105 protein-coding genes, 1 tRNA gene, 3 rRNA genes, 1 other RNA gene and 1 pseudogene (2 of these 111 only partly in view) are annotated in these 114,349 nt (G+C 66.6%); 57 read left to right on the top strand and 54 right to left on the bottom strand.

What is annotated here, in order from left to right; all coding sequences use genetic code 11:
• From brxC to gntA (ACQHI0_RS04025), 6 genes and pseudogenes are all read right to left on the bottom strand, one after another.
• Window positions 1-2,702, bottom strand: the 5' portion of a protein-coding gene (brxC, locus tag ACQHI0_RS04050) for a BREX system P-loop protein BrxC (protein WP_427906580.1). Its footprint begins 811 nt before the window's first position; only the first 2,702 of its 3,513 coding nucleotides appear in the window; it begins with the start codon at window positions 2,700-2,702; its stop codon lies off the left edge, out of view.
• Window positions 2,703-2,704: 2 nt separating this feature from the next.
• Window positions 2,705-3,343 (bottom strand): DUF1788 domain-containing protein, encoded by a 639-nt coding sequence (locus tag ACQHI0_RS04045; RefSeq protein WP_427906579.1) that lies wholly within the window; start codon window positions 3,341-3,343, stop codon window positions 2,705-2,707.
• On the bottom strand, window positions 3,340-3,972 hold the full coding sequence (locus ACQHI0_RS04040) for a DUF1819 family protein (protein WP_427906578.1): 633 nt from the start codon (window positions 3,970-3,972) through the stop codon (window positions 3,340-3,342). The genes ACQHI0_RS04045 and ACQHI0_RS04040 overlap by 4 nt, the downstream gene beginning before the upstream one ends.
• A 468-nt stretch (window positions 3,973-4,440) precedes the next feature.
• Window positions 4,441-4,782 carry a hypothetical protein gene (locus ACQHI0_RS04035; protein WP_427906577.1) on the bottom strand — a complete coding sequence of 114 codons (342 nt, stop codon included), beginning with the start codon at window positions 4,780-4,782 and terminating at the stop codon, window positions 4,441-4,443.
• Between the two features lie 125 nt (window positions 4,783-4,907).
• Entirely contained in the window at window positions 4,908-5,309 is a 402-nt protein-coding gene (locus ACQHI0_RS04030) for a hypothetical protein (RefSeq protein ID WP_427906576.1), read from the bottom strand.
• A gap of 143 nt (window positions 5,310-5,452) precedes the next feature.
• A pseudogene (gene gntA / locus ACQHI0_RS04025) lies at window positions 5,453-6,144 on the bottom strand (guanitoxin biosynthesis heme-dependent pre-guanitoxin N-hydroxylase GntA).
• A gap of 1,047 nt (window positions 6,145-7,191) precedes the next feature.
• On the opposite strand from gntA (ACQHI0_RS04025), the gene ACQHI0_RS04020 reads away from it, so the two are divergent.
• Together ACQHI0_RS04020 and ACQHI0_RS04015 are read left to right on the top strand one after the other, a co-directional pair.
• Entirely contained in the window at window positions 7,192-8,289 is a 1,098-nt protein-coding gene (locus tag ACQHI0_RS04020) for a WD40/YVTN/BNR-like repeat-containing protein (protein WP_427906575.1), read from the top strand.
• A 28-nt stretch (window positions 8,290-8,317) separates the two neighbouring features.
• The gene (locus ACQHI0_RS04015) at window positions 8,318-8,566 is read left to right on the top strand and encodes a MoaD/ThiS family protein (protein WP_266299262.1); all 249 of its coding nucleotides are present in this window, start codon (window positions 8,318-8,320) and stop codon (window positions 8,564-8,566) included.
• 26 nt (window positions 8,567-8,592) lie between these two features.
• Here ACQHI0_RS04015 and ACQHI0_RS04010 read toward each other — a convergent pair whose 3' ends face one another.
• Window positions 8,593-9,969, bottom strand: coding sequence for a hypothetical protein (locus tag ACQHI0_RS04010; protein ID WP_427906574.1), 1,377 nt, complete (start codon window positions 9,967-9,969; stop codon window positions 8,593-8,595).
• A 216-nt stretch (window positions 9,970-10,185) separates the two neighbouring features.
• Between ACQHI0_RS04010 and ACQHI0_RS04005 the strand changes: the two genes are divergently transcribed.
• Entirely contained in the window at window positions 10,186-12,135 is a 1,950-nt protein-coding gene (locus ACQHI0_RS04005) for a UvrD-helicase domain-containing protein (RefSeq protein ID WP_427906573.1), read from the top strand.
• Between the two features lie 75 nt (window positions 12,136-12,210).
• Here ACQHI0_RS04005 and ACQHI0_RS04000 read toward each other — a convergent pair whose 3' ends face one another.
• Together ACQHI0_RS04000 and gntA (ACQHI0_RS03995) are read right to left on the bottom strand one after the other, a co-directional pair.
• Window positions 12,211-13,116 (bottom strand): ATP-grasp domain-containing protein, encoded by a 906-nt coding sequence (locus ACQHI0_RS04000; protein WP_427906572.1) that lies wholly within the window; start codon window positions 13,114-13,116, stop codon window positions 12,211-12,213.
• A gap of 69 nt (window positions 13,117-13,185) precedes the next feature.
• Window positions 13,186-13,851, bottom strand: coding sequence for a guanitoxin biosynthesis heme-dependent pre-guanitoxin N-hydroxylase GntA (gntA, locus tag ACQHI0_RS03995; protein WP_427909071.1), 666 nt, complete (start codon window positions 13,849-13,851; stop codon window positions 13,186-13,188).
• A 567-nt stretch (window positions 13,852-14,418) separates the two neighbouring features.
• Between gntA (ACQHI0_RS03995) and ACQHI0_RS03990 the strand changes: the two genes are divergently transcribed.
• A complete protein-coding gene (locus ACQHI0_RS03990; protein ID WP_427906571.1) occupies window positions 14,419-15,867 on the top strand; it encodes a hypothetical protein in 1,449 nt (482 codons plus the stop codon).
• 67 nt (window positions 15,868-15,934) lie between these two features.
• On the opposite strand, the gene rrf is transcribed toward ACQHI0_RS03990, so the two are convergent.
• From rrf to ACQHI0_RS03975, 3 genes are all read right to left on the bottom strand, one after another.
• A 5S ribosomal RNA gene (gene rrf / locus ACQHI0_RS03985) occupies window positions 15,935-16,051 on the bottom strand.
• A gap of 123 nt (window positions 16,052-16,174) precedes the next feature.
• Window positions 16,175-19,306, bottom strand: a 23S ribosomal RNA gene (locus tag ACQHI0_RS03980).
• 337 nt (window positions 19,307-19,643) lie between these two features.
• Window positions 19,644-21,160, bottom strand: a 16S ribosomal RNA gene (locus ACQHI0_RS03975).
• The 16S, 23S and 5S rRNA genes sit together here, the layout of an rRNA operon.
• Window positions 21,161-21,669: 509 nt before the next feature.
• Between ACQHI0_RS03975 and ACQHI0_RS03970 the strand changes: the two genes are divergently transcribed.
• On the top strand, window positions 21,670-22,260 hold the full coding sequence (locus tag ACQHI0_RS03970; RefSeq protein WP_427906570.1) for a SanA/YdcF family protein: 591 nt from the start codon (window positions 21,670-21,672) through the stop codon (window positions 22,258-22,260).
• Here the strand turns inward: ACQHI0_RS03970 and ACQHI0_RS03965 are convergent.
• The gene (locus tag ACQHI0_RS03965) at window positions 22,187-22,840 is read right to left on the bottom strand and encodes a hypothetical protein (RefSeq protein WP_427906569.1); all 654 of its coding nucleotides are present in this window, start codon (window positions 22,838-22,840) and stop codon (window positions 22,187-22,189) included. The genes ACQHI0_RS03970 and ACQHI0_RS03965 overlap by 74 nt on opposite strands.
• Before the next feature lie 208 nt (window positions 22,841-23,048).
• Between ACQHI0_RS03965 and ACQHI0_RS03960 the strand changes: the two genes are divergently transcribed.
• Window positions 23,049-26,339 (top strand): DEAD/DEAH box helicase, encoded by a 3,291-nt coding sequence (locus tag ACQHI0_RS03960; protein WP_427906568.1) that lies wholly within the window; start codon window positions 23,049-23,051, stop codon window positions 26,337-26,339.
• A gap of 482 nt (window positions 26,340-26,821) precedes the next feature.
• On the opposite strand, the gene ACQHI0_RS03955 is transcribed toward ACQHI0_RS03960, so the two are convergent.
• Together ACQHI0_RS03955 and ACQHI0_RS03950 are read right to left on the bottom strand one after the other, a co-directional pair.
• On the bottom strand, window positions 26,822-27,277 hold the full coding sequence (locus tag ACQHI0_RS03955) for a PTS sugar transporter subunit IIA (RefSeq protein ID WP_427906567.1): 456 nt from the start codon (window positions 27,275-27,277) through the stop codon (window positions 26,822-26,824).
• Entirely contained in the window at window positions 27,274-27,504 is a 231-nt protein-coding gene (locus tag ACQHI0_RS03950; protein WP_379239166.1) for a glucose PTS transporter subunit EIIB, read from the bottom strand. Before ACQHI0_RS03950 ends, ACQHI0_RS03955 begins: the two co-directional genes overlap by 4 nt.
• Before the next feature lie 228 nt (window positions 27,505-27,732).
• Between ACQHI0_RS03950 and ACQHI0_RS03945 the strand changes: the two genes are divergently transcribed.
• The 6 genes from ACQHI0_RS03945 to ACQHI0_RS03920 all read left to right on the top strand — a co-directional run bounded on the left by ACQHI0_RS03945 (window position 27,733) and on the right by ACQHI0_RS03920 (window position 33,850).
• Window positions 27,733-29,079: a PTS transporter subunit EIIC gene (locus tag ACQHI0_RS03945; RefSeq protein WP_427906566.1), complete on the top strand. Its 1,347-nt coding sequence runs from the start codon at window positions 27,733-27,735 to the stop codon at window positions 29,077-29,079.
• A gap of 4 nt (window positions 29,080-29,083) precedes the next feature.
• Entirely contained in the window at window positions 29,084-29,347 is a 264-nt protein-coding gene (locus ACQHI0_RS03940) for an HPr family phosphocarrier protein (protein WP_427906565.1), read from the top strand.
• A complete protein-coding gene (ptsP, locus tag ACQHI0_RS03935; protein ID WP_427906564.1) occupies window positions 29,347-31,011 on the top strand; it encodes a phosphoenolpyruvate--protein phosphotransferase in 1,665 nt (554 codons plus the stop codon). Before ACQHI0_RS03940 ends, ptsP begins: the two co-directional genes overlap by 1 nt.
• Window positions 31,012-31,147: 136 nt before the next feature.
• On the top strand, window positions 31,148-32,317 hold the full coding sequence (locus ACQHI0_RS03930; RefSeq protein ID WP_427906563.1) for an N-acetylglucosamine-6-phosphate deacetylase: 1,170 nt from the start codon (window positions 31,148-31,150) through the stop codon (window positions 32,315-32,317).
• On the top strand, window positions 32,317-33,096 hold the full coding sequence (nagB, locus tag ACQHI0_RS03925; protein ID WP_427906562.1) for a glucosamine-6-phosphate deaminase: 780 nt from the start codon (window positions 32,317-32,319) through the stop codon (window positions 33,094-33,096). The genes ACQHI0_RS03930 and nagB overlap by 1 nt, the downstream gene beginning before the upstream one ends.
• A 1-nt stretch (window position 33,097) precedes the next feature.
• On the top strand, window positions 33,098-33,850 hold the full coding sequence (locus ACQHI0_RS03920; protein ID WP_427906561.1) for a copper homeostasis protein CutC: 753 nt from the start codon (window positions 33,098-33,100) through the stop codon (window positions 33,848-33,850).
• Between the two features lie 102 nt (window positions 33,851-33,952).
• Here the strand turns inward: ACQHI0_RS03920 and ACQHI0_RS03915 are convergent, their stop codons facing one another.
• Both ACQHI0_RS03915 and ACQHI0_RS03910 read right to left on the bottom strand, forming a co-directional pair.
• Entirely contained in the window at window positions 33,953-34,609 is a 657-nt protein-coding gene (locus ACQHI0_RS03915; protein WP_427906560.1) for an HD domain-containing protein, read from the bottom strand.
• 72 nt (window positions 34,610-34,681) lie between these two features.
• The gene (locus tag ACQHI0_RS03910) at window positions 34,682-35,350 is read right to left on the bottom strand and encodes a class I SAM-dependent methyltransferase (RefSeq protein WP_427906559.1); all 669 of its coding nucleotides are present in this window, start codon (window positions 35,348-35,350) and stop codon (window positions 34,682-34,684) included.
• A gap of 99 nt (window positions 35,351-35,449) precedes the next feature.
• Here ACQHI0_RS03910 and ACQHI0_RS03905 point away from each other — a divergent pair, with 99 nt between their 5' ends.
• A complete protein-coding gene (locus tag ACQHI0_RS03905) occupies window positions 35,450-36,025 on the top strand; it encodes a TetR/AcrR family transcriptional regulator (RefSeq protein WP_427906558.1) in 576 nt (191 codons plus the stop codon).
• Here ACQHI0_RS03905 and ACQHI0_RS03900 read toward each other — a convergent pair.
• Complete coding sequence (locus ACQHI0_RS03900) at window positions 35,964-36,263, bottom strand: hypothetical protein (RefSeq protein ID WP_427906557.1); 300 nt, start codon at window positions 36,261-36,263, stop codon at window positions 35,964-35,966. The two genes, ACQHI0_RS03905 and ACQHI0_RS03900, sit on opposite strands and share 62 nt — an antisense overlap.
• Window positions 36,264-36,370: 107 nt before the next feature.
• On the opposite strand from ACQHI0_RS03900, the gene ACQHI0_RS03895 reads away from it, so the two are divergent.
• The 3 genes from ACQHI0_RS03895 (at window position 36,371) to ACQHI0_RS03885 (ending at window position 39,806) form a co-directional block, all read left to right on the top strand.
• Window positions 36,371-37,321, top strand: coding sequence for an NAD(P)H-dependent flavin oxidoreductase (locus tag ACQHI0_RS03895; protein WP_427906556.1), 951 nt, complete (start codon window positions 36,371-36,373; stop codon window positions 37,319-37,321).
• Between the two features lie 149 nt (window positions 37,322-37,470).
• The gene (locus tag ACQHI0_RS03890) at window positions 37,471-38,025 is read left to right on the top strand and encodes a TetR/AcrR family transcriptional regulator (protein WP_427906555.1); all 555 of its coding nucleotides are present in this window, start codon (window positions 37,471-37,473) and stop codon (window positions 38,023-38,025) included.
• Between the two features lie 68 nt (window positions 38,026-38,093).
• The gene (locus tag ACQHI0_RS03885) at window positions 38,094-39,806 is read left to right on the top strand and encodes an alpha/beta fold hydrolase (RefSeq protein WP_427906554.1); all 1,713 of its coding nucleotides are present in this window, start codon (window positions 38,094-38,096) and stop codon (window positions 39,804-39,806) included.
• A 45-nt stretch (window positions 39,807-39,851) separates the two neighbouring features.
• Here ACQHI0_RS03885 and ACQHI0_RS03880 read toward each other — a convergent pair whose 3' ends face one another.
• The gene (locus ACQHI0_RS03880; RefSeq protein WP_427906553.1) at window positions 39,852-41,495 is read right to left on the bottom strand and encodes a CocE/NonD family hydrolase; all 1,644 of its coding nucleotides are present in this window, start codon (window positions 41,493-41,495) and stop codon (window positions 39,852-39,854) included.
• 152 nt (window positions 41,496-41,647) lie between these two features.
• Between ACQHI0_RS03880 and ACQHI0_RS03875 the strand changes: the two genes are divergently transcribed.
• From ACQHI0_RS03875 to ACQHI0_RS03865, 3 genes are all read left to right on the top strand, one after another.
• Window positions 41,648-41,959 (top strand): DUF6191 domain-containing protein, encoded by a 312-nt coding sequence (locus ACQHI0_RS03875; RefSeq protein WP_427906552.1) that lies wholly within the window; start codon window positions 41,648-41,650, stop codon window positions 41,957-41,959.
• Between the two features lie 147 nt (window positions 41,960-42,106).
• Complete coding sequence (locus tag ACQHI0_RS03870) at window positions 42,107-42,583, top strand: DUF1772 domain-containing protein (RefSeq protein WP_427906551.1); 477 nt, start codon at window positions 42,107-42,109, stop codon at window positions 42,581-42,583.
• A gap of 25 nt (window positions 42,584-42,608) precedes the next feature.
• Window positions 42,609-43,007 carry a PPOX class F420-dependent oxidoreductase gene (locus ACQHI0_RS03865; protein ID WP_427906550.1) on the top strand — a complete coding sequence of 133 codons (399 nt, stop codon included), beginning with the start codon at window positions 42,609-42,611 and terminating at the stop codon, window positions 43,005-43,007.
• 100 nt (window positions 43,008-43,107) lie between these two features.
• Here the strand turns inward: ACQHI0_RS03865 and glnA (ACQHI0_RS03860) are convergent, their stop codons facing one another.
• Window positions 43,108-44,544 (bottom strand): type I glutamate--ammonia ligase, encoded by a 1,437-nt coding sequence (gene glnA / locus ACQHI0_RS03860; protein ID WP_378907388.1) that lies wholly within the window; start codon window positions 44,542-44,544, stop codon window positions 43,108-43,110.
• Between the two features lie 287 nt (window positions 44,545-44,831).
• Here glnA (ACQHI0_RS03860) and ACQHI0_RS03855 point away from each other — a divergent pair, with 287 nt between their 5' ends.
• Together ACQHI0_RS03855 and ACQHI0_RS03850 are read left to right on the top strand one after the other, a co-directional pair.
• A complete protein-coding gene (locus ACQHI0_RS03855) occupies window positions 44,832-45,287 on the top strand; it encodes an RDD family protein (RefSeq protein WP_378712540.1) in 456 nt (151 codons plus the stop codon).
• A gap of 71 nt (window positions 45,288-45,358) precedes the next feature.
• Entirely contained in the window at window positions 45,359-45,742 is a 384-nt protein-coding gene (locus tag ACQHI0_RS03850) for a YrdB family protein (protein ID WP_427906549.1), read from the top strand.
• 56 nt (window positions 45,743-45,798) lie between these two features.
• Here ACQHI0_RS03850 and ACQHI0_RS03845 read toward each other — a convergent pair whose 3' ends face one another.
• Window positions 45,799-46,542 (bottom strand): DUF4191 domain-containing protein, encoded by a 744-nt coding sequence (locus ACQHI0_RS03845; RefSeq protein WP_056821069.1) that lies wholly within the window; start codon window positions 46,540-46,542, stop codon window positions 45,799-45,801.
• Between the two features lie 119 nt (window positions 46,543-46,661).
• Here ACQHI0_RS03845 and ACQHI0_RS03840 point away from each other — a divergent pair, with 119 nt between their 5' ends.
• The 3 genes from ACQHI0_RS03840 to ACQHI0_RS03830 are packed head-to-tail and all read left to right on the top strand — an operon-like array spanning window position 46,662 to window position 49,410.
• Window positions 46,662-48,080 (top strand): M20/M25/M40 family metallo-hydrolase, encoded by a 1,419-nt coding sequence (locus tag ACQHI0_RS03840; protein ID WP_427906548.1) that lies wholly within the window; start codon window positions 46,662-46,664, stop codon window positions 48,078-48,080.
• On the top strand, window positions 48,077-48,913 hold the full coding sequence (locus ACQHI0_RS03835) for a lysophospholipase (RefSeq protein WP_427906547.1): 837 nt from the start codon (window positions 48,077-48,079) through the stop codon (window positions 48,911-48,913). The genes ACQHI0_RS03840 and ACQHI0_RS03835 overlap by 4 nt, the downstream gene beginning before the upstream one ends.
• Window positions 48,914-48,948: 35 nt before the next feature.
• Window positions 48,949-49,410, top strand: a complete 462-nt coding sequence (locus ACQHI0_RS03830) for a 6,7-dimethyl-8-ribityllumazine synthase (protein ID WP_266299114.1) — start codon at window positions 48,949-48,951, stop codon at window positions 49,408-49,410.
• Here ACQHI0_RS03830 and ACQHI0_RS03825 read toward each other — a convergent pair whose 3' ends face one another.
• Window positions 49,411-50,856: a metallopeptidase gene (locus ACQHI0_RS03825; RefSeq protein WP_427906546.1), complete on the bottom strand. Its 1,446-nt coding sequence runs from the start codon at window positions 50,854-50,856 to the stop codon at window positions 49,411-49,413.
• Between the two features lie 76 nt (window positions 50,857-50,932).
• Window positions 50,933-51,883 (bottom strand): endonuclease/exonuclease/phosphatase family protein, encoded by a 951-nt coding sequence (locus tag ACQHI0_RS03820; RefSeq protein ID WP_427906545.1) that lies wholly within the window; start codon window positions 51,881-51,883, stop codon window positions 50,933-50,935.
• A 94-nt stretch (window positions 51,884-51,977) separates the two neighbouring features.
• Between ACQHI0_RS03820 and ACQHI0_RS03815 the strand changes: the two genes are divergently transcribed.
• The gene (locus tag ACQHI0_RS03815) at window positions 51,978-52,259 is read left to right on the top strand and encodes a hypothetical protein (RefSeq protein WP_427906544.1); all 282 of its coding nucleotides are present in this window, start codon (window positions 51,978-51,980) and stop codon (window positions 52,257-52,259) included.
• Here the strand turns inward: ACQHI0_RS03815 and ACQHI0_RS03810 are convergent.
• Window positions 52,256-54,769 (bottom strand): GmrSD restriction endonuclease domain-containing protein, encoded by a 2,514-nt coding sequence (locus ACQHI0_RS03810; RefSeq protein WP_427906543.1) that lies wholly within the window; start codon window positions 54,767-54,769, stop codon window positions 52,256-52,258. The genes ACQHI0_RS03815 and ACQHI0_RS03810 overlap by 4 nt on opposite strands.
• A gap of 103 nt (window positions 54,770-54,872) precedes the next feature.
• Entirely contained in the window at window positions 54,873-55,877 is a 1,005-nt protein-coding gene (locus ACQHI0_RS03805; RefSeq protein WP_427906542.1) for a hypothetical protein, read from the bottom strand.
• 230 nt (window positions 55,878-56,107) lie between these two features.
• Between ACQHI0_RS03805 and ACQHI0_RS03800 the strand changes: the two genes are divergently transcribed.
• The gene (locus ACQHI0_RS03800; RefSeq protein ID WP_056821080.1) at window positions 56,108-56,311 is read left to right on the top strand and encodes a cold-shock protein; all 204 of its coding nucleotides are present in this window, start codon (window positions 56,108-56,110) and stop codon (window positions 56,309-56,311) included.
• A 55-nt stretch (window positions 56,312-56,366) separates the two neighbouring features.
• Here ACQHI0_RS03800 and ACQHI0_RS03795 read toward each other — a convergent pair whose 3' ends face one another.
• The 3 genes from ACQHI0_RS03795 to ACQHI0_RS03785 all read right to left on the bottom strand — a co-directional run bounded on the left by ACQHI0_RS03795 (window position 56,367) and on the right by ACQHI0_RS03785 (window position 62,411).
• Window positions 56,367-59,381 (bottom strand): bifunctional [glutamine synthetase] adenylyltransferase/[glutamine synthetase]-adenylyl-L-tyrosine phosphorylase, encoded by a 3,015-nt coding sequence (locus tag ACQHI0_RS03795; RefSeq protein ID WP_427906541.1) that lies wholly within the window; start codon window positions 59,379-59,381, stop codon window positions 56,367-56,369.
• Window positions 59,382-59,416: 35 nt separating this feature from the next.
• Window positions 59,417-60,757 (bottom strand): type I glutamate--ammonia ligase, encoded by a 1,341-nt coding sequence (gene glnA / locus ACQHI0_RS03790; protein WP_427906540.1) that lies wholly within the window; start codon window positions 60,755-60,757, stop codon window positions 59,417-59,419.
• Between the two features lie 121 nt (window positions 60,758-60,878).
• Entirely contained in the window at window positions 60,879-62,411 is a 1,533-nt protein-coding gene (locus ACQHI0_RS03785) for an alpha/beta hydrolase (RefSeq protein WP_427906539.1), read from the bottom strand.
• A 199-nt stretch (window positions 62,412-62,610) separates the two neighbouring features.
• On the opposite strand from ACQHI0_RS03785, the gene panB reads away from it, so the two are divergent.
• The 4 genes from panB (at window position 62,611) to ACQHI0_RS03765 (ending at window position 66,030) form a co-directional block, all read left to right on the top strand.
• Window positions 62,611-63,465 (top strand): 3-methyl-2-oxobutanoate hydroxymethyltransferase, encoded by an 855-nt coding sequence (panB, locus tag ACQHI0_RS03780; RefSeq protein ID WP_427906538.1) that lies wholly within the window; start codon window positions 62,611-62,613, stop codon window positions 63,463-63,465.
• 354 nt (window positions 63,466-63,819) lie between these two features.
• Window positions 63,820-64,206, top strand: a complete 387-nt coding sequence (locus ACQHI0_RS03775; protein ID WP_427906537.1) for a hypothetical protein — start codon at window positions 63,820-63,822, stop codon at window positions 64,204-64,206.
• Entirely contained in the window at window positions 64,206-65,168 is a 963-nt protein-coding gene (gene pip / locus ACQHI0_RS03770; protein ID WP_427906536.1) for a prolyl aminopeptidase, read from the top strand. The genes ACQHI0_RS03775 and pip overlap by 1 nt, the downstream gene beginning before the upstream one ends.
• 4 nt (window positions 65,169-65,172) lie before the next feature.
• Window positions 65,173-66,030 carry a CHAD domain-containing protein gene (locus ACQHI0_RS03765; protein WP_427906535.1) on the top strand — a complete coding sequence of 286 codons (858 nt, stop codon included), beginning with the start codon at window positions 65,173-65,175 and terminating at the stop codon, window positions 66,028-66,030.
• Window positions 66,031-66,043: 13 nt separating this feature from the next.
• Here the strand turns inward: ACQHI0_RS03765 and ACQHI0_RS03760 are convergent, their stop codons facing one another.
• Together ACQHI0_RS03760 and ACQHI0_RS03755 are read right to left on the bottom strand one after the other, a co-directional pair.
• On the bottom strand, window positions 66,044-67,453 hold the full coding sequence (locus ACQHI0_RS03760) for an RNB domain-containing ribonuclease (RefSeq protein ID WP_427909070.1): 1,410 nt from the start codon (window positions 67,451-67,453) through the stop codon (window positions 66,044-66,046).
• 91 nt (window positions 67,454-67,544) lie between these two features.
• Window positions 67,545-67,877, bottom strand: coding sequence for a hypothetical protein (locus tag ACQHI0_RS03755; RefSeq protein WP_427906534.1), 333 nt, complete (start codon window positions 67,875-67,877; stop codon window positions 67,545-67,547).
• 411 nt (window positions 67,878-68,288) lie between these two features.
• Here ACQHI0_RS03755 and ACQHI0_RS03750 point away from each other — a divergent pair, with 411 nt between their 5' ends.
• The gene (locus tag ACQHI0_RS03750; RefSeq protein ID WP_427906533.1) at window positions 68,289-68,660 is read left to right on the top strand and encodes a hypothetical protein; all 372 of its coding nucleotides are present in this window, start codon (window positions 68,289-68,291) and stop codon (window positions 68,658-68,660) included.
• A 60-nt stretch (window positions 68,661-68,720) separates the two neighbouring features.
• On the opposite strand, the gene rnpB is transcribed toward ACQHI0_RS03750, so the two are convergent.
• Window positions 68,721-69,128, bottom strand: an RNA gene (gene rnpB, locus ACQHI0_RS03745) — RNase P RNA component class A.
• Between the two features lie 36 nt (window positions 69,129-69,164).
• Here rnpB and ACQHI0_RS03740 point away from each other — a divergent pair.
• Entirely contained in the window at window positions 69,165-70,052 is an 888-nt protein-coding gene (locus ACQHI0_RS03740; protein ID WP_427906532.1) for an alpha/beta hydrolase, read from the top strand.
• Between the two features lie 63 nt (window positions 70,053-70,115).
• On the opposite strand, the gene ACQHI0_RS03735 is transcribed toward ACQHI0_RS03740, so the two are convergent.
• On the bottom strand, window positions 70,116-70,304 hold the full coding sequence (locus tag ACQHI0_RS03735) for a hypothetical protein (RefSeq protein WP_427906531.1): 189 nt from the start codon (window positions 70,302-70,304) through the stop codon (window positions 70,116-70,118).
• Between the two features lie 141 nt (window positions 70,305-70,445).
• Here ACQHI0_RS03735 and ACQHI0_RS03730 point away from each other — a divergent pair, with 141 nt between their 5' ends.
• Entirely contained in the window at window positions 70,446-71,201 is a 756-nt protein-coding gene (locus tag ACQHI0_RS03730; protein ID WP_427909069.1) for a helix-turn-helix domain-containing protein, read from the top strand.
• A 62-nt stretch (window positions 71,202-71,263) separates the two neighbouring features.
• On the opposite strand, the gene ACQHI0_RS03725 is transcribed toward ACQHI0_RS03730, so the two are convergent.
• The 5 genes from ACQHI0_RS03725 to cobC all read right to left on the bottom strand — a co-directional run bounded on the left by ACQHI0_RS03725 (window position 71,264) and on the right by cobC (window position 76,407).
• Window positions 71,264-71,953: a S1 family peptidase gene (locus tag ACQHI0_RS03725; RefSeq protein WP_427906530.1), complete on the bottom strand. Its 690-nt coding sequence runs from the start codon at window positions 71,951-71,953 to the stop codon at window positions 71,264-71,266.
• Window positions 71,954-72,095: 142 nt separating this feature from the next.
• Window positions 72,096-73,226 (bottom strand): bifunctional RNase H/acid phosphatase, encoded by a 1,131-nt coding sequence (locus tag ACQHI0_RS03720; RefSeq protein ID WP_427906529.1) that lies wholly within the window; start codon window positions 73,224-73,226, stop codon window positions 72,096-72,098.
• A 16-nt stretch (window positions 73,227-73,242) separates the two neighbouring features.
• Window positions 73,243-73,980 (bottom strand): zinc ribbon domain-containing protein, encoded by a 738-nt coding sequence (locus ACQHI0_RS03715; RefSeq protein ID WP_427906528.1) that lies wholly within the window; start codon window positions 73,978-73,980, stop codon window positions 73,243-73,245.
• A gap of 99 nt (window positions 73,981-74,079) precedes the next feature.
• On the bottom strand, window positions 74,080-75,195 hold the full coding sequence (locus ACQHI0_RS03710) for a Nif3-like dinuclear metal center hexameric protein (protein WP_427906527.1): 1,116 nt from the start codon (window positions 75,193-75,195) through the stop codon (window positions 74,080-74,082).
• 69 nt (window positions 75,196-75,264) lie between these two features.
• Window positions 75,265-76,407 carry an Rv2231c family pyridoxal phosphate-dependent protein CobC gene (cobC, locus tag ACQHI0_RS03705; protein ID WP_427906526.1) on the bottom strand — a complete coding sequence of 381 codons (1,143 nt, stop codon included), beginning with the start codon at window positions 76,405-76,407 and terminating at the stop codon, window positions 75,265-75,267.
• Between the two features lie 44 nt (window positions 76,408-76,451).
• Here cobC and ACQHI0_RS03700 point away from each other — a divergent pair, with 44 nt between their 5' ends.
• Entirely contained in the window at window positions 76,452-76,955 is a 504-nt protein-coding gene (locus ACQHI0_RS03700) for a low molecular weight protein-tyrosine-phosphatase (protein WP_427906525.1), read from the top strand.
• Window positions 76,955-77,818: an SURF1 family protein gene (locus tag ACQHI0_RS03695; RefSeq protein ID WP_427906524.1), complete on the top strand. Its 864-nt coding sequence runs from the start codon at window positions 76,955-76,957 to the stop codon at window positions 77,816-77,818. Before ACQHI0_RS03700 ends, ACQHI0_RS03695 begins: the two co-directional genes overlap by 1 nt.
• Here ACQHI0_RS03695 and ACQHI0_RS03690 read toward each other — a convergent pair.
• Window positions 77,815-78,765, bottom strand: a complete 951-nt coding sequence (locus ACQHI0_RS03690) for a cobalamin biosynthesis protein (RefSeq protein WP_427906523.1) — start codon at window positions 78,763-78,765, stop codon at window positions 77,815-77,817. The two genes, ACQHI0_RS03695 and ACQHI0_RS03690, sit on opposite strands and share 4 nt — an antisense overlap.
• A gap of 117 nt (window positions 78,766-78,882) precedes the next feature.
• On the opposite strand from ACQHI0_RS03690, the gene sigJ reads away from it, so the two are divergent.
• Window positions 78,883-79,809, top strand: a complete 927-nt coding sequence (sigJ, locus tag ACQHI0_RS03685; protein WP_427906522.1) for an RNA polymerase sigma factor SigJ — start codon at window positions 78,883-78,885, stop codon at window positions 79,807-79,809.
• Here the strand turns inward: sigJ and ald are convergent, their stop codons facing one another.
• A complete protein-coding gene (gene ald, locus ACQHI0_RS03680; protein WP_427906521.1) occupies window positions 79,810-80,922 on the bottom strand; it encodes an alanine dehydrogenase in 1,113 nt (370 codons plus the stop codon). It lies immediately after the preceding gene.
• A gap of 226 nt (window positions 80,923-81,148) precedes the next feature.
• Here ald and ACQHI0_RS03675 point away from each other — a divergent pair, with 226 nt between their 5' ends.
• From ACQHI0_RS03675 to ACQHI0_RS03665, 3 genes are all read left to right on the top strand, one after another.
• A complete protein-coding gene (locus tag ACQHI0_RS03675) occupies window positions 81,149-81,664 on the top strand; it encodes a gamma carbonic anhydrase family protein (protein WP_427906520.1) in 516 nt (171 codons plus the stop codon).
• Window positions 81,665-81,780: 116 nt separating this feature from the next.
• Complete coding sequence (locus ACQHI0_RS03670; RefSeq protein WP_067456688.1) at window positions 81,781-81,969, top strand: hypothetical protein; 189 nt, start codon at window positions 81,781-81,783, stop codon at window positions 81,967-81,969.
• 7 nt (window positions 81,970-81,976) lie between these two features.
• Entirely contained in the window at window positions 81,977-82,600 is a 624-nt protein-coding gene (locus tag ACQHI0_RS03665; RefSeq protein ID WP_427906519.1) for a TetR/AcrR family transcriptional regulator, read from the top strand.
• On the opposite strand, the gene ACQHI0_RS03660 is transcribed toward ACQHI0_RS03665, so the two are convergent.
• A complete protein-coding gene (locus ACQHI0_RS03660) occupies window positions 82,568-84,376 on the bottom strand; it encodes an Eco57I restriction-modification methylase domain-containing protein (RefSeq protein ID WP_427906518.1) in 1,809 nt (602 codons plus the stop codon). The genes ACQHI0_RS03665 and ACQHI0_RS03660 overlap by 33 nt on opposite strands.
• A 194-nt stretch (window positions 84,377-84,570) precedes the next feature.
• Here ACQHI0_RS03660 and ACQHI0_RS03655 point away from each other — a divergent pair, with 194 nt between their 5' ends.
• Together ACQHI0_RS03655 and ACQHI0_RS03650 are read left to right on the top strand one after the other, a co-directional pair.
• Window positions 84,571-86,394, top strand: a complete 1,824-nt coding sequence (locus ACQHI0_RS03655; RefSeq protein ID WP_427906517.1) for a vWA domain-containing protein — start codon at window positions 84,571-84,573, stop codon at window positions 86,392-86,394.
• A 114-nt stretch (window positions 86,395-86,508) separates the two neighbouring features.
• A complete protein-coding gene (locus ACQHI0_RS03650) occupies window positions 86,509-87,204 on the top strand; it encodes a nitroreductase (RefSeq protein WP_427906516.1) in 696 nt (231 codons plus the stop codon).
• 63 nt (window positions 87,205-87,267) lie between these two features.
• Here the strand turns inward: ACQHI0_RS03650 and ACQHI0_RS03645 are convergent, their stop codons facing one another.
• From ACQHI0_RS03645 to aceE, 7 genes are all read right to left on the bottom strand, one after another.
• Window positions 87,268-87,732 (bottom strand): winged helix-turn-helix transcriptional regulator, encoded by a 465-nt coding sequence (locus tag ACQHI0_RS03645; RefSeq protein ID WP_427906515.1) that lies wholly within the window; start codon window positions 87,730-87,732, stop codon window positions 87,268-87,270.
• A 135-nt stretch (window positions 87,733-87,867) separates the two neighbouring features.
• A complete protein-coding gene (locus ACQHI0_RS03640) occupies window positions 87,868-89,298 on the bottom strand; it encodes an acyl-CoA carboxylase subunit beta (protein ID WP_427906514.1) in 1,431 nt (476 codons plus the stop codon).
• A 119-nt stretch (window positions 89,299-89,417) separates the two neighbouring features.
• Window positions 89,418-90,668, bottom strand: coding sequence for a KasA/KasB family beta-ketoacyl-ACP synthase (locus ACQHI0_RS03635; protein WP_427906513.1), 1,251 nt, complete (start codon window positions 90,666-90,668; stop codon window positions 89,418-89,420).
• A gap of 10 nt (window positions 90,669-90,678) precedes the next feature.
• On the bottom strand, window positions 90,679-90,984 hold the full coding sequence (gene acpM, locus ACQHI0_RS03630) for a meromycolate extension acyl carrier protein AcpM (protein WP_056821158.1): 306 nt from the start codon (window positions 90,982-90,984) through the stop codon (window positions 90,679-90,681).
• Between the two features lie 80 nt (window positions 90,985-91,064).
• On the bottom strand, window positions 91,065-91,979 hold the full coding sequence (locus ACQHI0_RS03625) for an ACP S-malonyltransferase (RefSeq protein ID WP_427906512.1): 915 nt from the start codon (window positions 91,977-91,979) through the stop codon (window positions 91,065-91,067).
• 127 nt (window positions 91,980-92,106) lie between these two features.
• Window positions 92,107-93,408, bottom strand: a complete 1,302-nt coding sequence (locus ACQHI0_RS03620; protein ID WP_427909068.1) for a PucR family transcriptional regulator — start codon at window positions 93,406-93,408, stop codon at window positions 92,107-92,109.
• A 44-nt stretch (window positions 93,409-93,452) separates the two neighbouring features.
• A complete protein-coding gene (gene aceE, locus ACQHI0_RS03615) occupies window positions 93,453-96,335 on the bottom strand; it encodes a pyruvate dehydrogenase (acetyl-transferring), homodimeric type (protein ID WP_427906511.1) in 2,883 nt (960 codons plus the stop codon).
• Window positions 96,336-96,551: 216 nt separating this feature from the next.
• Here aceE and ACQHI0_RS03610 point away from each other — a divergent pair, with 216 nt between their 5' ends.
• The 4 genes from ACQHI0_RS03610 to ACQHI0_RS03595 all read left to right on the top strand — a co-directional run bounded on the left by ACQHI0_RS03610 (window position 96,552) and on the right by ACQHI0_RS03595 (window position 98,292).
• A complete protein-coding gene (locus tag ACQHI0_RS03610) occupies window positions 96,552-97,100 on the top strand; it encodes a hypothetical protein (RefSeq protein WP_427906510.1) in 549 nt (182 codons plus the stop codon).
• A 127-nt stretch (window positions 97,101-97,227) separates the two neighbouring features.
• A complete protein-coding gene (locus tag ACQHI0_RS03605; RefSeq protein ID WP_379331167.1) occupies window positions 97,228-97,650 on the top strand; it encodes a DUF3052 domain-containing protein in 423 nt (140 codons plus the stop codon).
• A 73-nt stretch (window positions 97,651-97,723) separates the two neighbouring features.
• Window positions 97,724-98,188: a peroxiredoxin gene (locus ACQHI0_RS03600; protein WP_427906509.1), complete on the top strand. Its 465-nt coding sequence runs from the start codon at window positions 97,724-97,726 to the stop codon at window positions 98,186-98,188.
• Between the two features lie 32 nt (window positions 98,189-98,220).
• Window positions 98,221-98,292 (top strand) — tRNA-Val (locus tag ACQHI0_RS03595).
• 39 nt (window positions 98,293-98,331) lie between these two features.
• On the opposite strand, the gene ACQHI0_RS03590 is transcribed toward ACQHI0_RS03595, so the two are convergent.
• Window positions 98,332-99,288, bottom strand: coding sequence for a helix-turn-helix transcriptional regulator (locus ACQHI0_RS03590; protein WP_427906508.1), 957 nt, complete (start codon window positions 99,286-99,288; stop codon window positions 98,332-98,334).
• A 63-nt stretch (window positions 99,289-99,351) separates the two neighbouring features.
• Between ACQHI0_RS03590 and ACQHI0_RS03585 the strand changes: the two genes are divergently transcribed.
• Window positions 99,352-100,494, top strand: a complete 1,143-nt coding sequence (locus tag ACQHI0_RS03585) for an epoxide hydrolase family protein (RefSeq protein WP_427906507.1) — start codon at window positions 99,352-99,354, stop codon at window positions 100,492-100,494.
• An 18-nt stretch (window positions 100,495-100,512) separates the two neighbouring features.
• On the opposite strand, the gene ACQHI0_RS03580 is transcribed toward ACQHI0_RS03585, so the two are convergent.
• Window positions 100,513-101,010, bottom strand: coding sequence for a MarR family winged helix-turn-helix transcriptional regulator (locus ACQHI0_RS03580; protein WP_427906506.1), 498 nt, complete (start codon window positions 101,008-101,010; stop codon window positions 100,513-100,515).
• Between the two features lie 91 nt (window positions 101,011-101,101).
• Here ACQHI0_RS03580 and ACQHI0_RS03575 point away from each other — a divergent pair, with 91 nt between their 5' ends.
• Complete coding sequence (locus tag ACQHI0_RS03575; RefSeq protein ID WP_427906505.1) at window positions 101,102-101,560, top strand: SgcJ/EcaC family oxidoreductase; 459 nt, start codon at window positions 101,102-101,104, stop codon at window positions 101,558-101,560.
• 129 nt (window positions 101,561-101,689) lie between these two features.
• Here the strand turns inward: ACQHI0_RS03575 and ACQHI0_RS03570 are convergent, their stop codons facing one another.
• The gene (locus ACQHI0_RS03570) at window positions 101,690-102,451 is read right to left on the bottom strand and encodes a GTP-binding protein (protein ID WP_427906504.1); all 762 of its coding nucleotides are present in this window, start codon (window positions 102,449-102,451) and stop codon (window positions 101,690-101,692) included.
• Window positions 102,452-102,570: 119 nt separating this feature from the next.
• Between ACQHI0_RS03570 and ACQHI0_RS03565 the strand changes: the two genes are divergently transcribed.
• Both ACQHI0_RS03565 and ACQHI0_RS03560 read left to right on the top strand, forming a co-directional pair.
• Window positions 102,571-103,017, top strand: a complete 447-nt coding sequence (locus ACQHI0_RS03565; RefSeq protein ID WP_378996296.1) for a Zn-ribbon domain-containing OB-fold protein — start codon at window positions 102,571-102,573, stop codon at window positions 103,015-103,017.
• Window positions 103,010-104,212, top strand: coding sequence for a lipid-transfer protein (locus ACQHI0_RS03560; protein ID WP_427906503.1), 1,203 nt, complete (start codon window positions 103,010-103,012; stop codon window positions 104,210-104,212). The genes ACQHI0_RS03565 and ACQHI0_RS03560 overlap by 8 nt, the downstream gene beginning before the upstream one ends.
• Before the next feature lie 71 nt (window positions 104,213-104,283).
• On the opposite strand, the gene ACQHI0_RS03555 is transcribed toward ACQHI0_RS03560, so the two are convergent.
• Entirely contained in the window at window positions 104,284-104,937 is a 654-nt protein-coding gene (locus ACQHI0_RS03555) for an FMN-dependent NADH-azoreductase (RefSeq protein ID WP_427906502.1), read from the bottom strand.
• A 133-nt stretch (window positions 104,938-105,070) separates the two neighbouring features.
• Between ACQHI0_RS03555 and ACQHI0_RS03550 the strand changes: the two genes are divergently transcribed.
• The 5 genes from ACQHI0_RS03550 to ACQHI0_RS03530 all read left to right on the top strand — a co-directional run bounded on the left by ACQHI0_RS03550 (window position 105,071) and on the right by ACQHI0_RS03530 (window position 109,273).
• Window positions 105,071-105,412, top strand: a complete 342-nt coding sequence (locus ACQHI0_RS03550) for a winged helix-turn-helix transcriptional regulator (RefSeq protein WP_427906501.1) — start codon at window positions 105,071-105,073, stop codon at window positions 105,410-105,412.
• A 123-nt stretch (window positions 105,413-105,535) separates the two neighbouring features.
• Entirely contained in the window at window positions 105,536-107,398 is a 1,863-nt protein-coding gene (locus ACQHI0_RS03545) for a hypothetical protein (protein ID WP_427906500.1), read from the top strand.
• Entirely contained in the window at window positions 107,395-107,580 is a 186-nt protein-coding gene (locus ACQHI0_RS03540) for a hypothetical protein (RefSeq protein ID WP_427906499.1), read from the top strand. Before ACQHI0_RS03545 ends, ACQHI0_RS03540 begins: the two co-directional genes overlap by 4 nt.
• Window positions 107,577-107,948: a hypothetical protein gene (locus tag ACQHI0_RS03535; RefSeq protein ID WP_427906498.1), complete on the top strand. Its 372-nt coding sequence runs from the start codon at window positions 107,577-107,579 to the stop codon at window positions 107,946-107,948. Before ACQHI0_RS03540 ends, ACQHI0_RS03535 begins: the two co-directional genes overlap by 4 nt.
• A complete protein-coding gene (locus tag ACQHI0_RS03530; protein ID WP_427906497.1) occupies window positions 107,945-109,273 on the top strand; it encodes a hypothetical protein in 1,329 nt (442 codons plus the stop codon). Before ACQHI0_RS03535 ends, ACQHI0_RS03530 begins: the two co-directional genes overlap by 4 nt.
• 471 nt (window positions 109,274-109,744) lie before the next feature.
• On the opposite strand, the gene ACQHI0_RS03525 is transcribed toward ACQHI0_RS03530, so the two are convergent.
• Entirely contained in the window at window positions 109,745-110,023 is a 279-nt protein-coding gene (locus tag ACQHI0_RS03525) for a hypothetical protein (RefSeq protein WP_427906496.1), read from the bottom strand.
• Window positions 110,013-110,579: an RNA polymerase sigma factor gene (locus ACQHI0_RS03520; protein WP_427906495.1), complete on the bottom strand. Its 567-nt coding sequence runs from the start codon at window positions 110,577-110,579 to the stop codon at window positions 110,013-110,015. Before ACQHI0_RS03520 ends, ACQHI0_RS03525 begins: the two co-directional genes overlap by 11 nt.
• A gap of 415 nt (window positions 110,580-110,994) precedes the next feature.
• On the opposite strand from ACQHI0_RS03520, the gene ACQHI0_RS03515 reads away from it, so the two are divergent.
• Window positions 110,995-112,638 carry an ABC-F family ATP-binding cassette domain-containing protein gene (locus ACQHI0_RS03515; RefSeq protein WP_427906494.1) on the top strand — a complete coding sequence of 548 codons (1,644 nt, stop codon included), beginning with the start codon at window positions 110,995-110,997 and terminating at the stop codon, window positions 112,636-112,638.
• Between the two features lie 180 nt (window positions 112,639-112,818).
• Entirely contained in the window at window positions 112,819-113,046 is a 228-nt protein-coding gene (locus tag ACQHI0_RS03510; RefSeq protein ID WP_427906493.1) for a hypothetical protein, read from the top strand.
• A 28-nt stretch (window positions 113,047-113,074) separates the two neighbouring features.
• Here the strand turns inward: ACQHI0_RS03510 and ACQHI0_RS03505 are convergent, their stop codons facing one another.
• Complete coding sequence (locus ACQHI0_RS03505) at window positions 113,075-113,836, bottom strand: class I SAM-dependent methyltransferase (protein WP_427906492.1); 762 nt, start codon at window positions 113,834-113,836, stop codon at window positions 113,075-113,077.
• Between the two features lie 134 nt (window positions 113,837-113,970).
• On the opposite strand from ACQHI0_RS03505, the gene ACQHI0_RS03500 reads away from it, so the two are divergent.
• A protein-coding gene (locus ACQHI0_RS03500) for a ribonuclease Z (RefSeq protein ID WP_427909067.1) crosses the window boundary here: on the top strand, window positions 113,971-114,349 show its 5' portion. It continues 509 nt past the right edge of the window; the window shows 379 of its 888 coding nt (coding positions 1-379); its start codon is at window positions 113,971-113,973; its stop codon lies beyond the right edge, outside the window.

Here is a 114,349-nt window from a genome sequence, read left to right as displayed (position 1 = left end):
AGTGCTTTCAACTCTGCGAGTCGCGCTTCGAGATGGTCCTTGCCGACCCGGCCGAGTTCGGCGGCATCCTTGGTGATCGCGCCGTCGTCGGTGAACTCTATGACGAACTTGCGGAACAGGTTCACGACCTTCTGGTCGTAGACCCGCTGCGGCGCGACAATCAGATTCGGATAGCGCTGGGTATTACGCAGCACGCCGACGATCTCCGTCCGCGCCAGCGTCTTACCGTCGATCTGCATCTCGATCTTGGTCTGGCCAGCGAGATAGGCGACCACGGCGGCGACGGACCACTGGTCCCAGCCGTAGGGCTTGGCCGTGTACCGCGCGAGGAGTTGCTTCATCGTGACCATCTCGTGCCGCTTGCCGCGCATCACCAGATGTCCGAGCAGATCGCCGGCCGGGACATCGAGGACGCCACCGGTCTCGGCGACCAGGCCGTCGGCCGGGCTCACCAGTCCGCCCAGGCTCTGCTCGCTGAAGGTCTTACCGCCGAGCATGCCGAGGTTGGTATAGGTGGCGGCGATCACCTTGCCGAAGCCGTCGTTGATGCGATTCTGCGCATCCGTGGCGGTCACCTCGAGGATTCCGGCGTTGTGGATCAGTGTCGACGCCCCGGCCGCTGTCCGGAGACGTTCGACGATCTCCTTCTCCCGCTCGGCGTTCTGGGAACCCTTCTCACCGAGAATCCGGGTTTCGACCGGGGTGCGGCTCGACCCCTGCGCACGCTTGACGTACTTCTCCGTCTTCAGCAGCAGACGCAGGTCGGCGAGGATCCGGTTCGCCTCCACGGGGAGCGCGACGCGAAGTTCGTCGAGCCCCGAGCTTTGCGACTGGATCTGCTCCAGACTGAAATCGGTCTCCGGGCTGATGAAGTGCAGCGACAACTCGTACTGCTTGCCGTACGGCACACCGTCGAGCTTGTAACCGAACGCGAAGTTCTGGCCGTTCTTGGTACTGACTTTCGTGGCCTTCACCACCGACTCGGCGAGCAGCTTGTTGAGTTTCGCGGAGACCTCGGAACTGTCGATGTCGACGTCCTTGATCTCCTGCTCGATCTTCTGCTCCTCGTTGGTCAGGTAGTCGTAGAGGTCGCCGTTGCGCTGAATGTAGGTCTGCGCCTCCAGCGTGTTCAACGCCTCGACCACATCTTTGCCGAGCTGGGTCAGATCGACGCCGAAGCGGTCGTAGACCAACACCGTGAGATTGCGGGGTGTGGCCCTGAAGCTTTCGACGTACTTCACCAGGAACAGTGCTTTGAGCAGCCGCACGGCGAGTGAGCTGAGCTTGCCGCTGGCGCAGGCGTTCTCAGCGTTGATGACCGCACGCTGGTTGGCCGACTTCAGCGATCTCCGGATGCCCTCGAACATTTGGTCGAAGGACGCGAGAGTGCCGAGCGGGCGGTCAGCGAGGCGGGTAGCGACTTCTTGGACAACGCCGAGCATGGAACGCTCACCGACCGAGCTGTTGCGGCCCTCGAAGATGTTGTGGTCACTGATCGACTCTATCGCGGCCTGGAACAGCGGGAATTGGTAACCGACGAACGGGTACGTTCCGACGAAGTGCTGCTCGTCGCGGTAGTTCGAATAGTGGCGGCCCTCGACGAAGTCGAACAGGGTCTTGAAATTCGCATGCTCCGCGTCGTAGATCGCCTTGATGTCGGTGCTCGCATCGTCAGTTTTGGCCAGGAGGCGCTTGCGAATGACTTCTTCGACGTCCTGGCTGGTGAGTTTGAGACGATTCTTAAAGCGCGCCTGGATCTTTGAGAAGTCGCTCGCCTGCTGTTTGGTGCGGTCGCCGCCGACCTTCTCCATATCCTCCTGGGAAGTCACGAAGACCCACGCCCGCCCTTGGCATTTGGTGGCCAGCGATTCCGCGATGGTTTGTAGGTTCAGCATGAGCTGGGTATTGGTGCCGATGAACTGGCCGACCTCATCGACGAAGAAATTCAACCGGTAGCCAGCGGGCTGCCGGTTGAGCCACGTCGCGACCTCGTCGGCGAAGTCTTCGATCGAGACCGAATGGTTGTTGCTGTACTGGCGGATGATGCCGGGGCTCTCGGAGCCGTTGACCTCCGCGAAAGCCTTGTCGATGTTGCCCGCTTCGAGAGCGGACTGTTCTCGGCCCTGGGTCCACGGGATTCCCGCGATCCGCCCGAAGGATTCCTTGAAGGCGGCGTACTGGTCCCGGGAGTCGAGGTCGCGCTCGAACCGGGCGATATGGCCTTGGTTGCCGTAGTAGCCGCGGGACTCATCGAAGATCTTCACGAACACCTTGAGCAGGGCGTCCTTCTGGTCCTTCGAGATCAGGGTGGCCTTCTGGTCGATGTTGAACAGCAGGCTCTTGGCTTCGATCCGCTCGGCCTTGTCGATCAACGCCGGGAGGAACTCGCCGTCGGCTTTCGCCCGAAACTGTGCGCAGACGGTGGCACGGGGGAGGTCGTGGCCGTCGATGTCCCCGAGCAGATGGGCGAGCATCTTCAACAAGTGCGACTTACCGGAGCCGAAGAAGCCCGACAGCCACACACCGTTGGCGTTGGTGTAGTTCGTGTACGCCTCCAGTGCCTGCTCGACGCCTTTGGCGGCCTCGTTGGTGAGGACGTATTCCTCTACCTCGGTCACTAGGTGTGACGTTTCGTCGGCCTTGATGACACCCTCGATCGAACGGTCGATCGGCTTGGCGAAGATCTCATTGATCGTGGTCATGCTCATGGCTCTTGCTCCAGAATGTCCTTGGCCCGGTAGTAGCTGTCGCTCGCGCCGAGATTCAGCGCACGGAGCTGGTGTCCGGCCGATGGGGTGAACTCATAGGTCCCCGGAAACCAAGCCAGCAACGGGTGGGCCACCACCACGCTCTGTAGGTTCTCGAGCACCGTGTGCGTACGGATGAACGGAAACACCTCACCGATACCGGTGAGGAAGACCACGGTTCGGTTGGGCGCGGTGGTGTTGGTGTTACTTCCTGGTACAGCATCGAGCCGAGCGCGGATCGCCGGGGCGAGGTGATCGTACGGATCGAGCATGCCTTGGAGCATCTCGCGGAACTCGGTCTTGTCCATCGTCGGCTCCGCCTGGAGCACGCGGTCCCAGACACCACGTTCGGTGAGGAGTTCGACGGCGAGGTCGTAGAGGTTGATGTCGACCACGCCGATACCGTCGTCACTGTGCAGCTTCGTGGTCACCCGGTCACGCACATCATCGACATCTTCGGTCCAGGTCGGCGGAAAGGGGTAGATAAAAAAGGGGACGTCCTTGGAGAGGCCCTCCATCTTCAAGAACCGGTCGCTACGCAGCACGTCGTAGACGTGCTTCTCCTCCTGAGCGAGGTTTCGCTGGGCTGTTCTCATCGCTGCACCTGATTGCCTGAGGAGGTGAATGGTGTGGTTGTCGGGAAGAACCGAAGGTCGCTGGGCGTGCGACGGGCCAACATCTCGGCGACGCGATCGGAGATTACGGCGGGAACGATGTCGCCTGTATCAGTAAGCAGACCTGCCTCCCCGAGCATCCGGAACAAGGTCTGCCGAAGCTTCTGTCGCGTGGATGACTTCAAACCGTCGAGTTCGGGATGCCACAAGCTCTTGCCGGTGATGAACCGGTCGAAGTCGTCGGCGCCTAGGCTCGGCCTCATCAGCAGGAAGCGCTCACGCAGCACATCCTCAGCGAAATCACCGATCAATGCGTAGCGGCGACAGGCTGCGGCCCACATCAGGTGGCGCTGCTCCGTCGGGCTACCGTCGACGAGTAATTCGATCTCATCGTCATCGAGCGCCGAAAGTCGCTGAACGGTCTCGCGGGCGAGCCGGATGAGGGATGAGATTGTGCGAGCCTGCAGTAAGTTGCGGTCGACAACCCGGGCACGGGTGGCCTGCCAGTCGCGAGAGTCGAGGTACATCGCCGCGACAGCCTCCCCTTCACGCGCCAGGAGACCGCCACTGGTGAACGACAATGCGAAGCGCGATTGCGTTTCGTCAGTCACGTGGCGCAAGGCCTCCCTTTCCTGGTCTCCGGCTTTCTGGGGGCGCAATAAGACTATCGGGAGCGTACGACAGTTCTGGTCGCCGGTAGACGTCATGCCATGTCGTTGATCCTCCCTCTCTCTCATGATGGGGTGCGTCGCCCCGTTCCAGCATCCCAGATCGTCAATCCCCCTCCACTGCAGCCGCGGGATCGCGACCTGATGCTGCTGGCAGTCTCCGTTATCAGCGCAATCACTACCCACGCTTCGCCCGGACATCACGCATACTCGCGAGGTCGCAGGGGAAACACAACGCGGGATACCTTGCCTGCAACCAGACTGGCTACACGCCAACGTTGTTCACGCCGACGGCCAGCACGCCGGATGGGTTGGCTGGCTGACGTATCCCCAATCCCCAGGACACCGCCAAAGCCTGGACCCACGCCCGCTCATTCGCGGGCACCCACCTACGTCGACCGCGGACAGTGTCTATTGATGTGGCATCGCATCCTTGACGGGCTTGTCGCGCACGAAGCTCGACGAGCACATCAGGTCGACCATCGAAACACGGTCGTCATTTTTCGACGGTTCGTCGCTGTAGATGGCTTTGACGACGGCGAGCTGGGAAGCCTTGTCCAACTCCGTGTATTGACCGCACGTCACCTTCAGCGGATCGCCGATGGGTGCGGGGGCACGGGTCGTGGTGGGTTGGGCGGTGGTTGTCGGCGCGGGTGCGGCGGTGGAGTCGCCCTCGCCCGAAGAGCAGCCCCCGGCCACGATCCCGACCACGCACCATGCCGAGACGGTGACAGCCAAGCGTGCAGTTCTCATCGGGTCATCATGGTGCCCAAGCTCTTTCGCCGTCAACAGGGGCGACAGTCGAGCCCGGGCGACCGACATGCGGATGCCCACCGCGCATCGAAATACGGGTGGGCATCCGGACAGAATTCAGTCGATCACGCCGCGCCGAGCGCCGCGTTGATCTTGTGCATCATCGCCGCCATCGCCGGCGCCGGCTGAACCGGGACCCAGCCCGCCTCCAGCGCCACCTGGACCGTCTGACGGAAATTGTCGGCCTCGGCCGAGCTCTGCGCGTTCAGCATCGCCATGGCTTCGGTCAGAGCAGGCAGGACCTGATCGGCCAGCGCGGCGGTGGTCTTGCCGTTCAGCACAATGTCTTTCGACTTGGCCGACAGCACGTGCCCGACCAGACCGGTGGCCGAGTTGAGGGCGAGCGAACCGGCCGTGGCGACCCTGTGCGGCTTCGCCGACACGGTGGCGAGCAGCGAGACAGCGCCGTAAGCCGCGGTGCGGATGATTGCTTTGTCCTGGTCGGCGAGGGTGATGGTGTTCGACATCGGAAACTCCTTGAAGTGGTTGGTGTTTGTGATGTCACTACTTTCGCCAACCCCGCTGACAGCGACCTGACACCAACCTGACACCCTCGGCTCGACCGAATCAGTCCTGGGTCGAGGGCCTGTCGCTCACGCAGAACACCAGTTCACGGACGCTGCGCAGCGGCGAGCTCGTGTTCGGCCGCCGCGGCGCGGGCAGAGAACGGGCACTGCCAATCGGCAGGTTTGGGGCGCCCGGAGTAACGGCGTGCTTCGGACAACGTCTCGTACTCCATCAGGTTCGGGTTGATATCGCCCTGCAAGATGATGTCCTGCTTGCGGATCTTGTCCGCCAGGCGGTCCCACATGCCGTCCGCTTTGACCCGCGCGAATTGTTCGTGGGAGTTGAACGCCAACATCGGGAACGGAGGACGTCGGCCGAACCGGCGGTGAGTCTCGTGCAGGCCGATCACGAAGAAGGATGGCCCGCCACGCTGTACTTGAACTCACCGGATTGCGGATCGGATGAACAACCGGCCGCCCAGCCGAAGCGATCGGCGTCCGCTTCGTGCAATAGTTGCAGATGCTGCCACAGCAGTTCTTCGAACTGAAGCTCGTCGACACCGCGGGGCCGTTCGAAGGTGGCGATAAAGCTAGTGAACTTGCGCGAACTCCAGTCCGCGTTACCGACGAACTCGGCGAGATCCGCGGCCATCAGCCGAGCTGACTCCTCGCCGCCCATCACGTCGTAGTGGCAATGGGTGATACCGCCCTGACGCCAGGCGGAGCGACCCGCCAGACAGGCGAACCGGTCGCCGAGCAGGAAAGTCTCCAGTTCAGCTCGCGCCTCTGTCGTCAACGCCGGTGTTCCTTCCAAGCACGCGTCCCCGGCCGAACGGGTGAGCTTCGATCCGCTCGGCGAAAGCAGCCATCTCCACTGTGCTGCGCGGGTGATCCTCTCAGCCGACCAGGAGGATGCGCGAATCGAGCGAACCGTCGCTAACAAAGGTTTGCCCGCACGAAGGCCGAAAGCGACAAGCGTCCGTGTCGCAGATCACGCGTTCCGAAACGGCTCAGCGACCGGGTTCGTCCGGTCGCGACGAACCAGAGTCATCGCCCGGCGCACCCTCGGCAGACCCGATCCTGCGCGGCCTCGCCATCCGCCGAGACCGGCCATCCCCACCGACACGTTTGCGCCGCGAGGCGTCGAAGTCGAGAAGGCTCGCATCATGCTCGGCACCGCCGGCAGCATCGACCCCGGACCGCACCGCCGGGTTGACGGGAAACGATCCTGATTCGCGCTGCAATTCCGCGCGCGTCACCGGACGGGTAGCCGCCGGATCGTAGCCACCATCCGGAACCCAGGGCGCGCGCCGATCCGTACTGGTCTCCGCCTGACGTCGGCGCGGCCGCCTCGGCAGCCGCACCACATTCGAGGGCCCGTCCTCGGCTGGCGGACCGCCCGCTTCCGCAGCCCTGGACTCAGCCAACTTCCGACGCAGCCGCTCCACCACGTCGAATCGATGCTCACCGGGTCCCCCCATGGACCCTGGTCCTGTTTCCTGGTCCGACATCGAACTAACCGCAGGCAGGCACCGCAACACCCGTCAACAACACAGCACCCACCACCTCGAACTTCGTCCTACTTCTAACGCTCACCTTGACATTCTGCCTCACGACCCCATCCCCCGTCTCGACCCCGTGGCACTCCGAGGATGCACGATCCGGCGACAGCGCGGTCAACGATGCCCGGGCTGCAGCTCGGACGCTCGGCGCGCCCTCCACTGACGCGTGTTCGGGAGGAGGTCACATCTCGATAGCGAATGCCCCGTGAAGTCCGCAGGTGCTGTCGGTGGTGCGGCGTAGTGTCACGCGTGTCGGCGTTGTGACCAATCGGAGGTTCGCGATGGACGTGCTGCTCGGGATCGGAACACGTAAAGGGCTGTTTCTCGCTCGTAGCCAGGACGGGCGGGCAAGTTGGACTGTGTCGGCGCCGCAGTTTCCGGTGGCTGATGTGAAGGCGTTGGCGATTGATACCCGGGGAGCGACGCCGCGGGTGCTCGCGGGGGTGTTGAACAGCCATTTCGGGCCCACGTTGGTGGTCAGTGATGATCTCGGGGAGACGTGGAGTGAGCCCGATGACGCGCCGCTGGCCTTCCCGGAGGACACCGGGGCGGCGTTGCAGGGTGTTTGGCAGATCGCGCCGGCTACCGATGCTGAGCCGGATGTGGTGTACGCGGGGGTCGAGCCGTCGGCGTTGTTCCGGTCGGCTGATCGTGGTCGGACGTTCGAGCTGGTGAGGGGGCTTTGGGAGCATCCGCATCGGCCGCAGTGGGAGCCGGGCGGTGGCGGATTGGCTTTGCACACTGTGCTGCCGCATCCGGTCGATACGCAGCGGATGGCGGTGGCCATGTCCACCGGCGGGGTTTATCAGACTACCGATGGCGGGGAGTCGTGGGCGCCGACGAACAAGGGGGTCACCGCGGATTTCATGCCTGGTGAGTTGCCGGAATGGGGGCAGTGTGTGCACAAGGTTGCCCTTGATGCCGAGTCGCCCAGCACGATGTATCTGCAGAACCATGGTGGTGTGTTCCGCAGTACCGATGCGGGGGTGAGCTGGCAATCGATCGACGGTGGGTTGCCGCCGTCCAATTTCGGCTTCCCGATCGTGGCGCATCCGCGTAGGCCAGGGGTGATCTATACCTTCCCGCTGGTGGCGGATATGGATCGATTCCGCTTCCCGCCCGATGCCACCTGCGCGGTGTATCGCAGCGAGGATGGCGGCGAGACGTGGTCGCAGCTGGCCGACGGACTGCCGAAGGTGCCGTTCTGGGCGGCGGTCATGCGCGATGCCATGTGCGCCGACAATGCCGACCCGACCGGCATCTATTTCGGCACTCGCAACGGCGAAGTGTATTGCAGCGCGGACGAAGGCGATCATTGGCAGCTCGTGGCCGACAAGCTGCCGGACGTGCTGTGCGTGCGCGCCGCGGTTATCGGGTGACGCGATGGCTCGCGTGTGCTTGCCCTCCATGCTCCGCACTTACGTCGACGGCGCCAAGGAACTCGATGTCGACGGTGCGACCTTGCAGCAGGTCCTCGATGCGCTGCGCGAACGATCGCCAGGTTTGGAGCGTCGGCTCCGCGACGAACGCGGGGCATTGCGCCGGTACGTGAATTTCTATATCGACGGGGACGAATGCCGTCTGCTCGACGGTCAGGACACCGCTGTCGACGCGCGCACCGAGGTGATGATCATTCCATCGGTCGCCGGCGGATGACAACGTATTCCGTTGGGGTCCAGCACCTACCGGTAATAGGGAGTGGCCTGCACCCAGTGGAACCCGCGCGAGACAGCCGGGTACTGCGAGAGGTCGACCTGGTCCAGCTGCATTCGCACCGGCCGACCGCCGAGCGTGCCCTCCAGGATCAGCCGATCCGATTGCGGCTGAACGTAACTGAACGTCGCGAGCTTCCATTGGTGTGCTGTGTCTTTCGACAGCGTGATGGTGTGTTGGTCGGTGTCGATTCGAGCGGGGAAGGAGAGAAGTGAATCGTCCAGCCGCTGCACGGTCATCCCCTGGGGGATATCGAAGATGATGCGACGGAATCGTTCGGTGAGGTTTGGTATTGCGCTGGTCGTCGGCGATTCGCGAAAGTCGACCAGTGCGGGTTTCTGCTCGCCCGCGACCGAGTACTCGGTGACGTTCCAGATGCCGTAGAGCGGTGACTTGGGCCGTGCGTTGCCGTAGGTGTGCCAACCGTCGTATGCCTCGACGGTCATGGCGCAGAGCAGCCAGATACCCATCAACACCTGGGCCGCCAACAGGATTCGGTTGCCACGCGGTGTAGTCAGCAGTGGTGTCGACTTCCGCGACTCGACGGCGCGGCCGAGTAGCGCCCGAACGAGCCGGACGATGTCAGGTGCGGCCAAAACTGTTGCGTACAAGAACAATTGCAGAGCGAACAGCTTCACCGGCACATCGAAGCTGAGATTCATCAGGAGCACCTGCAGCGCGACAACAACGGCGAGCACAGACCCTATCCCCGCGGTCAGCGGCAGCACAAGCAGCAGCGCCGCAACAACTTCCGCTGCACCGAGAGCCATCTCGTACGGCTCAGACAGCGACGACTGCGCCCACAGCACTGCCATCGGACTCATGTTCCCGAACGGTTCGACCAACCGCTCGAGGTTGAACGACATCTGCGTCGGCAACACCTTGATCAGCCCGTACAGAAACAGCGCGCTGGCCAGGGACATACGCAGCAGCAATCGGAACCACTCATACAGGCGCGCGTAGTTCGGGCGACGGCGATCGAGCACCGACCACGCGACAGTGACCGGTATGCCGACCAGGACCAGGGTGAGAACAGCCGCCCATTTCGCCGCCGTATCTCCACTGCCGGTGACCGCGTAATCGATGGGCACGTCGAAGACCTGGGCGCCGACCCAGTCGGTGAGCGGATGCAGCGCCGTCCACTTGGCGACCTCGGTCACCGTCGCCTGCGGCAGTCCGAAGGTACGCAGCAACGCGTGCAGCAGCCACACCCCCGCCATCCCGACACCGACGACAACGAACCCGAACCGGAACAGCACCCGAACCGCGGGATGCCACCGCTCCACTGCCTCCCGCTCGATGTCCATGACCTCGGGCTCCCGCTGAGCCAACTCCCCTGTAACCATCCACACTCCTACGGTCGAAAGCCGTCCGGGTGAAACGCTATGGGAGCGCGGACAACCGGGAAATCCGGCAAAACCGTTGCCCCGAGCATTCGGGCCACACCTTCTCCGGGGTCGGCCGCCCGATCTGCCCGCGACCGGAGTCGGAGTCAACTATGTTGGGAGACAACGGGTTAGCTTCGGCAACGAATGCGCCAACCAGGGTTCGAGGGGGAAACCATGGCCAACATCCGACGTGAACGCCGCCTACGAGCGGCCGAACAGGCACTCGCCGAACAGGGCAACCTGAGCTCGCCGGAACGTCGCGTTCTCACCGGCATTCTCGCCACCGAGGGCTGGCATCTGCTGACCCGCCGGGGACCTCGACGGCCCGGCCACCCCACCGCCTTTGCGATCGGCCCCACCGGTGTATTCGCGATCGTGTTCGCCGCCACCACGCCCGACGCCTCCGAACTCGGCGATCTGCGCAAGCACGCCGAAGAACCCCTCGTGCGCCTGACCGCCGCCGACTTCCGATTCGTCCCGCATATGGTCGAGATCGTCGTCGTACTCCCCGGCCGAATTCGTACCGAATCCGATGGTCGCGTCCACGTCGTCGACGAACCAGGCCTGCTCGACACTCTGATCCGCCGCGAACGACGGTTCAAGCAGGCCCGCGCCGCCCAGCTCGCGGCCTCCAGCGTCGAAAGATTCACCCGCCTGCACCTCGACCTGCCCACCACCGACGAGCCCACCGAACTCGCGGGCCTTTTCACCGAAACCGACCTCAATGAGGCCGAACGCGCCGCCGCCCTCGCCCGCCCGTTCAGCGACTGGATGACCTTCCTCGACCCTGCCCAGCTCACCCTGGTGCAGACCAACTTCACCGGTCCCGCTCGCATCAGCGGGCCGGCAGGCACCGGCAAGTCCGTAGTTGCCTTGCACCGCATGGCCCACTGGGCCAAACGCCACCAGGGCCGCCTGCTGTTCACCACCTTCGTCAAGACTCTTCCCACGTTCCATGAACGCGGCTTCGCCCATTTGGCACCGAGGGCGGTGGATCGCGCGGTCTTCACGGGTTTGCATGCCTGGACCGTCAAATTTCTCGGCGAGCGGGGCGTGCCGTTCAACCTCGACGACAAAGCTGTCGACGCCGCGCTCGCCGATGCCTGGCGCGACGTTCGCGGAACCTTGGACAAGGTCAAGGACACCGATTTCGGCTATTGGCACGACGAGATCGACCGCGTCATCAAAGGCCGGGGCCTGCCGAGCGTCGAAGCGTACAAGCAGGTGCGGCGCCGAGGCAGGGAGGGAATCAGCCTGCACGGCAAACGCCGCGAATTCGTCTGGAAACACTGGTATCAGCCTTACCAGCGGGGCCTCGAAGCCCGCGGCGCCCACGACTTCAACGACCTGATCTCGCTCGCCATCGAAGAACTCCGTGCGCGCCCCCTCACCGAGCGCGAGAGTTTCGACCTGGTGGTCGTCGACGAAGTCCAGGACTTCACGCTCTGCCAACTACAACTCGTCTACGAAATTGCCGGCGCCCGACCGGATTCTCTGCTCCTACTGGTCGGTGACGGCCAGCAGCAGGTATACGCAGGCGGCTGCACACTCTCCGAGGCGGGCATTCCACTGGTCGGTGGCCGCGGCCGCGTGCTGCGCACCAACTATCGCAACAGAGCCGCGATCCTCGACTACGCCCGGCGCATCGAAGCCTCCGACACCGTCGACGACCTGGACGGCGGCACCGGCGTCGTGCTGCGCGACAGCGACGCCACGCTCCCCGACGGCAAAGTCGTCGAGGAGTTCAGCACCCGCCGCCAAGCGGAGTCAGCAGTGCCCGCGGCGATCCAGGCAGCGAACCTGACCGGCGCCGACATCGCAGTGATCGTCCCTTACCGCAGCTACATCAGCCGCTACCTGACCATCCTCCGCCGAGCAGGCTTCCCCGCCATTCCCCTGGAACACTACGACGGCACCCAAACCGCCGACATCAAAGTCGGCACCATCCACCGCGCCAAAGGCATGGACTTCACCGCTGTCTTCCTCCTCACCAAACAACCCCCGCCCAACCTCACCGACCTCACCCCCGGCGCCCGCGACCAGGCCGAACTACAAGCCCGCCAGCACCTGGTAGCCGCCAGCCGAGCCCGCGACTACCTCTGGGTCGGCCTGCTCACCGATTGACGCACCCGAACACGGACAGCGGCCCACTGAGAACCATTCGGCCTCAGCGTCCGGGAACCCTGCGATCGAGCCGTCTCATTGACCGCCGGGAACAGCGGGACTACTCGCCGCGACCAGCGGCCCGATCAGAGCCATGGCATCCACACCCGGCGGCAGGTCGCTGACCTGCCCATCGCCGACTTCGATCACCCGCCAGCTGCCATCCGCACGGCGCGCGATGTCGGTGGTCACGAACCGGCAGCCGAGGGCCGACACCGCAGGCGCCACTACCGACAGGTCGGGTTCGGGGCACACCGCCGGATCATCGGGATGTGGTCCGACCAGGACGGGTTCACCGTCGAGCCACCACACCCTGGCCTCCGCCGCCCGACCGCCCCCTTCGTCGGTGAAGTCCTCGAACTCGCGCAGCACGACCCCACCTGCCAGGTACTCCCCTTGCAACTCGAGGAACCGCTCGACGACGCGCCGCAGCGCGGCGACATCAGCCAGATCGGGCACGAAACAGGCTGTGTCCCACTCATCCTTACGAGATTTCACGTAGTCCTTGACGATTCCCGCGCCCGGACCGAGCGACCCGGCCAGTCCCGCCAGCACCGACTCACCAGGCACTTCCCCCGGTTTCGCCTCCGTCCACCGGGACCGCGGTGTCAACTCGGCGAAGAACTCATACCACCCCGGCAGTTCGTGGGCCTTGGCGTAGCACTCGGGCGAGACCGCCAGCGCACAGCCGCGCCCCGAAAGCGCCTGGGCCAGTTCACGATAGCGATCCACCGGAATCATCCACCCGCGATACCACATCGTCCCTGCGGACCGCGGCACCCGCCGCACGGCCGCTGCCGCATCCCCGGCGATGAGCGCATCGTGGTCCAGCAAGGCGACCGTCCCATCAGCGGTCCGCACGGCCTCGGCCTGCGCGGCGAAGTGGTCGTCGACCCCCCGCGGATTCAGGGGGTCAGAACAGAACAGCAATGTTGCGGGCACCGCCGAATTCTATTGCTTTGAGCAGGCGACAACGGCCTCACAGACGTTCACCCAGCGCTCATGCCCCGATCAAGCGTGCTGCGTCCCCGCCAATTCCCGTTCCGCCGCGGGGCGAGCACTGAACGGACACTGCCATTCCACCGGCTTGGGTCGCCCGGAGTACCGCCGCGCTTCCGACAACGTCTCGTACTCCAGCAGATTCGGATTGATATCCCCCTGCAGCGAGATGTCCTGCTTACGGATCTTGTCCGCCAATCGATCCCACATCCCGTCGGCCTTGATCCGCGCGAACTGCTCATGCGAGTTGAACGCCAGCATCGGAAACGGTGGCCGCCGCCCGAACCGCCGATGCGTCTCGTGCAGTCCGATCACGAAGAACGGATGCCCCGCCACGCTGTACTTGAACTCACTGGACCGCGGATCCGACGAACACCCGTCCGCCCACGCGAACCGATCCGCGTCCGCCTCGTGCAGCAACTGCAGGTGCTCCCACAACAACTCCTCGAACCGCAGCTCATCCACCCCACGCGGCTGCTCGAACGTCGCGATGAAACTGGTGAACCTCCGAGAGCCCCAGTCGGCCCCACCCACGAACTCCGCGAGATCCGCCGCCATCAACCGAGCCGACTCTTCGCCACCCATCACGTCATAGTGACGATGGCTGATCCCGCCCTGGCGCCAGGCGGAGCGACCCGCCAGACAGGCGAACCGATCTCCGAGAAGGAACCGCTCCACCTCAACCCGCGCATCCGTCGTCAACCCCGGCGATCCTTTCCAGCCACATCTCAACACCGAACGAGTGCGCACCGATCGAATCGGCGAATTCAGCCACCTCGCTCGCACTGCGCGCTGATCCTGTCAGCCGACCGGCCAGTATGCGAATCGATCGACATGGCGTCGATTTCCTTTTCCCCGCTCGAGGGCCTGGTAGGACATACTCACGTGCTGCGAATCACGTCCGCTGCGGCGCACTGCGGGGGCCACACGACCCTCGGCAACGAAACCGCTGCTGGTGGCCACAGTGGTCCGACATCCAGCAATCGGTCGCGGCGATCAGCGCGACGGTTGATCTGTTCAACCATCGCATGCTCCGAGTTCATTGCGGCCAGACGACGCTGAACTGTCACTACGCGCAGTCGATGCGGCAGCACGGGTGCTGAACTACTTTGGTAGGCAGCGGGTTCCACAATGTCGGCTGATGGGGAGGATCAGAACGTGGTCGATGGTGAGCGGACGCAACATGCTTGGCTTGTTCGGGCGGGGAGTCATGGGCAGCGGGAGGCGCAGGCTCTAGCGGAGGGGTTGGCGATTGTCGGGTGGGATGAGGTGGGGGATCTCGGGTTGTATCGGACCTGGGAGGAGCTGAAGGCGGGGGTCCGGGGGTCTTATCCCGACGCGTCGGCGACCGTGGTGGGGAATTGGGCGGGGCAGCTGTGGAAGTTCGGTACTGAGATCGTGGAGGGCGATCTGGTGGTGATGCCGTTGAAGGGGAAAGCAGGGGTGGTGGCGATCGGGCGAGTGGTCGGGGAGTACGAGTATCGGCCAGAGCCTGAGTCATTTCGGCAGGTGCGCAGGGTGGAGTGGGTGCGTGCCGATGTGCCGTGGGAGGCTGTTCGGTCTGATCTGCGGGCCAGTCTCGGATCGCTGCTCACGGTGTGTGGGCTGCGACGGCACAATGCAGCGGTGCGGATCGCGCATCTCGCTGAGCACGGGAGCGATCCCGGATATGTGGGCGATGTTGCGGCGACCGGGTCCGATGAGCTGCTCGCCGAGGCCGGTGCGCGGGATGCGGGGAATCCGCGGGAGTTGACTGTGCGGAGTCTGCTCGAGCACTGGGGGTTCGAGCGGCGGACTGCTGCCGCGGTCGCGATGATCAAGGCTGATCTCGCGGAGAACGGGCTCACCACGCGGCCGCCGTTCACCGAGGGGCCGCTCAGTGAGGTGATCGCGATCGTGCCGCTCGAGAGTGAGCCGGCGGTCGGCACGCGAAGTGCGGAACGGGCATCGGTCGAGAATGTCGTCGAGCCCGAGCCGATGACACGACGGTTGGGAAGCCTGCCTGCGGTGCTGGTGTGGGTGTCGTCGAGTGTGGAACTCACGACCGCCAAGACGACGATGGTGCGGCATCAGTATTCACAGCTGGCCGTGATCGATGAGCATGACGGGACGTATCACGGGGCGGTGACCTGGGAATCGATCGGGCGGGCGCATATCGCGACGGATCATCCGACGCTGGCCGATGCCACGGTGCCCGCGGTCGTGGTGGATCATGATGCGCCGCTACTGGATCAGATCGAGGCGATCTACGACAACGGGTTCATCTTCGTGCGGGATCCGGATCGGGTACGCGTGACCGGGATTCTCACCGCTGCCGACCTGACACGCCAATTCGGCACACTGGCACGGCCGTTCGTCCTCATCGAGGAGGCCGAGAACCGGCTGCGCAGGGCGGCGCGGGATCACCTCGACACCGAGGACTACAAAGCGGCGGCGCCGAAGAATCGGCGGGCGTATGTGACCGAGCCCGAGCATCTGACGTTCGGCGGGTACGTGCATCTCCTGCAGAGTCCGACCAGTTGGCGCAAGCTCGGGTGGCGGCTTGATCAGAATCAGGTGATCGAGCTGGTCGAGCAGGTGCGGCTGGTACGAAATGAATTGATGCACTTTGCCACAGACCCGCTGTCTGCCGGGCAAGAAGCAGCTGTGCACGGGCTGCTCCAGGTGCTGCGGACTGCGGAACCCAACCCGTGACGCAGCTCGGCCTCAAGGGCACGCAAAAAGGCCCCCAACCAATGGTTGAGGGCCTTTCGCAATGATGTTCCGGCAGTGTCCTACTCTCCCACACCCTGTCGAGTGCAGTACCATCGGCGCAGGTGGCCTTAGCTTCCGGGTTCGGAATGGGACCGGGCGTTTCCCCACCGCTATAACTACCGTAACTCTATGAAACTATCGACAGCGCTCCCCACCCAAAAAGCGATCCCGTGAAGAATCACCCCTTTGGCGGGTGTGCTGCAGTGTCTGTTGTTTCAGAAACCGCACAGTGGACGCGTAACACCTTCGTAGTAAGCCCTCGGCCTATTAGTACCAGTCACCTACACCAGTTACCTGGCTTCCAATTCTGGCCTATCAACCCCATGGTCTGTAGGGGGCCTTAACCCATCAAGTGGGAGAGAAACCTCATCTTGGAACAGGCTTCCCGCTTAGATGCTTTCAGCGGTTATCCCTTCCGAACGTAGCCAACCAGCAGTGCTCCTGGCGGAACAACTGGCACACCAGAGGTTCGTCCGTCCCGGTCCTCTCGTACTAGGGACAGCCTTCCTCAAGTTTCTTACGCGCGCGGCGGATAGAGACCGAACTGTCTCACGACGTTCTAAACCCAGCTCGCGTGCCGCTTTAATGGGCGAACAGCCCAACCCTTGGGACCTACTCCAGCCCCAGGATGCGACGAGCCGACATCGAGGTGCCAAACCATCCCGTCGATATGGACTCTTGGGGAAGATCAGCCTGTTATCCCCGGGGTACCTTTTATCCGTTGAGCGACACCGCTTCCACTTGCCGGTGCCGGATCACTAGTCCCGACTTTCGTCCCTGCTCGACCTGTCAGTCTCACAGTCAAGCTCCCTTGTGCACTTGCACTCAACACCTGATTGCCAACCAGGCTGAGGGAACCTTTGGGCGCCTCCGTTACATTTTGGGAGGCAACCGCCCCAGTTAAACTACCCACCAGGCACTGTCCCTGAACCAGATCATGGTCCGAGGTTAGAAGTCCAATACGATCAGAGTGGTATTTCAACGACGACTCCCACAACACTAGCGTGCCGCTTTCACAGTCTCCCACCTATCCTACACAAACCGTACCGAACACCAATACCAAGCTATAGTGAAGGTCCCGGGGTCTTTTCGTCCTGCCGCGCGTAACGAGCATCTTTACTCGTAATGCAATTTCGCCGAGTCTGTGGTTGAGACAGCAGAGAAGTCGTTACGCCATTCGTGCAGGTCGGAACTTACCCGACAAGGAATTTCGCTACCTTAGGATGGTTATAGTTACCACCGCCGTTTACCGGGGCTTAAATTCTCAGCTTCGCGGACAAAGTCCGCTAACCGGTCCTCTTAACCTTCCGGCACCGGGCAGGCGTCAGTCCGTATACATCGTCTTACGACTTCGCACGGACCTGTGTTTTTAGTAAACAGTCGCTTCTCTCTGGTCTCTGCGACCCCACCCAGCTCCAAGAGTAAATCTCTTCACCGGGCGTGGTCCCCCTTCTCCCGAAGTTACGGGGGCATTTTGCCGAGTTCCTTAACCACAGTTCTCTCGATCGCCTTAGTATTCTCTACCTGACCACCTGTGTCGGTTTGGGGTACGGGCCGTGTACCAGCTCGCTAGAGGCTTTTCTCGGCAGCATAGGATCACTGAATTCCCCTCAACGGGTACGCATCACGTCTCAGGCTACATGTTGTGCGGATTTGCCTACACAACGCCCTACACGCTTACACCAGGTATTCCATCACCTGGCCCAGCTACCTTCCTGCGTCACCCCATCGCTTACCTACTACAACCGGGGTCCTGTGCAGCAATCATCCCTCTCACCCGAAGGCTCGATAAGACAACATTTGGACAGTTAGCACAACTGATTCAGCATTGGGCGCGGATACACGGGTACGGGAATATCAACCCGTTGTCCATCGACTACGCCTGTCGGCCTCGCCTTAGGTCCCGACTCACCCTGGGCGGATTAACCTGGCCCAGGAACCCTTGGTCATTCGGCGGACGAGTTTCTCACTCGTCTTTCGCTACTCATGCCTGCATTCTCACTCCCGTGGCCTCCACAGCTAGTTCACACTGCTGCTTCCACGGCCACAGGACGCTCCCCTACCCATCCACACACCTGGCCCTGCACGAATGCAGGACGGGTTATTGTGTGAATGCCGCGGCTTCGGCGGTGTACTTGAGCCCCGCTACATTGTCGGCGCAGGATCACTTGACCAGTGAGCTATTACGCACTCTTTCAAGGGTGGCTGCTTCTAAGCCAACCTCCTGGTTGTCTAAGCGACCCCACATCCTTTTCCACTTAGTACACGCTTAGGGGCCTTAGCCGGCGATCTGGGCTGTTTCCCTCTCGACTACGAAGCTTATCCCCCGCAGTCTCACTGCCACGCTCTCACACACCGGCATTCGGAGTTTGGCTGACTTCGGTAAGCTTGTAGGCCCCCTAGGCCATCCAGTAGCTCTACCTCCGATGTGAAACACGTGACGCTGCACCTAAATGCATTTCGGGGAGAACCAGCTATCACGGAGTTTGATTGGCCTTTCACCCCTACCCACAGCTCATCCCCTCAGTTTTCAACCTAAGTGGGTTCGGGCCTCCACGACGTCTTACCGTCGCTTCACCCTGGCCATGGGTAGATCACTCCGCTTCGGGTCCATAATGTGCGACTGAATTTCGCCCTATTCAGACTCGCTTTCGCTACGGCTACCCCTCAACGGGTTAACCTCGCCACACACCGATGACTCGCAGGCTCATTCTTCAAAAGGCACGCCATCACCCCACGTACAAGTACGAGGGCTTTGACGGATTGTAAGCGCACGGTTTCAGGTACTATTTCACTCCCCTCCCGGGGTACTTTTCACCTTTCCCTCACGGTACTAGTCCGCTATCGGTCACCAGGGAGTATTCAGGCTTACCGGGTGGTCCCGGCAGATTCACAGCAGATTTCACGGGCCCGCTGCTACTCGGGAGACATCCACAACAGCCAAGAAGTTTTCGTTTACCGGACTATCACCGTCTATGGCAGGCCGTTCCAGACCACTTCAACTAACCACTTGGTTTCTTACTGTTGCTCGACTCGGCAGAGTCGAGAAGAATGTTCCCACTACCCCAACCAGACAACGACTGCCGTCTATCACATCTGATTGGTTTAGCCTCATCCGCTTTCGCTCGCCACTACTCACGGAATCACTGTTGTTTTCTCTTCCTGTGGGTACTGAGATGTTTCACTTCCCCACGTTCCCTCCACACACCCTATATATTCAGATGCGGGTAACACGACATCACTCGTGCTGGGTTTCCCCATTCGGAAATCCTCGGATCTCAGCTCGGTTGACAGCTCCCCGAGGCTTATCGCAGCCTCCTACGTCCTTCATCGGCTCCTGGTGCCAAGGCATCCACCGTACGCTCTTAAACACTTACTAACAAAGATGCTCGCGTCCACTGTGCAGTTCTCAAACAACACACCCGCACCGGATTGATTTCCTGACCTACTCACCAACCCGAAGGTTGCCGGCGGTTTCGAAGGAGATCCGAGCGGATCGTTTGTTTTGCCTTGAAAAAACACTGTCGCGTGTTCTTTCAGGACCCAATAGTGTGTCGGTATACCCATCGCGACCCCGGACTGAGCCGGTGTCGTATGCGATGAAATTTGTCAGTGTTCCACCCATGAGCGTCCGCAGTTCCACGAAAGGGAACTAAACGGTCTCTGACACAACCTCATCCACCTGTGTGGAGAGATCATGTAGATGTGCTCCTTAGAAAGGAGGTGATCCAGCCGCACCTTCCGGTACGGCTACCTTGTTACGACTTCGTCCCAATCGCCGATCCCACCTTCGACGGCTCCCTCCACAAGGGTTAGGCCACCGGCTTCGGGTGTTACCGACTTTCATGACGTGACGGGCGGTGTGTACAAGGCCCGGGAACGTATTCACCGCAGCGTTGCTGATCTGCGATTACTAGCGACTCCAACTTCACGGGGTCGAGTTGCAGACCCCGATCCGAACTGAGACCGGCTTTAAGGGATTCGCTCCACCTCGCGGTATCGCAGCCCTCTGTACCGGCCATTGTAGCATGTGTGAAGCCCTGGACATAAGGGGCATGATGACTTGACGTCGTCCCCACCTTCCTCCGAGTTGACCCCGGCAGTCTCTCACGAGTCCCCGCCATTACGCGCTGGCAACATAAGATAAGGGTTGCGCTCGTTGCGGGACTTAACCCAACATCTCACGACACGAGCTGACGACAGCCATGCACCACCTGTACACCGACCACAAGGGGGCCTACATCTCTGCAGGTTTCCGGTGTATGTCAAACCCAGGTAAGGTTCTTCGCGTTGCATCGAATTAATCCACATGCTCCGCCGCTTGTGCGGGCCCCCGTCAATTCCTTTGAGTTTTAGCCTTGCGGCCGTACTCCCCAGGCGGGGTACTTAATGCGTTAGCTACGGCACGGATCCCGTGGAAGGAAACCCACACCTAGTACCCACCGTTTACGGCATGGACTACCAGGGTATCTAATCCTGTTTGCTACCCATGCTTTCGCTTCTCAGCGTCAGTTACTTCCCAGAGACCCGCCTTCGCCACCGGTGTTCCTCCTGATATCTGCGCATTTCACCGCTACACCAGGAATTCCAGTCTCCCCTGAAGTACTCTAGTCTGCCCGTATCCCCTGCAAGCTTAAGGTTGAGCCCCAAGTTTTCACAGAAGACGCGACAGACCGCCTACAAGCTCTTTACGCCCAGTAATTCCGGACAACGCTCGCACCCTACGTATTACCGCGGCTGCTGGCACGTAGTTGGCCGGTGCTTCTTCTACAGGTACCGTCACTTGCGCTTCGTCCCTGTCGAAAGGGGTTTACAACCCGAAGGCCGTCATCCCCCACGCGGCGTCGCTGCATCAGGCTTTCGCCCATTGTGCAATATTCCCCACTGCTGCCTCCCGTAGGAGTCTGGGCCGTGTCTCAGTCCCAGTGTGGCCGGTCACCCTCTCAGGTCGGCTACCCGTCGTCGCCTTGGTAGGCCGTTACCCCACCAACAAGCTGATAGGCCGCGGGCCCATCCTGTACCGATAAATCTTTCCACCACCGACCATGCGATCGGTGGTCATATCCGGTATTAGACCCAGTTTCCCAGGCTTATCCCGAAGTACAGGGCAGATCACCCACGTGTTACTCACCCGTTCGCCGCTCGTGTACCCCGAAGGGCCTTACCGCTCGACTTGCATGTGTTAAGCACGCCGCCAGCGTTCGTCCTGAGCCAGGATCAAACTCTCCGTTGAAGACTCTCGAAAACACCCCGAAGGGCGCAATCAAAATTATCTAACTAGAGTCCGAAAACCTAGCAAAGCCAAACACCAGCAAAAAATTTCGCTGTTGTTTATGTCCAACCTCCCACGACCGGGGGGTACGCGAAGGTTGGAACCAATAATAAATATTGGCACTGACATTCATCGACACACTATTGAGTTCTCAAAGAACACACGCACACACTTCTACCCACAACTTCTCGGAGGGGTTTCGGCGAGGCAAGGGTTCGTACTTTAGCTCAGGCAACCGGTCGGAAGCAAATCCGTACCGAGTCGTTCTGAACACATGATCAGCCAGGCGCTCATCGTCCTACCTCGTGTCTCGGCCGCTGGGCGGCTGAGTCGGTGTCCGTGTCGCTCTGACTCGAATAAAGTTACGTGTCGACATTTGCAATGTCAAATCGCCTAGTCAGGGGATATTTTCGCAGCGTTCATGTATGAAAGTGCGCATGGCGGACGAACATAGCGGGAAGCGTCGGCGGTTGCGCCGCATCGCGCGGGCTGGAGTTGTGTTGGCGGGCGGCCTCGCGTTGGTGACGGCCGGGGCGAACATTGCCATGTGGACTTTGTCGTCCGGCCATAGAAGTGATGTGGCTTCCGCGCCCAGCGCAGCTGTCGTCATCATCCCGGGCGCCAGAGTCGCGCCGGACGGAACTCCAATGGCCTATCTACGGGGACGCCTCGATGTGGCGATCGAGTTGGTCGAGGCAGGCAAGGCCAGGGAGATTCTGCTGTCGGGCGATGCCGGCGGGTCGTCGGGCGATGAGATCGCCTCGATGACGCGCTATCTACTCGACCATGGCATCGACCCGGCCATTGTTCGATCCGACGGTGCGGGGCTGTCCACACGGGAGACCTGCGAGCGGGCGAGGTCGCTGTTCGGGGTCAACCGCGCGATCATCGTCAGCCAGTATCAGCATCTGCCTCGGGCGGTGGCATTGTGCCGGGCCGCGGATATCGAGGCCGACGGCGTGGTCGCCTATTGCGAGTGCAGGCGCGTCACCGAGGTACGCAACAACGTTCGTGAATGGCTGGCAGCACCGAAGGCCGTCGCGGAGATGATTCTGCGCTGAGGGCGCGCCTGGACCGCAGTGCGGCGACGAACCGACGCCACCGCGCGGGGCGCGCCGGCGGTCGCGCGGGTGGCGTTGTGACCATCTGCGGTATCACCGGCGCGTAAGGCGGGCCCGCCAGCAGGATTCGGCATCCTTGCCGAATCTCTTCGCGGATCTTCGGCGGGTCGGCGAACTCCAAATACGCCGACAGCGACTCGAACTCGCGGGCCAGGTCTTCCAGATCCGGTGCGGGCGAATCCGGGTATCCGGCCAGTTCCAGGAGTTGCGCCGTGATCGCGCCCAGGTGATGGGTCGAGGCGCCCTCATCTGACAGCAGAGCTGTCGCGTGGTGTCGCGCCCGGCCGACTCGGACAGCGACCTCCCAGGCCGTCCAGTCGTTCACCACATCCAGTTCGGCCAGCGCGGTGCGGAACAGCTCGGGGGCGCCGCCGCAGTCCGTTCGGTGCAGACAGGCGAGTTCGAGCAGCGCGGGACTGTCGAGTCCGCGGGCCAGCGCCTCGGCAGCGGCCATCGACAGGTCCTCGTCGTCGAGCTCACGGAGCACGAACAGTTCTGCCGCGTGGGCCAAGTCGTCCATGATCCCAGCGTGCGCGGCGGGAGGTGAACGGGTCAAAGGGTTTTCCGGTGCGGCTAAGGGCGGTGGGGACTTGCCGCGGCGGTAGGACCAGCGCCGATGGTTCTCGCCACGGCGGGCGGAAGCATCGGGGTAACGTGCCGGCGTAATCCGGATCGCGTACCGTGATCGGGGTTGTCTGCAATGATCGCCGACCGGATTGGGGTGCATCGTGAGCGGTTCCGAGCACGCCGCGCGGCTCGTGCGTTTCTGGCAGACCGTGGAGTTGTTCGGTCCGCAGTTCGTGCCCGACGTCGAGAACAACGGGCTGGTGGTCGACCTCGCGGCGGATGAGCTCGCGCCGTGGGAAAATCTTGCCGCGCTACCGGTGTTGAAGACCGGGCGGGTGTGGCAGTTCGTCGTGTACGGCGGCTTGTTCGAAGTGGGGCGTGCGCGGGAAGCGCTGGTGCGGACATTCGGTGAGGACCAGCTCGAGGCCGACGCTCGACGGGCCGGGACCACAGCGGCTTTCGCGGTGACGCTGACCGACGGCGGAGTGGTCGTCGGGGGCTCGGCGACGTTGTCGGGGTTGGCGTGGGCCGTGAATCGGTTGCGCGCGCCGGGTCCGAACGATGCGGGCTGGGCCGACGGGTTCGAGCATGATTCGGCGGCATTCACCGCCGCGCTCGACACACTCACCCGCGATACGCAGCCGGACATCGAACAGATGGGTCCGGCACCGCGGTGGCGTGCACTGGATGTGGCGGGACGCGGGGTGGCGGCCTCGGTACTCGCCGCGGGTGCGGACGGGGTCATCTCGCCTGGGCTCGCCGGGATGTCGGCCTCGGCTTTCGCCGAACGGTTTGCCGTCGAGTTCGATGAGGACGTTGTCGATGCGCCCCGGTTGACCGGTCGAGACATGCAGACTCTCACCGGCGAACTGTGTGCCGCGCTCGGCATTCGATCGGAGTTGCGGGCGGGCGGTGTGCGGGTGGCGTGCGTCCAGGTCGCGGCGCGTGACGCGGACAGCGACGCGGCCGAGGATCGGCTGAACAGCGGGCTCGGCGCGGACCTGGCCGAGCTGGCGAAGGCGGTGGAGCGCGGCGATATCGGTCCGGCGCTGCGTGATTACCTCGCGGCGCCGGAAGCGCTGCCTGTCGATGACCGGATCGATGTGCGCCGACGACAGGATGCGGTGGTCGAAGGGCTGCTCCCCCACCTTATTCCGGACGGCCGGTGGCCCGGCGACGCGCTGGTGTCAGGACAGCAGTTCGCGGTCGACCGCGCGCTGTCCGAATTACGCGATGGTGCGGGGATTTTCGCGGTACACGGTGCGCCGGGGACCGGAACGACGACGATGCTCAGGGACCTGTTGGCGGGAATCCTGGTCGACCGTGCCGCGCAGCTGGCGGCCTTCGATGATCCGATGGCGGTGTTCGCGGGGGTCACCGAGCAGGTCCAGGTAGCGAAGAACTACACGGTGGGCGCGCACCGGTTGGCGAACAGCGTGACCGGGTTCGAAGTGGCGCTGGCGACGGGCAGCGACGCCGCCGCCGCCGAGGTGGTAGCCGAGATCCAGCATCGTGGCGCGATCAACGGCGAACTCAATCATTTCACCGACCTGGCCGAACTCGTCGGCGGTGAACCGGCGTGGGGGTTGGTCGCCGCGGCACTGGGCGGGACGCGGCGCGCGTTCGCCGAGCAGTTCTGGTTCGGGGATCGGTTCGCCGCCGAGCGGAAGACCGGGACACCGAACGGTGGAATGCTCGACATCCTCAAACAGGCTGAGGCCGACCAGGATTCGATTCCGGATTGGCCGACCGCGGTTCGCGACTTCAGCACTCGTCGCGCCGAGGTGCGCAGGCTCGCCCAAGAGCGGCAGAACGTCGCCGACGCGGTCGCTGAGCTGCCCGCCATGAACGCGGGGTTGCAGTCGATGTCGGCGGAGATCGCCAATGCTGATGACGCACACGCACATTGGCGCGAACGTCATCAGCTGGCAACCGAGCACCTGCGAGCGGCGCAGTCCGCGCACCACCGGGCAGGCAAGTTCCTGACCGAGCACGGTGGGCTCAAGCCGGGATTCATGGCATCGCTGTCGACGGGCTTTCGGGCCGGTCGACGGTGGAGTGCGCGCAGCAATGAGTTGCTGCGCGAACGGCACATCGCCGAGGCGGAGATGCGGCGACGCCAGACCGAGGTCGAGTACACGCGCGACCAGTGGGCGGCGGCGGCCGAGCACGGGCGCACGCTGATTCGCGAGCACGTCGAGCTGACGGAGCGACGGCTGGCGGCGCTGGACGTTATCGAGCGTGGACGCGAGAATTGGTCGCGGACAATACCTTTCGGTGATGTCGCGGGTGACGACGAGCAGTTCCAGCTGTGCAATCCATGGGCTGACGAGCAGTACGCCAGCGCGCGGCGTGAGCTGTTCCTGTCGGCGTTGAAATTGCATCGCGCGTTCTTGCTGAATGCGGCGCCGCGGGTACGCGACAACCTGATCGTCGCCATCGCGTTGATCCGTGGCGAGCTCGCTGTCGCACCGAAGCCGGAAACCGTCGCGGCGGCGTGGCAGACGCTGTTCCTCGCGGTCCCGATGATCGCGACTACCTTCACCGCGCTGCCCCGGTTGTTCGCCGGGCTGGGGTCCGAGGCGCTCGGGTGGTTGTTCGTCGACGATGCCGGGCAGGCGGCGCCGCAGTCGGTGGCAGGCGGATTGTGGCGAACTCGGCGAGCGGTGATCGTGGGCGATCACCGTCAGCTGGGACCGGTTGGGGCGCTGCCGACTTCGGCGCAGGAAGCGCTGGTACAGCAGTACGGGCTCGATGCGGAATGGATGCCGGATCAGGCGTCGGCGCGCCAGGCGGCTGATCGCGGGGTGCGCTACGGAACGTGGCTGATGCCGTCGGATTCGGTCGCGCCGGTGTGGGTCGGCACGCCGTTGCGGGTCCATCGGCGCAGCGACAGGCCGATTTTCGAACTCACACATCACATCGCCTACGACGATGATCTGCTGGTGTTCGGCACGCCGGACCGGCCGGAGTTCCCCGGACATGATCGGTGGATCGATGTCAGATCGGCACGGGCCGAAGGCAATTGGATTCCCGGCGAAGGTGAAGCGCTCGCCGCCCTGCTCGCGCAATTGACCGAGGACGGGGTGGCCGCGGCCGACATCCGGGTGGTCAGCCCGTTCCGCGATGTCGCCGACGGTGCTCAGGAAATCGCGCGCGAAGTGCTGGGCGCGGACTTCGCGGAGCGGCAGGTGGGAACTGTCCATGCGATGCACGGCAACTCGGCCGAGGTAGTCGTATTGATCTTGGGCACCTCGCCCGCCGCGGGCGGATCGCGCCGGTGGGCAGCGACAAACCCGAACGTGCTCAACACCGCGGTGTCACGCGCCCGGCGACGGGTCTACGTGATCGGCAACTACCGGCTGTGGAGCAGCCAACGGTATTTCGCCGACCTCGCCCAGCGCTGGACAGTCGAGACCGAGCAACTGGTCGATCAAACCGTGAGCCAATAGAAGCCGAATGCCTCGATCCACAGGACGTTAACGGCCGTTCGCGGCGGATAACGGTGACCGTCCACCGCCCAACGATTCGGTCTCCGACCTGGTGGTTGCGGCGAGGTAGCGAGACAATGAGCGATGCGTCTCAATGATCGGAACAGCCATGAGGCCAGTCTCATTGCTCGGATCAGCTGCGTGCGCCGTCATAGCCATTGTGCTACCAACGGAAGCCACCGCTGATCCGATCACCGACCTACTGTGCAACAGCGGATCGAGCCAGTTCTGTCCCCCGCCGCCACCGCCACCGGGTGGTGACTGCCACTCGTCTTACGACCCGTGCGTCCCGATCACCAGCGATGTGGACTGCAGGGGTGGCGACGGGAACGGGCCGACGTACACCGGGCCCGTTCGCGTGATCGGACCCGATGAGTACGGGCTCGACAGCAACAATGACGGATTCGGGTGCGAAACCAGCTGATTCGCCCGATGTTTCGCGCCTACGGCGAGTCGAACAGCAGGGCGCCGGGTTCCACGGTGGTGCCGATGGTGGCGGGGTGGACGGAGTCCTTTGGTGAGTCCATGACGACTATGGGGCAGATGACCGAGTAGCCGGTGGCGGCTGTTTCGGTGGGGTCGAAGGCGACGATGGGGGCGCCGGCTTCGACTGTGTCGCCTTCGGTGGCCAGGAGTTCGAAGCCTTCCCCTTTGAGTTTCACCGTGTCGATGCCCAGATGGACCAGGACGCCGACGCCGTTGCCGAGGATGACGAAGGCATGGGGGTGGAGTTTGAGGATCTTGCCGGCGATGGGGGCCGTCACCGTCAGGGTGCCGCGGGTGCGGTCGGGGTCGAGGGCTACGCCGGAGCCGACGATCTGTTCGGCGAAAACTTGATCGGGGACCTCGGACAGGGCCACGACCTTGCCGGGGAAGGGGGCGATGACCGGGATGCTCACAGAATGTCCTCGATGTCGTCGGCCAGGGTGTCGGCTTCGGGCCCGACGACGACCTGTACGACCGAGCCCGACTTGAGGACACCGTGGGCGCCCGCGGCCTTGAGTGCGGCCTCGTCGACCTTGCCACTGTCCTTCACCTCGGTGCGCAACCGGGTGATGCAGGCCTCGATCTCGACGATATTGTCCGCGCCGCCCAAGCCCTGGACGATCGCTTCCGCTTTGGACATATCTTCTCCCTTTCGGCGGTGGTTGCCAGTACCAGTATGGGAGTCTCGAATGTGCGCCACATCATATTCAGCGGTTGACATCCGACCTTCACCTGGTCAAACTGGCAACTGGTTATGACCGGACAGTACCCGTTGGGAACACCGGTTCACAACAGTTAACCCGGATCGGCGGGCAAGCCGGTCCTCCCTCGCCGAGACCGCCGGGAACCCGGCACGAAGAAGGTCGACATGACTGCCGTAACCGACACCCCCAAACAAGAATCGAAGGTGTTCGCGGGTTTGCAGCGCCTCGGTCGCAGCTTGATGCTGCCGATCGCGGTGCTCCCCGCGGCGGGCATTCTGCTGCGGATCGGCCAGGACGATCTCCTCGGCCGCTTCTCCGCGCTGGAAAGCACCGCCTCGGTGATCTCGGCGGCCGGGCAGGCCGTCTTCACCTGGCTGCCGCTGATCTTCGCGGTCGGCATCGCGATCGGCTGGGCCAAGAAGGCCGACGGGTCGACGGCGCTGGCCGCAGTAGTCGGGTACATGGTGATCAACGGCGTGTTCGAGGCGATGTCGCCGATCGTGCTGGAAGGCAAAACCGATCCAAAGGGCGCACAGGCGCTGATCAACTACGGCGTGCTCGCCGGCATCGTGATGGGTCTGCTGTCGGCGATTCTGTGGCAGCGGTTCTATCGCACGAAGCTGCCCGATTACCTCGGCTTCTTCAACGGCAGGCGGCTGGTGCCGATCCTGACCGCGTTCACCGGCCTGGTCATCGGCGTCGGCATGTCGTTCCTGTACCCGGCCTTCAACTCCGCGCTCACCTGGGTGGGTGAGACCGTCGCGGACAACTCGGTTCTCGGTGGCGGCATCTACGGCGCGGCCAACCGGCTGCTGATCCCGACCGGTCTGCACCACATCCTGAACTCGACGGTCTGGTTCCTGGTCGGCGATTACACCGATGCTTCCGGCCAGCTCGTTCGCGGTGACCTCAACCGCTTCTTCGCCGGTGACTCGAGCGCGGGCACGTTCATGACGGGCTTCTTCCCGATCATGATGTTCGCCCTGCCCGCCGCCGCGCTCGCGATCTGGCGCAACGCCCGGCCGTCGCAGAAGAAGCTGGTCGGCGGCATCATGCTGTCCACCGGTCTCACCGCGTTCGTCACCGGCATCACCGAGCCGCTGGAGTTCTCGTTCATGTTCGTGGCGTGGCCGCTGTATGTGGTGCACGCGCTCTTGACGGGCACGTCGTTGGCGCTGGTGAACGCGCTCGGCATCCATGACGGCTTCACGTTCTCCGCGGGCGCCATCGACTATCTGCTGAACTTCGGCAAGGCGACCGACGCGTGGCTGCTGATTCCGATCGGGCTCGGCTACGCGGTGATCTACTACGTGCTCTTCAGCTTCGTGATCAAGAAGTGGAACCTGCGGACGCCGGGTCGCGAGGTGGAGACCGATGTGGAGGCCGGGGTGCCCGACGCGGCCGCGGTCGAAGCGGAAGCTGCCGTGACCGCCACGGGCGATACTCGAACCGACGCGCCTTCGGTCGCGGAAGTCGAAACGAAGCTGGACAAGAAGCTGGAAGGTGAGTGAGGCAATGAGCACCCGCACCGTCATCGTCGGATCCGAGGTGGGGCTGCACGCGCGGCCCGCCGCGAAACTCACCAAGGCCGTGCAGGCGGCGGGGGTGCCGGTGCGGATTTCGCTGGGAGGTGGCGAACCGGTCGACGCGGCCAGCGTGCTGGCAGTGATGACGCTGGGCGCGGGGCACGGCGCCGAGGTGACCCTGCACGCCGAGGGCGCCGATGCGGTACTCGACCAGCTGGCGACGCTGATCGCCACGGATCTGGATGCCGCCTGATGCCGGAACAGGTGATCAAGGGTCTCGGGGTGAGTCCGGGAGTGGTGTGCGCGCCGTGGTTGCGGTTCGGATCGCAGCTCGAGACCTCGGCGCAGGACCCCGTCGGCGGGTCGGTGGCCGAGGAGCTGGCGCGGGTCAAGGATGCGCTCGGTGGCGTGTCCGACGAGATGCAAGCCAGGGCACAGCGCGTGACCGGTGTTGCGGCGGAGATTCTTTCGATGTCGGCGACGATGGCCCGCGATCCGGGCATCGTCGCCGCCACCGAGAAGGAACTCGCTGCCGGGATGCCGACGGCGCACGCGGTGCACCTGGCGTTCGAGGGATTCTGCGCGAAGCTGGAAGCGCTCGGCGGGTACATGGCCGAGCGGGCGACCGATCTGCGCGATATCGGCGGGCGGACCGTCGCGGTGCTGCTCGGCTTGCCGATGCCGGGCATCCCGGAGCCGGGGTATCCGTTCGTCCTGGTCGCGCAGGATCTCGCGCCCGCCGATACGGCGATGCTGGGTGACAGCGAGGTGGTCGGGCTGCTCACCACCGAGGGCGGGCCGACCAGCCACACCGCGATTCTCGCGAAGTCCCTTGCCTTGCCCGCGGTGGTGAACTGTCCCGATACCGATCAGCTCGTCGATGGCGCGCCGGTGCTGCTCGACGGCGCGACCGGCGAGGTCGTGATCGATCCGAGTCCGCAGCATCAGCAGGCCGCGCTCGAGCAGGCAGCGGCGGACAAGGCGCGTATCGCGGCGGCCAGCGGGCCGGGGCATACCGCCGATGGGACGCCGGTGCAGCTGCTGGTGAATATCGGCACCGTCGATGACGCGGTGAAGGCGGGTCCGGTCGACAGCGAGGGTGTGGGGCTGTTCCGCACCGAGTTCATGTATCTCGGGAAGGCTTCGGAACCGTCGCTGGATGAGCAAACTGCCTCGTACACAGCGGTTCTCGAACAATTCGCCGGGCGACGTGTCGTGGTGCGAACCCTCGATGCCGGGTCGGACAAGCCGCTGCCGTTTCTCGATCTCGGCACCGAGGAGAATCCGGCACTGGGAGTGCGTGGGTTACGGATCGGCACGGTGTTTCCGGACACTCTCGCCACGCAGCTCACCGCGCTCGGCCGTGCGGGCGAGGCGACCGGAGCCGAGCTGTGGGTGATGGCGCCGATGGTGGCCACCGCGGACGAGGCCGCCGGATTCGCCGCGCTGGCACGGGAATCCGGGTTGACGAAGGTCGGGGCGATGATCGAGATCCCGGCGGCCGCGCTGCGCGCCGCCGATCTGCTCGCACATCTCGACTTCGTCAGCATCGGGACCAACGATCTGAGCCAGTACACGTGTGCGGTGGATCGGATGGCGGGTGGGCTCGCGCAGTTGCTCGATCCGTGGCAGCCGGCGGTGCTGGATCTGATCGCGATGGTCGGTGCTGCTGGCGCGGCGGCGGGTAAGTCGGTCGGCGTATGCGGTGAGGCGGCGTCGGATCCGGCATTGGCGCCGGTGCTGGTGGGGCTCGGTGTGACGAGTTTGTCGATGTCGGTGCCCGCGTTGCCCGCGGTGCGGGCGGCGTTGGCCGCGGTGGATATGCAGCGGTGCCAGGACGCGGCCGACGCGGCGTGCGCGGCCCGGAATCCGCAGGCGGGGCGTGCGGCGGTCGCGGCGATCATCGGGCGGGCGTGAAAAAAGTTGTTGTGCCCGCGATCCGGCCGACGGCCGGATCGCGGTGCGGTGTCCGGCGGCGGTCGTCGATCGTCGCGTTGGGCGCCACATCGGGTGTCGCGGCCGGCAACGGCCCAGGTGATGCGGAAGGTTTGTCGTGACGGGAGTCGTGCGCGGTCGTCTCGTCGGCACTGCCGAAGGTGAAATCGCCGATGGCGTCGTCGAATTCGATGCCGGACTGATCACCTGGGTCGGTGACATCGCGGATCATCCTGCTCCCGAACGTCTTCCGGCAGCCAACGACGACCTGGTGCTGCCAGGATTGATCGATCTGCACTGTCACGGAGGGGCAGGGTTCGGTTTCCCCAATGCTGATGCGCAGGGTGCTCGGGCGGCGGCGGCGCATCATCGGAGCCACGGCACCACCGGGTTGATGGGCAGTTTGGTGTCGGATCAGCCGGAGGTGCTGGTCGCCCAGGCGGCGATGCTGGCAGATCTGGTCGAGGACGGTGCCTTGCTCGGGGTGCATCTCGAGGGTCCGTTCATCAATGCGAGCCGGTGTGGCGCGCAGGATCCCGCGGCGATCATTCCCGGTGACCCCGCGTTGTTCGAGCGGATCTGCGCGGCCGCTCGCGGCACGGTGCGGTCGATGACATTGGCGCCCGAGACCGCGCGTTTCGATGAACTGCTGGCCGCGATGCGTCGTCACGCTGTGCTGCCGAGCCTCGGGCACACCGATGCCGACGCCGCCACCACCGCGGCGCGCATCGCCGCCGCCGGTCCTGGCCCGATCACCGCTACGCACCTGTTCAACGGGATGCCCGCACTGCATCACCGCTCCCCCGGGCCGGTCGGCGCCTGTCTGGCCGCTGCCGGGCGGGGCGAGATGGTGGTCGAATTGATCGCCGACGGTGTGCATTTGGCGCCGGCGACGGTGGCGATGGTGTTCGACACCGTTGGGCCGGATCAGATCGCGTTGGTGTCCGATGCGATGGCGGCGGCGGGCATGAGCGACGGTGACTACCGGCTGGGTGCGCTCGACGTTCAGGTCCACGACGGCGTCGCCCGGCTCGCGACCCACGACGGGTCGCCCGGCGCGATCGCGGGCGGCACAGCTCGACTCGTCGATGTGCTGCGCTGGACCGTGCTGGAAGCGGGTGTACCCCTGTCCGACGCGGTTGCCGCCGCAACACGTACTCCTGCTCGCGTACTCGGCCTCCAGGGCGAACGAGGCAGTCTCACCGTCGGTGCGCGTGCCGACATTCTTGTCACTGACCAGTCATTGCGGCCGCGGCGGGTGCTCGTCGCCGGAACGGAAGGAATCTGATGGAAATCGTGATCCGGGCTGACGAAAACGAGGTGGCGAGCACGGTCGCCGATATCGTCGGCGGCTATGTGAAGGGTGGCAAAGCGATTCTCGGCTTGGCCACGGGATCCTCGCCGCTGGGCAGTTATCAGGAGCTGGCGCGCCGGTACCGCGAGGGTGAGCTGGACTTCTCCACCGCGAGCGCCTTTCTGCTCGACGAGTACGTCGGTTTGCCGAAAGACCATCCACAGTCGTACTTTTCGGTGATCCGGTCCGAGTTCGTCGACCATGTGAACCTGGATCCGGCACGGGTGCTGAGCCCCAACGGCGAAGCCGGTGACGTCGCCGGTGAGGGTCGGCGATATGACGCGGCCATCGCCGCGGCGGGTGGGGTGGACGTGCAATTGCTGGGGATCGGCACCGACGGGCATATCGGGTTCAACGAGCCGGGGTCGGCGCTGACCTCGCGCACGCGGGTGAAGACGCTCACCGAGCAGACGCGCAAGGACAACGCGCGCTTTTTCGACGGGCCGGAGGATGTGCCGCATCACGTGCTCACCCAGGGTCTCGGCACGATCAACGAGGCCGGGCACCTGGTGATGATCGCGCTCGGCGCGGGTAAGGCCGATGCGATCGCCGCCGCCGCCGAAGGGCCGTTGTCGGCGTTCTGCCCGGCTTCGGTCATGCAGTGGCATCGCCATGTCACGGTGGTGATCGATGAGGCCGCGGCGGGCAAGTTGAAGTTGGCGGACTACTACAAGTACGCGCTGGCGAACAAGCCCGCCTGGCAGTCGTTCTGACGTGACCGCGCTCGAGTTCGCGGTACAGGACGTGGCGGGTGCGCTCGGAGCTCGCCGTATCGGGGCGGATCGGGTGGAATTGTGTGCGGCACTGGGCAGCACGGGTGGGCTGACGCCGAGTATCGGGACGATCGAGGCTGTGGTCGGGGCGGGGATTCCCGTCCACGTGCTGATCCGGTGCCGGGCCGGCGGTTTCGTGTATGCCGATGCGGACGAGCTCGCGGTGATGAATGCTGATGCGCGCGCGGCGGTTTCGGCGGGCGCGTCCGGTCTGGTGGTAGGTGCGCTCACCCCGGACCACCGGGTCGACGTCGAGGGACTACGCCGTGTTCTCGACGGTGTTGATGGTGCCGACATAGAGCTGACCTTTCATCGTGGGATAGATCAGGTCCGCGACCGCGAGTCCGCTCTGGACACGCTGATCGCCGGTGGAGTGACGCGAGTGCTCACCTCTGGTGGGGCAGCCACCTGCGCCGAGGGACTCGATGAGCTCGCCGCGATGGTCGAGCACGCGGCAGGGCGGATCCAGATCATGGCGGGCGGCGGGATCGCCGTCGACGACATTCCCGCCCTATGTCGGACGGGCGTGAACGCAATCCACCTGTCAGCCCGACGCGTCATCGCTGACGACGGCGGGCCCGGCGGTGGTGGCAAGTCCGGCCATGAGCAGCTGGACGACGAACTCGCGGCCGCGGCCGCAGCTCAGCTGCTCGCCGCAGACCGGCAGACGACCCCCGAACGCCCCTCGGCCTGAATCGAACTGGCCGAACACCCAGTGCGGGGAGATTCACGGGCACGCTCGGCACGGATCAGCACGGCTACGGTGACACCGGACGGCTGCCCGGCAATGGTGTGTTCAGGCGCGCTCGGCCAGGATCGACTCTGCTTCGCCGGGGTTGCACGCGAAGGCCGCTTGTACTGCGGCAATGGCCTTTTCGTGTTCGCCTGCCGCGACCAGCCGGTCGATATCGGCCCACTGATCGGTGGGCGGCGCTACCGAGAGGTCGAGGCGGCGATCGAGGCGTTCCCACATTCTGGCCACGGTGGGGTCGTCGGCGAGTAGTCCGCCGAGGTGGGCTTTGAAGGTGGGGTGCTCGGTGCGGTACATGCCCATCCAGCTGCTGTCGAGCGGGCTGGCCTCGGCATTGGCGGTGCGATCGGCGAGCTTGAGGATCACGGCTCTGGGGTGAGCGGTGATCTTGGTGTAGGCGTTGTGGTTTCGCGCCTTGCGATCGGGGCCGATGCCGGTGACCGCCCACACCAGATCGAGAACCGCACGGCCGAAACGGGATTCGACCTCCGCCGCGGTGACCGGGGTGTCTTCGACGACATCGTGCAACCACGCGGCGAGGGCGAGCTCACCGCTGTAGCCGAAATCGTCGAGCACACAACGAACCGCCGCGAGATGGGTGGCATAAGGATGGTCGCCATAGCGTTGGTCGCCGTGCGCCGCGAGGGCGAACTCGCGCGCCTCGATCTCACGCCGCTCGAACGCCTGCTGATCGAACTCCATGCCGCACCCCCGTGCTCGATTGGTGATCGTGTGAGATCGACCCTAGCCGAGGGCACCGACAGGTTCCGGGGATCAGTGGCGGGCGACCGGTTTCACCGCGGTCAGGATGCCGGTCTGGTCGCGACTCTGGGTGTAGGTGACCCCGGTGAAGCCGACCGCCTCGACCCGATCGGTGTAGTGCCGGATATCGGCGTCGGCGAACGGGTCACCACCGCGACCGAGGAACACCGAGAGCACCGCCCGCATCCGGCGCGACGGTGACGCGTCGGCGAGCAGCAGGCGTCCACCCGGCCGCAGCACGCGCCACATTTCGGCGATCGCGGCGTCGCGCTGTGATTCAGGGATGTGGTGCATGACGAAAGTGCAGGTGACAATGTCGAATTCGGCATCGGGCAATGGCAACGACTGCGCCGGGCCGACCACGTAGCGATGATGGGCGCTGCGATCCCGCCCGCTGTTGTCCGCGACCGCTGTGGCCGATGGATCGACACCGACCGCGGTACCGGTCGGTCCGGTCGCCGCACCGAGCGCGCGAACGAGTTTGCCTGGACCACAACCGATATCGAGTGCGTGATCGCCCGATCGCGCACCGGACCGAGTGACGAATTCGGCGAGCAGACGACCATGCCTGCCAAGGAAGAACGCCGTGGTGAACAGGTTGTAGCGACGCAGGCCTGCGATGACAAGGCCGGTGTCGGCGTCGGCGACGAACATGGGGGTGAGAAGCTGGTTTCGGGACATGAGTTCATGGTCGGGCGTGGCCACGTACGTCGCCAGGAGCAGAATCGCCGATGGTGTCCGTTATCGAACAGATCCGGGGAAACCGTGCAGGAGGAAGCGATGGCCGAGCACCCTGATCGCCGGGTTCGACGCACCAGGGACGCGTTGCACAAGGCGCTGATCGAGCTGATGATCGAGCGCGGCTACGACAAGGTGACCGTCAGCGACATCATCGGCCGCGCCGACGTGGGGCGGTCCACCTTCTACGCGCACTACCGCGACAAGGACGACCTGCTGCTGGTGAGCTGCACCGAATTCCTGCGCCGCGAGGTCATCCGCACCACCACGCCCGGCTCCCCACTCGCGCCGCTGCGCGTGATGTTCCATCTGGCCGCGCAGTATCCCGAGGTGTATCGCCCCTTGATCGGGCCGAAGGCGACCGCAACCGTGGTGCGCGCCTACCGCCAGTGTGTCGCCGAATTGGTCGGCGAACTCCTGGGCGACCAGCCCGCTGGCACGATCGAATTCCTGTCGTGGGGCCTGCTCGGTGTGCTGGGTCCGGTGATCGAACCGACCGCGCCGACACCGCCCGCGCGGGCGTGGCAGCGGTTCGAGACGCTCGCGCTGTACGGGATCAGCGGGAGCGGCGCAGGTCCGGCCATGGTGGGCGACGCAGAATCGCCAGTGCCGCAATGACTCCGGTGAGCAGGCCGATCCACTCGCCCAGCTGAGCGATGCGATTGGCATCGACCGTGGGTGTCCAGTGGGCCTGCCCCGCGTGAACGACGAACAACCCGATCGGACGTGGGTGCCGCAGCAGACCACCGCCGCGCGAGACGGTGATGACGATCGCGCCGTCGGCCGTGTCGATCGGCGTGCCGAACACCGTCGGCGGCTCGGCCACCAGCTGTTCGAGGCGATCTCTGATCGTCATCGCAACCCCATCTCGTCGCTCGGCGATGTGGTCGAAGATACGCGCACCGAGCGCCCGCCGTCGGCTGTCATGATGGGAGTGTCCCAGTCATGGCGAAAGGTGCACTGATGCCGGAGCAGTCCTTGTCGACACCGTGGTCGCGATCGATGGGACTGCGGGTGCCGGTGGTGAACGCGCCGATGGGTGGCGCGGCGGGCGGGCGGCTCGCGGCGGCGGTGAGCGCGGCAGGCGGGCTCGGGATGATCGGGATGGGTAGCGCGGGGTCGGTGGCGGCGTTGCGGCGTGAGCTGGCCGTCGCGGGTGCGCCGGACGGGATCGGGCTCGTCGACTGGGTTCGTACCCGGGAAACCGGGCTGCTGGAGGCCGCGATCGCCGCCGGTCCACGGATCATCTCGGTCAGTTTCAGCACTGACTTCTCCTGGGTGCCGCAGGTACGGGCCGCAGGCATCCTCGCCGTCACCCAGGTGTACGACGCGCCCGGCGCCCACCGTGCCCAGGATGCGGGGATCGACGTTCTCGTGGCGCGCGGCAGCGAAGGCGGTGGTCACGGCGCCGACCGGCTGGCCTTGATGCCGTTGCTCGATGCCGTCCTCGAGATCGCGACCGTGCCGGTCCTGGCCGCCGGGGGTATCGGCTCCGGTCGCACACTCGCGGCTGTGCTCGCGGCGGGAGCAGCCGGGGCGTGGCTCGGGACCTGTCTGGCCGCCGCCGAGGAATCACTGCTGCCCGAATCCGCCCGTCTGGCGATGCTCGCCGCCGACTCCAGCAGCACCACGGTCACCACCGCTTTCGACGAAGCACTCGATCTGCCCTGGCCACCGATCTATCCGGCGCGCGTATTGCGCAACGAGTTCACCGACCCGTGGTCACGGCTCGAAGGCGACGACGTACCCGACACCGAGCGTCTTCGCGCGGCGATCGCGGTCGACGATCCCAAACTCGCGCCCGTGGATGCGGGACAGGGCGTCGGTCTGGTGACCCACATCGAGCCTGCGGCCGCTGTGATCGACCGACTGTGCGGGGATGCGGCCGAGCTTCTGACATCACGCCGCGCGTAGTCGAATCCACGGCCCTCATCGGGAAGTTCCCCGCCGCAACGCTCTTGACGGAGCGGCCGTGGACGTCGGCCAGCGGGGAAACGGCGACCAACCGGCGGTGCGACCGATGAGCGGTTGCAAAAATATGCAGATCGGTCTAGTTTTAGGCGGTGGGCAAAAAGGGAGCCGAAACACGGTGCAAGTTGATCAAGGCGACGCGGTCGCTGATCGAATCGCACGGATATTTCGGCGCCGGGCTCAACCAGATCGTGCAGGAGAGCGGGGCACCGCGCGGTTCGCTGTACTTCCACTTCCCCGGCGGCAAGGACGAATTGGTGGCCGCGGCGCTGGCCGAGAGCGGTACCGATATCGCGACGATCATCCGCACGATCGAGGCGACCGACGCCAGGGATTTCGCGCGAAAGATGGTGAACCTGCTGGGCGATCAGCTGGAAGCGTCGGACTGGACCATCGGCTGCCCGGTGGCGACCGTCGCCTTGGACACCGCTTCCACCAATGAGGCTGTGCAGCAGGCTTGTTCAGCGACATACCGGCTCTGGGAGGAGGCCATCCGGGAACGATTGACCGGATTCGGCCATCCCGAACCCGAACGGATCACCACAGTCGCGCTCGCCCTGATCGAAGGCGGGCTGGTACTGGCCCGCACCCATCGATCCCGGCAACCGCTTCGGCATCTCGCGGACACCATCGACGTTCTGATCTGAGCGCCTACCCCAAGTCCTGGATGCATCGCTTGAAAATATGTAAATCGGTCTACTGAAAGTAGGGCACAATGGCACACACCGATTCAGTCGTTTTCGGCGCCGCCGGGTTCATCGGCCGCTCGCTGGTCGCCGAACTGCTGCGGACCGGACACACCGTCACCGCCGCACTGCGTGCGGGTAGTCAGGATCGGCTTCGGACGTGGCTCGACGCACAGGATGTCGACACTGCGGGCTTGACGATCACCACCACCGATATCGGCGAACCAGATCTCGCGCTGGGCGAGACCATCGACGGAGTGCGCGATGTGTACAACACGGCCGCGTTGATGAAGTTCGGACTGGACGCGGATGTGGCGCGGCGGGTGAATCTCGACGGGGCCGTGCATGTGCTGGAATGGGCTGCGCGACAACCAGACCTGCGACGTGTCGTCCATATCTGCGGCTACCGCGCGGTCGAGGCCGGGGGTGATCAGGACTACGGCAACGGCGCGTACGAGGCGTCGAAAGTCGAGGCCGATATTCTGCTGCGGCGTCTCGCAGCCGAGCGGAATATCCCGCTGACCATGGCGAACCCGGCCGGGGTGCTCGGACCCGGTCAGTATTTCGGACTGTCAGACCTGATCGACAATCTCTGGCGAGGGCGATTGCCCGCACTGCCCGGCTCCGCCGACACCTTCGTTCCGGTCGTCGATCTCGACTATGTGGCCCGGTTCATGGCCGGACTGCCCACCCAACCCGACACGGTCGGCAAGTCGTATCCACTGCTCGATGCCGCGACTCCCGCACTGCCCGAACTGATTCGGCTCGTCGCCGACCATCTGCATGTTGCGGCGCCGCGCTTCGCGCTGCCGACCGCGCTGGTCCGGCGACTGCCACGGGCAGTGACCCACACCGATCCCGAAGCGCTGTCGTTCCTCAGCACCGATCGGTACGACACCAGCGAAAGCGACGTCGTTGCGCGACGTCTCGGCATCAGCCATCCGCCGGTCGGGGACCTGCTGCGCACCTACGCCGACGGTATCGTCGCCGGCCGCAGCGGCACCGTCGTGCCCACACCGAAATCCGGCTTCCGCAACGGAACTTGGTTGAGCGGCGAGCACGCTGACCCGGAATATGTGCTGTTGCACGGGATTCCGCTCAACAGTGACTCATGGATCCACGTGGCCCGGGAGCTGGATGCCCCGGTGCTGGCAGCGGACCTCCCCGGACTCGGACGCTCGGCGGCGTCTTCGCAGTCGAGCGGTGACTGGATGGCGGAACTGATGGCACCGGTGCGGACGCGACCGGTCGTCGTCGGCCATTCGCTGGGCGCCTCGGCCGCGATCGAATTCGCGCTGCGTCATCCTGATCGAGTGTCACGGCTCGTGCTCATCGCACCCGCTTTCCTCCAGCAGCGGGCGTCCCGAATGACGGGCTCGCACCTCGCCGCTGAGGTCGTCAAGCGGATGCCCACGGCGACACTAGCCGCGCGACTGGGCATTCCGGAAGGACCTGCCATCGCCTCCGCGGTCGCTGATCTGCGACGGCCCGGCGTCGCCCAGCGCACGTGGGCGGCCTTGCGGGCCGCCGGGGCCTCGCGAGACGAGCTCGCCGCCAAGCTGGCCCGGGTATCAGTTCCGGTCGACATCATCGTCGGTTCGGATGATCCGCTGATCGAGACGACCGATCGGCCTGTCGTCACCATCCCCGATACCGGTCACTATCCCCAGCTCACCCATCCCGACCTGGTCGCGCGCATCGTCCGGGGCGAGAAGTTCGCCGTCGCGACTGCCGACAGCTGATCAGCGCTGTCAGGCAGTCCGATGCCGCCCGAGCCGGCGGTCCGCTCAGGCGGGTATTTCGATGCGCAGCGCGGGGTCGTTCACCATGTCCGGCTGTAGTGCGATGGTTTCCTCTGTTCGCCACCGTGCATGCCAGATCGGTACGCCGCCAGGGAGATTCAGCTCTCGCGGGGTGGTGAGCAGGGGCAGGTCGAGGCGGGCTGACGTGACGGTGACGGTCGCGTTCGTCGGGGTGTGCGACCAGACGTCGTCGACCGCGTTGGTGATTCGGACGCCGAGCCGGTGACCCGTGGCCAGGCGGGCGTCCTGCCAGATCATCCGGATCCCGGATTCGGGGCGGACCGGCGCGATGCCGCGGGTGATGACGGTGGCGCGGCCGTCCGGGGCGATGTCGTAAAGCTCCAGTGCGACAGTCGATTCGGGCGGGCCGGACAGGGTCAGGGCGGCAGTAGCGCGGCCCGCGAGGTGGACCGGCTCGGTCACCGGCGCGGAGATCGACCAGATCTCACGGTCGGCGCCGGGCAGCAGGGTGCGATCGTGGAAGGTACCGGTGCGCAGGGCAATCGATGCGCGACGGGAATCCGCGGGCGGCCAGACGGTTTCGCCGCGCCAGCCACCGTCGAACTGGCCGACGGTCACCGGCGGGCCGGGAACCGCTACGTCGACCCCGGCCACATGGCGGTCGAGGAAGGCGTACAGCTCGGCGCCGAAATGGGGTGTGCCGCACTTTTCGCGACAGTCCGAGTGGCCCCATTGGCCGAACCAGGCGCGGTGCTCGCCGGGGCCTCTGGCTTCCCACGCATCGATGATGCGGTCGGCTCGGGTGTTGGAGTCGAGAAAGCTCTGGCCAAGGAACATCGGGGTGGTGTTGCCGCGGACGGCCTCGACCATGTCGCGCTCGCGCCAGTCCGGGTTGGCGCCGTTGTGGTCGGTGGTGAGGGCGAGGTAGCGAGCGGCGCAATCCTGGGTCATCTGGACCGCATTTGCCTTGTACTCGTCGCCGTCATCCGGGTGACCGGGGGTCGAGGCGATGGCCAGGTGTTCGGCGCCCGCGGTGTCGGCGGGGCGAATCCCGTCCTCGGTCAACGGTTTTCCGCCGAACTTCCACGCCGTGCCCTGCATGTAGAGGTACGAGAAGGCATCGACGACCGGTTCGAACGCCGCGACCGCTGCCAGCCCCTTGGGCTTCGCGGCCAGAGCCATCATCCCGGTCCACCCCTCATAGGACGTCCCGACCATCCCGACCCGGCCAGTCGACCACGGCCTGCTCGCCGCCCATTCGACCGCCGCCGCCACATCCGACTGCTCCCCCGGACCACCGAAATCGGGACACCCGTTGGACCCACCGAAGCCGCGCAGATCGACGATCACGTACGTGTATCCGGCGCCCAGCGCCCACTCGACCGGCAGGTTCTCGATCGACGGTCCGCCACCGGGCCGGGGCTGGGACAGGTACGCCAGATGCGCGCGGTACGGACTGGCGGTCATCAGCACCGGAGTCCGCGCGTCAGCCGGCAGACCCGGCGGCCGGAGAATATCCGCGTGCAGCCGCGTCCCGTCAGGCGCGGTCAGATACTCCTGGGTCCAGGTGAATGCCACATTCACCGGCTCGGCCGTCGCCGGCGCCACCATCCCGAGCACCAACGCCACACCGGCCACTACCCGCGCCGCCACCACACCCAATCGCACCCCCGGACTATTGCCGCTCCCCGCCCCCACGTCCAGCCCCGATTATCCGGGGCGTGTCGGGCCACCGCGTGCCGAGCAACATCCCGTGCTGCCGGAACCGGCCCGATGCCGGCAGCCGGAGTACCGTCGGGATGCGGACGTAAGGGGTGGATATGCCGTTGGTATGGATGGTTGTTGGCATCGTGGTGTTCGCTGTCGCCCTCGACCGGCTGTTCGTGCTGGCTGAGGTGCGTGGCTGGATCGCTCCTCGGGGCAAGTTCGGTTCCGGTGGTGCCGCGGGGCTTTTCGGGGAGTTGCAGGCGCTGTTCGCTCCGTCGAGCCAGCACACCCAGCAGGAGATTCGAAGCCGCGAGGTGCGGGGCGAGCAGCTCGAGAGCGGCGCCAGCCCACTGGGAGTTGACCTTTCGCTCGGCATCGCGCGCCTGCCCAATCCGAAAGGCGAGCCGAACCCGCCGGAAAACTGATCAGGGCCGATCCACGCGGCAGCCGATCGCCCGAACTCGGTCCACGGTCGCGATCCAAAATCTAGCAGCGCTAGACATGCTAGCGAGCTGATGCTACCGTTGATCCAGTTTCTAGCGTCGCTAGTTTTCAGGAAAGAGAAGCCGCAAATGCTCATTGTCACCGGCCAGATCATCGCCACCATCGCCGTTCTCGCGAATGCCGTCGTCTATGGCACAGATGTCTGCGCGGCCGTGATCACGCGGTCGGTGTACCGCAAGCTCGATGACGCGACCGTCACCCTCAGCGCGGGGTGGGGTCACTACTACGGCGACAAGCGCATGCCGATTGTCGGTTCGGGTGGCATTGTCACCGCGGTGCTCACGCTGCTGATCGCGCTGGTGGCCGGGCAGACCGGCGCCGCTGTCGCGGCCGGGATCACGGTGGCGGCGCTGCTCACCTGGCTCGCCCTCTACGTCCGCATCGCCAAGCCGATCAATTCCCAGCAGACCGCCGCCGCGCTGAGCGGCATCATTCCGGCCGATGCCCGTGCGCTGCAGGACAAGTGGGACAGCATGCTGAAGTACCGGGTCACCCTGCAGTTCATCGCCATCGCCGGCCTGTGCGCCGCGCTGATCCTGTTCTGATATCGAATTCACCAGGAGTATCGACGTGCCCTTCACCAGCAATGAACAGCAGTTCCTCGCGGAGGCCGGGATCGGCCGACTCGCCACGGTCTCGCCCGACGGCATTGTGCAGAACAATCCGACCAGCTATCGGGTGAACGCCGACGGCACGATCGACATCGGGGGCATGCGGATGCGTGCCAGTCGCAAGTACCGCAATGTCGAAGCGGGTAGCCGGGTGTCGTTCGTGATCGACCAGCAGGTTTCCTTGGAGCCCTATGTGATTCGCGGCATCGAGGTACGCGGCACGGCCGAAACGCTCGACGACGAGGAGCCGCCGTTCCCGCCCCAGGAACGCGCGGTCATCCGCATCCACCCCGAACGGATCATCTCCTGGGGTATCGACGGCGGATCCTTCGACTTCACCAGTCGCGGCGCCGAGTAGTCAGAAAGCAAGAATCCCCCCTGGCTAGGCCAGGGGGGATTCTTTGCACTGATCACTGCGTACCGGATGGGCTAATCAGGCCCATTCCCGCAGGTCAGGATCACACGTCGTAGTAGAGCTCGAACTCGTACGGGTGCGGGCGCAGGTTGACCGGCGCGATTTCGTTGTCGCGCTTGAGCTGGATCCAGGTCTCGATGAGGTCAGGCGTGAAGACGTTGCCCTCGGTGAGGTAGTCGTGGTCCTGCTCGAGGCGATCGATGACCGCGGACAGGCTGGTGGGGGCCTGCGGGATGTTCTTGGCCTCCTCCGGCGGGAGCTCGTAGAGGTCCTTGTCGACGGGCGCCATCGGCTCGATCTTGTTCTTGATGCCGTCCAGGCCTGCCATCATCATGGCGGCGAAGGCCAGGTACGGGTTACCCGAGGAGTCAGGCGCGCGGAACTCGATGCGCTTGGCCTTCGGGTTGTTGCCGGTCACCGGGATACGCACGGCGGCCGAGCGGTTGCGCTGCGAGTACACCAGGTTGATGGGGGCCTCGTAGCCCGGCACCAGACGGTGGTACGAGTTGACGGTCGGGTTGGTGAACGCCAGCAGCGACGGGGCGTGGTGCAGGATGCCGCCGATGTAGTGACGCGCCAGATCCGACAGGCCGCCGTAGCCGGCCTCGTCGTGGAACAGCGGCTTGCCGTCCTTCCACAGCGACTGGTGCACGTGCATACCCGAGCCGTTGTCACCGAAGAGGGGCTTCGGCATGAAGGTGACCGACTTGCCGGCCTTCCACGCGGTGTTCTTCACGATGTACTTGAACAGCTGCAGGTCGTCCGCCGCCGAGAGCAGCGTGCCGAACTTGTAGTTGATCTCGGCCTGACCGGCGGTGCCGACCTCGTGGTGGCCGCGCTCGAGCTCGAAGCCCGCGTTCTGCAGGTTGGTCGAGATCTCGTCACGCAGGTCGACGTAGTGGTCGTACGGGGCGACGGGGAAGTAGCCACCCTTGTTGCGGACCTTGTAGCCGAGGTTGCGGCTGCCGTCCGGGTTGAACTCCTTGCCGGTGTTCCACGAACCCGACACGGACTCGATCTCGTAGAACGAGCCGTTCATCTCCGAGCCGTAGCGAATGCCGTCGAAGATGTAGAACTCGGCCTCGGCACCGAAGAACGCGGTGTCGGCGATACCGGTCGAACGCAGGTACTCCTCCGCCTTGCGCGCGATGTTGCGCGGGTCGCGGGAGTACGCCTCACGGGTGAACGGGTCGTGCACGAAGAAGTTCAGGTTGAGCGTCTTCGCATTGCGGAACGGGTCGATCCGGGCGGTGCTGAAGTCGGGGAGCAGGAGCATGTCCGACTCGTCGATCGACTGGAAGCCACGCACCGAGGAGCCGTCGAACGCCAGACCCTCTTCCGCCAGGTCGGCGGTGAACGCCTTGGCCGGGATCGAGAAGTGCTGCTGGACGCCGGGCAGGTCGGAGAAGCGGATATCGACGTATTCGATGTCCTCTTCCTTGATGTACTGGATGACCTCTTCGGCCGTGCTGAACGTCACTTGCTCTCCTTACGAATCGGTTCCCAGCCAGTCGCGATGCTGGCCCTTTCGAACGACCTGCGAGCAGTCGCTACGAAGGGGTTCGTCGCGACCTGACGCTAAGGACGCGGTGTTTCCCAACAGTCAAGGCTGTGTTTCGCCAGTGTTACGCGAACCGGATGCCTGGTGATGTCCGCCATCCGGGCGCGACCTTCACGCTAATCCTGCCATCCGCGCGATCGCGCGCTGACGTGACCTCCATTAATGCGGTCGTGGGCGACGGATCGCGCGCCTCTATCCTGGGTGTCATGGCGCGTATTACCGGCACATGGCTCTCCGGATCCCCGGGCGAACCCGGCGACTCGGATATCTCCGGCTACCCGGGTGAGCTGTACGGGCTGCCGCGCGAGGGCGCGGGATCGCTCGCTCCGACGTGGCGCCGCGTCGTCGCGCTGTTCATCGACTGGTTCATCGCGGTCGGGATCGCGGCGGTGATCACCCGCAGCTTCGCGTCGTCGTCGGTGCCGCTGCTGGTGTGGTTCGTGGTCGGCGTGGCCGCGGTGACGCTGTTCGGGTTCACCCCCGGCCAGTACTTCATGCGGCTGCGGGTGCTGCGGATCGACGCACCGGTGGCGGTGGGGTTCGTGCGCGCGCTGGCCAGGCAGGTGCTGCTGGTGTTCGTGGTGCCTGCGCTGTTCACCGACGCCGACGGCCGCGGCATGCACGACCGGGCCACCGGGACGGCGCTGGTCAACGCCCGCTGAGCGGTCAGCCCGGCTGAGCGCCTGCGTCCGTTGGGCCTGCTCATGGTCGCGCGCGGCCCTACGATCAGGCCGTGTCACTGAATCCGGCCATGCTGGCCGTGCGTTTCCTGCTCGAATTGATCGCCGTGATCTCGTTCGGAGTGTTCGGCTGGCGTGCCTTCGATTCCCCCTGGCGATATCTGCTCGTCGTCGTGCTGCCGGTCGCGGCGGCGCTGCTGTGGGGAACGTTCGCGGTGCCCGATGATCCGAGCCGCGGCGGCGACGCGACGGTGCCGGTCCCGGGCCCGGTGCGACTCGGCGTCGAGTTCGCGGTGCTGTTCGGCGGGGCCGCGGCGCTCTGGGCCGCCTCGCTGCCGCGACTCGCGCTGATCTCGGCGGCCGTGCTCGTCGGCTACCACCTGCTGGCCTACGACCGGATCCTGTGGCTGCTGACCGGGCGCGAACCCAACGCCTGAAACGCCACGAGCCCGTCACCTGCGATCAGGTGACGGGCTCGAGACGGTAGTGCGGTTCAGCGGCGACGGATCGCGCGCTGCATGCCCTTCATCTTCGCGCCGGGGGGCATCGGGCCCTTCGGCATCGCGGGACCACTGCGTGAGCTCAGGGCCGAGAGCCTGCCCTCGATCTGGTCGATCCGCTTGACATCGATGTTGCGCGGCAGCTTGGTGAGGTATTTCTGCAGCTCCTTGAGGGGAGTCTGGCCTTCCTCGTTGCCGACGATCACTTCGTAGATGGGGGTGTCACCGACCAGGCGGGCGGTGCGCTTCTTCTCCTGCTGAATGAGCGACTTGACCCGCTGCGGCGAACCCTCGGCGACGAAGATCACCCCGGGCAGGCCGATGACGCGGTGCACGGCGTCGAGCTGGGTGGTCGCGGCGACGCCGTTGGCGACCCGCCACTTGCCCTGCAGGTTCTCCAGCACCCACGCCGCGGCGCCCGCCTGACCCTCGGCCTTGCGGTACACGTTCTTCTGCACGCGGCGCCCGAACAGGATGAATGCCAGCAGCACACCCAGCAGCAGACCCAGCGGCAGCAGGAACCACTGCATGTCGAAGATCAGCCCGATGAGGAAGAAGACCACCGTGGTGCCGACCAGTGCGCCGATCATCAGCGGCAGCAGCGCCTTGTCTTCCTTGCGCTGCATGTTGAACGCCTGCCACAACTGCTGACGACGCTCGCGTGATGCCTGCTTACGGGCCGCTTTAGCCGCGGCCCTGGCTTCCTTCGACGGCTTGCCGCCCTTGCCTCCTGCCATGGTGCCAGCTTAGATGGCGCGTCGCCGGAGCGTCGGACCGCATCACACCGGACCGCGATCCCGGCGTTTCGGGCACCTTTGGCGGGCAAACCGCGCCGACAGAGACCACAATGGCGCAGGTGCGCCCGATCACCGAGAACGCTGCCCTCTCCCCCGTCACCGAGGGTGTCGACGACGAGGTCGCCCGGCGGCTGGCGGTCGCGTTGCAGTGCGTGACGGTGTCGACGGAGGATCCCGCGCACACCGCCGACACGGAGTTCGCGCGCCTGGCCACCCACCTCGAGACCTCGTTCCCGCGCGTGCACGCCGAGCTGACATCGACGACCTTCGGCCACAGCAGGCTCTACCGCTGGGACGGTGTCGAGCCGGGCACGGTGTCGGCGATCCTGCTCGCCCACCAGGACGTGGTGCCGGCCGACGACGCAGACGGCTGGACCCATCCCCCGTTCGCCGGTGTCGTCGACGACGAATTCATCTGGGGCCGTGGCGCGATCGACGACAAGAGTCGTGTGCTGGCCGTGCTGGAAGCGGTCGAATCGGCACTGGAAGCCGGAATTCGCCCGCGCCACACCATGTTCCTCGCGTTCGGGCACGACGAAGAGGTCTTCGGCGACGGCGGCGCGGTGCGGATGGCCGAGTACCTACGCGACCAGGACGTGCGCGCGGAACTGTTGCTCGACGAGGGCGGGGTGATCACCGAGGGCGTCGCCGACGGCGTGGACCGCCCGGTGGCCAGCATCATGCTCGGCGAGAAAGGTTATGCGACGGTGCGGCTTTCGGTCACCGAGACCGGCGGCCACTCGTCGATGCCGGGCAAGCAGACCGCGGTGGGACGGCTGGCTCGCGCGGTCGCGCGGGTGCAGGATCATCCGATGCCGCTGCGGCTGACGCCGGTGATCAGCGACATGCTCGCCCGCATGCGCGAAGCACTTCCCGAGCCGCGACGCCGGCTGCTCGCACTCACCGACTCGCGCGCGATGGCGACACTGGCCGCACCGCTCCTCACCAGAATCATGGCGGCGGGCCCGACCACCGAGGCCCTCGTCCGCACCACCACCGCACCCACGGTCATCAGCGGCGGCGTGAAGGCCAACGTGCTCCCTCAGAGCGCCGAGGCACTGGTGAATTTCCGTATCCTGCCCGGTGATTCGGTGGCGGCGGTGCTCGCGCACTGCGCTCGGGTGATCCGCGATATCGGCGTGGCGATCGACCTCGTCGGACCCGCGTCGGAGCCCTCGCGGTTCACCCCGCCCGGCCCGGCGTTCGACCTGGTCGCCGAGCTGGCCGCGAGCGTGGTGCCCGGAATCGTGACCACCACCGGGATCGTTCCCGGCGCCACCGATGCACGCCACTACGACGGCTTGGCCACGACCCGCTGCAACTTCGCGCCGATCGTGTTGACCCCCGCCGACCTGGCGCGGATCCACGGAACCGACGAGCGGATCTCACGACTCAACTACGCTCGGCTGATCGAGTTCAACCGGCGTCTGATCGAGCGGCTCGCCGCGGCGCCCGAAGCCACAGGAGCGCCACGATGACGACGGACACGGGCGAGTTCGCGGGCCACGGCGGCAAGATCGCCTGGCGCGCATGGCAACCCGAGACGGCCCCGCGCGCGGTGGTGGTGCTGGTGCACGGCGTCGCCGAACACTCGGGCCGCTACGAGCACGTCGGCGCCACCCTGGCCGACGCGGGGTTCGCGGTGTACGCGCTCGACCACATCGGGCACGGACTGTCCGAGGGGCCCGCGGCCAATATCGGTTCGATGCAGGGCGCCGCCGACAATGTCGCGACGCTGCTCGAGTTCGCGGGTGCCGCCCATCCGGGTGTCCCGCGGTTCCTGCTCGGCCATTCGATGGGCAGCCTGGCGGTACTGCACCTGGCGACCCGCGGACCGGTCGACGTGGCGGGCGTCGTGGTGTCCGCACCACCCCTCGACATCCCGCTCGGCAACCCGATCCAGCGCCTCGCCGCTCCCCTGCTCACCCGGTTCGCGCCTAATCTCGGTGTGCTGACACTGGATTCGTCCACGATCAGCCGCGACCCCGAGGTGGTGCGCGCCTATGACGACGACCCGCTGGTCTTCCGCGGCAAACTGCCCGCGCGCACCGCCGTGGAGATCCTGGAACACACCGCGCTGGTGAAGCGACGGCTCGGTGCGCTTACCGCGCCGCTGCTGGTGCTACACGGCACCGCTGATGTCATCGCGGCACCGTCGAGCGCCGATCTGCTCGAAAGCGACGCGGGCTCGGTCGACGTGACAGTCCTGCGCTACCCGGGGCTCTACCACGAGGTGTTCAACGAACCCGAGGGTCCACAGGTACTCAGCGATGTCACCGACTGGCTGACAGCCCATGTTACCGATCAGTAAGTTCGCGCTCGGGTGACCTAGTAGACTCACCACTCATGACCACGTCTACCGGCGCCGTTGCCTTCATCCGCGCGAGCTGGCACAGCTCCATCGTCAACAAGGCACACGAGGGCTTCCTCGCCGAATACACCGGATTCGGGTTCGACCCCGCGGTCGTCGAGGTGTTCGACGTCCCCGGCGCGTTCGAGATCCCGCTGCACGCCCAGCGCCTGGCTCGCACCGGCCGCTACGAGGCGATCGTCGCCGCGGCCCTGGTCGTCGACGGCGGCATCTACCGCCACGACTTCGTCGCCACCGCGGTGATCGACGGCCTGATGCGCGTGCAGCTCGACACCGATGTGCCGGTGTTCTCGGTGGTGCTCACTCCGCACCACTTCCACGAGCACAGCGAGCACGTGGACTACTACACCAACCACTTCGTGACGAAGGGAGCCGAGGCTGCCCGCGCGGTGGCGAACACCCTCAGCTCCCTGCGGTCGCTGCCTACGTCTCGCTGACTACTTGAACTGGGTCAGACAGGCCTGTTCACCGCTGAGGACACCGGTGCGGAAAGCCTCCAGGCGCTGATATCCGCTCGGCACCACCTTGCCGTTGACGTCGGCGGCCGCGAGGCCGTCGGCGAGCAGGCCCGAGACCGCCTCGTCGAGGTCACCGGCCGACAGGCGCGGATCACTGCCCGGCTCACTGAGTTTCGTGGTGAGCACACCCGTCAGGCACGCGGTGCGCAGACCGGCGGACTCTGCACCCGACAGTGACAGCTTGCGATCCTGCTGCACCGCGAGGGCATAACGCGACACGAACACCGCCGCCGCGTTGTAGTCGCCGGTGACGACCGCCGACAGCGGCTCCTCCTTGGTACTGGCCCCCTCGCCCGCGCGCTTGGCCATCGCGGGAATGTCGGTGCCGATGGTGTTCGAGCCAGGGCAGTAGGAGACCGGCTCGGTGGTGGTCGTCGAGGAGCAGTTGCGGGTGACACCCGCGTAGTCGAACTTCGGCGCGTTCTTCACCGGCATCGACTTGCCCAGCTGGGCGGCCAGGGTGGTCAGCGTGTCCTTGTTCACCGGGAGCTGCTCGTCGCGCTCCCCTTCTTCGAAGGTGACAGGCAGGCCTGCGCGACGCTTCTCGATCTCGTCCTCGTTGATGTCCTTGCACGACTTGGCGCCCTGGGTGTATCCCATCTGCACCGCCGTGACCCGCTCGAACGCCGAACCGTGCACGGCGTCGGGATCATTGGGGTCGCGGTCGCGCACGGCGACGGTCGCACCGAGCACGCCGTTGAGGCCGTCGGTGGTGTTGAGCGTGAAGTGCTTCGAATTGCCTTCTGCCACATGGCGAAGGAACACACCGGCCAGGCAGTCGGCCTGCTGCTCCTTCACCAGGGCGTCGGTGAGGAGCCCGCGCAGCAGGTCGGCCTGGGACTGGATGGCGTGCCCGTACTCGTGGGCGAGCACCATCACCACCGACATCTCCTTGTACTTGTCGACCAGCAGCGGCAGCAGGACGGTGCGGTCCCAGCCGATGGTGTGGTCGAGCGGGCAGTACGCCGCGTTGACCAGCTTGTAGGTGCTGCTCTTACAGAACTGCACCGACTCCGCTTCCGGCGCCTTCGCCGACCACGAGATGTACTTCGAGGCGGGCTTGAAATTGCCGCGGAAGGTCTTGGAATACTCGGTCTGCCAGTACTCTTCGATGTCGGCGATGGCGTTGAGAGCGAGCTTGTCGATCTTGCCGTTGTCGCCGTTCTCGGCCTTCTTGTCGGTGTCGGGCACACCGGGGCGCGATCCGCTGGGTCCGGTGGACGACGCCGCGCCCGCCACCTCCCACGGGTTGTCCATCACCGGCTGCGCCTGGTCGCTGGCGACTGTTGTCGCGCTGCAACCGGATACGAGCATGCCGATACTCACCAAAGCTGCCATGGCCGCGCCGAACCGATGTCTTCTCATGCGCTGTCCTCCCCGGGAAATGACGCGGACCGTCGTGCGGTCCGCTATCGAGCGATCACATCGTAAACGACTGCTGTCACAGGTCCATTCGGATCGTGGCCAGCACCGCGCGGTGGTCGGAGCCGGGGATGGTGAGCGTGCGGATCTGTTCGGCCACGCCGCCTGCGACGAGGATGTGATCGATCCCGATCACCGGTCCCCATCGGCGATCCGCCGGGTAGGTGAGCAGGACACCGTCGCCGGTCTGGTCGGCGGCCGAGGCGAAGGCGCCGTCGAGCAGGGCTCGATAGGCCGAATGGTCATGTGTCGCATTGAAATCCGCGCCGACGACCGCGGGCACACTTGTCGCCGCGAGGATTTCGTCGATCTTGCGCATCTCCGCCGACCAGGCCGCGAAGTCGAGATTAGGCGGGATCGGGTGAAAGGCGAACACCGACATCGGGCCGCGCTGTGGATGTTCCATGGTCGCGGAGATATTGCTCATGGTGAACCCGTCGTATTTCTTGATGTCGCGCAACGGGTATCGGCTGTAGATGCCGGTGCCACCCCCGCCGGACTGAGCGGGCTCCAAGTAGAAGTAGGGCAGCCTTTGTTCCAGACCCGCGTCGCGCAAGCGCACGATCGAGTCGTTGGTCAACTCCTCGACGGTGAGCACGTCGACGTTGTTGTCACGCACCGTCGAGACGACCGCGACAGGATCGGCGAGCCCGAACAGAATGTTGGACTGCAGCACCACGAGTTCCGGCCCCGTGGCGGCCCTGGCCTCCGGAATGTAGGACGGCACCACCAACCACGCGGCACCGGCAAGCACCAGCGCCGCCGCTCCCGAGCTGCGCCACCCCCGCGCGAGCAGCAACAACGCCAGCCCGACGACCGCGCCGAGCATCAACCACATCGCCCCCGACGCGAGCAGCACCATCGACTTCTGCGGCCAGTCCACCACATGCAACACGATCCCGGCCACCGCCGCGACCACCGCGCCCCACCCCAGCACCAGCAACGTTCGCTGCACCCATTTACGCATCATGCGGCCACCCTAAGCGGCGCGACTTTCGAGTCCCTTATGACCGTCATGAGGACTTCCTGAGGGCCTACAATGGCCGCCGACCAGGAGGCGTGAGGTGTACATCGAGGAATTCACCGCGGCGGGGCCGCTGACCGAGCACGCGGTCGAGGAGCTGATGACCGTCGCGAACAAGTACACCTCGGCGATCACCATCACCATCGGCGAGCGCACCGTCCAACTCCCGGTTCTCCCGGTCTGCTGGGACGAACTGTCCGTCAGCGCGGGCACCACGATCACGGTGGAGGCCGACCGCGGCTATCGACCGGCCGATATCGAGGACCGCACCGCGCTGACCGATTTCGTCACGACCTTTCAGCGCGCGACCGGTCAGCGCTAGAGCGGCAGGCCTGCCTCGATCCAGTTGTAGGCCTGGATCTTTCGGGACTGGGGGTCGTTGACGACCTGGTTGATGAGGTCGTTGATCTGGTCGGTGGACAGGGGGTAGCCGTAGTGCTCGGCGGCGCCCGCCGACGCCCACAGGGACGCGAAGAGACCGGGGCCGCCGAGGATGTGCGACAGGGCGGTGGCTACCTCGTCGACGGTCTCGATGACCCCGTGGACCAGCGCGATCGCGATGTCCTCGTCTCCGGGGGGCATGCCGGGTGCCAGCGCACCGGACTCCACGGCGCGCTGGGCCAGCCAGGCGCGTGGGACCAGCGGGCTCGGGCCGATCGCGTCGCCGAGGAAGTAGCGCCATTCGCCGGGGTTGCCCTGGTCGAAGGCGTGGATGTAGAAGGTGCGGGTGAGCGCCCACAGCGCGATGTAGCGCAGGGCGAGCTGTTCGGGACCGAGGTGAGCGTCGGGGCCCTCGACCCGGTCCTTCTCGAGCTGATTCCAGGCGAAGCGGAACCAGACCTGTTCGGAGTTGCCGACCCAGGTGGCGGGCAGGCGGTCGGCCAGCACGGCCAGGTCGGCGGCCGGGCCGTCGAAGCCGGTGTCGCCGGAGGCCTCCACGCGCAGGTTGTCGACGTAACCGCGCAGGGCGTCGACGGAGGTGAACACCGCGTAGCCCAGTTGGGCGAAGCGGGTGAGGTCGGCGTTGGACGGTTCGAGCACGAGCACCACCGGCATGCCGACGCCGGGCTGTAGGCCCTCGGGCCAAAAGGCTTCGGCGACAGCGAGTTCGCGGCCGGTGACCGGGTCGGAGACCTCGCTGTCGAGCAGCGGGAAGCCGAAGCCGTCGGCGATGAGGTCGTCGACCAGCGCGTTGACCTGGTCCACCGCCGGATCGCCGATGGTCACCCCGGCCACACCCACCGTCAGCAGGGTCGGGCGGTGCAGCTTGCCGGTGCGCAGCTTCTCCAGGAAGGCGTCGGCCGAGGTGGAGAGCAGTTTGCGGCGCGCCCGCAGGAACTCTCGGTAGTTCTCCACCCGCCACAGCGCCGGGTCCGTCGGAATCCACTGCGAGGCGAGCACACCCGGGTTGCGTCGCTCCATCTCGGCGAAGTAGTCGGCGGGCTCGCGCTCACCGAGCTCGGCCTCCGAACCGGGGCTGAGGAAGCAGAAGTTGGCGATCGCGTTGATCTCGTTGCGTTCGTAACCGGCGTCGCGCAGCAGGGTTTTCGGGAACAGGTAGTGGACCTGCACCGGTGTGCGCTCACCGAACTGCTCGATGCCGAGCTCCGAGCCGGTGCCCAGATCGCGCGAACCGTCGACGCGGGTCAGCATGTACAGCAGCGGATAGAACCGGGAACCGCGGGTGGCACCGGCGAAATCGTCGGCGCACAGGTCGAGCGAGCCGCCGCGCAGCCGTTCCAGCGAGCCGATCAGCGCGTTGATCCCGCCGCGTTCGAGGGTGTCGTAATCCTGTTGCAGGAACGTCTCGGTGGAGCCACTGAATCGGCCCCACAGCGCGGAGTGCACGTACCAGTACAGCACTCGATCGCGGTGCAGATCGTCGTCGAAGCCGCCGCCGTTGAGGAACAGCAGCCGGGTGATCACGGGAATCGCGTAGCGCCCCATGAGGACTCGGTCGTGATCGAGACCGAGCCTGCCGCCCACGGTATCGAGGAAGGTATCGACCTGCTTGGTGGTGTCCACCAGTGCCTGCTCGAATTCCGCGGGCGCCAGATCGCCCAGCGCGTCGAAGTGCGCGCGCCCGTTGCCGACCGCGATCACGTTGCGCAGCAACCAGTCCAGGGTGAAGGTGTAGCCGTCCTTGTCCCAGCGGATCAGGTGGTCGCGCAGGTTGCCGCGAGCCTGGGGCCACTGCGCGCACAGGGTGGCCAGGGCGAGGTCGCCCTTGGACAGTTTGGTGCCGCCGGAGTTGACCCGGTTGAAGATGTCGACCACCTCGTCGACCGTGCGGTCCGAGCCGGTGATGGTCTCGACATTGAACTCGCGGTTGGTGACCTCGCGAACCTTGTTCAGCCGATCGAGATAGCGGGCAAGGGTTTCCGGTGACTCGTCAGGGAACCTGGCCAGGTAGTGCATCGGGCCCTGAGCGAACAATTCGGTGATATCGATCCAGGCCGGCGCGGTATCGCGACCGGGCACCTGAAATTCGAACAACTCACGCTCGACATCGAAATGCAATCCGGTGAAGGCGATCTCGTCGCCTTCGAAGAACGACGGCGCCGTCCCGCGCACGATCCCGTAGAGCGTGGTGATGCGCTGCTGCCCGTCGAGCAGCAACTGCCGCAGCCCAGAGCCGGTCGTCGACCCGCGCACCGCGATCTCCTCGGACCCGGTCTCCCACACCAGCAATCCACCGACCGGATACCCGAGATACAGCGACCGCATGAGTCCACGGACCTGGTCGCGGTTCCACACGTACCCACGCTGGAATTCGGGCAACAGCACAGCACCGGAGTCGATCTGGTCGAGCAGGGTGGACAGACGTGTCACGGCAGCCTTTCGATCGAGATCCGGTGGCGGACAAGCGCCCCATCGTTGCACGGATCGTACCGACACATCCCGACATGCCAGCGGCCGAACGGAACTGGCGCTTCTACTCCATCCCGGACACGGCGGTCCGGAAAGCCTGCGAGGCATAGAACGGAGCCAGCCTGCGCCGCAACACGGTGTCGAGATACCCGCGCTCGTCGAGTGTTTCGAGGACCGGCGGACCGAAACGCAGCGCCTCCTCGATCATCTCCGCGCGCCCCACCCCCAGCTCAGCCAGCAATTCGGCAAGGGGGGTGTCGCCGTATTTGTCGAAAACGTGGTCGATGCCCTCGTCGAGCAGGGCGTGGAAGTAGTCGGTATCGCGGAAGGAGCGCCAGAATTCGAAGATGAGCACGACGATGTCTTCGACATCGTCGGCCGAGACCAGTTCGCGGAACGAGCCGACCGCGTCGCCGGTGTGCTTGCGCCAGGTCTCGCGGGCACTGTCCAGCAGCACGTCGTCGGCATCACCGCTGTTGCCGCGCAGCACGAATCGCGCGCCGGTGCGGGTGAGCCTGCCGACGCCGTTCTCGATCGCGGGCATCGCGGGTTCGGCCAGTCTCGACAGGGCGCTGCGCAGCGAACGGGTCAGGCCGCCACCGTCGGGGTGTAAGCCGTCGTCGACCGCGGTGACCACCGCACGCTGGACCGCCTCGACGCACGCGTCGACGGTGACCGGGCTGTCGAGCACCAACCGGACCAGCCGGTGGGTGAGATCCAGATCGGCGACAGCGTCGATCAGCTCGTCGAACCGGCGGTTGTCGACTAGTTCGCCGACCTCGATCTCGTCATTGGCGCGATGGTTGTACAGCCGCGTCGCGATCTCACCGACGAGTTCGGGAATCGCGCCCTCCACCGGAACCTGCACGGCGAACTTGTGCGCGACCGCTTTGATCTGCTCGCGCGTGACCGCCTCGGCGAGGGTCAGCACCGCGGCTTGGTCGAGCGCGCCGTCGACCTCCTCGGTGACGAACTCGAGGAAGCCCTCTGGTTCGCGCAATTGCTGCTTGGTGAACGCCACGTGCGCGTCGAGCACTCGCATTGCCAGGTCGACGTGACCACTGTTCATCTCACCCATGGTGCCCAGATTGACACAGTCCGCGACCTGATGGGAAAAGCGCGCACACATCGGTTGCCTGCGGCCGCGACACACCGGTCTGCCACGGCAAACTCCGCCCACATTCCGGTGTGGCGACCCGAAAGGCGCGGTTTGCTGGCGAGTATGGCATACTGGGTTGCTGAGACTGGGCTGATCGCAAGTGATCGCCATGGCTCACCTACGGAAAAGACTTTTAAAACATGACTCAAGGCACCGTCAAGTGGTTCAACGGCGAAAAGGGCTTCGGCTTCATCGCCCAAGACGGAGGCGGCCCCGACGTCTTCGTTCACTACTCGGCTATCGGCGGCTCGGGCTTCAAGTCCCTCGAAGAGGGACAGCGGGTGGAGTTCGAGGTCGGCCAGGGCCAGAAGGGCCCCCAGGCCCAGGACGTCCGCGCCATCTGATTTCGGCGTGAACTGAAAAAGCCCCGCACCAGTGGTGCGGGGCTTTTTCATGTCCTCATTCGCCCCCGAATACGCGCTCGACGACCGCTTTCGCGCGGCGGGTGATGCGCATGTAGGTGTCGAGGAACTCGCTGCCGTCGTCGTTGGGCCAGCCTGCTACCCGGGCGACCGCCGACAGCAGCTGGCCGGGGCCGGGGAGCTGGTCGGTGGGTTTGCCCTTGACCAGGACCAGGGCGTTGCGGGCGGCGGTGGCAGTGATCCACGATTCGCGCAGGAGCGCGACGTCTTCGGGTTCGAGGATGCCTTCGGCCCCGATGACGTCGAGGGCCTGCAGGGTCGAGGTGTTGTGCAGGGCGGGAACCTCGTGCGCGTGGCGCAGCTGCAGGAGCTGGACGGTCCATTCGATGTCGGCGAGACCGCCGCGGCCCAGCTTGGTGTGGGTGGACGGGTTGGCGCCGCGGGGGAGGCGTTCGGAGTCGACGCGGGCCTTGATGCGGCGGATCTCGCGGGCCGATTCCTCCGAAACACCGCCGGCCGGATAACGGATCGGGTCGATGACGTGCAGGAAACGCACGCCCAGATCCTGATCGCCTGCCACCTGGTGGGCGCGCAACAGCGCCTGCACCTCCCACGGCTGGGCCCATTGGGCGTAGTAGGCCTGATAGGCGGCCAGCGTGCGAACCAGCGGCCCGTTGCGGCCCTCGGGGCGCAGGCCCGCGTCCACCTGCAAGGGCGGATCGACGCTCGGTGCGCCGAGCAGCCGCTGGACCTGTTCCGCGATCCCGTTGGCCCATTTCACCGCGGTGGCCTCGTCCTCGCCGGGGCGCGGATCGCAGACGAACAGCACGTCGGCGTCGGAGCCGTAGCCCAGTTCCATACCGCCGAGCCTGCCCATGCCGATCACCGCGAAGTCGGCGGGTGCCGGCGCGCCGCGTTCGGCCTCGGAAGCGCGAATGACGGCGCTCAGTGCCGCCTCGAGTACCGCGACCCAGACCGACGACAGTGCGGCGCACACCTGCGGGACGTCGAGCATGCCGAGCACGTCGGCCGAGGCCACGCGGGCCAGCTCGTGGCGGCGCAGTGAACGTGCCGCCGCGACAGCGCGTTTCGGGTCGTCGTAGCGGGCCGCCGCGGTCTGCATGCCGCGGGCGACATCTTCGGGTTTGGTGGTGAGCAGCTGCGGACCGCCGGGGCCGTCGGCGTACATCCGGATCGTGTCCGGGGCGTTGATCAGCAGGTCGGGCAGATATTCCGAGGAGCCGAGCACGATCATCAGACGTTGGGCGACGGCGCCTTCGTCGCGGAGTTCGCGCAGGAACCAGATCTGGTCGTCCAGCCCCTCGGACACGCGCCGGTACGCGAGCAGGCCCGCGTCGGGATTCGGTGTGTCACCGAGCCATTCGAGCAGCGTCGGCAGCAGCAGCGCCTGAATGCGGCCCTTGCGCGAGACGCCACCGGTGAGTGCTTTGAGATGACCGAGCGCGTTGGCCGGTGCGCCGTAGCCCAGGGCGGCGAGCTGGCGGACGGCGGCGTCGGGGCTCAGGCGCAGGGCGTCGGAGTCCATCCGGGCGACCGCGTCGAGCAGCGGACGGTAGAAGAGTTTCGCGTGCAGGCGCCGCACCCGCACGGCGTTGCGACGGATGTCGGTGTCGAGCACGCCGACCGCGTCCTGGCGGCCGTCGGGGCGGATGTGGGCGGCGCGGGCGAGCCAGCGCATGCCGTCGGCGTCGTCGGCGGCGGGCAGCGTGTGGGTGCGCTTGAGCCGCTGCAGCTGCAGGCGGTGTTCGAGCAGGCGCAGGAATTCGTAGGACGCGGCGAGGTTGGCGGCGTCGTCGCGGCCGACGTAGCCGCCCGCGGCCAAGGCCGTCAGCGCCTCGACGGTGTTGGTCACGTGCAGCGCGTCGTCGACCCGGCCGTGCACCAATTGCAGGAGCTGTACAGCGAATTCGACATCGCGCAGGCTGCCCGCGCCGAGCTTGAGTTCGCGCTCGCGCATGTCGGCGGGGACCAGGTCCTCCACTCGGCGGCGCATGGCCTGGACGTCGGCGACGAAGTCGGGGCGTTCCGACGCGGTCCAGACCATCGGCATCAGCGCGTCGCGGTACTGCTTGCCGAGTTCCAGATCGCCGGTCATCGGCCGGTTCTTCAACAGCGCCTGGAACTCCCAGGTGCGCGCCCACCGCTTGTAGTAGGCGAGGTGGGAGTCGAGGGTGCGCACCAGGGCGCCCGCTTTGCCCTCGGGGCGCAGCGCGGCGTCGACCTCGAAGAAGGCCGAACTCGCGACGCTCATCATCTCCGCGGCCAACCGGGTCGCGGTCGCGTCGGCCGGTTCGGCGACGAACACCACGTCGACATCGCTGACGTAATTCAGTTCGCGCGCACCGCATTTACCCATCGCGATCACCGCGAGGCGCACCGGCACCGGGCCGTCCTTGCACACCCGGGCCACCGCGACCGACAGGGCGGCGGTGAGCGCGGCATCGGCCAGATCCGACAGGTGCTTGCCGACCACCAGGTACGGCGGAACCGGTTCGTTCTCGACCGTGGAGGCGAGGTCGACCGCTGCCAGCAGCATCAGCTGATCGCGATATCTGCTGCGCAGCAACGCCACTGCTTCCGGACCCGCGATACCGGCGCGGAACAGCATCGGTCCCGCGTTGGGTCCGGTCTCCGGTGTCGCGTCCACGGCGTCGAGCAGATCGGCGATCAGCTCGTCGCGGGAGGGAAGTTCGTTCTGACGCAGCACTTTCCACGCGTCCGGGACGGCGACGAGGTGGTCGCCGAACGCCGTCGACGACCCGAGCAACCCGAACAGCCTGCCGCGCAGGGTGGTATCGGACCGGATCGCCGAATCCAGTTCAGGCCAGGCGTCTTCGAGCGATTCGCGTATCCGCACGAGCGTCGACAGGGCGAGATCGGCATCGGGCGAACGCGACAGTGCCCAGAGCACGGGTACACCGTCGACGTTGTCCCAGCCGAGCTGGTGCAGTGAGTCCGCCGCTGCCGGTTCGAGCAAACCGAGCCGGCCGACGCCGGGTACAGCGGAGCGGGCAGTCGGTGGCCGGACCATGGGGTTAAAACTACTACGCCACCGACTGCGTCACGTCACAAGCTCAGGTACTCCTTGAGCTCCCAGGGGGTGACCTGGCTGCGGTAGTCGGCCCACTCGCGGCGCTTGTTACGCAGGAAGAAGTCGAAGACGTGTTCGCCGAGGGTTTCGGCGACCAGCTCCGAGCGCTCCATCGCCTGCAGGGCCTCGTCGAGGGTGCCGGGCAGGGTGCGGAAGCCCATGGCGCGACGCTCGGCATCGGTCAGCGACCAGACGTCGTCCTCGGCCTCGGGGGGCAGGTCGTAGCCCTTCTCGATGCCGCGCAGACCGGCGGCCAACAGCACCGCGAAGGTCAGGTACGGGTTGCAGGCCGAGTCTGGGCTGCGGATCTCGACGCGACGCGAGGACGACTTGTTCGGCGTGTACATCGGCACCCGCACCAGCGCCGACCGGTTGGACCGGCCCCAGGAGGCCGCGGTCGGGGCTTCGCCGCCGTGGATCAGGCGCTTGTAGGAGTTGACCCACTGGTTGGTGATCGCGCTGATCTCGGGGGCGTGCTCGAGGATGCCCGCGATGAACGAACGCGCGGTGCCCGAGAGGTTGTTCGGGTCGTCGGGATCGGCGAAGGCGTTGTTCTCGCCCTCGAACAGGCTCATATGCGTGTGCATGGCCGAGCCGGGGTACTGCGAGAACGGCTTCGGCATGAACGTCGCGCGCACGCCTTCGTCGATCGCGACCTCTTTGATCAGGTAGCGGAAGGTCATCACGTTGTCGGCCATCGACAGCGCGTCGGCGTAGCGCAGGTCGATCTCCTGCTGGCCGGGAGCGCCCTCGTGGTGGCTGAACTCGACCGAGATGCCCATCGACTCGAGCGAGTCGATGGCGTGGCGGCGAAAGTTCGGCGCGGCGTCGTGCACGGCCTGGTCGAAGAAGCCGCCGTTGTCGGCCGGGGTCGGCTCGTAGCCGTCCTTGAGCTGGCTCTTCAGCAGGAAGAACTCGATCTCGGGGTGCACGTAGCAGCTGAAGCCCGCGTCGGCGGCCTTGTTCAGCTGGCGGCGCAGCACGTGGCGCGGATCGGCCCAGGACGGCGAACCGTCGGGCATGGCGATGTCGCAGAACATCCGCGCCGAGTGCTGGTGACCCTTGGAACTGGCCCAGGGCAGCACCTGGAAAGTCGACGGATCGGGCCGCGCCACCATGTCCGCCTCGGACACGCGCGCGAAGCCTTCGATGGCCGAGCCGTCGAAGCCGATGCCCTCCTCGAAGGCGCCTTCGAGCTCGGCGGGGGCGATCGCGACGGACTTGAGGTAGCCCAGCACATCGGTGAACCAGAGACGGACGAAGCGGATATCCCGTTCTTCGAGCGTCCGCAGCACGAATTCCTTCTGGCGATCCATACCGGCGAGCGTAAGCACCCGGCGTTAAATCCGTGTTACATACGCGGACGGGTTTGCGATCTCGTCACATCGTTCGCACATCTCACCGGCCACGACGGGGCGCGGTGAGAAAAAGTCACTCTCAGCATGTGAGACCGGATGCGGGCGTGGCGAGATCGACGAGGTAGTCGATCACCGCGCGGTCGAGGCACTGATCCCCCGCCACGAGCGCGGCGGTATGCCGGTTGCCGCGGAAGGTGATCAGGTCGGCGCCGAGCTGGGCGGCCAGGTCGACACCGGCCTGATAGGGCGTGGCCGGGTCGTCGGTCGTCGAGACCACCACCGTCTTGGGCAGCCCGGGCGCCGAGATGCGGTGCGGAGAGCTGGTGTTGGCCACCGGCCAGGCGGCGCACAGTTCCAGCGGGGCCGCGCCGGTGCCCTTGCCGTCGTCGAGGAACGGGGCGGCCTTGCGGTATTCGGTGTCCTGGCGACCGGTCACCGCGGGATCGGTGACGCGGGGATCGTCGATGCAGCGGATCGCGTTGAAGGCGTCCTGCGTATTGGAATAGGTGCCGTCCGCGCGGCGGCCGTCGTACATGTCGGCCAGTTGCAGCAGGGTGTCGCCGTTGCCCGCGCGCAATTCGGTGAGGCCCTGGGTGAGGATCTGCCACAGATCGTCGCTGTAGAGGGCCTGCTGGACGCCGGTGATGGCGTCGTTGTAGCTGAGGCCGCGCGGGTCGGTGGTCGGCGCCGGGGTTTGCTCGAGCGGGCCGACCAGCTCGCGGAAGCGGGCGACCGCCTTGGCCGGATCGGTGCCGAGGGGGCAATCGGCGTTCTTGGAACAGTCGTCGGCGTAGGCGTTGAACACGCCCTGGAAGCCCGCCGCTTGGCGCAGCGATTCCTGGACTGGGTCCTGGGAGGAGTCGACGGCACCGTCGAGCACGAGCGCGCGGACGTTCTGGGGGTACTTCTCGGCGTAGGCAGAGCCGAGGCGGGTGCCGTAGGAGTAGCCGAGGTAGCTCAGTTTCGCGTCACCGAGGACCGCCCGCATGACATCCATGTCCTGGATCACCTCGCGCGTGCCGACGTGTCCGAGCAGGTCGACTCCCGAGCGCTGGGCGCAGCGGTCGGCGTACTCGCGGTTGTCGGCCTCGGCGTCGGCGATGCCGGCCGGGGTGTTGTCGGTGGGCGGCTCGGCGCGTTCGGCGTCGGCCTGCTGTGGGGTCAGGCAGACGATTGTGGGCACCGACGAGCCGACACCGCGCGGATCGAAGCCGACCCGATCGAACTTCTCGGCCAGTTCGGTGCGGTTGCCGACGCCGACCATCGACAGGCCGGAGACGCCGGGCCCGCCCGGGTTCATCAGCAGCGAGCCGACCTTCTTGCCGGTGGCCGGGATCCGCGAGAGCGCGATCTGGGCAGTCGGGCCGTCCGGGCGCGCGTAATCGATCGGCACGGTGATGCGCGCGCACTCGGTATTGGGCGGCAACCGGTCCTCCGGGCTGCCGTACTCCGCACACGAGCCCCAGCTGATCTGCTGGTCGTAGAAGGCGTTCAGGCCGGGTGGGGACGGGGGCAGTTCAGCGCGGGGTGCGCTGCCCTCGCCGGTGCTGCATCCGGTGACGATCAACGCAGAGACAGCGCCGAGGAGCACGACGAGCCGGCCTCGCTGCACAGTGGGCCCACCTTTCCGCGCCCTGCGGCGCACACAATGCGCCCGGATGGGCTCGTATCACGGTAGCCGAATCGACGATGTGACCGATCACACCGCCACCGGGCCTTAAATCCGCGCGTACGCAGGTGGCACACTGGGATTGTCAGAAAAGCCCGGGGACCCGGTATGGGCCTCGAGGAACCAGACGAAAGGGACGATGATGTCCGTATCCGATGAGCAGAGTCCTGCCTACGGTGCCACTCCCGCCGAGACCAAACCACGCCGCAAGACCCGCGTCCAGCATCTACAGCAGATGAAGGTCGACGGTGAGCGCTGGTCGATGTTGACGGCCTACGACTACTCGTCCGCCCGGCTGTTCGAGGAAGCCGGTATCCCCGTTCTCCTGGTCGGCGATTCCGCCGCCAATGTCGTGTACGGCTACGACACCACCGTGCCGATCACCATCGACGAGCTCATCCCGCTCGTGCGCGGTGTCGTCCGCGGCGCACCGCACGCGCTGGTCGTCGCCGACCTGCCGTTCGGAACCTACGAGTCCTCGCCGCAGCAGGCGCTGGCGACCGCCATCCGTTTCATGAAGGAGGGCGGCGCGCACGCGGTGAAGCTCGAGGGCGGCGAACGGGTCGCCGAGCAGATCGCGCTGATCACCTCCGCCGGCATTCCGGTGATGGCCCACATCGGGTTCACCCCACAGAGCGTGAACACCCTGGGCGGCTTCCGCGTGCAGGGCCGCGGCGACGGCGCCGAGCAACTGGTCGCCGACGCGATCGCCGTGCAGGAAGCCGGTGCGTTCTCGGTGGTGATGGAAATGGTCCCCGCCGAGATCGCGGGCCAGGTCACCCGCAAGCTCACCATCCCCACCGTCGGCATCGGCGCCGGCGCCGACTGCGACGCCCAGGTACTGGTCTGGCAGGACATGGCCGGCTACACCAGCGGCAAGACCGCCAAGTTCGTCAAGCGCTTCGGCAACGTCGGCGACGAACTCCGCACCGCCGCGGCCACATACGCCGCCGAAGTCCGCCAAGGCACCTTCCCAGGCCCCGAACACAGCTTCTGACCGCAGAACAACAAACCGTCCCCGTCTTCCACACCCCACAAAACCCAACCACCGCCCTCCCGACCCTTAGGGAGGGACGGCCACGAAGTGGCCGGTCGCGGCCGGGTCGCCGGTTAGGCGCCGTTGCGTAGGCGACGAAGGAGCAAGCAACGGCGCCTAACCGGCGGCCCCTAGGGGCCGCGACTCGAGCGCGCCAGCGCTCCAATAAACACAGCCAGCGCCTTCAGGACTACCCAAACCCCAATTCCCCGCTCTCACACCCAACGCACCAATGGCAGACTCGATAACGACACTGTTCGACTACCAGAGGTACCGATGCCGCGACGCCGTTGGATTTCCCGTTCTGTGCTGTTGATGGCGGGCTCGCTCGCTGTCGCTTCCCTGACCGCGTGTGGGGGTGTACAACCGGCGCCCTCCGGCAGCGCGGGCACCACCACCTCGTCCGCGGCGACAACGACGCCCGCCGGGACTCTGACCATCAGCCCCTCATCCGCCACACAGCTGTGCGACATGATCAAGCCCGAGCTGTCCAACTTCCGCGTACAGGGCCCGACCCTCGGCAGAATCTCGCTCAACGCCATGGTGCACGACTGGGGCTTGCGCAACGGCGGCATCAACGGCCACGTGCTCGCCGACAAGGCGATGATCGACCGGGTGACCACCGAGAGCTGCCCCGAGGTGCGGACCGAGGCGCTCACCGCCCTCGAATTGCCCTCCCTCGCCGCGGGATTGGCGTTCTGATGCGTACCCTCTACCCCGAGATCGAACCGCTCGAGCAGGGGCTTCTCGACGTGGGTGACGGCCAGTCGGTGTACTGGGAGGTCAGCGGCAACGCCGACGGCAAGCCGGTGGTGTTCGTCCACGGCGGCCCCGGCGGTGGCACCGGCCCGCTGCAGCGGCGTTTCTTCGATCCGGCCGTGTACAAGATCGTGCTGTTCGATCAGCGCGGCTGCGGAAAGTCCATGCCGCACATCGCCGATGGCGCGAGCCTCGACGGCAACACCACGCCGAACCTGATCGCCGACATGGAACTGCTGCGCGAGCGACTCGGGATCGACCGCTGGCAGGTGTTCGGCGGTTCGTGGGGGTCGACCCTCGGCTTGGCTTACGCCCAGGCCCACCCGGAGCGGGTGACGGAGCTGGTGCTGCGCGGCATCTTCTTGTTGCGGCGCAAGGAAATCGACTGGTACTACAACGGCGCCGCAGGCAATGTGTACCCCGCCGAGTGGGCGAAGTTCCTGGCGCCGGTGCCGGTCGAGGAACGCGCGGACGACCTCGTCGAGGTGTACCACCGGCTGCTGCACTCCCCCGATCCGCAGGTCGCGCTCGATGCCGCCGTCGCCTGGTCGACGTGGGAAGGTGCGACGAGTTCGCTGATCCCGCAACCGGATCGGGTCGCCGAAACCGCCGAGGCACGCTTCGCCCTCGCGTTCGCCCGGATCGAAAACCACTATTTTCGCCACGGCGGGTTCCTCGACGAGGGACAGTTGCTGCGAGACATAGATCGGATCGCCGACATCCCCGGTGTGATCGTGCAGGGCCGCCACGACATCGTGTGCCCCGCGGCGAGCGCATGGGATCTGCACACTGCGTGGCCGTCCTCGACCCTGCACATCGTCGAGGACGCCGGGCATACCGCGCACGAGCCCGGCATCACCCATCACCTGGTGGAGGCGACCGATACGTTCGGGAAGCGAGGCTGACATCATGGCGCACAAGGCGGGAAAAGCTGTCGTCGCGGCACTACGCGAGGACATCGACCGGCTTTTCGCCGCCGAACCGGACGTCCGCGCCGACGCCTACGATTCGGTCCATCAGATGCGTGTGGCCACGCGCAGGCTCCGCAGTGTCCTGCGTTCCTATCGCAAGCTCTTCGACGCCGACGAGGCCGCCGCCACCGGAGCGGAGCTGAAGTGGCTGGCCGATCTGCTCGGCGTGGCCAGAGACGCCGAGGTCCGCGGCGAGCGCTTCACCGACCTGCTCGCCACCTACGACGCAGTCCCGGCCGAGGTCACCGAAGCGCTGGTCGGCGCCTCCCGCCAGGCCTACACCGATGCCCACGCAGTGGTGCTGACGGCGCTGGACGGCAAGCGCTACCGCAGTCTGCGCAAAGTCCTGAAAACCTGGCGCACCGATCCCCCGCTGGCTCCCGAACTCGCCCGCGACGACGCCACCGTTGTCTTCGACAAAGTCTTGCGTCGCGATCGAAAGCGCCTGCGCAAGTTGGTGTTCGCCGAACCCACCGCCACCCCGGCCGACCGGGTGGAACTCCTGCACGACATCCGCAAGGGCGCCAAGCGGTTACGTTATTCCTGCGAAGCCGCGGGCACGGTCCTCGGCCCCGACGCCGCCGATCTCGGCGCCCGGGCCAAACGCCTGCAATCGGTGCTCGGCGACCACCGGGACGCCGTCGAATCCCGCGAAGCGATCCTGGTGGTGGCCGCGGGCACGCACGCCCCCGCATCGACCATCTACGAACTCCTGGCCGACACCGAGGAAGCAGCCGCGGGCCGGGCCATCGCCCACTACCCCGCTGCCGCCGCCTTCATCTCCGCAGCGGGCTGACGGAGCCCGACTGTCAACGCGCCCCGTCGTATTCGAACCCGATCGTGCGAGTCGCCGGATCAGCGATCGCCAGTCGCACAGCGACGGTCTCGCCTTCCGGCGGCTCGCCTTCGCACCGGGCCAGAATCGGCGGCGCGCTGACGAAGACCTCCGCAGGCCGGGACCCGTTGGCGGCACGCAGAACCACGGCGGGGAAATCCGTGCCGACGCGCGGCGCGAGCACCGTGGCCTCGGTCAGATCGACGCACGCGCGATCGACTTTGCCGGCGACAGCGTCGGTCCGCCGCATCGTCTCCGCGGCTGCCTTCACCCCGTCCGTTACCCACTGCGGCACTTCGACACCGGCGCAGTGAGCCAGGCAGATCTCGGTCGTGAACCTATCGGCCAACCGCCGCAGCGGCGCCGTCACATGCGCGTACGGCGCCCCGATCGCACTGTGCGTCAACTGCTCCGGCGACGGTTCATCGAGCTCGGCCAACGAGGTGTAGCTGGCCCCACGCAACAACCCGGTGGCCTCCGACATCAATACCAGCGCCGCGGGCGAATTCGCGTCGAGCCCGGCGAGCATCCGCCCCACCGGCATCTCGGCAGGCCAGCGCACCCCGAGCGCCGCGGCCGTGCGCCGCATCGATTCGATCGCACTCGGCGGTGGTGGCGGCATCGTGCGCAGCAGGCCGATACCGTTGTGCTCCACCATGATTCGCGCCGCACACATGCCGGTGAGCAGCGAAACCTGTTCGTTCCAGTCATCGGCGTCGGTCCGAGGCTCGAGCTCGAGCCGCCAGCCCTCGCCGTCGGGAACTACTTCCTGCGCGGGCAACCGCAGCGAGATCGCTCCCTGAGCCAAGCCCGCTTCGATGCGCAGCCGCCCGAATTCGGGCAATGCCACCAGCGACGGATGCAAGGTTCCGGCATCGGCGGCGGCTTGCACCTGCGCGTAATCGAATCGCTCCCGGGAACGAACCAACGCCCGCGTCACCGAGAAAGTCAGCGGCACAGCATCATCGGAGAGCTCGATGGTCCACAACGCGGCAGGCCGGTCGACACCGGGCAGCAGACTCGCGGTGCCTTCGGACAGCACCGTCGGATGCAGCGGAACATTGCCGTCGGGCAGATAGAAGGTCTGCCCGCGTATTTCGGCCTCGGCCGCGAGCGCGCTGCCGGGCACGATCACCGCACCCAGATCCGCGATCGCGTAGTGCAGGGTGAAGCCGGTGGGCGTGCGTTCGATATGCAGCGCCTGGTCCAGATCCAGCGCGCTGGGCGGGTCGATGGTCACGAACTCGATGTCGGTCCGGTCGACCCGGGTGCCCGCGAACGCGTCTACCGCGTCGCGGGCGTCGGAGACGGCCTCGGCCGGATAATCCGAGGCCAGTCCGAATTCGGAACGGATGGCGCCGAAGTCTACCGGCGCCGAGACGATCCTCTGATGGAGTTGAAGGCCGGCCGTCCGACCCCGATCCGGTGAAGTGCTCGTCGTGTGTTCTGAGTCCACACTCGCAGACTAGCGAGTATTACTGCAGAGCGAGCATGGTGCCGTTGAGCTGATCGATCGGGCCGTACACGGTGAAAGTGACCCGGCCGTTGGGGACGGCGGAGGACACGGTCGCGGCCGCGTCGAGCGCCTGACCGAACGAGGCCGCCGACGGGTGCGGCAGACCTGCCAGGGTCAGGCCGAACCGGTTCTGGTGCACCCAGGTGGTGTCAGCGTGGCTGAGGTCGACCTGAATCCCGCCGGAGAGCGGGGTCACCGCGACCGCGCTCGCCGAACCGGCACCCAGCGAGGCGAAAACCGCAGCGGCTCCGGCGATCAATGCACCGGCGACAATGGAACGAACTACCCGCATGTAAATGTGACCTGCTTCCGCGATCGAATGTGTTGGGCCCGAGGAAGTGGCGAGCCCTGCCGACGGCGATCACTCTATGACCTCGCTCACGTTCCCGGCGAGTTCCAGCGCATTTTCACCGTCTCGACACACGAGCACGGCGACATACCGGGCAATTGTTACTGTGGCGGCGGCGCACTCGGCAACTGCCGCCTCGCGCAGCACTCACGTCGACAAATGGGAGTTTGCGAACGCATGTCGTGGATTATTTTCGATTACCTGTCGCCGATCCTCGGACCGGACGCGGCCAGCTACTGGGCGCATATGCTGGCGATCAACCCGCTGTAGCTCACCGCTTCGACCCTGAACATGTCGCTTCCCGTTAACCACACGGGAAGCGGCGTGTTTCCTGGGCGGCTAGCATCCCGCTCCGTGAGTAGAACTACCGCCGCCATCGCGGCCAGCGCCACCGTCTTCGCCCTGCTTCTGGCCGGCTGCAGCGACGACTCTTCCGCCGCGGGCTCCCCCGCCGCCAGCACGACCGCCGCACCCGCCTTCCAGATCGAAGCCAGCAAGGCGGGCATGTTCGTGGTGAGCTACCGCAGCGCCTTCCCGAAGTTGTCGGAGGGTCGTGACGACGCCACCATCGCCGCGGTGCTGAACCATTCCTGCTCCGACATCAAGGCGGGCAAGTCCGAGGCCGACACTGTCGCCACGATCATCAAGGCGGCCAAGAACGGCGACACCACCCCGACCACCGAAGAGGCCACGGCCGTCTACCAGATGTCCAAGCTGATGTGCTGATTGTCAGCGAAGCGAGGCGGCGGCTCCCCGCGGGGAGCCGCCGCCTTCGCGTTTCGTGGGCGGGCGAGCCGGCCTGTAAGCCGGATCCTGTCCCCGATTCGCATCGGGGGGCGACCATCCATCTGGACACACCGTTGCCGGGTGCCTCGAGCGGTCCACCCGCAGGCTCGGGCGAGCAGCCCTCGAACACCTGCGCAGCCGCACCGTTGCCGATGCGACCTTCGACCTTGCTCCGGGCGGGGTTTACCTAGCCGCCCCGGTCACCCGGGGCGCTGGTGCGCTCTTACCGCACCGTTTCACCCTTACCGCACGTGCGTGCGGCGGTTTGTTTTCTGTGGCACTGTCCCGCGGGTCACCCCGGGTTGCCGTTAACAACCGCCCTGCTCTGTGGAGTCCGGACTTTCCTCGGCACCGAGCAGCGACACTGAATGTGCCCGTTCCCGTTACCGCGGTCGCCCGGCCGACTCGCCCGCCGGTACAGAGTACTCGCTACGGTATTGACTCATGGAACGTGTCGACGTCAGTTTCCCTTCGGGTGACCAGCAGTGCGCCGCGTGGCTCTACCTGCCCGACGGCGCGCCTCGTCCGCGTCCGTTGGTGATCATGGGACACGGGCTCGGGGCGACCCGCGAGATGGGGTTGGATCGGTATGCGCGGCGGTTCGTCGCCGCGGGAATGGGGGTGCTGGCCTTCGACTACCGAAATTTCGGTGCCAGTGAGGGTTCCCCTCGCCAGGTACTGAACATCGCTCGTCAGCGGCAGGACTGGAAGGCCGCAATCGCCTACGCGCGCAGCATCCGGGGCTTCGACGCCACGCGGATCGCCTTGTGGGGCACCTCGTTCGGCGGTGGGCATGTGCTCGCGGTGGCGCCCGACGACGACTACCTCGCCGCCGTGGTGGCCCAGGTGCCGTTCACCAGCGGGTGGGCGTCGGGGATGGCGAAGGGCCCGATCAGCCTGACCAAGGTCGCCACCATCGCCGCCACCGACCTGCTCTTCGGCCCGATCCGGCGCAAACCCATCCGCATCCGCCTGGCCGGGCGCAAACGCTCCGCGGCCTTGATGAGCGCTACCGATGTGCCCGAGGGCTACGGCCGACTAGCCGAGGAGAGCGATACCTACGACCCCAAAGTCGGTGCCCGCGTCGCCTTCTCGACCCTGTTCGACTCTCCCGGCCGCCGCGCGAAGTCCTTGAAGGTCCCCGTCTTCTACGCGATCGCCGAAAACGATTCGATCGCCCCCGCGGGCCCCACCCGCAAGGCCGCCGAACGCACCAAACACGCTGTGGTCAAGCAATATCCGGTCGGCCACTTCGACGTGTACTTCGACGATGTCTTCGAACAGGTAGTGCGCGACCAGACCGATTTCCTGGTGTCGGTCCTGCGCCCCTGAACTGCCCGGATTCGCCGCGGCCGTGCGGATCTGGACGCTGCTCGTCGGTGGGGCGGGCACCGCTCACTGGTCCGCCCGCCGTAGAGCGACGTACTCGAGGGCCGCGAAGGTCGCGACCAAGGCGGCGCCGGTGAGGAGGAAGACGATGCCGGCGGTGGCGGCCATCGCAATGCCGAAAAGGCCTGTGCTCCAGCCGTCCACGCGTAACACCATGGGCAGCAGGCCGGGTCGCGGGCCGGCGATCGAGGTCATCGTCTTCTCCTGACTCTGGGATGACCCCACTGTGCGGCGGGCGGGTCAGCGTGGCAATGACCTCGGAGGTCATGGCTGTGTCTGCGCGCGGGCCGATACGCTGGCCCGGTGACGACGACGAGCGACCGGGTCGGCCCGTTGATGCGCGAGTGGCGGCAGCGACGCAAGCTCAGTCAGCTCGATCTGGCGCTGACCGCGGATACTTCGGCGCGGCATCTCTCCTATGTGGAGACCGGGCGATCCAAGCCGAGCCGGGCCATGGTGCTTCGCCTGTGTGAGGCACTCGAAGTGCCACTGCGAGAACGCAATACCTTGCTGCTCGCGGCCGGATTCGCGCCCGCCTATCAGGAGTCGCGGCTCGACGCCGCCGAACTCTCGGCGGCTCGGGCGGCAATCGAGACGATGTTGCGCGCGCACGAACCGTATCCGGCGGTCGTGGTGGACCGGTGGTGGGACGTGGTCGCGGGCAATGCCGCCATGCCGGTGCTGATGACCGGCGTTCCCGAGCAGCTGCTGCTCCCCCGTCCGAATGTCTACCGGCTGGTCCTGCACCCGGACGGTCTCGCACAGCGGCTGGAGAACCTGCACCAGGTCAGGGAACTCTTCCTCGAACGGTTGCGCCGCCAGGTGGGAGCCACCGGCGACGATCGCCTGCGCGCCCTCTACGACGAGGTGAACTCCTATCCCGCGCCACCGGATTCGCGGACGTCGTCCGAATCCACCGGACCGTTCCAGGTGCCGATCCGCATCACCACACCCACCGGCACACTGTCCATGTTCTCGACGATGGCCACTTTCGGCGCACCAGCCGACGTGACACTGTCCGAACTGGCCATCGAGTTCTTCTATCCTCTCGACGACACCACCGCCGCGGCCCTGCGGAAGCTACACGCCTGACCGATACGACAAGGGGCGCGGCACCTGTATGGTGCTGCGCCCCTTGTGGTTTCGCGGGTGGATCAGATGGGCTGGAAGCCCGCGCCTACGCCGCCTGCGCGGTTGAGCACGTCCAGGATGACCTGGATCGGCTGGAAGTAGGCGGGCGAGTGAATCGGATTGGCGCCGCCGGTGCAGGGGACGTCGAAGTCGACGGGGCCAAGGCCGGTGAGGCGGCCCTGGTTCATGCCGATCAGGCGGTCGCCGACGACGACGGGGCCGCCGGAATCGCCTGGCTGCGAGCAGTACTGGTTGATCGAGGTGCCCTCGAGTTCACCCCACACCACGCCGCAGCTGCGACCGCTGGTGCGCCCGTCCGAGCACACCGTGGCGCCGGGGCCGGGCGAGGCGCCGATCCCCGCGACGGTGGTCTGACCGATGGTGCGCACCGGCAGCACCTTCGACGCATCCAGTTGCAGCACGGCGAAATCCAGGTAGTCGCCATCGTCGGAGTACGCGACGGTGCCGATCACGCCCGCGTTGAGCGCCTGTTCGGCGCCCACGCGCGAACCGGTCGGCGCGCAGTGTCCCGCGGTGAGACCGACGAGGCGGCCCGCGCTGTCGTGGCCGATGGCCGTGAGTGAACAACCGGAGTTGTTGTCGAAGACGATGCCCGAAGCGGCGCCGAGCACCACGCTCGGGTCGGCCGTCACGCTACCCGCACCCGCGGACGCGGTGAGCACCCCCGCGATGGCCGCCGCAAACGCCGCCATCCGTAGAAACCTCATCAAGTACCTTTCCTGTGTGGCCGCGGCAGTCCGCACGCCCGAGAAACCTTTCGGGCGGTACGCGGTCGTCGTTACGCCGACCGTCAGCCTGGGCGACCGTACCGTGCCCGGGTGACGAGCGGCTAGCTCACAGGTATGAGGTGTCGTTGACCAGGCGCACCGAAGCGCCACCGTCGGGATAGAACTCGGCGATGCACAGCGACGCGAGGTCGAGGTGCAGGCGGTACAGCAGCGACGGGCCGACACCGAGCGCCAGCTGCAGCAGGGTTTTGATGGGGGTGACGTGGCTGACCACCACCACGTTCTGACCCGGGTACAGCGCGACCAGATCGCGGCGCACGCCTTCGACGCGCTCGCGCACCTGATCGAAACTCTCGCCACCGGGCGGCAGGATCGACGTGTCGCCCAGCCAGTCGCTGTGCAGCAGCGGATCGCGCTCGGCGGCCTCGGCGAAGGTGAGACCCTCCCAGTCACCGAAGTCGGTCTCGGTGAGGCCGTCGAGGATGCGCAGTGGCACGTCGAGGGCGGTCGCGGCGGCTTCGGCGGTGGACCTGGCCCGCTGCAGCGGAGAACTCACGACCGCGGAGATATCACCTTTGGCGGCAAGCATTTTCGCGGCGCGGTCGGCTTGCTCGCGACCGAGCTCGGTCAGCGGCGGGTTGCCGCGGCCGGAGTAGCGGCGCTCCACCGACAGCGCGGTTTGGCCGTGGCGCAGCAGCAACAGGCGGGTCGGCTTGCCGACGGCGCCGGTCCAGCCGGGCGAAACCTTGGTCGCGTCAGCCGATTTCGGCACCGCGACCGCGTCACCGGCGACATGTCCGGCCGCGACGGCCTCGCGCACGGTCGCGGTGAGGTCGCCGTCGTCCATCGCCTCGTTCGCGAGCCGGTCGGCGTGCGAGTTCTCGGCGCGCGGAATCCAGGTGAAGCTCACCCGGTCGAATCCGGCGACCAGTGCCCGCGCCTGCTCGGCGAGCGGAATCATCGAGGCGTGCTTGATCTTCCAGCGTCCCGACATCTGCTCGACGACCAGTTTGGAATCCATCCGCACCGTGACGACCCGCGCGCCCAACTCGGCCGACGCCGCCAAACCCGCGATGAGACCGCGGTATTCGGCCACATTGTTGGTGGTGACGCCGATGAACTCCTTGCGTTCGGCGAGCACCCGCACGTGATCGGCGGCGAAGACCACCGCACCGTAACCGGCCGGGCCGGGATTGCCACGCGAGCCACCGTCGGCTTCGACGATCACTTCGTTCATCGGCGTACCGCTCCGATCACAGACCGGATTCCTTGGTGCGCACCATGATCGCGCTGCATTCCGGGCAGCGCAGGACCGCGTCGGGCGCGGCCTGGGCGATGCGCTGCATCTCGCCACGGTCGATCTCGATCCGGCAGGCGCCACACCGACGGGCCTGCAGCAGCGCCGCGCCGACACCGTGTGCCGAGCGCTGCTTGTCGTAGACGGCGATCAGCTCGGCCGGGAACAGACCGATCAGCTCGGAGCGGTCCTTCTCGCAACGCTGCTGTGCCACTTCGAGATCGGCCATCGCCTCGTCGCGCAGACGTTCGGCGTCTTCGAGATCCTGGTCGGCCTTGCTCAGCCGCGCACCCGCGTGGTCGTGGTCGGCGAGCATCGCCTCGCGCTGCTCCATCACGGTCAGCAGTTCGTCCTCGAGTACCGAGCGGCGGCGCTCCAGGCTGCCCAGTTCGTGCTGGATCTCGGAGAGCTGCTTGGCGGCGACGGTGCCCGCGGTGAGCATGCCGCGGTCGCGGTCCTCACGCTTGCGGACGGCCTCGACCTCGCCCTCGAGCTTGCGGATGTCGCGGTCCAGATCATCGATGCCGATCTCCACCGCCACGGCCGCGTCCTTGTAGCCGTTGCGCTCGGTCGCCAGCCGCGTCACTTCCAGCTGCTCGGGCAGCGCGGAACGGCGGTGGGCGATGCGCGTCAACTCGGCATCGACTCCTGCGAGCTGCAACAGCTTGGTCTGGACCGACGGTTCGACATTCAACGCGCACGAACTCCTGAACACAGTGGATGGATGGATCGATCAACCGTACCGCGCCGCGCGGTGTGATCTAGCCAAGACCCGAAGACGGGCACGGCCGGGTCAGCCGCTGACCGTCCACGGGTCGGTGCGCAGGGCGCTGACGCGGGTTTCCACGGCGGGCAGGGCGGTGTTGACGAACTGTTCGGCCTGACCGCACCAGGGGAACTCGGTGGCCCAGTGGGCGGCGTCGATGAGCGCGGGGCCGCCACGGCGCAGGTGCTCGTCGACGGGGTGGTGGCGCAGGTCGGAGGTGAGGTAGGCGTCGACGCCGGCGCGGATGGCCTTGTCGAGGTAGGAGTCGCCCGCGCCACCGCAGACCGCGACTCGTTCGATCATCCGGTCGGGGTCGCCGGCGGCGCGCACGCCCCACACCGTGCGCGGGAGACCGACACCGACCCGGGCGGTGAATTCGCGCAGGGTTTCGGGCTGTGCGAGTTCGCCGATGCGGCCGATGCCCAGCGAAGACGGCAGGGGTGCGCGTTCGGTGACGTGGTAGGCGGGTTCCTCATAGGGGTGTGCGGCGCGCAGAGCGGCGAGGACGGCGAGGCGGGAGGTCGGGGGCGCGACCACCTCGACGGCATCTTCGGTGACGGTTTCGATGGTGCCGATCGCACCGATGGCCGGGTTGGCGCCCGACACGGGCAGGAATTGGCCGGTGCCCGCGGTGTACCAGGCGGCTTCGCGGTAGTCGCCGATCGAGCCCGCGCCCGCGGTGAACAACGCCGACATCAACGAAGCGGTGTGGGTCTGCGGTACCTGGATGACCCACTTGTCCACGGAGGAAAGGGGTTTGGGATCGAGCGGACCGGTGACGGTGAGGCCGACCGCGGCCGCGAGCGCGTCGGATACGCCGGGGTCGGCGGAGTCCGCGTTGGTGTGCGCGGAGAAAAGGGCGCAGCCGGATCGGATCAACCGGTGCAGCAGAGCGCCTTTCGGCGTGTGTGCGGCAACGGTGTCAACCCCGCGCAGCAGCAGCGGATGGTGCACGACCAAAGCCTGTGCGCCCCAGCCGATTGCCTCGTCGACAACAGCGGTGGTCGCATCGACGGCGAACATCACTTTGGTGACTTCCTGCGCGGGGTCACCGCAGACGAGCCCCACCGAATCCCACGATTCGGCCAGCCTCGGCGGGTACGCCGCGTCGAGTACCCCGATCAGTTCGGCCAAATCGGTCACCGCCGCCTCCTTCGTTCCATGGGAACCTTCGTCATTCGATCACCTCGCAACGCATGAATTCCGGGTGAATCACCACAGTGCCGCACGCATGGCCTCGATCAATCGGTCGACTTCGGCGATGCCACGGACCGCCACGCGAAGGTGGTCCGGCCCAAGGCCGGGGAAAGTGTCGGCACGGCGAACCGCGATCGCACGGTCGGCGAGCCGCTTGCGCAGGAGTGCGCCGTCGGGGACGTGCAGCAGGAGGAACGGGCCGGTGGCCGGGGTGTGGACGTCGAGGCCGAGTCCGGTGAGTCGGTCGATCATGGCGGTGCGGTCGGTGGCAATACGGTCGGCGTAGCGCCGGGACTCCGCGACGGCCGAGGGTTCAGCGGTCGCGATGATCGCCTCGAGTTGGAGGGTGCCGAGCGGCCAGTGCGGTCGGCCGTGCGTCAGACGAGCCAGGATCTCCGGGGCGCCGAGGGCGTAGCCGCAGCGCAGGCCCGCCAGTGCCCAGGTCTTGGTGAGGCTGCGCAAGACGATGACATCGGGAGCCGGAAGACCTGCCAGCGACTCCGGTTCACCGGCGACCGGGCCCGCGGAACGCGCATCGACCAGGTCCTCGCCGGAACCGGCGAGCCCGTTGATCGTCGATGGCGTTTCGGAGGCGGCGGATCCGGTGGCGATGCCGACGACAGCGTCCGCGAACGCCTCGTCGACGACGATGATCCGGCCGGGGCGGCGCAGTGCCTGGATGGTTTCGGCGGGGTGCAGGATCGAGGTGGGGTTGGTGGGGTTACCGAGGACTACGAGGTCTGCTTCGTCGGGGACCAGCGTGGGGTCGAGGGTGTACGGGCGTTCGAGGATCACCCGGGTGACCGGGACGCCCGCCTCGCGCAATGCCAGTTCCGGCTCGGTGAAGGACGGGTGGATGACGGCCGCGAGGCGGGAAGCCAGGCGGGGCAGCATCGCGAAGCCTTCGGCGGCGCCCGCCAGCAGCAGGACCTCGTCGGGCGAGCGGCCGTGGCGGGCGGCGACGGCCGTGCGGGCCGCGTGTTCGTCGTCGGCGCTCGGGTAGCGACCGAGGTCGGCCAGGCGGGCGGCGAGGCGTTCGCGCAGCCAGGTGGGCGGGGCGAGGCCCTGGACGTTCACCGCGAAATCGAGCATGCCCGGGCGCGCCTCCACGTCGCCGTGGTGGCGCAACATCGCGGGGTCGACAGAGTCCTCGAGCACAACTGCACACCCTACGTGGCGGCGAATCGGCGCCACGGGCGACAATGGCTCCCGTGGGTCCACTACATGTCTCGTTCATTTGCACAGGCAATATCTGCCGGTCACCGATGGCCGCGAAGATGTTCGAGGCGCACCTCTATCGAGCAGGTCTGGCGAATCGCGTGCGGGTGAGCAGCGCGGGCACCGGTTCGTGGCATGTCGGCGACGCGGCCGACCCGCGCACCGAGGCCACCCTGCGCCGCGCCGGCTACCCCACCGAGCACACCGCGGCGACCTTCGGTCCCGAGCACAGTGACGCCGACCTGATCATCGTCTTGGACTCCGGGCACGACCGCGAGCTCGCGCACCGCGGCGTCCCCACCGACCAGCGCAGACTGCTGCGCAGCTTCGACCCCGCCGCCGACGGCCGCGACGTACCCGACCCCTACTACGGCGACCAGTCCGACTTCGACCTGGTCCGCGACCAGATCGAGGCCGCCATCCCCGGCCTGCTCGACTGGGTCCACGCCGAACTCGACGCCCGCGACCGCGCCGACGTGCAACTCTGATGCGCAAACTCACCTTCCTGCTGCGCCCGAGCTGGCTGATCCTCGCCGTGATCGTCGCCGCCTTCGCCTACCTGTGCTTCACCGTCCTGGCACCCTGGCAGCTGGGCAAGAACGACAGCACCGAACACCGCAACCAGTTGATCGCCGACTCGGTCCGCGCCGACCCCGTGGCAGTCACCGACGTGCTCGACAACGCCGGCTCCCACACCGAATGGCGCAAGGTCACCGCGACCGGCGCCTTCGTCCCCGAGTCGACGGTCCTGGTTCGTCTACGCCACCTGGACGGCGCCCCCGGCTACGCGGTCCTGGCCGCTTTCCGTCTCGACGACGGCCGCACCCTGCTGGTCGACCGAGGACTGGTCGCCGCCGTGGACGGCACCCGCCCACCCGCGATAGCCGACCCACCCGCGGGCCCACACCGCATCGAAGCCCGCGTCCGGGCCTCCGAGGGCGTCGTCCCCGACAAACTCCCCAGCACCCAGGACGGCTACCGCCAGGTGTACACGGTCGACACCACCCAGGAATCGACCGTCCTCGACACCCCCCTCACCCCCATCCCCACCGGCACCGACAAGGGCGGCTACCTCCAACTGGCCGAAGGCCAACCCGGCGCCTTCACCCCGACCCCCCTCCCCCAACTGGACGCGGGCCCCTACCTCTCCTACGGCCTGCAATGGCTGGCCTTCGGCCTCATGGCCCCGCTCGGCCTCGGCTATTTCGTGGTCGCCGAACTGCGAGCCCGCCGCCGCGACCGCGCCGGATCGTCGAGCTCTGCGGAGTCCGGCCCCACCTCGACCACCGGCCCGGAACTCCCCCCGAAGACCACCACCGAAGCTCGCCTGGCCGACCGCTACGGCCGCTAGGCAGGCGCTGCCTGGCCCCTGCGCCGCAGCGTCGTGACCACGACGGCGACCGCAAGCGCACCGACCTGCACACCCGCCGACATGCGCACCGCGCGTCGCAAGTCCACTGGCGTCGGCGTCGGACCGTCACCGAGAGTGGGGCGAAGTTCAGTGCCGTGTCGATACTGAGTGCGCCCACCCAACCGGATCCCGAGCGCACCGGCCATGGACGCCTCGACCACTCCCGCATTGGGACTCGGGTGCTTGGCGGCATCACGTCGCCACGCCCCCAGCGCACCCGACGCATTCCCACCGACCAGCGGCGCGAGCCCAGCGGTGAGCAGGCCGGTGAGCCGAGCCGGAACCAGATTGGCGACATCGTCGACCCGGGCCGCGGCCCACCCGAACCGCTCGTACCGCTCGTTCCGGTACCCGATCATCGCGTCGAGTGTGTTGACCGCCCGATAACCCAGCACCCCCGGTACGCCCGCGACCGCACCCCACAGCAGCGGAGCGACAGTCGCATCCGAGGTGTTCTCGGCGATGGATTCGAGAGCGGCCCGCGCCAGCCCCTCGGCGTCGAGGACCGACGGATCCCGCCCACACAGCGACGGCAGCAGTTCACGAGCGCCGGCGAGATCCCCGGCTTCGAGCCGGTCCGCCATGGCGTGCCCGGCGCGCACGAGGCTACGACCACCCAGCGCGGTCCACGTCGCCAACGCGGTCACCAGTACACCGCCGGACCCCCGACCGCGAGTGACGAGCGCGCCGATACCGACCACCGACCCGACCGCGACAACCTCGTGCACCACCCCGGCCCGGCGATTGTCGGCATAGGTCGTCTTCTCCAATGCCGCTGCCGCCGTGCCGAATCCGGCCACGGGATGCCAACGCCGTGGATCGGCGAAAACCCGATCGAGCACGAACCCCAGCACCAGCCCGACCGCCGTCGATGTCGCTTTCCGCACCGGCCGAGGGTAGCGGGCGGCGCGAATGTCACACCCACGACCGCTGGTTCGTCATCACTGTGACGGCACTTCTAGACTCGCCGGGACCGAGCAAGATCAACCGAACGGGCGCACACCATGACCTCACCGCAGCCTCTCGACCAGGCCGAGCTGGCCCGGCGCTTCGAGGAACACCGCCCCTACCTGCGGCGACTCGCCTACAGCACGCTCGGCAGCATCAGCGACGCCGAGGACGTGGTGCAGGACGCGTGGCTGCGCCTGCAACGCCAGTTCGACGCGGGCAAGGCGGACGAGATCGACAACCTGCGCGCCTGGCTCACCACCGTCATCGGCCGCCTCGCCCTTGATCAGCTCGGCTCCGCCCGCGCCCGCCGCGAACAGTACGTCGGCGAGTGGCTGCCGGAACCGGAGGTCACTTCCTGGGACGATCCGGCCGACCGCATCTCCCAGGACGAACGCGTCACCACGGCGCTACTGGTGGTGCTCGAGTCCCTCTCGCCCGCCGAACGCACCGCGTTCGTGCTGCAGGACGTGTTCGGGATGACCGGCCCCGAGGTCGCCGAGGTGGTCGGGCGCACGCCCGCCGCGGTCCGCCAGCTCGCCTCGCGCGCCCGCAAGCACGTCGAGAACGGCACCCCACGTTTTCCCGCTTCGCCCGTCGAACAGGAGAAGGTCGTCTCGGCGTTCGCGCTGGCCTGGCGCTCCGGTGATCTGAGTTCGCTGCTCGGCGTGCTCGACGAGAACGTGGTCCTCACGGCCGACGGCGGCGGCAAGGTGCCCGCCATCCGCCAGCCGGTGCGCGGCGCGGAGCTCATCGCCAAGATGCTGCTCGGCTGGTACACCGCCGCGGACGGCTGGGGCCGCGCGGTGCTGGTCAACGGCATGCCCGGCTTGATCGTCTTCGACGGCAAGAACGCCGGCGTCTTCTCGTTCGTCATCGACGCCGGTCGCGTGGTGGCGATCAATGTCGTGCGCAACCCCGACAAGCTCCGCGATCTGCCCATCGAGGGCGACCCGGACTGGTACCTGGGTGGCGGCAAGTAGTCAGGCGCCGAGCGAATACCCGTGCGCGGCGGCGACTTCGGCGGACAGCAGGTTGCCGTCGACCGCCGTGAGCCCCGCGGCCAGGCCGGGGTCGGCGGCGCACGCGCCGCGCCAACCCTTGTCGGCGATCGCCAGCGCGAACGGCAGCGTCGCGTTGGTGAGTGCCACCGTCGAGGTGTGCGGCACCGCGCCGGGCATGTTCGCCACGCAATAGAACAGCGAATCCGTCACGGGGAAGGTCGGATTCGCGTGCGTGGTCGGCCGGGTGGAAGCGAAACAACCGCCCTGGTCGACGGCGATATCGACCAGCACCGACCCGGGCCGCATGCGTGAGACCAGCTCGTCGGACACCAGCTTCGGCGCTCGCGCACCTGGTACCAGTACCGACCCGATCACCAGATCGGCGGCGACCACGGCCTTGTCGATCTCGAGTGCGTGCGAGGCGAGCGTGCCGACCCGGCCGCCGAAGCGTGCGTCGAGCTCACGCAACCGCGCCGGATTCGTATCGAGCACGCTCACCCTGGCGCCCATCCCGACCGCGACACTCGCCGCGTTCGTGCCCGCGACGCCGCCGCCCAGCACCACCACGTCGGCCGGCCGGACTCCGGGCACTCCCCCGAGCAGTACGCCGCCGCCACCCATCGGTGCCATGAGGTGATAGGCCCCGACCTGGGCGCTCAGCTTCCCTGCCACCTCGCTCATCGGCGCGAGCAGCGGCAGCGACCCGTCAGGCCCGCGGACCGTCTCATAGGCGATGGCGACGATCCCCGACGACAGGATCGCGTCGGTGCACTCTTTCGACGCCGCCAGATGCAAGAAGGTGAACAGCACCTGATCGCGGCGCATCAGCGAATATTCCTGCGCGATCGGCTCCTTCACCTTCACCACCAGGTGGGCCTCGGCCCAGACCTGATCGGCGTCCGCCGCGATCCGCGCGCCCGCGGCCCGGTACTGGTCGTCGGCGAAACCCGACCCGGCACCGGCACCCGCCTGCACGAGCACCTCGTGCCCGTGGGCGACGAGTTCGGCGGCGCCCGCCGGAATGAGCGCCACCCGGAATTCCTGCGGCTTGACCTCCGTCGGCACCCCGACGATTACGCCCGTTCGCGTCATCCGCCAAGCCTAGGACCTGCACCGGAGCACGGCCGCGGCCTCGATCGCGTGTCGCGACCGAGTCAGGCGACACGCACACCTACTCCGGAAACGACCCCGCCCCCTGCGCGCGCACGGCGACGATCACTGCATTGCCCACGGTTCGTCCATCACTTCCACCGCACGCTGGGGACCTTCCCGGCGGCCCACCGCGCACAGGTTCGCGGGGCAGCGCGATAATCGGTTCATGATCATCAAGGTGAGCGGCTTCACGCCCGAGATCGACGACACGGCCTGGATCGCGCCGAACGCGACTGTGATCGGCCGGGTGAGCCTGGGCGCCGAGGTCGGCATCTGGTACTCGGCGGTGCTGCGGGGTGACCTCGAACAGATCAGCATTGGCGCGCGCACCAATATCCAGGACGGCTGCGTGCTGCACGCCGACCCCGGTTTCGCGCTGACCGTCGGCACCGGAGTCTCGGTGGGCCACAACGCGATTCTGCACGGCTGCACCATCGGTGACGACGTACTGGTCGGCATGGGCGCCACGGTGCTCAACGGCGCCGTGATCGGCGCGGGCAGCCTGATCGCGGCAAATGCCCTGATTCCCGAGGGTGCGCAGATTCCGCCCGGCTCGCTCGTGGCCGGCGTGCCAGGCAAGGTGCGCCGCGAACTCACCCCCGCCCAGCAGGACGGGATCAAGCTCAACGCCGCGGTGTACCTGCACAATCTGACCAACCACCGCGATGCCGAAGTATTGTGACCCATCACACTGAGCAAGTGACCAGTAGGGAACCCTGATAGCATTTGTCCTGCGTACTGCGTGACGATCACGAGAGTGACGATCGGCACCGGATACGCGAGGCAGGAGGTATCACGGTGGCATACGTGCATTCCGGTGTGCGCCGAGCGGCAGGACGGCTCAGCGTGGCCGATATCGCGGCGCAGCCCGGCGGGATCGAGGCACTCCAATCCCGCGTTCACGAACTCCGTTCTCGCGGAGTACATTTCGCGGCCAATGCGATCGAGCAGGAGATGGCCGCGTTGGATCTGCCCCCACAGGGATAATGGGGTAATGCCTACCGTCTCGTCGATCCTCGCGCGAATACTCGAAAAGCCCGTCACCGACGGGGAGAAACTGCTCGACAGCGCGCTGTCGGCGTTTCTGGACTTCGGGATCAAACGCACGAGTATGGGCGAGATCGCGCGGCGGGCCGGCATCAGCCCGGCCACCCTCTACCGGCGCTACGAATCCAAGAACGACCTGGTCGAAGCCGTCGGCGTGCGCGAAGCGCAGCGCTATGTGACCGATATCGACGAGCGCGTGCGCGCGGTCACCGAACCCGGCGAGCAGCTGGTCGAGATCTTCGTCGCCTTCGTCACCACCATCGCGGGCAACGAACTGCTACGCCGGTTGCTGAGCACCGAGCCGGAGATCATCCTGCCCCGGCTCACCACCGACGCCGGGCCGATCCTCGCGGTCGGGCGCGCGTATCTGGCCGAGAAGCTGCGCGAGCTGCAGGCCAGCGCGCCGGTGCCGGAATTCGATCCCGATCTGGTCGCCGAGATCATGGCGCGGCTCGCCCTGTCGCTGGCTTTGACCCCGGACGGGCTCATCCCGCTCGACGACGCCGAAGCCGGGCGGGAGTTCGCGCGGCGCACGCTGCTACCGATGGTCGGCATCCGCGACGTCCACTGAGACGCCGAACGCCGCCTCGACCACCTCGTCGATGCCCGAATCCGCCACTGACACACCCTCTTCGAGCAGGGCGCGAACCCGGCGCACGATCTCGCCCGCTGCCGGACCGGCCGGATCGGGCAGCGGCAATCGCGCGACATACTGGGTGATCCACCGGCGCCGACCCGAGTACAGCCGATTGCCGCACACCGCGTCGTAGAACCGCAGCCCCAGCGCCGAGTTCGCCACCCCCATCAGGAGATATGCCAGATCGGTGGCGGATCTGCCCGCCCCCAGATCCGTGAGCGAGATCCAGTAGCAGTCGCCGTTGACGACCGCCCCCGACCGGTCGAGCGCGAAACGCGGGCGTTCACTGATGTCGGGGAACACCAACTTCGGTGCGCCCCAGAGGTGTGGGCGCTGCGGAACCCAGATCTCGAACCATTTGCGGCCACCATCGAGTACGTATCGCCGACCAGCCAGTATCTGCTCATGGGACTGGAGATATGCTGCCGCGCACGGGTATTCGGCCAGGTCGATCGGGGTTCGCCGGGGTTGGAGCAGATCGTAGGGATAGAGCACCCGCGTGCCGCGCGCCATCGCGACTCGCCACGGCTGCAGATCGTGATGTGTGATCAACTCCCGCAACAGTTCCCGCTCGGGCATCGGATCCATCTGATCCCACCGATCCGAGATGAACACTCGATCCGCGGTGGTCTTGATCCCCACCCGAATGCGCGCGGCCTCGCCGAACGAGCGCCAAGTGCGATCGGCGATCCGGCCCAGCCAGTGATCGACCGAGGGGCGGGACATGCGCCAGGCGGTGTCACCGTGACGACTACCATTGACTGTTCGCGAGTCGGCTTGTCGCGCTGCCGGTTCCGCGCTGACCGGCGTCGGCGGGTTCATCACTGGAGGGTCCGGTAGCCGTCCGCCTTTCGGGAGCGTCGCGGGTTCGCCCGTCATCGCCGCACCCGTCGCCAACACGCCGACCTCCACTGCGAACACTCGGCCACCGGCACCGACCAGGCAAGCATCGTCGCCCGCCAGCGCGTCGAAAAGCGCAGTAGTGCAGTCGGGTTCGACTCCCAGTTCCTCGTACACCGAGACGTAGCGACAGCCGGGTGGACCGGTGGCGCGCAGGGCGACGGTGATCGCGGGCAACACCGCGGCTGCGAAGAGTTTGGTGTCACCGAGGTCGTACAGCTCCACCGGCGACAGTTCGCTGGTGAGGATGCGACGCAGGTTGGCCCCCGCCCGAGTGGTGAGAAACCGGTTGGCACACAGCAATCCGAGCACGCCTCCGTCGGCCAACAGCCGTGGTGCGATGGCTACGAACGGGTGGGTGAGGTCGATCCGCCCGCGGAGACCGAACTGCTTGCTCAGCAGTTGGGCAGTCGCGCCGCCCAGCTGCTGGGTCCGTACGTAGGGCGGATTGCTGATGATCACGTCGAACGATCCGTCGGCCAGATCGGCGGAGGCAGCCAGGAAATCGCCCGCACGACAGTCTATTTCGATGTCGAGGTCGGCGAACCGCCCGGCGGTTTCGTCGACAGCCTTTCGGTCGAGGTCGAAGCCCGTGAGGCGCACCGCGACATCCGGTGCGCCGGCCGTGATTTCCCGATGGACCGCCAGCAACAGTTCACCGTCGCCGCACGCCGGGTCGAGCACGCGCAGCGCCCCGGTGCGAGGGGCGTAGCGCAGCGCCCGGCGCGCCAGGAACCGCGCGAGCTCCGGTGGCGTGTAGTGCCTGCCGTGCCGTTTGCGCTCCTGCGCGTCGCGGGCCTGCAAAGCCATGCGTTCGATTGTGCCCCGCAACTGCACCGATTCGCCGCAGGCGCGAGCCGACCCGGAACATAACGCCCCCACCTGCGCACACATGGTCGCGGCTTTCAAACGGTGGGCTGCACCACTGCATCAGGGGTAGAGCGGCCACCGCGCGGTGGGTAACGTCTGTCCGGTTTCACTCCGCGATACCGAAGCCCAGGACGATGCCGAGAATCAGTACGCTGACCGCCGCCCTCACCGCCGTAGTCCTCACCGTGCTGCCCGCGTCACTCCCCGTCCTGGCGCAGGCCGACCCCGGACAATACGCGCCGACCATGCTGATCCTCGATGCCTCGGGCTCGATGGAGCGCCCCGATCAGGGCGGCACCATGATGGACTCCGCCAAGCGGGCGGTGCGTAGCTTCGTCGCCTCGGCCCCCGCCGAATCATCGGTCGGGCTCACCACTTACGGCACCGGCACCAGTAATTCCGAGGCCGACAAGGCCGCAGGTTGCCGCGACGTCCAGGTGCTGGCGCAGCCGACGACCATCGACAAGCCCGCCCTCACGGCCGCGGTCGACGGCATCCACGCGCGCGGCTGGACCCCGATGGGCACCGCGCTGCGCCAGGCCGCCGACGCACTGCCCGATGCCGGTCCGCGTTCGATCGTGCTCGTGTCCGACGGTGACGACACCTGTTCCCCGCCCGACCCGTGCGAGGTCGCCAAGGAGTTGAAGCAGCAGGGTGTCGATCTGATCGTGCACTCGATCGGGTTCGCGGTCGACGACAAGGCGCGCGCTCAGCTCACCTGCATGGCGCAGGCCACCGGCGGTACCTACAGCGATGCCGCCGACGGCGCCGCCCTGGAACGTATTCTGCCGCGGGTGAGTTCGGCCGCGCTGCGCGACTACCAGGCCACCGGCACGCCCATCACCGGCACCGACACCATCGGCACCGCTCCGGTCGCAGGCCCCGGCCAGTACCTCGATACCCTCGGCCAGCGGCAGAAGCGGTACTACGCGGTCGATGTGCCCGAGGGCGCCACGGTCTACTTCACCGGGATCGTCTCGTTCCCCCGCGGGCGTAGCACCTCGACGACCAACGACATGAACGCGCTCGACCTTCGCCTCTTCGGGCGCGAGAGCATGGAGTGCGGCAACCGCGAACGGGAACTCGAGACCAGGTCCAGCGACGGCACCACCCTCACCATCGCCAAGGCCTTCGACGGCGCGGCCGAACCGCTGTTCGAGTCCGACAAGTGCACCGGCGCCGGTCGCTACACCTTCGAGCTGACCTGGGATCTGGTGTCGGAGGGCTCGTCCGATCGGTTGCCGGTGGAAATTCTGGTCGGTATCGAACCCGGCGTCACCGATCCCGGCCCGGGCGCTTCGACCACCAAGACCGCGTTCACCGAACCGACGTCGCCCACCCAGACGGTCAGCGGCAGTGGCTCGTTCACCACCGCCGCGACGCTGCCGGGCGGCGGCAGCTACACCGACACCGTGCAGTCGGGCGAGTACGTCTTCTATCGCGTTCGGCTCGACTGGGGGCAGGGGTTGGCCTACCGGGTGGGTTTCGCCGAGACCGGCGGCGCCAACCGCATCGCGGCCTCGAACGTGACGACCACGCTGTACTCCCCGCTCGGCACCGAAATCGACTCCGACACCAGCGCCTATACCGGCCGATCGAGTGCCGAGCTTCGCCTGGCATCGGTGCCGATCCGGTACGCCAACCGTGGCGAATACGACGTTCGCGAGCAGTCGGTGGCCGGTTGGTACTACCTCGCGGTGAAGATCGGCGTCCCGACCGGCGCCGATGCGATGCCGCCGACGCCGGTGCAGCTCGACATCACTGTGGCGGGGGCGGCCGAGCCCGGCCCGACCTATCTCGGCGCCAGTGCGCAGCCGGCCGCGGAACAGCCTGTCGCCGTGAGCAGTCCGGCGACGGTCGCGCGGCCGTGGGCCTGGTACGTCCTGATCGGGGCAGGTGTGGCGCTGGTCGTCGGCATCGGTGTCGCGATCCTGGTCGTCGGCCGTCGACGCGGCTGATCATCGCCCGCCGGCACCCGGACTCGTGGTGCCGGCGGGTTCCGCGGTAGCGGCGGAACTGCTAGATTCAGTCTCGAAATGAGACCAGTTCTCCGCAACAGAGGGAGCCGCGCGATGGCGCAGACCGACCACCACAGCAGCGATTTCGCCACCCTCCAGCGGCTGGCCGACGCACGCTGGACCTGCCGCCAGTTCACGCCGGAACAGGTCGACCGCACGACCATCGAACAGCTGCTCACCCTCGCGCAGCGCACCCCATCGTGGTGCAACACCCAACCGTGGCAGGTCGTGGTCACCGAGGGTGAAGGCACCGACCGGTTCCGCAAGGAGCTGCTCGATCACATCCAAACGGTAGGCACCACACCCGATTTCGAGTTCCCCGCCGCGTACGAGGGAATCTATCGCGACCGTCGCCGCGCTTGCGGATTCCAGCTCTACGACAGCGTCGGCATCGTCAAGGGCGATCACGAGAAGACCATGCGCCAGATGGTGCGCAACTTCGAATTCTTCGACGCCCCGCACGTCGCCATCGTCACCTCCGAGGCCGACCTCGGCATCTACGGCGCCATCGACTGCGGCCTCTGGCTCGAGAACTTCCTCCTCGGCGCCCAGGCGCTCGGCCTCGGCGCCGCCCCCCAAGCCGCCCTCGCCTCCTACGCCCCCTTCATCCGCGACTACTTCGACATCTCCGACACCCGCAAGGTCGTCTTCGGCATCTCCTTCGGCCACCCCGACCTCGCCCACCCGATCAACGCCTTCCGCACCGCCCGAGCACCCCTCGAGGACCAGATCACCTGGCACACCTCCTGACGGATCAAGATCATCAGGCCCTGGTGGCGAACCCCCTCGGGCGGCGCGACCTCGGCCTGGTGATCAATTGTCCGGAGCGCGCGAGGTGAGGCCGGGACCCGCTTCGGGTTCGATGTCGCGGGCAGTGATCTCCGCGGCGCACTCGTCGCAGGTCAGGTGCGCGCGCGCCTCGCCAGTGCAGCCACGATGCCGGTACTCCACCGGCGGTCCGTCCGGCGCCATGTAGGTGTCGCCCCACTCGCGGATCGCCATCAGGATCGGGTAGATCGCGTGGCCTTTCTCGGTGAGCCGATACTCCTCGTACGCGCCGTCATCGACGGGGCGCTTCACCAGGATCTCGTGTTCGACCAGCCGATCGAGACGGTCACGCAGACGGCTTCGCGAAATGCCGAGCGCACCCTGGAAGGCGTTGAAACGACGCACCCCGGCAAAGCTGTACTTCAGAATCAGCAAGGTCCAGCGATCACCGAAGATCACCAGCGGCCGCGTGATCGAGCACGGGGCGTCTGCGAGTTCCTCATAGCGCACCCTGGCATTATCCCCCGAACAAGCACGACAGTGGCGCGGTGGACAAGGTTCGCCCCCGACCGACTGCCTGACCCGGAACGACTTCGGGCCCCGGGATCGATCTCCCGGGGCCCGAAGTCGTTGTGTCAGTTCAGATCACAGCGGGATGTTCTTGTGGTGGCTCTTGCGGGCCGGGGCCGCGGCGAGGGCCGCGGCGATGATGCTGCGGGTCTTGGCGGGGTCGATGACCTCGTCGACGACGCCGATGGCGACGGCGCGGTCGACGCCGCCCGCGAGCTGCTCGTGTTCGGCGGTGAGGCGTTCGTGGAGGGCTTCGCGTTCGGACTCGGGCGCGGCGGCGAGGGCCTTCTTGTGGAGGATGCCGACGGCGGCCTTGGCGCCCATGACGGCTACTTCGGAGCCGGGCCAGGCGTAGACGGCGGTGGCGCCGAGGGCGCGGGCGTTCATCGCGATGTAGGCGCCGCCGTAGATCTTGCGGGTCACCAGGGTGACGCGGGGAACGCGGGCTTCGGCGAAGGCGTGCAGCAGTTTCGCGCCGCGGCGAACCACACCCTCGAGTTCCTGGCCGACGCCGGGCAGGTAGCCGGGGACGTCGGTGACCACGATCAGCGGGATGCCGAACGCGTCGCACAGGCGCACGAAACGGGAAGCCTTCTCGGCACTTTCGGAGTTGAGGCAGCCGCCCAGGCGCAGCGGGTTGTTGGCGAGGACGCCGACGGTGCGACCGCCCAGACGGCCGAGGCCGGTGACCATGCTGCGGGCGTAACCACCCTGGAGTTCCTCGAACGAGGACTCACCGTCGACATTATCGAGCAGCTCGTGCACGATCGGCTTCACGTCGTAGGCGCGCTTGGCCGACTCCGGCAGCATCGCCTTGAGGTCGACATCGCCGTGCTCGGCCGCGACCAGGTCGAATTCGCCCTGTTCGGCGAACATCGAGACCAGGCGGCGCGCGCGGTGCATGGCGTCGGCCTCGTCATCGGCGGCGATGTGACAGACGCCGGACTTCTTGAAGTGTGTGGTGGGACCACCGAGGGTCGCCATGTCGACGTTCTCGCCGGTCACCGAGCGCACGACGTCGGGTCCGGTGACGAACACGCGGCCCTCGGGCGCCATGATGACCACGTCGGTCAGCGCGGGACCATAGGCGGCGCCACCGGCGGCGAAGCCGAGCACCACCGAGATCTGGGGCACCAGGCCGGACGCGCGAACCATGGCCTCGAAGACCAGGCCGACCGCGTGCAGCGCCTCGACACCCTCGGCCAGGCGCGCGCCACCGGAGTGCCACAGCCCGACAACGGGGATGGAGGATTCGATCGCGGTGTCGATCGCGTCGACGATGTGCTTGCAGCCCTCCACGCCCATCGCGCCACCCATGACGGTGGCGTCGGAGCAGTAGGCCACGGTGCGGACCCCGTCGACCTCGCCGATCGCGGCGAGCACGCCGGAGCGGTCACGCGGATGCAGCGGCAGGACGGTGCCGGGGTCGAAGAAACGTTGGAGCCGACCCAGTGGGTCGCGCGGATCGGTGGTGGTGTCTTGAAACGCGGGAGCAATGATGGTCATCGCGCTCACTCCTTCGAGAAAATTGCCGCGACGGCGGCTGCTGTGGCGAACCGCCGGTGGGAGTCGAACCATTCAGTTGGCACGACCCCCACCGGGGATCGGATGTGCAGTCTGCGGCTTTACGCCCGACCGAAGGCGAGCGCGACGTTGTGCCCACCGAAACCGAAGGAATTGTTGATCGCGTACTCGATTTCCTGGCGACGGGCTTCCCCGTGCACCACATCGAGATCGATCTCCGGATCCTGGTTGTCCAGGTTCAGTGTCGGCGGAACAATGCCGTCCCGGATCGCGAGCACCGTGAGAATCGACTCGAGGGCGCCGACGGCACCGATCGAGTGACCAAGTGCCGACTTCGGCGCGTACACCGAGGCATGCTGCACCCCGGCGTAATGGATCGCGTTCTTCTCGGCGAGGTCGCCGATCGGAGTCGCAGTCGCGTGAGCGTTCACGTGCGCGATGTCACGCGGGGACAATCCGGCGGTCTGCATCGCGCGCTGCATCGCGCGTCCTGCACCGGTCCCCGTCGGATCAGGTGCCACCAGGTGGTACCCGTCGGAGGTGATGCCCGCACCCAGCAGGCGTGCGTGGATGGTGGCCCCGCGCGCCTTGGCATGCTCCTCGGTCTCGATGACCATCAGTGCGCCTGCTTCGCCGAAGACAAAACCATCTCGGTCCTTGTCGAACGGCCGAGACGCGCCCTTCGGATCATCGTTGCGGGTGCTCGTGGCGCGCATCATCGAGAACGCCGCGATCGGCACATCGGAGATGAAGCCCTCGACACCACCGGTGACGACGATGTCGGCGTCACCCATCACGATCATCCGCCACGCGTTGGCGATGGCCTCCGAACCCGACGAGCACGCCGAGACCGGAGTGACCACTCCCGCCCTGGCCTTCAGCTCGAGACCGACGACCGCCGACGGACCGTTCGGCATGACCATCTGAACAGCCAGCGGCGAGATCTTGCGATAGCCACCGTTCTTCAGCTTGTCGACCGAGTCGATCAGGGCGTCGCCGCCGCCGAGTCCGGTGCCGATCGCGACGCCGAGACGGTCGTTGTCGACCTCCGGGCTGCCCGCGTTCTTCCACACCTCACGACCGAGGACGGTCGCCAGGCGCTCGACATACGCCATGCGGCGGATCTCGACCCGGCTCAACAGAGTGTCGGGGCTGACCTTCAGGTGACCGCCGATTCGCACCGGCAGGTCGTATTCCTCGATGAAAGGATCCTCGAGAACGTCGATTCCGCTCTCACCGTTGAGGAGTCCCTTCCACGTCGCATCGACATCACCAGCGATCGACGTGGTCGCCGCCATGGAGGTGACGACAACGTTGGGGAAGTTCCCGTTCAAAGTGGAAGGAGTGGTCACAGTGTCAGCCCTACTCGCCGGCGCTGTCGAACTTGGCCTTGAGCTCTGCGGCGACGTCGGCGTTCTCGGCCTCGAGCTTCTGGACGTAAGCGACGGAGTCACCGACAGTCTTCAGGCTGGCCAGATCCTCATCGGGGATCTTGACGCCGTACTTGTCTTCCATCTGCACAGCGATCTCGACCATGGACAGCGAGTCGATGTCCAGGTCGTCGACGAAGGACTTCTCGAGGGTCACCTCGGAGGGTTCGATACCCGTAACCTCTTCGATGATCTTGCCGAGTTCTTCGACGATCTGTTCCTGGGTCAGAGCGGCCACTTTGGTGGCTCCCTTCTTGTTTCTATTTGTAGGGTCGTGAACGGCCTGCACTTCGCTGTGCATGACCGCCGGGGGGAAAGCTAGCCCGAGGTGGTCAGTTCGGCCAACGCGGGGAGGTCTTCGGGGGTCTTGAGGGCCAGATTGGGCGTGCCCTTCAGCTCCCGCTTGGCGATGCCGACCAGGGTGCCTGCCGGCGGCAGCTCGACCACGGCCGAGACGGCCGCGGTGCGAATGGTCTCGTTGCACAGGTCCCAGCGCACGGGGCGAGTGACCTGAGCGGCAAGCTTGTCGATCGCGTCGGCGCCCGAGGTGACGGGCTGCCCGTCGAAGTTCGACAGCAGCGTCCGGATCGGGTCGCTCGGCGAGATCTGGGCGATGGCATCGGCGACAGCTTCCTGTGCCGGTGCCATGAAGGCGGTGTGGAACGCACCGGCGACGGGCAACGCGCGGACCCGTGCCTTCTCCGGCGGGTTCGCGGCGAGCTCCGCCAGAGCTTCCAGGCTGCCCGCCGCGACGATCTGGCCGACCGCGTTGCGGTTGGCCGGGACGAGATCGAGCTCGGCGAGCCGTGCGAGCACGGTGGCTTCGTCGCCACCGAGCACCGCGGACATGCCGGTCGGCTCCAACGCGCAGGCCTTTGCCATCTCCCGGCCGCGGATGGCGGCGAGGGCGACGGCCTCGTCGGCGGTGATGACACCGGCGACAGCGGCTGCGGCGAATTCGCCGACCGAGTGTCCGGCGACGATCGTATCGGCCGGAATCGACCCGGGGGCGATTTCGGCAAACGCGAGCAGGGCGGCGGCGACCACGAGCGGCTGCGTCACCGCGGTGTCGACGATCTCCTCGGCCGTCGCGGTGGTACCGAGACGGACCAGGTCGAGGCCCGCGGCCTTCGACCAGAGCTCGAGGCGATCAGTCGCACCGGGAAGTGCGAGCCACGGCGTGAGCATGCCGGGTGTCTGGGACCCCTGTCCAGGGGTGAGCAACGCGATCACTCCCTAAGACAACACTGTGACCCCCGCCGCAAGAGATGTCGGCGCGAATGAAGCTTTCCGATCGCTTTTGTAGGGGTCCCACAAAATCCGAGGTGGGGTGTCGGGATCGACCGATTCACCAATCCCGTTACAGGGGGTCGTGAGCCACTGGGATGGGCGGGGTTTCTGTGACGGGAGGTGATGATTCGTTATGCGTTCGTGTCAAACGGCCCACTGTTGCTGCGATCCGGAGCACATAAGCGTCTCGGGGATTCATGGGATCGCGGCCGGTGACTTCACCGATTCGTTTGAGTCGGTACCGAACGGTATTTGGATGTACGTACAGCTGCCGAGCACAAGTTTCTACTGCTCCGCCACAATCCAGGTACGCGTCGAGTGTGTCGGATAACGAAGATCCGGCAGCGGCCAACGGCACCACAAGATACTCGTTCAGCGCCTCTATCGCAGCTCTATCGCCCAGCAACGCGCGTTCCGGTAGCAATTCCGTGGCGTGAACGGGCCTTGGCGCCCCGCGCCAGCCGACCACGGCCTCCATCCCCGCCAACGCCTCGATCGCCGACGCGTGCGCGGCGCCGAGTGTGCGCATCGTCGGGCCGATCACCACCGGACCGTCGGAGAAGACCTCGGCCAGCAGATCCGTGAGGAACGGCGAACCCATGCCCGACTCCCCCAGGTGCCCGCTGACCACCATCACCAGTCGCGCGCCCTGCACCACCGCCAGCGCGGCCCTGCCGTGTTTGGTCGCGATGGTGTGCACCGCGCCGACGGTCGACACACCCTGGTCCAGCGGCGGTGTGCCGACCAGCACGGTGGCGGGCGCCGTGGCGTCCCAGTTCAACGTGGCGGCCCGGGAAAGCATGTCGGGACCCGTGTCGCCCCGGACCACCGCGTCGACCACAAGGGCCTCCAGGCGGGTATCCCACGCGCCACGGGACTCGGCGGCGCTGGCGTACACCGAGGCGGCCGCGAAGCCGAGCTCACGCCCGTATCGCAGCACCGCCTCGGTGAGCGCGACCAGCTGACGATCGTTGCGGGCCAGCGCGGGCAGCCACTGTTCGAAGAAGTCCATGGCCACTCGCACCATGTCCACGGTCTGGCGCAGCGTGAGCCGCCGCGCCAGATCCTGCGGAATCACCTGGAACGCGTCCAGGCTGAAGCGGATATCGGAGTCGGGATCCTGCAACCACTCCAGGAAGTTCACGACCGCCGTCTGCACCAGCATCTGCACGCCCGCTCGCTGCGCGGCGTCCAGGTCGGCGAAGAACGGCAGCCGATCCTGCATCGACCCCACCGCCTCGGTGGACAGCCGGCCCGAGAACTGTTTGACCCGCTTGAGCAGCGTGTCGGGCAGCGGATCACGGTTCTGCCGGTTCGGGGACAGCGCCCCCGTCGGCAGATAGACCTCGTGTTCGCTGGTGCCCTCGGTGATCCGACGGGGCCGCGGCGGTTTGCGCTCCACAGTCCAATAGTCCGCTACGCGAGTTCCTCTGCCGCGTCCGCACTCGGCTTCGGCGCGGCGGCCACGCTGTCGATGCCGTATTTCGCGGCCGCTTCCACCGCCTTCGCCTTGTCGAAGGTGCCGTCGCGCACCAGCCCTTCGAGCACCGCGACCACGATCGATTGCGCGTCGACGTTGAACACCCGGCGCGCGGCCGTGCGGGTGTCGGAGAAGCCGAACCCGTCGGTGCCGAGGGTGATGTAGTCGCCGGGCACCCACTGCCGGATCTGATCCGGCACCGCGCGCATCCAGTCCGTCGCGGCGACCACCGGGCCGCGCGCGGCCGAGAGCGCCTGGGTGACGTAGGCCGAACCCGGATCCGAATCGGGGTGTTTGAACGCCGTGATCTCCTTGTCGAGCGCCTCGCGGCGGAGTTCGCCGAACGAGGTCACCGACCAGACATCCGCGGCCACACCCCACTCCTGCGCCAGCAGCTCCTGCGCGCGCAGACCGTCGGGCACGGTCACGCCCGACACGAGGATCTGGGCACGAACCTCGCCCTCACCACCGGGCTGGTACAGGTACAGGCCCTTGAGCAGACCCGCCACGTCGAGGTCGTCGGGCTCGGCAGGCTGCTGGTAGGGCTCGTTGTACAGGGTGATGTAGTAGAAAATATTCTCCCCGCCGAACGTGCCGACCGCGGACACGTCGGTGCCGGGCAGCAGACCGGCCGGGGCCTCGCCGCCGCCGTACATCCGGCGCAGACCGTCGCGCATGATGTGCGCGATCTCGAACGAGAACGCCGGATCGTAGGTCACCACCGCGGGATTGGTGGACGCCAGCAGCAGCGACTGACCGTCGTTGTGCTGCAGACCTTCACCGGTGAGGGTGGTGCGGCCCGCGGTGGCGCCGAGCACGAATCCGCGCGCGAGCTGGTCGGCCGCGGCCCAGAAGCTGTCGCCCGTGCGCTGGAACCCGAACATCGAATAGAAGATGTAGAGCGGGATCATCGGCTCGCCGTGGGTGGCATAGGAGGTGGCGACCGCGGTGAACGACGCGGTGGAACCGGCCTCGTTGATGCCCTCGTGCAGGATCTGACCGACGGTGCTCTCCTTGTAGGCGAGCATCAGTTCCGCGTCGACCGAGGTGTAGAGCTGGCCGTTGCGGTTGTAGATCTTCAGCGTCGGGAACCACGAGTCCATGCCGAAGGTGCGGGCCTCGTCGGGAATGATCGGCACGATCCGCTCGCCGATCTCCTTGTCGCGCAACAGTTCCTTGACCAGGCGAACCAGCGCCATCGTGGTGGCGACCTTCTGCTTGCCCGAACCCTTGCGCACCGAGCGGTAGGCCTCGTCGCCGGGCAGCGTCAGTGGCTTGGCGGCCGAACGACGTTCCGGCACGAAACCGCCGAGCGACTTGCGCCGGGCCAGCATGTACTCGATCGCCGGATCGTCCATGCCGGGGTGGTAGTACGGCGGCAGGTACGGGTCCTTCTCCAGCTCGGCATCGCTGACCGGGATGCGCTGCAGATCGCGGAAGTCCTTGAGGTCCTGCAGCGCCAGCTTCTTCATCTGATGGGTGGCGTTGCGGCCCTCGAAGTGCTTGCCGAGGGTGTAGCCCTTGATCGTCTTGGCCAGGATCACCGTCGGCTGACCCTTGTGCGCCATCGCCGCCGAATAGGCCGCGTAGACCTTGCGGTAGTCGTGGCCGCCGCGCTTGAGATTCCAGATCTCGCTGTCGGACATGTTCTGCACCAGCGCTTTGGTGCGCGGGTCGCGGCCGAAGAAGTGGTCGCGCACATAGGCGCCGTCGTTGGCCTTGTAGGTCTGGTAGTCGCCGTCGGGGGTGGAGTTCATCAGGTTCACCAGCGCGCCGTCGCGGTCGGCGCCGAGCAGCGCGTCCCATTCGCGACCCCAGACCACCTTGATCACGTTCCAGCCGGCGCCGCGGAAGAACGACTCCAGTTCCTGGATGATCTTGCCGTTGCCGCGCACCGGGCCGTCGAGCCGCTGCAGGTTGCAGTTGATCACGAAGGTGAGGTTGTCCAGGGCTTCGTTGGCGGCCACCTGGATCAGGCCGCGCGATTCGGGTTCGTCCATCTCGCCGTCGCCGAGGAACGCCCAGACGTGCTGGTCGGAGGTGTCCTTGATGCCGCGATCGGTGAGGTAGTGGTTGAACCTGGCCTGGTAGATCGCGTTCATCGGGCCCAAGCCCATCGACACCGTCGGGAATTCCCAGAAGTCCGGCATCAGCCGCGGATGCGGGTAGGACGGCAGGCCCTTGCCGAGGCCGCCGTGGCTGTATTCCTGACGGAAGCCGTCAAGGCGGTCGGTGCTGAGGCGGCCCTCGAGGAAACCGCGCGCGTAGATGCCGGGCGAGGCGTGGCCCTGGATGTAGACGTGGTCGCCGCCGCCGGGATGGTCCTTGCCGCGGAAGAAGTGGTTGAAGCCCACCTCGTAGAGCGCCGCCGAGGACGCGTAGGTCGAAATATGGCCGCCGACACCGATTTCGGGGCGCTGCGCGCGATGCACCATGATCGCGGCGTTCCACCGGATCCAGGCGCGGAAGCGGCGCTCGACTTCCTCGTCACCGGGGAACCACGGTTCGTTCTCGGTGGGAATGGTGTTGACGTAATCGGTGGAGGTGAGCGCCGGAATCGACACACGGCGTTCGCCCGCTCGCTCGAGCAGTCGCAACATCAGGTAGCGGGCGCGACCCGGGCCTTCCCGGTCGAGCATGTCGTCGAAGGATTCCAGCCATTCGCTGGTCTCTTCGGGGTCGATATCCGGTAGGTACGACGCCACTCCTTCGCGGATGACCCGTACCCGTTCACCGGTGGGTTTGGTGGTGGATTCACCGGCCGTGGTGGGGGACGCTGCTGGATCGTCGGAAGCTGCAGAGTGGATCAGGTCGGTCAAATCTGCTCCTCGTACTGGGGGCTGAACTGCTGGTCGGCGTCGCTGTCCCCGGGCCTGCCCGCTTGGTGTGCGGACCACCCGTGACGAAAGGTTCGGGTGCACCCCCCATCCTTACCGAAACGGCTGCCCAGGTCATCATCTCGACGGGAAAACCATTGGGTAGGTTCTGCAGGAGAAAGACGAGTCGCACACGTGAGTGAGAGGGAACGTCGAACGATGAGGGTGCTGCACGCGCGTCGGCTGGGGCTGATCTGTGCCGTGGCCGCCGTAACCGCGGGTTCGGTGGTGGCGGGGTGCGCCGAGCAGATCCCCGGCACGCCGACGACCGACGCGGCCGAGGTGGCCGCCTACAAGACCGAGGCCGCCGCGTCGTCCTCGGCCGCCGCGTCTTCGCGCGCCGCGGCCGCGCAGGAACGGGCGATCGCCGACAACTGCGGCCAGTTCCCCACCACCACCGGCGCCGGAGTCACCGCCTACAACGATTTCGTGTCCGCACACGACAGCAACGCGCCCGACTACGCGGCCAAGCGTGAGTCCGCGGCCACCACCCTGGACAACGCGGCGGCCAAAGTCGAGGGGGGTGTCATCGCCGCGGCGGGCGCCTTGCCGCCCGAGCTGGCCGAAAAGTTCGGCGCCTATGTGCTCGCCGCGCGCGAACTGTCCGCGCAAACCAGAAAGATGACCTACAACTCACCAGTCGGCAAGCTCAACGAGGCCAGCCGGGCCATCAACCAGGCACGGACCGCGGTCCACGACGCCTGCTGAGACCGTCGATTTCGCCTTCCCGACACGCGGCATACGGTACCGATTCATCCGATCAGCTTGCGCTGCGACGGATAACCATGTTCGCTTGCACCTATCTTACTGTCGGAAGTTTAGGGAGGACACCACCGTGGTCGCCGCGGCGGACGCGCAGAACTACGCTCAGAAGCTTGGCATTTCTCACGGCTTGGTTGTTCAGGAATTGGGCTGGGACGAGGACACCGACGACGCATTGCGCGCCGAGATCGAGGAGGTCAGCGGCGGCGAAATGGTCGACGAAGACTCCGATGAGGTCGTCGACGCCGTCCTGCTCTGGTGGCGAGAAGGTGACGGCGATCTGGCCGACGAGCTGATGGATGCCATCAGCCCGCTGGCCGATGAAGGCTTCATCTGGGTCCTCACCCCCAAAACCGGGCAATCAGGCCATGTCGATCCGAGCGAGATCGCCGAAGCCGCACCCACGGCCGGCCTGACCCAGACATCCACCATCAGCCTCGGCAGTTGGACGGGCTCACGCCTCGTTCAGCCGAAGGCACCGTCCAAACAGCGCTGAATCCGCCGTTCGCTAGGGTCTCAGTTGGGCTCGACGCCCGGCTGAGACCCGACACGACGGAGGATTCGTACCTATGCCGCTAGAGGTTGGCACTCTCGCGCCGGATTTCACGCTCAAGGACCAGAACAACCAGCCCGTCACCCTGTCGGACTATCGCGGCAAGAAGAACGTGCTGCTGGTGTTCTATCCACTCGCCTTCACCGGCATCTGCCAGGGCGAGCTGTGCAAGGTCCGCGACGAGCTGCCCAAGTTCCAGAACGACGACGCCGAGATCATCGCGATCTCCGTCGGCCCCCCACCCACCCACAAGATCTGGGCCGCGGAACAGGGCTACCTGTTCCCCCTGCTGTCAGATTTCTGGCCGCACGGCGCCGTCACCCAGTCCTACGACGTCTTCAACGAGAAATCCGGCTACCCCAACCGCGGAACCTTCGTCGTCGACAAGTCCGGCTACATCACCTTCGCGGAGATGAACAGCCCCGGACAAGCCCGTGACCAGGCGGCTTGGGAGAAAGCCCTCGCCGCGCTAGATTCATAACCCGACACCGCCGGTACTCCCCGGCGGTGCCAGGGCGTATAGCTCAGCGGTAGAGCACTGGTTTTACACACCAGCGGTCGGGGGTTCGATCCCCTCTGCGCCCACATACTTCGCAATAGAAGGCTCGCAAGGCGGCCTTCGAGCTAGCCCTCACGGCCCGCCGCTCGGCGCAACCTCGTCGCGAGGCGATCGAACGCCACCGCGAGCTCGTCTCCGTCGATCACCTCGATGTCGACGTCGAGCTGCGTCATCCGCAGCGCGAGCCGGTCCGGGTCGTCGGAACCCAGCTCGACACGGCACGTGGACTCGTCGACCACCTCGATATCGACCGGGATGGGGATCTTCGCGGCGACCTCGGCGGCGGGAGCGTGCACGAGGATCCGGGCGCGGTACTGCCAGGTTGCCTTGCTGACGCGTCTGACGACGTAGTCGACGGCATCGTCTGCCGGGATCTCGCGAGGCTGGAACCGCGCACCCGTCGGTGTGCGCGAGACCATGCGGTCGACCCGAAAGATCCGCCAGTCGGCACGGTCGAGATCCCATGCGAGCAGGTACCAGAGCGGCCCCCAGCTCACCAGTCGTTGCGGTTCGGTGTGGCGGGCCTCCTCGCTGTCGCCGGGCTTCGTGTATCCGAACCGGAGCCGTTCGTGGCCGCGGATCGCGGCGGCGACCGCGCCGAGTACCGAGAGATCGAGCGTCGGCTGAGGCGCTGGAACGACGCTTGTCGCCTCGCGTACCGCCTCGACCCGCCGACGCAGGCGCGCGGGCAGCACTTGCTCGAGCTTCGCGAGCGCGGTGAGCGAGGTCTCTTCGACGCCGATCCGCTGGGTCGCGACCGCACCCAATCCGACCGCGACGGCGACGGCCTCGTCGTCGTCGAGCAGGAGTGGGGGCATCGCCGTGCCGGCGGCCAGCCGGTACCCGCCCGCCACGCCGGGGCGCGCGTCCACCGGATACCCGAGCGAGCGCAGCTTGCCGATGTCGGCGCGCACAGTCCTCGTGCTCACATCGAGCCGACTCGAGAGCTCGGAGCTCGTCCAGTCGCGCTTGAGCTGGAGCAACGACAGCAGTTCGAGCAGGCGGGCCGAGGTCTCCAACATGTTTTCGATCATTTCAGCAATTGCGGAAGCTAGCCTGCCGCAATACCCGCGACCGTGGATGTCATGAACGAGAACAACGCACTCACCCCGTTTCGCATCGACATCCCGCAAGCCGACGTCGACGACCTGCGCGCCCGGCTGGCACACACGCGCTGGCCGATCCCCGTGCCGGGCCGAGACGATCGCACCGACTTCAGCCGGGGCATCCCGCTGGTGTACCTGAAGGAGCTCGCCGAGTACTGGCGCGACGGGTTCGACTGGCGTGCGCAGGAGGCGAAGCTCAACGAGTTCGAACAGTTCACGACGGTCGTCGACGGCCAGAGGTTCCACGTCGTCCACACGCGATCGGCGAACCCGGAAGCGACCCCGCTGATCCTGAACCACGGCTGGCCGGGTTCGTTCGTCGAGTACCAGCGGCTCATCCCACTACTGACCGACGAGTTCCACGTGGTCATCCCGTCGCCGCCCGGCTTCGGCTTCGCCACCCCGCTGTCAGAGACCGGCTGGGAGCTGGCGCGGACGACCGGCGCCTATGCCGAGATCATGACGCGTCTGGGCTACGAGAGGTTCGCGGCCCACGGCACCGACATCGGTTCGGGCACAAGCCTGCGGCTCGCGGCGCTCCACCCGCAGCGCGTCATCGGCACGCACATCGGCTGCGATCCCCGGCTGCTCGGGTTGGTCGGCGACAAGTTCCCCTTCCCCGAAGGTCTGTCCGAGGACGAGATCGCCCAGTTCGAGGCAGTGCGCACCGCGGATGCGGCCGATCACGGGTATCTCCTGATGCAGAACCACCGTCCCGACACGATCGGTGCGGCGCTTACCGACTCGCCGGTCGGTCAGCTCGCGTGGATCGCCGAGAAGTTCAAGACCAGGGCCGTCGGCGACTACCGGACGCCGGACGAGTCGGTCGACCGCGACCAGCTCCTCACGAACATCAGCCTGTACTGGTTCACCCGCAGCGGCGAGTCGAGCGCGCAGTTCTACTACGAGGCCGAGCACTCGGGGATCGACTTGGTCATGGCCGCCGGCGTGCCGTCCGGATGGGCTGTGTTCGACACCCACCCGCTGATCCGCCGCACGATGGACCCGTGGAAGGCGATCAGCCACTGGAGCGAATTCACCGAGGGCGGTCACTTCCCCGCGATGGAGGAGCCGGAGCTGCTCGCGAACGACATCCGCACCTTCTTCCGCGGCATTTCCTGACTCAGCGAAAAGGTCATTTCAATCACTCTGCTTGGGTTTAGGGCCGGGGCGGCGGCCGCGTGCGGCGCGGGTGCGGATTTCTTCGGCGGCTGCCCGGTAGGCCGGGGCCGCATGAGCGAAGTAGTCGAAGAGAACCTCGCGCTGCTCGGCCGTGTAGCGGTCCAAGACCTCGGCGATCAGTCGGCGGGCGGGACCGACCACGTCCTCGATGTCGGGGAAGGTCTCGGCCGAGGCTTCGACGATGACCCGTCGGCGGTCGGCCGGATCCGAGGTGCGTCGTAGGTAGCCCGCCTTCTCGAGGCGGTCGATGAGCCGGGTCGTCGCGCCGGTGGTCAGACCTACTCGGGCGGCCAGGTCGCCGGAGCTCATCTGGCCGGCCAAGGTGACCAGGCTCACCGCGTACCACTCGGTGGGCTGAAGTCCGGCGGCTTCCGCCCCGGCCATGCCGTGCAGGCCCACCGCGTCGAGATACTCGCGAAAGATCACGTGCTGGTCCCGAGGTGCCGTGTTTGCCATTGGTAGGGATGCCCCTTAAGCTGATAGTTGCAATGATGCAGATATTGTTAGAACACAGGTTCTGCTTCATCTTAACGACAAGGAGAACGGCATGACCACCATGGACGACAAGGCGGCCATCACCGCGGTGATGGCCGAGCTGAACACCGCATGGGCCCGCAACGATGCCGACGCGTACGGGGCGCTGTTCACCCAGGACGCGACGTACGTCACGTTCGTCGGGACGTACTACAGCGGCAGAGCCGACATCGTGGAGTGCCACCGCACTTTGTTCGCGAAGTTCTTGAAGAACACCAAACTCGCCGCGGAGATCACCGACATCCGCTTCTACGGCCCGGACGCCGCGATCGTCACCGCCCGCGGCGACACCTACAAGGGAGCGACCACGCCCAGGTCCTCGAAGCTGTCGAAGGTTCAGACATGCACGTTCGTGCGCGAGTCGGACGGGCGGTGGCGGGTGGCCGCGTTCCACAACACCCAGCGAAAGCCACTGATGGAAGCCATCTCCTTCAAAACCGCCCCCGGCACCATCCCAGCTGCCCAGAGGTGACCCATCCATACCTGCACCGCGCGCTCTCTCCACACACGCCGCGAGCGCATCTCGTACCTCTTCTCTCCCGACACCAGGCCGGAGGCCGAGAAGTGACTGTGGCAGCCCGGCGCACGGGCCTGCGGAGAGTCAGTAGTCGAGGGCGTGTTCTGGCTGGCAGACGTACATGGGCGACGGCAGATAGCGGACGATGGCGTCCAGGAAGGGGGCGATGTCGTCGCTCGCGCGGGGTGTGGCGCACAGGATGGGGACGACGTCACCATTGCGGGTGCGGCGGCGGATGCGGCGGTGCAGGTCTCGGAGGGTCAGGGAGTTCGAGTCCGCGGGGTCTTGATCGGTCAGGATCTCGAGGAGTTCGCGGCACCACCGCTGGGCGGCTTTCCCATGGTTTCGGGAGGATTCGCGCACCGTGGGGTCGAGTGCCGTCATCGGGACCAGGTCGACGACATCGCCGAAGCCGGCGCCGATGCCGAGGGGTATCTGCAGTACCAACGGCGCCGCTCCGCGCGTGTCGGCGATCGTACGGACACAGCGATCGAAGTCGGCGGTGGGTTGATCGAGCCCGTCGACCAGGCACAAGCGGGCGACCTGATGGTCGTCGGCGACGCGCAACATGGTTTCGAGCCGCGGGGTACCTCGTACGGCGGCGTTCACGACCGCGATGACGCCGTCGGCTACGCGGATGGAGCGTTCCAGGTCGGCGATGCGTGCGTCGCTCGACAGCGCGGCGACCCGAATCGTGTATTCGGCACCGTCCGTCGACCAGTGGACCGTATTCTCCGTGACGCCGAAACATCGGCGCAGCCGGTGCACCGCTCGCGTCGCCTCGTCGGGATCGCCGATGATCGTGACGTTGCGAATCGACTGCGGGTCAATAGCTTTGGTGTCCATCGCGCGGTACTCCAGATCGATGTCATCGCGTCCTCGATCCGCTCACCGTACCCGCGCCCGAGCAGCGCCGGAACGGAATTCCGCCCCAAAATAGAACGTGTTCCTATACCGTCGGCCACGTGCAGAAAGAACAACGCCCCGCCGTGGCTGACTGGTTCACTGCGGATGACGGCCAGGTACGCCTCAAAGGAACTCGCTGCAACGACTGCGGCACGCCGTACTTCCCGAAGAACACACTCGCCTGCCGCAACCCCCAGTGCACAGGTACCCACGACGGCTCCGAGCTCGTCGAGTACCTGTTCTCCACGCGTGGCCGGATCTGGTCGTACGCCGACGCCCGATACAAGCCGCCCGCGCCCTACGTCTCGGCCGATCCCTTCGTGCCCTATGTCGTGGCGGCGGTGGAGCTCGAGGTCGAGCAGATGGTGATCCTCGGGCAGGTCGTCCGCGGTCTCACGGTGGACGACCTCGCCGTCGGCATGCCGGTCGAATTGACCGTCGGCACGCTGTACGAGGACGAGGACGCAGAGCACACGGTGTGGATGTGGAGGCCGGTCAATGACTGATACGAATGATCGCGATATCGCCGTCCTCGGCGCGGGCATGCACCCGTGGGGCAAGTGGGGGCGCAATTTCGTCGAATACGGTCTGGTGGCGGCGCGTGCGGCACTGGCCGACGCCGGGTTGAACCACCGCGACGTCGGCTACATCGCCGGCGCGGACACCATCCGCAACGGCTATCCCGGATTCGTCTCCGGCGCGACGTTCGCACAGGCACTGGGTTGGTCGGGCGCGCAGATCTCGAGTAGCTACGCCGCCTGCGCCTCCGGTGCGCAGGCCATCGCCAACGCGCGCGCCCAGATCCTGGCCGGGCTGTGCGAGGTGGCGCTGGTGGTCGGCGCCGACACCACCCCGAAGGGCTTCTTCCAACCGGTCGGCGGCGAACGCCGCGACGACCCGGACTGGTTGCGCTTCCATCTGCTCGGCGCCACCAACCCCATCTATTTCGCGCTCTACGCCCGCCGCCGGATGGCGCTGCACGGCGCCACCCTCGACGACTTCGCCGCGGTCAAGGTGAAGAACTCCCGGCACGGCCTGAACAACCCGAATGCCCGCTACCGCAAGGAAGTCTCGGCCGAGGAGGTCAGCGCGTCGGCGGTCGTGTCGGACCCGTTGCGACTGCTCGACATCTGCGCGACCAGCGACGGCGGGGCAGCCTTGGTGCTGACGTCGATGGACTACGCACGTCGCCACGGCATCGCGGATCCGGTGCGCATCTCCGCGCTGTCGACGGTCACACCGACGTTCCCGAAAACCGTGCTCGACCTGCCGGACTTCTCGACGGATTCGGCCGTGGCCGTCGAGCCCCCGTCCCGCACCTTCCGATCGGCCATCGCGCACGCCGCCTACGAAGAGGCAGGCATCGGTCCCGCCGACCTGTCCTTCGCGGAAGTCTATGACCTCTCCACCGCCCTGGAATTGGACTGGTACGAGGACATCGGCCTCTGCGAGACGGGCGAAGCGGAGGCTCTGTTGCGCAGCGGCGCAACGACATTGGGCGGACGGGTACCGGTGAACCCCAGCGGCGGCCTTGCCTGCTTCGGCGAAGCCATCCCCGCACAGGCCATCTCCCAGATCTGCGAACTGACCTGGCAGTTGCGCGGCCAGGCCCAAGGCCGCCAGGTGGACAACGCCCGCGCGGGCATCGCCGTGAATCAAGGCCTCTTCGGCCATGGTTCGGCGATCATCGCCACTCGCTGACTCTGAGTCATCCAGGTCGGTTACCGAAACCCCGGGCTCTGTCCGGGGTTTCGGAGTCACCGCGGTCGCCTTCAGCCGGCGACGCCGACAGCTTCGCGCTCGGAAGTCAGGTCGGCCACCCGGTTTCGGGCACGTTCGAGCGACCGCAGCAGTCGCTCACCACCGAATTCGTCGTTGCCCGTGTAGACGAACTCGATCTCGTCGATGCCGATGAAACCCAGGGCCGTGCGCAAATACGGCTCTACGTGATTCATGCTCGCCAGCGGACCGCCCGCCTCGTAGCCGGCGTCGCCGGTACCGACGATGACGAAGGCCCGCTTGCCCGAGGTGAGTGGGGTGTACGGCGACGCGGCATCGGGATCGAAGGAGAAGGTGCGGCCGACCCTGACGATCTGGTCGATGTAGGCCTTCAGCATCGCCGGTACGCCGAAGTTGTACATGGGAACCCCCAGCACCAGCACGTCGGCGGCGAACACCTCGTCCACCAGCTGGTCGCTGAGGGCCAGTGCCTCGCGCATCGACGGCGTTCGCTGCGCGGGCGTAGTGAAGGCGGCCGCGATCCAGTCCTCGGTGAGGTGCGGCGGCGGTTCGTGGCCGAGGTCGCGGCGGATCACCGTGTCATCGGGCCTGCCCTCGCTCCAGCGCGCGACGAACTCCCCGACCAGCGTGCGGGTGTGGGAGCGCGACCGGCGCGGGCTGGCATCGAGCTGAAGTAGCTGGGCCATCTCGGAAACTCCTGTCGGGGCTGGGTCTGCTTGCGGGTTCGAGCCTGCCCGACGGGGAATATCCGCGTAAGAGCGCACATTTCTGTTACCCAGTACCCTTTTTCATACCTTTGCCGGTGAGACGAGGATGTGCATGGCCAAACGTAAGCAGGATCTCGATTTCGACTGCCCGGTCGAGGTCACCCTCGATGTGATCGGCGGCAAATGGAAGGGGATGATCGTCTTCCATCTGAGTGAGGGAACGGCTCGGTTCAACGAGATGCGCCGCGCCATGCCGCACGTGACCCAGCGAATGCTCACCGCGCAGCTGCGCGAACTCGAGCGCGACGGCGTCCTCACCCGCACCGTGTATCCGGAGGTTCCGCCCCGGGTCGACTACGAGCTGACAGACTTCGGCCGCGGCCTCGTCCCGATCATCCTGCTGATGGAGACCTGGGGCGAGCAGTACCGCGAGCAGCTGCGTCCGGCCGGGTAGACACCACCTCGCGCGGCTGAGCGCTCGACCGCGACCCGCGCGCGGGGTATCGGCGCGGCGCGGAATTCGGGATACTGTTCGTTACCCCACAGACCGGGCGCTTCGACACATCGGAGGACTGCCATGGCCACAGCGATGACCGATCCGGCGACGATTCTGGTCGCGCAGGGCGCCGAAGGCGGTGGTGCCGCCCTCGATCAGGTCGCGCTGATGACCGGCGCGGCCGCGGTGGTGGGCGCGGTGCTGCTGTGGGTGGCGTACCTGCATCGGACGCGACGCATTACCTGGCTGCGCCGGCTGGCCGACTTCAGCGGTCGCCTCATGAACCGTCCGGGCTGGGTGGCGTTGCCGATCGCGATGTTCCTCGCGACCATCCTGACCGCGTTTCTCGGCTTCATCTGGGATGTGAGCCTGCATGTGGGCAAGGGCCGCGACGCCGGACCACTGGCCAACCCGGCGCACTACTTCATCCTGGTCGGCCTTTTCTTCCTCTTCATGGCGGGCATGCTGGCTGTCATCCTGCCGCTCGACGAGAAGCCGGGCAGGGCCGCGGTGAAGATCACCCGCGACTGGTACGCCCCCGTCGGCGGCATCCTGATCGCCGGTGCCGGTCTGTACGCGCTGATCGGTTTCCCGCTCGACGACATCTGGCATCGGCTGTTCGGACAGGACGTCACGCTCTGGGGACCCACGCACCTCATGCTCATCGGCGGTGCGGGTCTGTCGCTGATCGGCGTGCTGCTACTCGAGCTCGAAGGCCGATACAACCGGCCTGATCCCGAGCGGGCAGACGGACGGTTCCTCTGGGCGATCCAGGCCTTCGCTTTCGGCGGCCTGGTGATCGGGCTGTCGGTGTTCGGAGTCGAGTTCGACTTCGGCGTCGAGCAGTTCCGGCTGGTGCTGCAACCGATGTTGATCGTCTTCGCCGCCACCATCGCCCTGATCTCGGCGCGATTGACGCTCGGCGCCCTCAGCACGCTGGTCCTCGTGGCCTTCGCCTTCGCGGTGCGGTACATCGTCGCGGTCCTGGTCGGCACCGGATTCGAAGCGCCACGCAATGTGTTTCCGCTCTACCTCGGTGCCGCGATCGTGGTGGAACTGCTCGCCGTCGTGCCGCTGATCCGCCGCCGACCGCTCTGGTGGGGCGCGCTCACCGGGCTCGGTGTGGCGACAGTGGGCATCTGGCTGGAATCGCTGTGGGTCGAGCGGGTGTTCGTCAATCCCTGGGTCGGCGGGATGTGGCCGGAGCTGCTCGCGATGGCGGTGCCGGTCGGTGTGGCGGGTGGTGTGATCGGTGCGATGCTCGGCACCGTCTTGCGCGGCGAGGCACTACCCAGGCCCGCGGTGCGGCGTGGACTCGTGGTCGCCGCCGTGGTGATCGCGGGCGCGGCGACCGCGAACGGGGTGATCATCCGGGTGCCGGAGAACGCGTCGGCGACCGTCGCGCTCACCGACGCCGCTCCCGAACAGGGCGGGCGGATGGTCACCGCCGACATCCGGCTCGCCCCGGCGGATCTGATCGGTTCCGATCCGGAATGGGTGGAGATCCTTGCCTGGCAGGGCGGTACCGGCGATGACAGCCCCGGCCACGGCCTCGTCGTGGACAAGCTGCGTCGCGTCGCCGACGACCACTTCGTTTCCACCCGGCCGGTGCCCGTGCACGGCACCTGGAAGACGGTGCTGCGCCTGCAGGACGGACGCATGCAATCCGCGCTCCCGATCTTCATGCCGCTCGATCGCGGTATCGACGCCGCGGAGGTGCCCGCGCCGGAGAGCTTCACGCGGCCGTTCGTCGAGGAGATCTCGGTACTGCAGCGCGAGCGATCCTTCGACCATCCGTCCTGGCTCATCGGCCTCGCGAGCCTGGTGGTGCTGGCGTGCAGCCTGGCCTTGATCGCGGCGATGGGGTGGGGCGCGGCTCGCGTCAACGACCGTTACCTGGCGGCGGGTTGCACACCGAACCACAAGCCCACGGTCGAACCATGATTCGCCAGGAGAACGTCGACATTCTCGCCGACCACTCCCTCCTGCTGGCGATCCCCGCCTTCCTGCCCGCCGTCGCACTGGTCGGGCTTGTGCTGTTCATCGCGCTGCGCGACCGGCGCGCGGAGAAACGCGAAAACGTCGACGCGCGAGCACAATCCGATCACACCGAGGAGCATCCGTGACACATCGCCGGGTCCGGTACGGGCTTGTCACGGTCGCCGCGCTGCTGCTGGGTTGCTCGTCGGGGGCCGGGTCCGATTCGACCGACGACCCCGCGAACGCGGCCCGCGTCATCGACATCCGGATCGCGAACGGCGCGGTGTCCCCGGCCAATACGCGCACCGAAGCCGAGGTCGGACAACGCATCGTGTTGCGGGTCGACAGTGACACCACCGACGAACTACATGTCCACTCCGCCCCCGCGCACACCTTTCCCGTCGCCGCGGCTTCCGGCCAGCAGTTCGACTTCACCGTGACGGTGCCGGGCCAGGTGGAGATCGAACTGCACCACCTCGGACGGACGGTGACGACGCTGCTGGTCCGGCGGTGAGTCCCCTCGCCCACGGCCTCAACGGTGCCGCTGACCTGCCGATTCCGCTCACCTACGCGTTGATCGGCGCGGCGTGGGCGCTGACCTTCTCGTTCGCGCTGCTGTTGTTCACCTGGCGTCGGCCACGACTCGACCCCGACTCGCCGGGATTCCCGCTGCCGACGCCGGTACGCCGGATGATCGACGCACGCGCGACGCGGACGGTCATCGCCCTCGCGAGCGTGACGGTCACCGCCTGCGTGATCGTCACCGCGGTGTTCGGTTCCTCGGATCCGGCCTCGAATCCCGTTCCAGGAGTGCTGTATATCGGCGTCTGGGTCGGGGTGATGGTCGCGTCCCTGCTGATCGGACCGGTGTGGAAGGTCGTCTCCCCGGTCAGGGCGATCCATCGATTCGGCTGCCTCCTGCTGCGACGCGCGCCGGAACACGGACTTCTCCGCTATCGCGAGGAATGGGGTTACCGCCCAGCCGCGCTCGGCCTGTTCTCCTTCGTCTGGCTGGAATTGGCTTGGCGCACCCCCGGATCGGTGAGCGCGGTGCTGATCTGGCTACTCGGCTACCTGGTCGTGACCACGATCGGACTCGTGCTGTTCGGCACCGTCTGGGCCGAGCGGGCCGATCCGCTCGAGGTGTACAGCACGTTGCTGTCGCACCTGAGCGCCTACGGCCGCGACCGCGCGGGGCTGCCGGTGTTGCGGATGCCGCTCAACAATCTCGCGGGGACTCCCGGACGCGCGGGATCTGTCGCAGTCGCGGCGACGCTGCTGGGATCCACCGCCTTCGACAGCTTCTCGACTTTCCCGCGATGGCGCGAACTAGTCGATGGCCTGGCTCCGGTCATCGACGCGACGCTGGTGCGTACGGCGGGATTGCTGGTCTTCATCGGCGTGGTCGGTGGGCTGTTTTCCGTCGCCGCGCGGGCCACCGGCGGTGTCTCCCGCGCCGATCGAGCGCTGCTGCCGCGGCGGCTGGCACTGAGCCTCACCCCGATCGTGGCGGGCTATCTGATCGCCCACTACCTCACGTTTCTCCTCGAGAAAGGGCAGGCGACGGTACTGCTGTTCGCGGACCCGCTCGACCGCGGATGGAACATCGCGGGCCTGGCCGATCGAGACGTGGCCTACGTGCTGTCGAGTCATCCGAGTGTGCTCGCCACCTGCAAGGTGCTCGCGGTCCTGATCGGCCATGTCCTCGGCGTCGCCGCCGCCCACGACCGCTGCCTGCTCCTTCTCCCGCCGCGTCACCGGCTGACCGGCCAGCTGGCGTTGATGCTGACCATGGTCGGCTTCACGTTCACCGGGCTGTATCTGCTGTTCGGGGGTTAGCTGTGTCAGGCACAGTGAGCGGTTCAGGATGGCCATCATGTCCGGCTGCCGGTTGGGCGGTTCGGTCCAGACGATCGTGGCGGCCCGCACACTGTGGTGGCGCCGGAGAAAGTGGCGTAGCCGGTGATTCCGCCGGCATGTCCGATATAGCTTGTGCCGCAGGATAATTCGGCGGACATCACGCCGAATCCGTATTCGGGCCGTCGGCACGGCCCCCGGCTGGTCCGCCTTCTCGCTGGCGGCAGTCGGCGCATTCTTCACCGCGGTCGAAACAACCCCGGCGGGCGCGGACTCGCTCGCCGGACTCTACGAGCGACTTCCGACCTTGTTCATCGGACTGTGGAAGATCACGTTCGCGATCCGAGTTCGCAGCGCCCACCGCACATCGCCGAGTCGAAACCTGGTGCACGCCAACTGATCTCGCCCCCGAGCGACCGGTAGATCAACCGGTCGCTCGACGGCGTCAGAGCGTCAGGACGTAGCCTGATGGCGGTCGTGTCCGCTGACGGTGAGCGTGCACTGCCCGTCTTCACACGTCCGCTGCAGCTTGCCTCGCGACAAGGTCTGCATCAGTCCGATCGCCCAGCAGGTCGGGCACCCGCGCAGCGCGACCAACCCGACAGGTAGCAGCAACAGAGCGACCGGCCCGACAACCGGGATCAGCGCGATCGACCCGATCAGCGCGCCGAACCCCACCCCGCCGCGTACCAGGTGCTCGAACAGGGATCTACTCGCGAAGTCAGCACTCATCATGTCCTCCAGCAGCCTCGCCGGGCGTGGCCTGCAGCGATTGCTGAACCGCCGTCCTAGCCCGGTGCAGGCGCGACTTCATCGCCGCCGTACCGATCCCGAGCGCGTCGGCGACCATCCGCCCGCTGTAGCCCTGGATGTCGCGCATGATCAGCACGCTGCGCTGATCCGCGGGCAACGCGGCCACCGCGGCCGCCACCCTGCCCGCTTCCAGCCGTTGCAGCACCTCGTCCTCAGCCGAGGCCGCTGAGATGGTGTCCTGCACGGTGATTCGGGCCGACAGGCTCGTCCGCGCGCGACGCAGACACTCGTTGCGGACGATCCGGAACATCCACGACGCCAACGCACCGGAGGCGCGCAGCATCCCGATCTTGCGATACAGGATGATCAACGCCTCCTGCGCCGCATCCTCGGCGTCTTCCGGTGTGGCACACAGGGAATGGGCGAACCGCTGAATATGCGGATGCGAGCCCGATACCAACGCGGCGATCGAATCCACGTCACCGCCCTGCGCGGCGACGATCAACTGCTGGTCGGGCCAGCGCGATTCACCCACGCCCAGCTCGTTTGCGCCGCACGACATACATGCACGTGCACAGCAGCGTCAGACCGACGACAACTCCGATACCGATGACCACAACACACCTCCGTGTCCTGTCCCGACGTGCTGTCGCGACACACATAAGAGGCACCGACGACGCGAAAGGATTCACCCGCGTCCGAAAAATCCGCCCGCACCCGATCGCCCGACCCCAGCGTGGCACAACCGCGACGTGCCCGAAATCTCGTTGGCAACCGACGCGCTCCTCGGTATCGTTCCCATCATGCACACCGCGATGATGAAGCCCTGGTCGCTCCGCTGACGGCGGCGACCCGCATTCCATCCCCTTTCTGACGCCGCTGTCCCGGGTATTCACGCCGGGCGGTCAATTCGTGCTGTCCCGGCTCCTTCCTCGAGCTGCGGAGAATCTGTGTCTATCTCGCATACCGGCCGATCCGGCCTGTCCACCGACCTTCCGGCGGGCGCGAACGCCCACATCAGGGCGACGTCGATCCACGTCACCCTCGGATCGCGCGCGGTGCTCACCGACGTCTCACTCACGGTGTCGGCCCGTTCCCGGCTCGCCATCGTCGGCGAGAACGGGCGTGGCAAGACCACGTTGTTGCATGTGCTGGCCGGCTTGCTCGTCCCGGACGGCGGGTCGGTCAGCCGGGTCGGCACCGTGGGTGTCGCCCAGCAGGCCATCGCTTTTCGCGCGAACGAGACCGTCGGCGATCTGGTGGCCGAGACGATCGAACCGGCGTTGGGAGCACTGCGTGACCTCGATGCCGCCACCCTCGCGCTCACTGACGAACAACCGGGGGCCGACGACGCCTACGCGGCGGCCCTGGACGCCGCCACCAGGCTCGATGCCTGGGATGCCGAACGCCGCGTCGACATCGCGCTGTCGGCCCTGCACGCCTGCACCGATCGGGAGCGCCCGTTGGCGACGCTGTCCGTCGGGCAACGCTATCGAGTCCGGCTGGCGTGCCTGCTCGGCTCGACGCAGGACATCCTGCTGCTGGACGAACCGACCAATCACCTCGATCGCGACGGCCTCGACTTCCTGACCGGCCGCCTGCGCGCCCATTCCGGCGGGCTGGTGGTCGTCAGCCACGACCGTGCGCTGCTGCGTGATGTCGCCGGGGAGTTCCTCGACCTCGATCCCAGCCAGGACGGTCGCCCTCAGGTGTTCGCCGGCGGTTACCCGGGGTGGCAGCAGGGCCGCACACGCGCACGCGACCGCTGGGAAAACGAATACGACGAACAACAGGCCGAACGTGCGCGCCTGCGCGAAGCGGTGGCCGGTGCCAGGGACCGCCTCAGCACCGGCTGGCGACCCGACAAAGGAACCGGCAAGCATCAACGCCAGTCGCGGTCGCCCGGTCTGGTGCAGGCGCTCAAGCGACGCCAGTCCGACCTCGAAGACCACGTCGTCACCGTGCCCGAACCGCCGCTGCGGCTGCGCTTTCCCGAGCTGCGCGCTCGTCCCGGCACACCCGTGATCAGCGCGGACGACATCACGGTGACCGGTCGCCTCGATTCCCCCGTCACGCTGTCGCTGGAAGCAGGCGAACGCCTCCTGATCACCGGCCACAACGGTGCGGGCAAGTCCACCCTCCTAGCCACACTCGCGGGCACACTAGAGCCGTCCACCGGCACTGTCCGCCACCACGGCCCTGCCCGCATCGCACTCATCGGCCAAGAGGTCCCCGACTGGGACCCCGACCTAACCGCCCAGGATCTCTACGACCAGCACACCCGAAATATCCACCTGCACAACAACATCGACCCGATCCCGCTCACCGCCACCGGCCTACTCGAACAGCGATCCCGCCACACCCCCGTCGCCCGCCTGTCCCAGGGCCAACAACGCCGACTCCACCTGGCTATCCAACTAGCCGCCCGCCCCCACCTCCTGCTCTGCGACGAACCAACCAACCACCTGTCGATCTCCCTGGTCGACGACCTCACCACCGCCCTCTCGACCACCCCCGCCGCCATCGTCATCGCCACCCACGACCGCCAGATGCTCACCGACCTGTCCCACTGGCCACACCTGCCCCTGGCGTGAAGCCGCCACCCACGGCGACAATGACCTGGATCCGGCGGCAGCACCTTCGGGAGGACGAGAGTTGCGCAAGATCTACGTGGTCACACATCCCGAGGCGACGCACCACGTCGAGCGACTCGTCGGCGGATGGTACGACTCCGAGCTCACCCAGCGGACTTCGCGCACCGTGTCTACGCAGCGATGGACTCGATCCTGGCCAGCACCTGCCGACACCAGGTCATCGTCACGCACGGTGGCAGCCTCACCTTTGTGGTGGCCGCATGGATCGGAATGCCGATCGAGGCGGCGGGATACACGGCCTTCCATGCCACCCCCGGCGGGATCACCGAGCTCAGGGAAGACGACTTCTTCCACAACCATCAGGTGTTCCTCCTCGACGACACTCGACATCTGCGCGACCCCGGGTGAAGTGTCCGGAGGTGTCGCGTGGAGCCCGTCAAGGACGACGTGCGCTGATGAGCCAAGACCGTGAGTCGAAATACACACCGGTTTCGGTCTCATGGTCGGCCAGAACCTCGCGCAACCGCGCACGGGCTCGGTCGGCTTTCGCGGGCTCGAGCGCAGCGAGGTAGGCCGTGAATCCTGTCAGACGGAGCAGGTTGTCGTAGGCGGCGGCGCTGTCGGGACCGTAGTAGACGGGCTCGTCGATCTCCGCGAAATTGATATCGGTGAAACCTGCTGCTGTCAAAAGGGGTTCGGTGGCGTCCGGATCGGCGAGCGAGAACGGGCCGCGGCCGGGCGTGGCGATCGACGCGGCGAGGACGTCGCTGAACACGGTCGCCCATTCGTTGCGGTCGTGGCCTTGCCAGACAAGCCACGCGAGACGGCCCCCCGAACGCAGTGCGCGGGCGATATTGGTGAACGCGGCGGCCGGATCGGCGAAGAACATCACACCGAACCTGCTGATGCAGAGGTCGAAAGCTGTGGGCGGAAACGGTTTCACCTGCGCATCCGCCAGCTCGAAACCGACGTTCGACGGCCCCTCGTCCTCGCTGATCCGACGGGCCTTTTCGAGCATCACCGGTGAGATATCGACCCCCACCGCGCTCCCGTCGACCGCCGCGCGAGCCGCCTCGCGCGTGGTCTGCCCTGTGCCACAGCCGATGTCGAGCACGCGATCACCGGCACCGACCCGTGCGGCAGCGAAGAAATGCGCAGTGTGCAGACGCAGTTCGGCGTCGTAGTCGAACAGATCCATCGTCGTCCTCCGGTGACCGTGCCACGGTGCGCGCGTCGGCCGACAGCGCGCACTCGACCCATCACACCACCCTGCACGGCAATCGCCGCGCCCATCGACGTGACACCGACGCGGCGACCCGCCAGGATGGGGCGATGTCGACACGAGAACTCGTCGTCCTCGGCACAGCAGGCGCTGTGCCGACCCGCCGCCGCAACCACAACGGCTACCTGCTGCGCTGGGACGGGCAGGGCGTGCTGTTCGATCCGGGCGAGGGTACGCAGCGCCAGATGGCGCACGCGGGCGCTTCCGCGACCGAACTGCATTGGCTGTGTGTCACCCATTTCCACGGCGACCACTCGCTGGGTGTCCCAGGCATCGTGCAACGGCTCGGTCGCGACGGAGTACCCCACGACGTGCACGCCGTCTACCCCGCCGAGGGTGCCGAGTACTGGGAACGACTGAGGTACGCGACGAGCTACTACGGTTCACCCACCCTCGTCGAGCACCCGGTGCGTGGCGCAGGCGAAACGT

Source organism: Nocardia sp. FBN12, from assembly GCF_050320175.1.
In the GTDB taxonomy this organism is placed as follows: domain Bacteria; phylum Actinomycetota; class Actinomycetes; order Mycobacteriales; family Mycobacteriaceae; genus Nocardia.
Note: the sequence above shows the minus strand (reverse complement) of the source record. Positions and strands in the feature narration are given on the sequence as shown.

Coding starts and splice junctions, on each gene's coding strand:
- ACQHI0_RS03875 (WP_427906552.1), top strand. CDS start 41,648: ATGCCGTTGGTATGGATGGTTGTTGGCATCGTGGTGTTCGCTGTCGCC.
- ACQHI0_RS03765 (WP_427906535.1), top strand. CDS start 65,173: ATGGCGCACAAGGCGGGAAAAGCTGTCGTCGCGGCACTACGCGAGGAC.
- ACQHI0_RS03805 (WP_427906542.1), bottom strand. CDS start 55,877: ATGAACAGTGGTCACGTCGACCTGGCAATGCGAGTGCTCGACGCGCAC.
- ACQHI0_RS03825 (WP_427906546.1), bottom strand. CDS start 50,856: ATGAGAAGACATCGGTTCGGCGCGGCCATGGCAGCTTTGGTGAGTATC.
- pip (WP_427906536.1), top strand. CDS start 64,206: ATGCGTACCCTCTACCCCGAGATCGAACCGCTCGAGCAGGGGCTTCTC.
- ACQHI0_RS04010 (WP_427906574.1), bottom strand. CDS start 9,969: ATGGTTACAGGGGAGTTGGCTCAGCGGGAGCCCGAGGTCATGGACATC.
- ACQHI0_RS03870 (WP_427906551.1), top strand. CDS start 42,107: ATGCTCATTGTCACCGGCCAGATCATCGCCACCATCGCCGTTCTCGCG.
- ACQHI0_RS03800 (WP_056821080.1), top strand. CDS start 56,108: ATGACTCAAGGCACCGTCAAGTGGTTCAACGGCGAAAAGGGCTTCGGC.
- ACQHI0_RS03695 (WP_427906524.1), top strand. CDS start 76,955: ATGCGCAAACTCACCTTCCTGCTGCGCCCGAGCTGGCTGATCCTCGCC.
- ald (WP_427906521.1), bottom strand. CDS start 80,922: ATGACGCGAACGGGCGTAATCGTCGGGGTGCCGACGGAGGTCAAGCCG.
- ACQHI0_RS03585 (WP_427906507.1), top strand. CDS start 99,352: ATGAACGAGAACAACGCACTCACCCCGTTTCGCATCGACATCCCGCAA.
- ACQHI0_RS04015 (WP_266299262.1), top strand. CDS start 8,318: ATGCTCCGCACTTACGTCGACGGCGCCAAGGAACTCGATGTCGACGGT.
- ACQHI0_RS03505 (WP_427906492.1), bottom strand. CDS start 113,836: ATGGATCTGTTCGACTACGACGCCGAACTGCGTCTGCACACTGCGCAT.
- panB (WP_427906538.1), top strand. CDS start 62,611: ATGTCCGTATCCGATGAGCAGAGTCCTGCCTACGGTGCCACTCCCGCC.
- ACQHI0_RS03735 (WP_427906531.1), bottom strand. CDS start 70,304: ATGACCTCGATCGCCGGCCCGCGACCCGGCCTGCTGCCCATGGTGTTA.
- ACQHI0_RS03820 (WP_427906545.1), bottom strand. CDS start 51,883: ATGATGCGTAAATGGGTGCAGCGAACGTTGCTGGTGCTGGGGTGGGGC.
- ACQHI0_RS03965 (WP_427906569.1), bottom strand. CDS start 22,840: ATGGACGACTTGGCCCACGCGGCAGAACTGTTCGTGCTCCGTGAGCTC.
- ACQHI0_RS03895 (WP_427906556.1), top strand. CDS start 36,371: ATGCCGGAGCAGTCCTTGTCGACACCGTGGTCGCGATCGATGGGACTG.
- ACQHI0_RS03510 (WP_427906493.1), top strand. CDS start 112,819: ATGGACTCGATCCTGGCCAGCACCTGCCGACACCAGGTCATCGTCACG.
- ACQHI0_RS03700 (WP_427906525.1), top strand. CDS start 76,452: ATGGCTCCCGTGGGTCCACTACATGTCTCGTTCATTTGCACAGGCAAT.
- ACQHI0_RS03570 (WP_427906504.1), bottom strand. CDS start 102,451: ATGGACACCAAAGCTATTGACCCGCAGTCGATTCGCAACGTCACGATC.
- nagB (WP_427906562.1), top strand. CDS start 32,317: ATGGAAATCGTGATCCGGGCTGACGAAAACGAGGTGGCGAGCACGGTC.
- ACQHI0_RS03940 (WP_427906565.1), top strand. CDS start 29,084: ATGAGCACCCGCACCGTCATCGTCGGATCCGAGGTGGGGCTGCACGCG.
- ACQHI0_RS03575 (WP_427906505.1), top strand. CDS start 101,102: ATGACCACCATGGACGACAAGGCGGCCATCACCGCGGTGATGGCCGAG.
- ACQHI0_RS03905 (WP_427906558.1), top strand. CDS start 35,450: ATGGCCGAGCACCCTGATCGCCGGGTTCGACGCACCAGGGACGCGTTG.
- ACQHI0_RS03730 (WP_427909069.1), top strand. CDS start 70,446: ATGCGCGAGTGGCGGCAGCGACGCAAGCTCAGTCAGCTCGATCTGGCG.
- ACQHI0_RS04035 (WP_427906577.1), bottom strand. CDS start 4,782: ATGAGAACTGCACGCTTGGCTGTCACCGTCTCGGCATGGTGCGTGGTC.
- ACQHI0_RS03555 (WP_427906502.1), bottom strand. CDS start 104,937: ATGGCCCAGCTACTTCAGCTCGATGCCAGCCCGCGCCGGTCGCGCTCC.
- ACQHI0_RS03900 (WP_427906557.1), bottom strand. CDS start 36,263: ATGACGATCAGAGATCGCCTCGAACAGCTGGTGGCCGAGCCGCCGACG.
- ACQHI0_RS04045 (WP_427906579.1), bottom strand. CDS start 3,343: ATGAGAACAGCCCAGCGAAACCTCGCTCAGGAGGAGAAGCACGTCTAC.
- ACQHI0_RS03660 (WP_427906518.1), bottom strand. CDS start 84,376: ATGGCTTTGCAGGCCCGCGACGCGCAGGAGCGCAAACGGCACGGCAGG.
- ACQHI0_RS03545 (WP_427906500.1), top strand. CDS start 105,536: ATGGCCACAGCGATGACCGATCCGGCGACGATTCTGGTCGCGCAGGGC.
- ACQHI0_RS03665 (WP_427906519.1), top strand. CDS start 81,977: ATGCCTACCGTCTCGTCGATCCTCGCGCGAATACTCGAAAAGCCCGTC.
- ACQHI0_RS03655 (WP_427906517.1), top strand. CDS start 84,571: ATGCCGAGAATCAGTACGCTGACCGCCGCCCTCACCGCCGTAGTCCTC.
- ACQHI0_RS03885 (WP_427906554.1), top strand. CDS start 38,094: ATGGCACACACCGATTCAGTCGTTTTCGGCGCCGCCGGGTTCATCGGC.
- ACQHI0_RS03580 (WP_427906506.1), bottom strand. CDS start 101,010: ATGGCAAACACGGCACCTCGGGACCAGCACGTGATCTTTCGCGAGTAT.
- ACQHI0_RS03945 (WP_427906566.1), top strand. CDS start 27,733: ATGACTGCCGTAACCGACACCCCCAAACAAGAATCGAAGGTGTTCGCG.
- ACQHI0_RS03755 (WP_427906534.1), bottom strand. CDS start 67,877: ATGCGGGTAGTTCGTTCCATTGTCGCCGGTGCATTGATCGCCGGAGCC.
- sigJ (WP_427906522.1), top strand. CDS start 78,883: ATGACCTCACCGCAGCCTCTCGACCAGGCCGAGCTGGCCCGGCGCTTC.
- ACQHI0_RS03740 (WP_427906532.1), top strand. CDS start 69,165: ATGGAACGTGTCGACGTCAGTTTCCCTTCGGGTGACCAGCAGTGCGCC.
- ACQHI0_RS03650 (WP_427906516.1), top strand. CDS start 86,509: ATGGCGCAGACCGACCACCACAGCAGCGATTTCGCCACCCTCCAGCGG.
- glnA (WP_427906540.1), bottom strand. CDS start 60,757: ATGGATCGCCAGAAGGAATTCGTGCTGCGGACGCTCGAAGAACGGGAT.
- ACQHI0_RS03590 (WP_427906508.1), bottom strand. CDS start 99,288: ATGTTGGAGACCTCGGCCCGCCTGCTCGAACTGCTGTCGTTGCTCCAG.
- ACQHI0_RS03910 (WP_427906559.1), bottom strand. CDS start 35,350: ATGTCCCGAAACCAGCTTCTCACCCCCATGTTCGTCGCCGACGCCGAC.
- ACQHI0_RS03845 (WP_056821069.1), bottom strand. CDS start 46,542: ATGGCAGGAGGCAAGGGCGGCAAGCCGTCGAAGGAAGCCAGGGCCGCG.
- ACQHI0_RS03610 (WP_427906510.1), top strand. CDS start 96,552: ATGAGGGTGCTGCACGCGCGTCGGCTGGGGCTGATCTGTGCCGTGGCC.
- ACQHI0_RS03725 (WP_427906530.1), bottom strand. CDS start 71,953: ATGGCGGCGTTTGCGGCGGCCATCGCGGGGGTGCTCACCGCGTCCGCG.
- ACQHI0_RS03855 (WP_378712540.1), top strand. CDS start 44,832: ATGGCGCGTATTACCGGCACATGGCTCTCCGGATCCCCGGGCGAACCC.
- ACQHI0_RS04005 (WP_427906573.1), top strand. CDS start 10,186: ATGGCCAACATCCGACGTGAACGCCGCCTACGAGCGGCCGAACAGGCA.
- ACQHI0_RS03830 (WP_266299114.1), top strand. CDS start 48,949: ATGACCACGTCTACCGGCGCCGTTGCCTTCATCCGCGCGAGCTGGCAC.
- ACQHI0_RS03540 (WP_427906499.1), top strand. CDS start 107,395: ATGATTCGCCAGGAGAACGTCGACATTCTCGCCGACCACTCCCTCCTG.
- ACQHI0_RS03640 (WP_427906514.1), bottom strand. CDS start 89,298: ATGACCATCATTGCTCCCGCGTTTCAAGACACCACCACCGATCCGCGC.
- ACQHI0_RS03675 (WP_427906520.1), top strand. CDS start 81,149: ATGATCATCAAGGTGAGCGGCTTCACGCCCGAGATCGACGACACGGCC.
- ACQHI0_RS03775 (WP_427906537.1), top strand. CDS start 63,820: ATGGCGGGCTCGCTCGCTGTCGCTTCCCTGACCGCGTGTGGGGGTGTA.
- ACQHI0_RS03795 (WP_427906541.1), bottom strand. CDS start 59,381: ATGGTCCGGCCACCGACTGCCCGCTCCGCTGTACCCGGCGTCGGCCGG.
- ACQHI0_RS03950 (WP_379239166.1), bottom strand. CDS start 27,504: ATGTCCAAAGCGGAAGCGATCGTCCAGGGCTTGGGCGGCGCGGACAAT.
- ACQHI0_RS03560 (WP_427906503.1), top strand. CDS start 103,010: ATGACTGATACGAATGATCGCGATATCGCCGTCCTCGGCGCGGGCATG.
- ACQHI0_RS03600 (WP_427906509.1), top strand. CDS start 97,724: ATGCCGCTAGAGGTTGGCACTCTCGCGCCGGATTTCACGCTCAAGGAC.
- ACQHI0_RS04030 (WP_427906576.1), bottom strand. CDS start 5,309: ATGTCGAACACCATCACCCTCGCCGACCAGGACAAAGCAATCATCCGC.
- ptsP (WP_427906564.1), top strand. CDS start 29,347: ATGCCGGAACAGGTGATCAAGGGTCTCGGGGTGAGTCCGGGAGTGGTG.
- ACQHI0_RS03915 (WP_427906560.1), bottom strand. CDS start 34,609: ATGGAGTTCGATCAGCAGGCGTTCGAGCGGCGTGAGATCGAGGCGCGC.
- ACQHI0_RS03835 (WP_427906547.1), top strand. CDS start 48,077: ATGACGACGGACACGGGCGAGTTCGCGGGCCACGGCGGCAAGATCGCC.
- ACQHI0_RS04020 (WP_427906575.1), top strand. CDS start 7,192: ATGGACGTGCTGCTCGGGATCGGAACACGTAAAGGGCTGTTTCTCGCT.
- ACQHI0_RS03720 (WP_427906529.1), bottom strand. CDS start 73,226: ATGAACGAAGTGATCGTCGAAGCCGACGGTGGCTCGCGTGGCAATCCC.
- ACQHI0_RS03550 (WP_427906501.1), top strand. CDS start 105,071: ATGGCCAAACGTAAGCAGGATCTCGATTTCGACTGCCCGGTCGAGGTC.
- ACQHI0_RS03525 (WP_427906496.1), bottom strand. CDS start 110,023: ATGAGTGCTGACTTCGCGAGTAGATCCCTGTTCGAGCACCTGGTACGC.